We start from the raw sequence: 115,099 nt of genomic DNA, 5'->3' as shown, positions 1-115,099 counted from the left end.
CCGAACCCGAGATCGTGCCGGGCGTGAAGGGCGTGCAGGAAGCGCTCGACCTGCGCTCGCCCGAGCGGAAGGAACGTGCGGCGGCGCGCGAGGCCAGGGCGGCCGGCGCGGCGCCGGCTGCAACCGCGGCTGCGGCGACGGGTACCGAGCCGGCCGTTGCACCGATGGCGGCGATTCGCGCGGCGCATGTCGAGCCGGCGGCGGACAAGGGCGAACGGGCGGCGAAGCCCGCGACCGACAAGGTTGCCGACAAACCGGCCGAGCGGCCCGACAAGGCCGCGGAAAAGTCCGCGGAGGCCGCGCCGCGCGCAGCCGACAAGCCGGCCGGCCACGCAGCCGATCCGGCAGCCTCGTCGGCCGACAAGCCTGCCACGGGCACCGATTCCGCCACGCGCACGCCTGCGCGCGCGCGCGACGCCGCGGCGACCGACGCCGATACGCCGCCCGGCGGCGCGAGTCTTGCTGCCGCGCAGGCGCGCGTGGCCGATGCCGACCACTGAATTGCCCATCGATCGTGCCGCGCGCCGCGCGGCCGTTTCCGAACCTGTCTCCCAAACGATATGAACACTCCCGCTCCTACCGGTTTCCGTTGCGGCATGATCGCGATCGTGGGCCGCCCGAACGTCGGCAAGTCGACGTTGATGAACGCACTCGTCGGCCAGAAGATCAGCATCACGTCGCGCAAGGCGCAGACGACCCGCCACCGCATCACCGGCATCAACACGGTCGACGACGCGCAATTCGTGTTCGTCGACACGCCGGGCTTCCAGACCCGTCACAGCACCGCGCTGAACCGTTCGCTCAACCGCGCGGTCACGTCGACGCTGACGTCGGTCGACGTGATCCTGTTCGTGATCGAGGCCGGCCGCTTCGGGCCCGACGACCAGAAGGTGCTCGACCTGATTCCGCCCGGCATGCCGACGCTGCTGATCGCGAACAAGATCGATCGCGTGACCGACAAGGCCACGCTGTTCCCGTTCATGCAGAAGGTGAGCGAGCTGCGCGAATTCACCGAGCTCGTGCCGCTGTCGGCACAGCGGCCGGAAGACATCAAGCGCCTGCTGGACACGATCAAGCCGTACCTGCCGGAAGGCGAGCCGATCTACGGCGAGGACGAACTGACCGACCGCAGCTCGCGCTTTCTCGCAGCCGAAATCCTGCGCGAGAAGGTGTTCCGCTGGACCGGCGACGAGCTGCCGTACACGAGCACCGTGCTGATCGACAAGTTCGAGGAGGAGGGGCGCCTGAAGCGCATCTTCGCGACGATCCTGGTCGAGCGCGATTCGCACAAGGCGATGGTGATCGGCAAGAAGGGCGAGAAACTCAAGCAGATCAGCACCGAGGCGCGGATGGACATGGAGAAGCTGTTCGACGGCCCCGTGTATCTCGAGACCTTCGTGAAGGTGAAGAGCGGCTGGGCCGACAACGAGGCGGGGCTGCGTGCCTATGGGTACGAATGACGCGCTGACGTCGACCGAAGACGCGGTGACGGCCGGCGCGAACGACGCGCCATTGCCGGCACCGCCCGAACCGCCGCGCAAGGCGCGGCGCGCGACGTCTCGCACGTCCGATTTCCGCGTCGCCGAGCAGCCGGCGTTCGTGCTGCACAGCTATCCGTATCGGGAAACGAGCCTGATCGTCGACGTGCTGACGCGCGATCATGGCCGGCTCGCGCTCGTCGCGAAGGGCGCGAAGCGCCCGCACTCCGCGCTGCGCGGCGTATTGCAGACCTTCCAGCCGCTGCTGCTGTCGTGGTCCGGCAAATCCGAGGTGCGCACGCTGACGGGCGCCGAGTGGGTCGGCGGGATGCTGCCGCTTGTCGGCGACGGGCTGTTGTGCGGTTTCTATGCGAACGAGCTGCTCGTGAAATTCTGCGCGCGCGAGGATCCGCAGCCGCCGCTGTTCAATCATTACGTGCTGACCCTCACGCGTCTCGCGCACGGCGAGCCCGCGGTGCAGGTGCTGCGCTCGTTCGAGCGCGTGCTGTTGCGCGAGACCGGCTATGCGATGGCGCTGAACCGCACGGTCGCCCGCCGCGCGGTTGAACCCGAGCGCCGCTACGTGTTCGATCCGGAACGCGGCGTGCGCAATGCGGACGACGACGTGCCGTCGCACTGGCCGGTCATCACCGGCCAGACGTTGCTCGACATGGAGCAGGACGATTACCATCGAGCCCAGACGGTCGCGCAGAGCAAGACGCTGATGCGCTTCCTGCTGAACACCTATCTCGGCGGTACGCCGCTCGCCACGCGTCAGATCCTGATCGACCTGCAAAACCTATGAGCTTCTTCCTGACAACGCCCACCGCCATCGACCTCGGCGTGAACATCGACCACGTCGCGACGCTGCGCAATGCGCGCGGCACGCGCTATCCCGATCCGATCCGCGCGGCGCTCGCCGCCGAAGAGGCGGGCGCGGACGCGATCACGCTGCATCTGCGCGAGGATCGCCGTCACATCGTCGACGCCGACGTGCGCACGCTGCGCCCGCTGCTGAAGACGCGCATGAACCTCGAATGCGCGGTGACGGCCGAGATGCTGGACATCGCCTGCGAAGTGCGTCCGCACGACGCATGTCTCGTGCCGGAGAAGCGCGAGGAACTGACGACCGAAGGCGGTCTCGATGTCGCCGGCCACTTCGAGGCGGTGCGCGCGGCATGCAAGCAGCTCGCCGACGTGGGAGTGCGCGTGTCGCTGTTCATCGACCCGGACGATACGCAGATCCGCGCCGCGCACGAAGCGGGCGCGCCCGTGATCGAGCTGCATACGGGCCGCTACGCCGAAGCGCACGACGAAGCGGAGCAGCAGCGCGAATACGAGCGCATCGTCGCGGGCGTGAAGGCCGGCGCGCAGCTTGGCCTGAAGGTCAATGCGGGCCACGGGCTGCACTACACGAACGTGCAGCAGATCGCCGCGATCGACGGGATCGTCGAGCTGAACATCGGCCACGCGATCGTCGCGCACGCGATCTTCGCGGGCTGGGACAATGCGGTGCGCGAGATGAAGGCGATCATGGTCGCCGCACGCGTCGCCGCGCTGCACGGCGGCGCGCGCTGACGATGCGGTGCCGTCGCGCCCCGCACGCCGTTTGCGACACGCTTGACCCGGCCTCGCCGGGCCACCCCGGCGGAGATTGACATGGCGATCTACGGCATCGGTACCGACATCGCGCAGGTGAGCCGCGTCGCGGCCGTGCTCGAACGCACGGGCGGCCGGTTTGCCGAGAAGGTGCTCGGCCCCGACGAACTGCGCGTGTTCCACGCGCGGCGCGCCCGCTCCGAGGCGCGCGGCATCGCGTTTCTCGCGACGCGCTTCTCCGCGAAGGAAGCGTTCTCGAAGGCGATCGGGCTCGGCATGCACTGGCCGATGACGTGGCGCGCGCTGCAGACGCTCAATCACCCGAGCGGCGAGCCGTACGTGGTCGCATCGGGCGAGCTGGCCGACTGGCTGGCCGCGCGCGGCATCACGGCACGCGTGACGGTCAGCGACGAACGCGACTACGCGGTGTCGTTCGTGGTCGCCGAGACGGACGCCGCGCCTGGCACTGCACCTGTTTCCCGAACTTCTTCCTGACGGAATTCACGATTCGATGAAAACGACTCCCGGCCCGGTCATGCTCGACGTCGTCGGCACGACCCTGTCGCGCGACGATGCGCGGCGCCTCGCGCATCCGAATACCGGCGGCGTGATCCTGTTCGCGCGGCACTTCCAGAATCGTGCGCAGCTGACCGCGCTGACCGACGCGATCCGCGCGGTGCGCGAAGACATCCTGATCGCCGTCGATCACGAAGGCGGGCGCGTGCAGCGGTTCCGCACCGACGGCTTCACCGTGCTGCCCGCGATGCGCCACCTCGGCGAACTGTGGGATCGCGACGTGCTGCTCGCGACGAAGGTCGCGACCGCCGTCGGGTACATCCTGGCCGCCGAGCTGCGCGCGTGCGGGATCGACATGAGCTTCACCCCCGTGCTCGATCTCGACTACGGGCACTCGAAGGTGATCGGCGATCGGGCGTTTCATCGCGACCCGCGCGTCGTCACGCTGCTCGCGAAGAGCCTGAACCACGGGCTGTCGCTCGCCGGCATGGCGAACTGCGGCAAGCATTTCCCCGGGCACGGCTTCGCGGAGGCCGATTCGCACGTCGCGCTGCCGACCGACGACCGCACGCTCGAGGCGATCCTCGCGCAGGACGTCGCGCCGTACGACTGGCTCGGGCTGTCGCTGTCCGCGGTGATTCCGGCGCACGTGATCTACACGCAGGTCGACCGGCGGCCGGCCGGGTTCTCGCGCGTATGGCTGCAGGATATCCTGCGCGGCAAGCTCGGCTTCACGGGCGCGATCTTCAGCGACGACCTGTCGATGGAGGCGGCCCGCGAAGGCGGCACGCTCACGCAGGCGGCCGATGCCGCGCTTGCCGCCGGTTGCGACATGGTGCTCGTCTGCAACCAGCCGGACGCGGCCGAAGTCGTGCTGAACGGGCTGAAGGCGCGGGCCTCGGCGGATTCGGTGCGCCGCATCAAGCGGATGCGTGCGCGCGGCAAGGCGCTCAAGTGGGACAAGCTGATCGCGCAGCCCGAGTATCTGCAGGCGCGGGCGCTGTTGAACAGCGCGCTGGCGTAAGCGGGCAGGGAGGGCGCGAATCGCGCCGTTCCGGCCGCTTCAAATGAAAAAGCCGCGCAGGTAGCGCGGCTTTTTTACGGGTTGCGGCAGCCCGACCCGGTTGTCGCCGAGGCGGGGTTGGACGCAACTAACGGTCACATCCAATCAACACCCGCATCAAGGGCCGCCGCTCAGTTCACCTTCATCCGCTGAAGCTTGTTGTACAGCGTCTTCGGGCTGATGCCGAGCAGCGTCGCCGCGCGGTGGCGCGTCCCGCCGACCGCGTCGAGCGTCGCGCGGATCAGCAGATCCTCGACGTCCGACAGCGGCGTGCCGACCTTGATCTGCACGCTGCTGCCGTTCAGCGCGGCGCCCGCGGAGAAGCTGGCCTCGCCTGCACGCAGCGTCTCGATGAAGTCGCCCGACGCGTCGTACGCGAAGCGCACGCGTTCCTGCAGCTCGCGCACGTTGCCCGGCCATTCGTACGACAGGCATTCGCGCACGAAACCCGGCGCGGCGCGCTTGTCGGTCGTGCTGCGGCCGGTTGCGCGCGCCTCGCGGTTCAGTTCGTCGATCTGCGCGTCCGCGATCGCGAGCGCGTCGCCGTCGCGCTCGCGCAGCGGCGGCATCGTGATCGACGCGGCGTCGAGGCGCAGCCACAGGTCCTCGCGCAGCGTGCCGTTTGCCACCGCTTCGCGCGCCGGGCGGCGCGTGGCCGCGATCAGCCGGAAATCGCTGGTGATCGAACTCGTGCCGCCGATTCGCACGAAGTTCTGCGAATCGAGCGCGTGCAGCAGCGCCTCCTGCAGCACGAGCGGCAGCGCGGTGATTTCGTCGAGGAACAGCGTGCCGCCGCCGGCTTGTTCGAACAGGCCGGATTCACGGCGCTCGGCGCCGTCGAACGCGCCGCGTTCATGGCCGAACAGCACGCTGTCGAGCGACGCGCCGTGCCGGCCGCCCTGTGCGAGCATGCGGCAGTCGAACGAGACGAACGGCCCCTTGCGGCGCCGGCTCAGTTCATGCAGCGTGCGCGCCGCCAGCTTCTTGCCGGTGCCGGCTTCGCCCGAGAACAGCACGGCCGTCTCGGTGCGGGCGTTGTGCTCGATCATGTCGTACACGTGCTGCATCGCGTCGCTGCGGCCGACCAGTGCGCCGAAGCGGCCGAGATGGCGCAGCGACGCACGCAGCGACTGCACTTCGTCGATCAGTTCGTACGGGCGGGGAATCCGTGCGAGCAGGCTGCGCAGGCGCGGAATGTTGATCGGCTTCAGCAGGTAGTCCCAGATGCCGTGACGCAGGCCTTCGATGGCGCTCTCGACCGTCGCGTTGCCCGTCAGCACGATCACGGGCAGCGAGCCGTTCGGCTGTTGCTGCGGCAGGTGCTGGAGCAGGTCGAACCCGCTGCCGTCCGGCAGGTTCAGGTCGACGAGCACGACGTCGGGAATCGAGCGGCCGAGCGCCGTGCGCGCTTCGGCGAGCGACGTGGCCGTGTCGACCGAGAAGCCGTCTGCGGCGAGCAGCGCGGTGAGGCCTGACAGGCTGTTGGGATCGTCTTCGACAATCAGGGCGTGTGGCATGGTGGACGCGAGTCGAGTCAAGAGAGGCGGGCTGTCGGCCAGCGGACCGCAGCCGCATGTCGGATTAAAGATTGATTTTATGCCCCGCCGAACGCGTCACGCGCATTATTTCTCGGACGCTATAAAACAGTTACCGATGATACAAATTGAATATCTTTACCGGTGGCTTTTGTGCTGCGTATTGCGTCGGTTTGTGGCAGCTGTTGGCGCCAGACAAACAAAAAGCGCCCCGAAGGGCGCTTTGTTCGATGCGGACGACGCTGACGCTTACGCGCGGCTGCGGTATTCGTTGGTGCGCGTATCGATTTCGATCTTGTCGCCGGTATTGCAGAACAGCGGCACTTGCAGCTCGAAGCCGGTCGCGAGCTTCGCGTTCTTCAGCACCTTGCCCGACGACGTGTCGCCCTTGACGGCCGGTTCCGTGTAGGTGATTTCGCGAACGAGGATCGTCGGCAGTTCGACCGAGATCGCCTTCTCGTTGTAGAACACGACTTCGCAAGCCATGCCGTCTTCGAGGTAGTTCAGCGCTTCGCCCATCATTTCGGCTTCGACTTCGTACTGGTTGTAGTCGGCGTCCATGAACACGTACATCGGGTCGGCGAAGTACGAGTACGTCACTTCCTTGCGGTCGAGCACGACGACGTCGAACTTGTCGTCGGCCTTGTAGACCGATTCCTGGCCTGCGTTGGTGAGCAGGTTCTTCATCTTCATCTTGACGACGGCGGCGTTACGGCCCGACTTGTTGTATTCCGTCTTTGCGATGACCCACGCATCGTTGCCGATCTGCACGACGTTGCCTACGCGGAGTTCCTGTGCGGTTTTCATAAAAAACTGTCCTGATCAAATCAAATAAATAGGTGCCTGAGCGTTGCACAACGGGTGAGGCGCCAAGCGGTGCGTTCCGGTGGGCGCCCAAAGCTCAAACGCGAGCGCTTGCGTGGTCAGCCGTCGGATAACCGCTTATTTTAACTGAGATTTTGCGTATTCCGCCAGTTTTCCAGCGAGATCGCCGACGGCCGCGAGCGCGTCGGCCCAGCGTATCGCATTGGCGTCCAGCGCGGCGCGGTGTTGCCAGAAATCGGCCCAGTCGGGCGTGCCGGCGCCGTTCCACGCATGCCAGAAGCGCGCGAGCGCCGCGCGCGACGCGTCGGCGAGGCCGGCCGACAGGTGCGCGAGCGCGGCGTCGAGCTTCGGCAGGTGCACGTCGTCGGCCTGCGGGTAGATGTGCCACACGAACGGCTTGCGCGCCCACTGCGCGCGGACGAACGAATCCTCGCCGCGCACGAAATTGAGATCGGCGACCCACAGCAGCGGATCGTAGTCGGCCTGCGGAACGAACGCGAGCCCATGCGCGCTCAGGTTGCCGCTGCACGCCTGCGCGCCCGCCGCGAACGATTCGACCCCGAAAAAGCGCGCGACGGCGGGCGACAGGCGCCCGGCCGGCACGAGCGCGACGACCGGCGACGGGCCGTCGCGCCATTGCGCGAGCAGCGCGTCGACGGCCGGGTTCTCGTACGCGAACAGGCTGACGACCGTCGTGCCGGGCGTGGGCGGCCCGCCGCCGGTGGCGCGTTGCCACCACGCGGCGCGTGCTGCCGGATCGGCGTCGAAGGCCGTGCGGCGCGCGTCGAGGTCGCGCTCCTTCGGCACGCCGCCGGTGCCGGCCGACAGGCCCGGGAAGAAGAACGTCTTGAGCAACGGATAGCGCGGATGCGGCGACGGGCGCAAATGGAAATCGGCGACCCAGTCCTCGGCGCTCAGGTATTCGAGATTGATCCACACGGGGCGCCGCGCGCGCCGCGCCATCGCCGCGAGATAGGGGCCGGGCAGCTCGCAGGCGAATGCCTCGATCACGACATCGGCGATCTCCAGCGCGTCGCCGACCTCCGCATGCCAGTGCTCGATCACGATCGCGTCGACCGTCTGCCGCCCCGCGTCGGGGTCGATTTGCGGCAGCAGGCGCGCGAACGTGTGCAGGTCGTCGACGAAGAGCCGCACCTGCCAGCCGTGCTCGTGCGCGAGCTGGCGCGCGACGCGCCAGCACACGCCGATGTCGCCGAAATTGTCGATCACCGTGCAGAAGAGGTCGCAAGCGATCGGTTCGCCCGGCGCGAGCGGCACGGCGGAGTGTGGGGCAGCGGTGGTGCGTGGCATCGAAGCGGGCCGGTGAATGCTCTAAACTGGCGATTCTAATTGACCCGTTCCGCGTTACAAGGCGCCCGGCTCACGCATGACATCACCAGAAGCCTCCGATACTCCGTTCGAACCGAAGAAGATCCTTGCGCAGTTGCCGCACATGCCGGGTGTCTATCGCTATTACGACGCGGCGGGCGCCGTCCTCTACGTCGGCAAGGCGCGCGACCTGAAAAAGCGCGTGTCGAGCTATTTCACGAAGACGCAACTGTCGCCGCGCATCGCGATGATGGTCACGCGCATCGCGCGCATCGAAACGACCGTCACGCGCTCGGAAGCCGAGGCGCTGCTGCTCGAGAACAACCTGATCAAGGCGCTCGCGCCGCGTTACAACATCCTGTTTCGCGACGACAAGTCGTATCCGTACCTGAAGCTCACCGCGCACCGCTTTCCGCGGATGGCCTACTACCGCGGCTCGGTCGACAAGCAGAACCAGTACTTCGGGCCGTTCCCGAGCGCGTGGGCCGTGCGCGAGAGCATCCAGATCCTGCAGCGCGTGTTCCAGTTGCGCACCTGCGAGGATTCGGTCTTCAACAACCGCACGCGGCCGTGCCTGCTGCACCAGATCGGGCGTTGCACGGCGCCGTGCGTCGGCGCGATCTCCGACGAGGACTACGCGGTCGACGTGTCGAACGCCGCGCGGTTCCTGCTCGGCCGGCAGTCCGAAGTGATGAAGGAACTCGAGCAGAAGATGCACGCGTTCGCGGCCGAACTGAAATTCGAGCAGGCGGCGGCCGTGCGCAACCAGATGAGCTCGCTCGCGACGGTGCTGCACCAGCAGGCGATCGAGGTCGGCAGCGACAGCGACGTCGACGTCCTGGCCGTCGTCGCGCAGGGCGGACGCGTGTGCGTGAACCTCGCGATGGTGCGCGGCGGCCGGCACCTCGGCGACAAGGCGTATTTCCCGACGCACGTCGAAAGTGCGCTGACGCTCGCCGAGGGCGGTCTCGGTGAGGAGGTCGAGCCGGCGGAGGCGGTCGATGCGCCGGCCGACACGGTGCCCGATCAGCCTGCAGAAGAGGCGGGCAGCACGCGCGGCACGGTGGCAGCAGCGTCGGTCGAGGCCGAGGTGCTCGACGCGTTCATCGCGCAGCACTATCTCGGCAATCGCGTGCCGCCCGTGCTCGTCGTCAGCCATGCGCCCGCGAGCCGCGACCTGCTCGAGCTGCTGTCCGAGCAGGCCGGCCACAAGGTGTCGCTGGTGCGGCAGCCGCAAGGGCAGCGGCGTGCATGGCTGGCGATGGCCGAGCAGAATGCGCGGCTCGCGCTCGCGCGGCTGCTGTCGGAGCAGGGCTCGCAGCAGGCGCGCACGCGCGCGCTGGCGGACACGCTCAGCTACGACAGCGACGATCTCGCGACGCTGCGGATCGAATGCTTCGACATCAGCCATACGATGGGCGAGGCGACGCAGGCGTCGTGCGTCGTCTATCACCATCACAAGATGCAATCGAGCGAGTACCGCCGCTACAACATCACGGGCATCACGCCGGGCGACGACTACGCGGCGATGCGGCAGGTGCTCACGCGCCGCTACGAGAAGGTGGTCGAGCAGGCCGCGCAGGCGGCGGCCGCCGACGAAGCGGCCGGCATCGACGGCGAGTCGACGCGCCAGGCCGAGGCGTCGAGCCTGCTGCCGAACATCGTGCTGATCGACGGCGGCAAGGGTCAGGTCGAGATCGCGCGGCAGGTGTTCACCGAGCTCGGTCTCGACACGTCGATGCTGGTCGGCGTCGCGAAAGGCGAGGGGCGCAAGGTAGGCCTCGAAACGCTGGTGTTCGCGGACGGCCGCGCGCCGCTCGAACTCGGCAAGGAGAGCGCGGCACTGATGCTCGTCGCGCAGATTCGCGACGAGGCGCACCGTTTCGCGATCACCGGCATGCGGGCGAAGCGGGCGAAGGCACGCCAGACGTCGCGGCTCGAGGAGCTCGAAGGCGTCGGCGCGAAACGCCGGCAGCGGTTGCTCGCGCGCTTCGGCGGGTTGCGCGGCGTGGTGGCCGCGAGTGTCGAGGAACTGGCGAGCGTCGAGGGCATTTCGCACGCGCTCGCCGAGCAGATCTACAAGCAGCTTCACTGACGCGGCCGTGCGGCCGGCTGTCTTGCCAGCGTTCTTGTGGCAGGCCGGTCGACACGGCACAATTGCGAATCCCTTACTGTCCCGCATGCCATGCCGTTCAATTTCCCGATTTTCCTGACGTGGGTACGGATCGTGCTGATTCCGCTCGTCGTCGGCGTGTTCTATCTGCCGGACACGCTGATGGGCGGCGCGCACCGCAATCTCGCGGCGGCGGCGATCTTCATCCTTGCCGCGCTGACCGACTGGTTCGACGGATTCCTCGCGCGCAAGTGGAACCAGACGTCGTCGTTCGGCGCATTTCTCGACCCGGTGGCGGACAAGCTGATGGTGACGGCCGCGTTGCTGATCCTCGTGCAGATTGCGCGGGTCGACGCGGCGATCGCGCTGGTGATCGTCGGTCGCGAGATCGCGATTTCGGCGCTGCGCGAATGGATGGCGCAGATCGGCGCGTCGAAGAGCGTGGCGGTGAACCAGCTCGGCAAGTTCAAGACCGCGTGCCAGATGGTCGCGATTCCGATGCTGCTGTTCTACGGACCGCTGCCGCTCGGCGTCGTGACGATCGACACGCGCGTGTGGGGCGAGTGGCTGATGTATCTTGCCGCGGTGCTGACGATCTGGTCGATGCTGTACTACATGAAGCTCGCGTGGCCGCAGATTCGCGAGCGCGGCGGCGCGTGACCTGCGTCGCATGGGCGGCGGTTTTTGTAAAAAGGGCTGGAAAAGCTCTTGACACACGAATGTGCCTTCGACATAATCTCGCTTCTCCGCTGCACGACGAAGTAAGTGTGTGACGGGGAAGCAGTAGCGTAGCAATACGCGGGAGTAGCTCAGTTGGTAGAGCGCAACCTTGCCAAGGTTGAGGTCGCGAGTTCGAGACTCGTCTCCCGCTCCAGATTTTTTCTGGCAGCGTGTTGGTCGGCAAAGCGCTGCAGATGCAGGACACATGCGGGAGTAGCTCAGTTGGTAGAGCGCAACCTTGCCAAGGTTGAGGTCGCGAGTTCGAGACTCGTCTCCCGCTCCAGATTTTTCTGGCAGCGTGTTGGTCGGCAAAGCGCTGCAGATGCAGGACAATGCGGGAGTAGCTCAGTTGGTAGAGCGCAACCTTGCCAAGGTTGAGGTCGCGAGTTCGAGACTCGTCTCCCGCTCCAAGTAATGGGGAAGCCACGCTTCCCTTTTTATTTGATGGACTTCCGGTCCTCGAATGAAAATCTGTCGCTTGCCTCACGGCATCCCGACAGTCCGCTTTTGGCGCGATAGCAAAGCGGTTATGCAGCGGCCTGCAAAGCCGTTTAGGCCGGTTCGACTCCGGCTCGCGCCTCCAGGTAGAACGAGAAAAAGCCCCGCTTCGGCGGGGCTTTTCTTTTTCTGCGTCCCCTGGAGGCCGTCGCGCACGGTGCATGCGACGACCTTCAGCCGATCACCCATCCACCGGCTGCGCCGGCGTTTCCAGCTTCAACTGATAGAACGCCGCATCGAGCCAGCGGCCGAACTTGAATCCCGCCTCCGCGATCGTGCCCGCGTGCACGAACCCCAGCTTCGTATGCAGCGCGATGCTGCCGGCATTGGTCGCGTCGATGCAGCCGACCAGCACGTGCACCTGTGCTTCGCGCGCACGCCGGACGACTTCGCGCAGCAGCCGTTCGCCGAGCCCGCGTCCGCGCTGATCGTTGCGCACGTAGACGCTGTGTTCGACCGTGTACTTGAACGCCGGAAACGCGCGGAACGTCCCCCAGCTCGCGAAGCCGAGCAGCGTGCCCGCTGCATCGACGGCGCCGATGACCGGAAAACCGCCCGCGCGCTTCGTCGCGAACCACGCGACCATCGCTTCCGGCGGGCGCGGCCGGTAGTCGTACAGCGCGGTCGAGTTCACGATTGCGTTGTTCAGGATCTCGAGGATGGCCCCCGCATGCTCGGCCTCGTTGCAATCGATCAGGCGCACGTCGTCACGCTGGGTCGGGGCATTCATACGGGTTCGTTCCTGTTTGGTTTTAAGCCGGTTGCGCGCACGACGCGCATCACATGTTCCGCACGCTGGCGGCGGATGCATCGCAGATCGCGACGACATAGCGCGCGGCATGCGACGACGGATTGCTGAAGATCAGCGGCTGGTCGAGCCGCATGGCGAGGCAGTCGCCTTCGTGAAGTTCGTGAAGCACGTCGCCGAACGCGACGTCGATGCGGCCGCTGATGATCCATACCTGCTTGTGCAGCGCGCTTTCGCGCCCGCCGCTGTCGTACGCGACGCGCGCGCCGGCCGGGAAATCGACCTCGACGAGCTGGATCGGCGACGGCCAGCCGGGCGGCGACAGGTTGCGGCGCACATAGCCGGACGCGGGGTCGCGCCATACGGCCTGCTGCGCGCGCCGTGCGAGCGGCTGCGCGGGCGCGTCGTCCCGGTCGCCGCCGAACAGGCCGGCCAGCGATACGCCGAGACCGGCCGCGAGCTTGTCGAGCACGACGGCCGTCGGGCTCGCCGACGCGCGTTCGATGAGCGAGATCATTGAACGGCTGACGCCGGACCGCGCAGCCAACGCATCGAGCGTGTAGCCTCGAACGGTGCGCAGGTCGCGCACGCGGCGGGCAATGCGCTCGTTGATGCCGGTGTCGTCGGTCGCAGTGGTCGCTGATTCTTTCATGATGGATTTATTTTCCAGCAAGATGGAATTCGATGTCAACGCTATTTCCCGTGGCGAGCCGAACGAAAGGCGGAGCGGCTTGCCCCGTCGTCGTACGCAGCGTAATATACGAAACAGCTACGTTTCGTTTAATTGGGGATATATGGGCATCATCAAGATTTCCGAGCACATGCATGAACGGCTGCGCTCGACGAGCACGGCGCTGAGCCGTTCGATCAACGCGCAGGCCGAACACTGGCTGCGTGTCGGGATGCTGGCGGAGCTCAATCCGGCGCTGTCCTACGGCGATATCTGCAAGATGTTGATCGAGGCCGAGGCACGAGGCGGCGACGTCGGGCCGGCGGAGACGGCCGCGCATAGCATCGAGCAGGTGGCGTAATGGCGAGACGCGAAATCCCGATCCGCGGGGCCGCGGAAATCGCCAAGTCGCGCGAGGCCGCGAAGCTCGCGTCGCAGGTGCTGACGATGATCACCGAGTACGTGAAGCCGGGCGTCACCACCGACGAGCTGGACGCGCGCTGCCGCGAATACATCGTCGACGAGTTGGGCGCGATTCCCGCGAACATCGGTTACCACGGCTATCCGAAAACGCTGTGCACGTCGGTCAACCACGTGGTCTGTCACGGCATTCCGACGTCGCGGCCGATGCGCGACGGCGACATCGTGAACCTCGACATCGCGGTGATCAAGGACGGCTGGTTCGGCGATACGAGCCGCATGTATTTCGTCGGCGAGCCGAACGAACTCGCGCGGCGGCTCGTCGCGGCGACCTACGAGGCGATGCATGCCGGCATCCGCGCGGTGCGTCCCGGCGCGACGCTCGGCGACGTCGGCTATGCGATCCAGCAGGTCGCGCATCGCGAAGGGTTCAGCGTGGTGCGCGAGTATTGCGGGCACGGGATCGGCGACGTCTATCACGACGAGCCGCAGGTGCTGCATTACGGTCGGCCAGGCACCGGCTTGCCGTTGCGGCCGGGGATGATCTTCACGATCGAGCCGATGCTGAACGCGGGCAAGCGCGACACGCGCGTGCTGGCCGACGGCTGGACGGTCGTCACGAAGGACCATTCGCTGTCCGCGCAATGGGAGCACATGGTCGTGGTGACGGAGACGGGCTTCGAGGTGCTGACCGAGGACGCGAAGCCGCAGGCCTTCGCGGCGCTGTCGGGCACGCACGCGGCCTGACGCCGGCAGTGCGCCGCATACGGCGGCGCGGGATCGCAATGACACGGGCCCCTTCGCGGGGCCCGTGTCGTTCGCGGCGGCCTGCGCCGCGACGCAGCGACGCTCAACCGCGCGCCTTCTGCCACGCGTGTTCGACGAACACGCGGCATAGCGCCTCCATCCCTTGGCGGTCTTCTTCGTCGAAACGCGCGGCGACGGGGCTGTCGACGTCCCACACGCCGATCAGCGTGCTGTCGGCGGCCACCAGCGGCACGACGATTTCCGATTCCGACGCCGCATCGCACGCGATATGGCCGGGGAAGTCGTGCACGTCGCGCACGACCTGCGTTTCGCGCGTCTGCGCGGCCGTGCCGCACACGCCCTTGCCGAGCGCGATCCGCACGCAGGCGGGCTTGCCCTGGAACGGGCCGACCACGAGCTCGGTCCCGTCGAAGAAGTAGAAGCCGGCCCAGTTCAGGCGATCGAGCGAGTGATAGACGAGCGCGGAGAAATTCGCCGCATTCGCGGTCAGGTCGCGTTCGGATTCGACGAGCGCGCGTGCCTGCTCGACGAGCGTCGCGTATTGATCGGCCTTGGAGGCGGTAGGGTCGTTGGACAGCGTGAACATGGCGGAAAAGCGATAGAGGTGGTGAAAAGGCGCACTGCGCGTACCGCAGTCTACGGCACGCGCGTGCGGTCTGCAGCACATGAGGATGCGCGATGCCGTGCACTCAGTCGGGTTCGAGTTCGGCGAACCGCTCCGCCAGAAAGTCGAGCAGCGCGCGCACCGCCGGCAGCAGCCCGCGCCGCGACGCGAACACCGCATGCACGATTTCGCGGCGCGGCGCCCAGTCCGGCAGCACCGTGACCAGTTCACCGCGCGCAACCTCGTCGCGCACCATCATCGTCGGCAACTGCACGACGCCGACACCGGCGACGGCCGCCGCGCGCAGCGCAAGCATACCGCCCGTCACGAGGCGCGGCTGGTGATGGATTTCCGCATGCGCGCCGTCGGGCCCCCGCAGCCGCCATACGTGCGTGGACTGCGGCACGCCGTGATCGAGGCTCGGCAGGCGCGCGAGATCGGCGGGAACGGCCGGTGCACCGTGCTCGCGCAGCAGCGCGGGGCTCGCGACGAGGCACTGGCCGCGCTCGGCGAGCACGCGCAGCGCGAGATCGCTGTCCTCGAGCGGCGGCGGGCGCACGCGGATCGCGACGTCGATCCCTTCGCCGACCACGTCGACACGCCGGTTGGTCGCCTCCAGATGGATCTCGACGCGCGGGCACGCGGCCATGAACGCGGCGATCATCGTGCCGACCAGCGAATCGAGCAGCACGATCGGGCAACTGACGCGCACGATGCCGCGCGGCTCTTCATGGAGCAGCGCGATCGCCTCGTCGGCAGCGTCGGCCTCGACGAGCATCGCGCGGCAATGCGCGTAGTAGGTCTGGCCGACGTCGGTGACCGTGAAGCGGCGCGTCGAACGCTGGATCAGCCGCATGCCGAGCCGCGCCTCGAGCAGCGCGATGCGGCGGCTCAGCTTCGATTTCGGCATGTCGAGCGCGCGCCCGGCCGGTGCGAAGCCGCCATGTTCGACGACCTGCACGAAGTAGTAGAGATCGTTCAGATCCCGCGCTTTATCGTTCATGAAATGGAACGCTGAGTGCGATTTCGGCAGTCTACCGGATCGATCGTTCCATCTCTATATTGTCACTCATGGATGCGAAACACGGGTTTCGCCGCAATATGGAGAAGGGCAATGAAGAAGATCCAGGGTGTGTACAGTGCGCCGCGCGGCCATTGGGTCGGCGACGGTTTCCCGGTGCGTTCGATGTTCAGCTACCAGTCTCATGGCACGCACCTGAGCCCGTTCCTGCTGCTCGATTACGCCGGCCCCGCGACGTTCGAACCGGCGACCGTGCCGCGCGGTGTCGGCCAGCATCCGCACCGCGGGTTCGAAACGGTGACGATCGTCTACGACGGCGAAGTCGCGCACCGTGACTCGACCGGCGCGGGCGGCACCATCGGCCCGGGCGACGTGCAGTGGATGACGGCCGCGAGCGGGATCCTGCACGAGGAATTCCACTCGGAGGCGTTCACGAAGCGGGGCGGCCCGCTCGAGATGGTGCAGCTGTGGGTGAACCTGCCCGCCGCGGACAAGATGGGCGCGCCCGGCTACCAGACGCTGCTGAACGCCGATATCCCGGTGGTCGAGCTGCCGGACGGCGCGGGGCGGGCGCGGATCATCGCCGGTGAACTCGACGGGCGGCGCGGCCCGGCCCGCACGCACACGCCGATCGACGTGTGGGACGTGCGGCTCGTGGCCGGCGGCCATGCGCGGTTCCCGGTCGCGGAAGGGCGGACGCTCGCGGTGGTCGTGCTGAGCGGCACCGTGCAGGTGAACGGCGAGACGGTGGCGCGCGAAGCGCAGTTCGTGCAACTCGGCCGCGACGGCAGCGACGTCGAGATCGAAGCGAACGGCGACGCGAAGCTGCTGATCCTGAGCGGCGAGCCGATCGACGAGCCGGTCGTCGGTTACGGCCCGTTCGTGATGAACTCGCAAGCGGAAATCCGCGCCGCGATCGAGGATTTCAACAGCGGCCGCTTCGGCCAGATGCCGGCATGACGGCATGACGAGCAGGCCCCGCGCGATGCGGGGCCTTTTTTTGCGTGCGGGCAGGCGGTCGCGCGCGATGGACGCTTCGAGGCATAATCGACGGTTGCCGCGCGCCGGCCGGCGCGCCCGAATCAGGACCGCACATGAACGCATCCGCACCCGCCGCATCCCCGCGCACCGCCGATCTCGACTGGCGCTGGAAACCCTTCGACGCGCTGACGGCGCGCGAAATCTATTCGATCCTCGAAGCACGCAGCGCCGTATTCGTCGTCGAGCAGAACTGCGTGTATCGCGACATCGACGATGCGGACCAGGCCGCGTGGCACCTGGCGGCCTTCGATCCGGCCGGCCGCCTGGCCGGCTATCTGCGCGTGCTGCTGCCCGACGCGCAGTACACCGATGTGCGCATCGGCCGCGTGCTGACGACCGCCGCGTTTCGCGGCGCGGGCCTCGGCAACGCGCTGCTGTCGCGTGCGCTCGAGCATATCCGTGCGCAATGGCCGGATACGCCGGTGAGCCTGCATGCGCAGGCCCACTTGCAGCGTTTCTACGGCGCATTCGGCTTCGCGCCGAGTTCGGACGTGCACGACGAGGACGGCATCCCGCACGTGTGGATGAGCAGCGCGCGCGCGTGACGCGCGCCGCGCCGCGCTGCGCGGCAGTCAGTGCGCGGCGCGTGCGACCGGCGGTTTGTCCGCGCGCTGCGCGGCCCGCTCGCCGATCAGGCGCCCGCGCGCGGACAATCGCAGCCAGTGCCGCAGCGCGATCAGCGCACCGATCACGCTCATCATCGAACCGGGAATCCACAGCAGCAGGCCGCCGATCTGCTGATCGCGCAGCGGGCTGAGCCACGTGAACGCGCGGCCGCAGATCGAGTAGATCGGATACAGCTCGTGCGGCGTGAAGAAGATCAGCGCGCCGAGCGCGATCTGCGGCGGGATCGCCGCGACGACGATCAGGATCCGGCGGCCCGGCGACAGCCGCGCGGGCGGCGCGGGACGCGGATCGACGACGAGCCACCAGAACAGCAGCCCGTCGATCACCATGCTCCAGTTCATCACGCGGTACAGACGCCAGTCGAGCATCGCGATGAAGTGGATCGGCGACAGCAGCCAGAAATAGATCAACCCGACGAACAGCACGACCGCGACGACCGGATGAAACACCACGTCGAGCGTCTTGCGCACCGGCGCCCACGCGAGCGTGGGGCGCACGAGGCGCTGCCGCCAGCGAAACGGAATGCCCGCGCGGATGGCCGCGCCCGGATAGGCGAGCGCGATGAAGAACGGCCCGAGGTGATGCAGCACGAGGTGCTGCGCGCGGTGCATGAAGAATTCGTGCTCGAAGAAATAGTCGAGCCGCGTGTGCAGCGCGATGTAGAGCGCCGTCAACCCGAACCAGAACGAGCACTGCCGCAGCGGCGACACCTTCGCCTTTTTCACGCCGCGTGCGAACAGCACGGCGGCCGTCAGCACCGCGAGGACCACGGTCGGCGACGGTTCCCACGGATCGAGCCAGTACAGGAGGTTCATCGCGCGCGCATCACTTCGCCTGGGCCGGCGATTTCACGGCGAACGGCGCATCGACCGTTTCGCCGTCGGAGAATTTCAGGCGCAGGTGCACGGTGTCGCCCGGCTTGATCGCGTGCTTCGGCTCCTCGAGCATGAAGTGATAGCCGCCCGGCGCGATGTCGACCTTGCCCCGCGCGGGGATCGTCAGTTTGTCGACCATCTCCATCTTCTGCGTCGAGCCGTTCGATACCGTCTGGTGCAGCATCGCCATTCCGTAGTCGGGGCTGTCGACGTCGACGAGATCGACCGGCTTGTCGCTCGTATTCACGAGCGTCACGTAGCCGCCCGCGGGCAGCTTGTTCGGCAGCCAGCGCACCCACGCGTTCTGCGCGCTGATCGCGCCGGCCGCATACGCGTGGGCACCGGCGCACAGCGCGGCGAGGAGGGCGAACGTCTTGAGCGTCGTTTTCGTGTTCATGTTCATGGCGGAATTCAGGTCGTGGAGGCAGTGTCGATGATCCGGCGCACATCGGCGGCGATGGCGTCGGGCGAATCGCGATCGGTCGCGAGCAGGCGCGCGCGGCCGGCCGCGTCGAAGATGTAGACGGCCGAGCTGTGCGTGACTTCGTAGCCGCCGGACGGATCGCGTTTTTCCATCTGGTACGCGACGCGATAGCGCTTCGCGAGCGATTCGATCTGGCCGTCGGTGCCGGTCAGGCCGCGTGCATGCGCGGCATCGAACGCGGCGACATAGGACTGCATCGCCTGCGGCGTATCGCGCGCGGGGTCGACCGAGACGAACAGGATGCGCACGTTGTCCGCCTGCGGGCCGAGCTTCGCCAGCACTTCCATCAGCCGCGCCAGGGTTTCGGGGCAGACATCGGGGCAGTGCGTGTAGCCGAAGTAGACGAGCGCGACGCGGCCGCGGAATGCGCCGGCGTCGACGGGACGGCCGTCGCCGCCCGTCAGCTTGAACGACAGGTCGGGCAGGTGGCCGGTGACATTGGTCAGGTTCCAGCGCGGCTCGTCGTGCGTGCACGCGGCGAGCGCCACGGCGGCGGCGAGCGCCGCGGTCGTGCGGATGAGGCGGGAGAGGCGCCGGTGCGGCGCGGGGCGGGCAGACGACATCCTGGGGCTCGATCGGACTGGATGGATAGCCGGGGCGCGATGCCATGCGTCGCGCGGCAGGCGGTTGCGACTGTAGCGCAATTCGCGCGCCCGCGTCCTTTCGAAACCGATACGGCGCGGGCGAGCGGGGCAATATGTCGCAGTTGACGCGGCGGCCGGCGCGATGTCCGCGCTGCCGCGGTTTCGCCCATCTGGGGCCGCAGGCGCGGTAAGATGCGCACAACTCCATTCGCGCAGCGGCGGCCCGCATTTGCCGGCCGGCCCTCAGACTATCGAATCGATGCAATCCGTTCCGGCTTCCCTCTCGCTGACCGATACCGCGTTCTTCTTCGACTTCGACGGCACGCTCGTCGAGCTCGCGCCGACCCCCGACAGCATTCGTGTGCCGCCGTCGCTGCTGGCGCTGCTCGACGCGTTGTCGCGCCGCTCGCACGGCGCGGTCGCGATCGTGTCCGGGCGCGGCATCGACAACCTCGACACGTTCCTGAAGATGCCCGGCCTGCCGATCGCCGGCCTGCACGGCGCGGAGCGCCGCGATGCGAACGGCGACACGCAGCGCATCGGTTTCAACGACGAGCGCCTGCTGCGCATCGAGCGCGAGCTCGCCGACGTGGTCGACCGCCATCCGGGCATGCTGCTCGAGATCAAGGGCGCGGCCGTCGCGCTGCACTTTCGCAATGCGCCCGAGCGCGAGGCGGTGGCGCGCGAAGCGGCTGAGCGCCTCGTCGCCGACTATGCGGATGCGTACGTGCTGCAACCCGGCAAGATGGTGTTCGAGATCAAGCCGAAGGGCGTCGACAAGGGCCGCGCGCTGGCCGCGTTCCTCGACGAGCCGCCCTTTGCGGGCCGCGTGCCGCTGTTCGCGGGCGACGACCTGACCGACGAAAAGGGCTTCGCGGTGGTCAACGCGCGCGGCGGCCTGTCGATCAAGATCGGCGCGGGCGAGACGTCCGCGCGCATGCGGCTCGATTCGGTCGACGCGCTGCATGAGCAGATCGCACGTTGGCTCGGCGCGGGGCAGCCGCACGCATGAGCCGGCTCATCATCGTTTCAAACCGCGTCGCGCCGATTTCGGAAGGCGAACCGGCGGCGGGCGGCCTCGCGATCGGCGTCTACGACGCGCTGAAGGAAACCGGCGGCATGTGGTTCGGCTGGAGCGGCGAAGTGGTCGCGTCCGGCGCGCCGCAGCCGCAGATCCGCATCGAGGAACGCGGGCCCGTGACGTTCGCGACCGTCGGGCTGTCGCGTCGCGATTACGACCAGTATTACCGCGGGTTCTCGAACGCGACGCTGTGGCCCGCGTTCCACTACCGCGCGGACCTGATCCAGTACGATCGCCACGAATTCGACGGCTACCGCCGCGTCAACGTCTGGCTCGCGCAGCAGCTCGTGCCGCTGCTGCAGGACGACGACGTGATCTGGGTGCACGACTATCACCTGATTCCGTTCGCGCGCGCGCTGCGCGACGCCGGCGTGAAGAACCGCATCGGCTTTTTCCTGCACATCCCGTTTCCGGCCGCGCAGGTGCTCGTCAACGTGCCGCCGCACCGCGAGCTCGTCGAGTCGCTGTGCGCGTTCGATCTGCTGGGTTTCCAGACCGAGCCCGACCTGCGCGCGTTCTGCGACTACGTCGAGTTCGAGGCGGGCGGCGAGGCCGAGCGCGATGGGCACACGGTGCGCGTGCGCGCGTTCGGCCAGACGCTGCGCGCGGCCGCCTATCCGATCGGCGTGTATCCGGACGAGATCGCGTCGCTCGCGCAGGCGGGCGAAACCGGCAAGGCGGTGCGCACGCTCGCGACGTCGCTGCGCGGGCGGCAACTGATCATGAGCGTCGACCGGCTCGATTATTCGAAGGGACTCGTCGAGCGCTTCCGGGCCTTCGAGAAGCTGCTGGAACACCAGGCGTCGATCCGCAACCGCGTGTCGTTCCTGCAGATCGCGCCGTCGACGCGTGCGGACCTGCGTGCGTACCAGGACATCCGCCTGCAGCTCGAGGCGGAGTCGGGGCGCATCAACGGGCGCTACGCGGAACTCGACTGGGCGCCGATCCTCTACATTCACCGCCAGTACGACCGCCAGGTGCTGGCCGCGCTGTACCGGCTCGCGCGGGTGGGCTTCGTGACGCCGCTGCGCGACGGGATGAACCTCGTCGCGAAGGAGTACGTGTCCGCGCAGGATCCGGACGATCCGGGCGTGCTCGTGCTGTCGCGCTTCGCGGGCGCCGCGCGTGAGCTCACGGGTGCGTTGATCGTCAATCCGATCGATATCGACGGGATGGCCGATGCGCTGTCGCTGGCGCTGACGATGCCGCTCGCCGAGCGGCGTGCGCGCTACGCGGACATGATCGCGCAGCTTCGCGAGAACAACGTGTCGGTGTGGCGCGACCATTTCCTGCGCGATCTGCAGCAGGTCTGAGCGATTGTTTCCGCTGCAATTGAGAAAGCCGCCGATGCGCAAGCACGGCGGCTTTTTTGTCGGCGGGATGCCGGCGCGTCAGGCCACGCGTTCGCCGGTCGGCGTACTGCCGTCCGGGGCCGCATGATGGCGGCCGTGCTGCTTCGCGAGCAGGTCGCGGTACAGGCCGGGGCGGTTGCGCAGCACGTCGGGCGGACCGTCGTCGATCACCTTGCCGTTGCTCATCACGATGATGCGGTCGAAGTTGCGCAGCGTCGACAGCCGGTGCGCGATCGCGATCACCGTGCGGCCGACCATCAGCCGGTCGAGCGCGCTCTGGATCGCTTCCTCGGACGCGCTGTCGAGCGCCGACGTCGCTTCGTCGAGCAGCAGGATCGGCGCATCCTTCAGGATCGCGCGCGCGATCGCGATGCGCTGGCGCTGGCCGCCCGACAGCTTGACGCCGCGGTCGCCGACGATCGTGTCATAGCCTTCCGGCATCGCCTCGATGAACTCCGCGCAACGCGCGTCGCGCGCGGCGGCGAGCACTTCGTCGCGGGTCGCGTCGGGGCGGCCGTACGCGATGTTGTCGTAGATCGTCCGGTGCAGCAGCGAGATGTCCTGCGGCACCAGTGCGATCGCGTGGCGCAGGCTGTCCTGCGTGATGCCTTTCACGTCCTGGCCGTCGACCTTCACGACGCCGTCCTGCGTGTCGTAGAAGCGCTGCAGCAGCGCGAGCACGGTCGACTTGCCGGCGCCCGACTTGCCGATCAGGCCGACGCGCTGGCCCGGCTCGATATGCAGGTCGAAGTGGTCGAGGATCGCACGGCGGTGCGGGTACGCGAACGTCACGCGCTCGAAGTCGACGCGGCCGCCCTTGGCCGACAGCGGCTGCGCGTCCGAGCGGTCCGGCATGCCATGCGGCTCGAGCAGCGTCTTCACCGCTTCGGACAGGCGCGCGATGTGCTGCGTGACGTCGACGAGCGCGACTGCCAGATCGCGCGTGCCGTGCAGGATCGTGAAGCCGAGCGAGCTGACGAGCACGATGTCGCCCGACGTCGCGCGGCCCTGGTCCCACAGCCACAGCGCCCAGCCGAGCAGGCCGGCGGACAGCATCGCGGTGATCACCGCATGCAGCAGCCGCAGCTTTTCGAGATAGAGCAGGCTCTGCTGGCGCGCGTCCATCTCCGCCTTCACCGTCGCGCTGAAGCGCTTCTGTTCGCGCAGCGTCATCCCGAACGCGCGCACGAGGCCCATGTTGCCGATCACGTCGACGAGCTCGCCGTCGACTGCCGCGGCCTTCGCCGCGAACGCGTGGTGGCGCGCCGAGCCGCGCCCCGCGAGCTTGAACAGGATGACGGACAGCACGGCCGAGCAGCCGAGCAGGCCGGCCGCCATCAGCGGATTGACGACGATGATCATCAGGATCGCGCCCATCACCGCGATGCACGGCGGCAGCACGTTCCACGCCATCGTGTTCTCCGACGTGTAGACCGCGTTCGACGTGGCCGTGATGCGGCTCGCGAGCGTGCCCGGCTGCTTCTCCGAGTAATACGTCGGCGAATGGCCGATCAGGTACTGGAACAGATCGCGCCGCAGGTCGCCCGTGACCGCGACGAACGTATGCGCGGCGACCCAGCCGCCGACGCGCCACAGCAGGTTGTCGGCCGCGATCAGCCCGACGAGCAGCGCGAACGCGCTCCACAGCGGGCCCGGGTGATGGCGTCCGGTCGCCAGCACGTCGATCAGGTGCTTGATCGCGTATTGCGAGCCGAGCGCGCAGCCGACGGCGGCCAGCACGCTGCAGAGCACCACCAGGTGTGCGACCGGGTGGAGACGGATGTAGCGGAACAGGAACGCGATCGGCCGATGCGCGTAGCTCGACAGCTTCGCGTTGTGGGCGTTGCGCTGGGCGGGGGTGAGAGATTCCAAAATATGCGTGCGGTGATTCGGTGAGTGAGCGTGGCGGCTGGATCGCAGGCCGGCGTTCGCCCGGACTGAATAATCCGGCATTGTAAACAAGGCCGCGCGTCGCGCTGCGCGAATCTTGCCTTGGCCAGGGGCTCGCGTTCGATTTTGAGATAAAATCCGGCATCCCGTCCTGCCTCCTGTGCCGGAATCACGTTGCCGGCAGCTGCGGGTAAACAAGGATCGCCGAAATGGCCTTCCACTCTAGAACGGACACCCGAGTCCGCGGGTTGCAAAGTGTTGCACCTTTGTAACAAAGTAAAGTGTTTGAAATGTCGTGCGCCGTATCGGGATTAACCCTAGATAATCGGCTCCGGGTTCGATTCCAGGTCTTTTTACGAACCCCTGTCAACGGGTCTTCGTTTCAAACGTTCTATGCCTGTCGCGTCGCCGACGCTCCTTGTGCAGCGCGGGTTTCGACGCTCCCGGCAGGCGGATTCGTCCGATGGTCGGACGATATGCATCCAGCCCGGACCGCCGGCAGGTTGCCGACCCATACCTGGTTTTTAGCCGATTTTTTAGGAGTCAAGCATGCGAATCGCCCAAATCGCTCCGTTGCACGAAGCGGTTCCCCCGAAGCTTTACGGTGGTACCGAGCGAGTGGTGTCCTATCTGACCGAAGCACTCGTCGAGATGGGGCATGACGTCACGCTCTTCGCGAGCGGCGATTCGCAAACCTCCGCGAAGCTCGAGGCGTGCTGGCCGCAGGCGCTGCGCCTCGACCCGACGATCCGCGACGTGATGGCGCCGCACATGCTGCTCCTCGAGCAGGTGCGCCGCCGTGCGGAAGAGTTCGATGTCCTGCACTGCCACATCGACTACTACCCGTTCTCGCTGTTCTCGCGCCAGCCGGTCCCGCATCTGACGACGATGCACGGCCGTCTCGACCTGCCGGAACTGCAGCCCATCTTCAACGCATTCAGCGACGTGCCGGTCGTGTCGATCTCCGACAACCAGCGCATCCCGCTGCCGCAGGCGAACTGGCTGTCGACCGTCTACCACGGCCTGCCGGAAAACCTGCTGACGCCGATCCCGAACGTGAAGCCGAGCTATCTCGCGTTCCTCGGCCGTATCTCGCCGGAGAAGCGCGTCGACACGGCGATCCGCATCGCCGAGCAGGCCGGCCTGCCGATCAAGATCGCCGCGAAGCTCGACAAGGCCGACCGCGCGTACTACGAAGAGAAGATCAAGCCGCTGTTCGCGCTGCCGCACGTCGAGTACATCGGCGAAATCAGCGAAGCCGAAAAGACCGAATTCCTCGGCAACGCACACGCGCTGCTGTTCCCGATCGACTGGCCGGAGCCGTTCGGCCTGGTGATGATCGAGGCGATGGCCTGCGGCACGCCGGTGATCGCGTTCAAGCGCGGCTCGGTGCCGGAAGTGATCGACAACGGCGTGTCGGGCTTCGTCGTCGAGGACGAACTGTCGGCCGTCGCCGCGCTCAAGCGCCTCGATACGCTGCCGCGCGAGAAGGTTCGCGCCGCGTTCGAAGCCCGTTTCTCGTCGAAGGTGATGGCGCAGAACTACGTGAAGGGCTACGAGGAACTGCTGCGCCAGAAGCGCCGCACGGTGCTCCGCGAAGTCAACGCAAGCTGATCGAGGGCCGCTGCCGCTTGGCGGCGCGGCCGTCACGACGCCCCGTCCGGGTTCTCCGGCGGGGCGTTGTCACATCCGCGGCGCGGATCTGTTGTATTCTCGCCGCGCCCGGCGCGCCGAACGGCCCTCGAAGCGGCCCGGCACGGCATCCGGCCGTCTGTCCAGACGGTAATGTCCCTATAATGGCCGTGCCGTGAAATCCGGCCCGGTACGAATATCCAGAGGAGAGCAGTCTTGGCGAGAACGAAAACCACGCGCGCAGCGCCGGCCCCCGGCGCCGGTGTGATCTTCGCGTTGCGCGCGATCGGTCTCGTGCTGCTCGCGCGCTGGCTGTTCTCGATGTCTCAGATGGGCTATCGCGCGTCGCTGTCGGCGATGGTGTCGTCGCCGTGGGCATTCATCTACCTCATCCTGATCTTCCTGCTCCTCGCGCTGCCGGGCGCCGCCGCACGGGCCGAGCGGCCGTTCCATCCGCTGCCGCAGTGGCTGCGCCAGGCGCTGCGCGCGTTCGCGCTGATCGGTTTCCTGTTCGCCGTGTGGTCGATCGGGGCGTTCGCGTGGGCGGCCGGCTGGCGCCGCGCGCTGCACGCGGTGACGGCCACCAACGGCTGGCTCGTTGCCGCGCCGGCGCTCTACGCGGCGATCGTCTGGATCTGCCGGCCGCGGCCGCTGTGGCGGACCAACGTGGCCGCGCGTCGCTTCGCGGTCGGCCGGTATGCAATCTCCCTCGACGTGCTGACGCGCACCGCGATCGTCTGGATGGAAAGCCGCAAGGTCGGCCAGTACGACGCGCGCGAACTGTCGGTGCGCTGGCCCGGCCGCGCGGCGCCCGCCGCGGGCGACGACGGCGCGCAGCCGGCGGTCGTGCCGCCGCGCCGCGGCAGCCTGTTCAATCGGCCGAAGGTGGAGCTGCTGTGGGATTCGCCGGCGGCCGTCGGTCACAACCGGCAGATCGTGATGCGCACGCCGCTCGCGACCGAAGGCGACCGCGTCGCGGTGCTCGCGCTCGACGCGGCGCTCAAGCAGATCGTCTGACACGGCTCGCGCACCGGGCGCGAGCGACAAGGAGGCGCGATGATCGTCCGTTGGTTGCTGGCTGCGGTTCACCTGAGTGCGTTCGGCGTCGCGTTTGCCGCGATCGCGGCGCGTAACCGCGCGTTGCGCCGGCTCGTCGCATCGGCGCAGGCGGCCGATTTGCCCGGCGTGTTCAAGGCGGATGCGGTCTGGGGGCTGTCGGCGCTCGTGCTGATCTCGACGGGCCTCGCGCGCGCGTTCGGCGGTTTCGAAAAAGGAGCCGCGTACTATCTGCACGAACCGCTCTTTCACTTGAAGATGACCGCGCTCGTGCTGATCCTGCTGCTCGAGGTCGTGCCGATGCTGGGGCTGATTCGCTGGCGCATCGCCGCGCGGCGGCAGCAGATGCCCGATATCGGCCGCGCGCGCACCTATGTGCGGATCGGTCACTGGCAGGCGGTGCTGGTGATCGTCATCGTGTTTGCCGCGTCGGGGATGGCGCGGGGGATTGGGACGCCCGGTTAGGGACGCCCGGTTAGGGACGCCCGGTTAGGGGCGCCCGGTTAGGGGCGCCCGGCTAGGGGCGCCCGGTTAGGGGCGCCCGGCTAGGGGCGCCCGGCTAGGGGCGCCCGGCTAGGGGCCCACCGCGCAGGTGGGGCCGGCCGGGGCGTGACCAAGCGATGTTGCCCCCCCGGTCCGCCGCACTCAGCGCACGAGGCAGGGGCGCTTGTTGTCGAACGTCCAGCCCGGGATCAGGTACTGCATCGCCGCCGCGTCGTCGCGGGCGCCGAGGCCGTGCTGCTTGTACAGTTCGTGCGCGAGCGCGACCGCCTCCATGTCGATGTCGATGCCGAGCCCCGGCCGCTTCGGCACGTCCACCCGCCCGTTCTCGATCTTCAGCGGCTCGCGCGTCAGCCGTTCGCCGTCCTGCCAGATCCAGTGCGTATCGATCGCGGTGACCTGGCCCGGCGCCGCGGCCGCGACGTGCGTGAACATCGCGAGCGACACGTCGAAGTGGTTGTTCGAATGCGAACCCCACGTGAGGCCCCAGTCGCGGCACATCTGTGCGACCCGCACCGACCCCTGCATCGTCCAGAAGTGCGGATCGGCGAGCGGGATGTCGACGGCGTGCAACTGCACCGCGTGGCCCATCTGGCGCCAGTCGGTCGCGATCATGTTGGTCGCCGTCGGCAGACCGGTCGCGCGGCGGAATTCGGCCATCACCTCGCGGCCCGAGTAACCGTTCTCCGCGCCGCATGGATCTTCCGCGTACGCGAGCACGTGATGCTGGTCGCGGCACAGCCGCACGGCCTCGTCGAGCGACCATGCGCCGTTCGGGTCGAGCGTCACGCGCGCGTCGGGGAAGCGTTCGGCGAGCGCCGTCACGGCTTCGATCTCGCTCGCCCCTTCGAATACGCCGCCCTTCAGCTTGAAGTCGTTGAAGCCGTAGCGCGCATGCGCGGCTTCGGCGAGCCGCACGACGGCGTCGGGCGTCAGCGCGGCTTCGTCGCGCACGCGCGTCCAGTCGTCGGTTGCGCCGCGGCCGTCCCGATAGGGCAGCGCGGTCTTCGTGCGGTCGCCGATGTAGAACAGGTAGCCGAGCATTTCGACCTGCTCGCGCTGCTGGCCTTCGCCGAGCAGCGCGGCGACCGGCACGCCGAGATGCTGGCCGAGCAGGTCGAGCAGCGCGGCTTCGAGCGCGGTGACCGCGTGGATCGTCGTGCGCAGGTCGAAGGTCTGCAGCCCGCGGCCGCCCGCGTCGCGGTCGGCGAAGGTGCGCCGCACGTCGTTGAGCACTGCATGATAGTTGCCGACCGGCTGGCCGACGACGAGCGCGCGCGCATCGTCGAGCGTGCGGCGGATGCTTTCGCCGCCCGGTACTTCGCCGACGCCCGTGCGGCCCGCGCTGTCCTTCAGGATCACGAGGTTGCGGGTGAAGAACGGCCCGTGCGCGCCGCTCAGGTTGAGCAGCATGCTGTCGTGGCCGGCGACCGGAATCGCTTGCAGGTCGACGATGCGCGGCGTGTCGTGGGAGGGCGAGGCAGTGACGGCGTTCATGGGCGGCGATGACGAAAGAGTGGGCGATGCCGTGCGGCAAAAGCTTTGCCGCGCGCGGCGGGAGGTGCGATCATTCGACAACCGACGTGCGCGGCGCGCAAGGCCCGCACGTCGACGCAACCCGAAACGGGGTGGAGCGACAAGCGAGCCGGCGGAGCGCAGAACGCGAACGCGGGCCGATCGTCACGCACGGGACCGGGCGGTGCTGACCCGCCGAGCCCGGTCGACAGGAGAACCGTGCGCCGATCATCAGTCGTCGGATGACTTGTGACGCAGTATAATGAATCATCGGCTTTCGCTCAAACCCCGCGTAAACCCTCGGCTCACATTACGATCATTCAGAAAGGAACCGGCCACATGTCCGTGCCTACGCTTCCCGCAGCGCCGCGCCGTCGCGCACGCAGCCTCGCACAAGATGTCGTCGACGCGCTGACCGCGCAGATCGAAAACGGCACGCTGCGTCCCGGCGACAAGCTGCCGACCGAAACCGAAGTCATGGCGGCACAGGGCGTGAGCCGTACGGTCGTGCGCGAGGCGATCTCGCGGATGCAGGCGAGCGGCCTCATCGAGACGCGCCACGGCATCGGCAGCTTCGTGCTGGAGCCGTCGCGCCGCCAGACGCTCGGCATCGATCCGGCGACGATCACGACGCTGCGCGACGTGCTCGCGGTGCTGGAGCTGCGCATCAGCCTCGAAAGCGAGTGCGCGAGCCTGGCCGCGCAGCGCGCGAACGACGCCGACCTCGCCGCGCTGCGCCGCGCGCTCGACGCGATCGCGACGGGGGCGGGCTGCGGCCGCGACACCGCGCAGCTCGACTTCCAGTTCCACCTGCAGATCGCGCAGTCCACCGGCAACCGCTATTTCGTCGACATCATGACGCAGCTCGGCACGTCGATCATCCCGCGCACGCGCGTGAATTCGGCGCGCTTTGCCGGCGACGACCTCGAGCGCTACGTCGGCCGGCTGAACCACGAACACGAGGACATCTACGAGGCGATCGCGCGCCACGACCCGGAAGCCGCGCGCGCCGCGATGCGTACGCACCTGACCAACAGCCGCGAACGGTTGCGCCGCGCGCACGAGGCGGCCGAGGCCGAGGCGGGCTGACCGTTGCATCGCGGGCCCCGCGCGGTCACGGGGCTGCGCGAGTCGCTTTAACGTCAGTCGTCATATGAGATCGGCGTCATCGTCGCGATCTCCGCGACCAGGCGGCGTCCCCGCCGCCGGCCGCCTGCCTCGCCGTCGCTCAGCCTCCCTTCGTCACGATCGTTTTCCACGCGCCGTTCTTCACCTGGTAAAGCGTGGACATCCCGCTCTTCAGCGAGCCGTCGTTCGCGAACGAGATGCGGCCGGTCACGCCTTCGAAGTCGATCTTCTTGAGCGCCGGGCGATAGGCCTTCGGGTCGGTCGAGCCGGCCGCCTGCATCGCCTTGATCGCCGCCCACGCCGCGTCATAGCCGAACTGCGCATACGACAGCACGTCGACGCCGAAGCGCTTCTTGAAGCGCGCCTCGAAATCCTTCCCCTGCGGCAGCTCGTCGAGCGGCCGGCCGTATTCCCACGCCATCGCGCCTTCGGCGGCCGGGCCCGCGATCTTGATGAACTCGTTGTCCTTCACGCCGCCGCCGCCGACGAACTGCGCGTTCAGCCCCAACTGGCGCATCTGCTTGATGAAGTTCGCGGCGAGCGAATCGAGGCCGCCGAAGAAGATCAGGTCGGGATTCTTCGCCTTCAGGCTCGTGATCTGCGCGCGGAAATCGACCGCCTGGTTGCTGGTGAACTCGCGCCCGATGAGGTTGCCGCCGGCGGCTTTCACGGCTTTCTCGAATTCGTCGGCCTCGCCCTGGCCGAACGCGGTGCGGTCGTCGATGATCGCGATGCGCTTCGCCTTCGTCACGTCGACCGCGTACTTGCCCGCGTTGCCGGCATTCTGGCCGTCGGTCGCGATCACCATGAACATGTTCGCGAGCCCGCGCGACGTGAGCGTCGGGTTGGTCGCGGCCGGGTCGATCACCGGAATGCCGGCCTTGTCGTAGACGACCGACGCGGGGATCGTCGTTCCCGAGTTGAAGTGACCGACCACGACCGACACGTTCTGGTCGACCAGCGCCTGCGCGGCCTGCACGCCGATGCGCGGGTCGGCCTGATCGTCCTGCACGACGAGATTGAAGCGGGCAGGCTTGCCGGCGATCTGGACCTTCTGCGCGACCGCGTCGTCGAGCGCGAGCTGGACGCCGTTTTGCAGATCCTTGCCGTAGCCGGCGTTCACGCCCGTGAGCGGCGCGGCGAACCCGACCTTCACGTCGGTTGCGTCGGCAGCCCGGGCGGCCTGTTGCGAGAGGAGGGCAAGCGCGGATGCGATGGACACCGACAGCAGGGAATGACGGAATTTCATGTTGTTCCTCTTGTTCGACACCTGCGAGTGGGTACCGCACACGCCCGGGCGGGCCGGGTGCGTGCGACGGGCGGGCGGTTCGACCGCTTCTCGGAATCGGGCGGGGAGGTCGGCATCGTGATCCTCGGAAACATCTCCCGTCAGGCTCCGCGAAGAGCCCCGATTGCCTCGATATATAGGTCGCCGATATGCGCGGGTCTTGGAAATTTGCCGCGCATTCGATGCGGATTTGCGCATAGCTTCCGCGCGAGCGAGGGCGGCCGGTATCGGGAGTTTCCCGTCGCGAACGCAACGGGCGGGGAGGAGGGAGAGCGGTGCGGGGCAAGGACGCGGCGCGGCCCGTCGAAGGCCGCGCCGCGCGTGGATCGACGTCAGTCGGACAGGGCGTCCGACGCGGCTTCGGCGTCGTCGTGCGATGCGGTCGTGCGGATCAGCGGGTCGCTGGTGCTCGGGCGGCCCGTTTCGACGTGGCCCGCGAAGCGGCGCAGGAAGCCGAGCAGCCGGCCGTCGCTGACGGTGAGGTCGTACCAGCCGTGGCTGCCGCGCAGGTCCCAGTAATCGTCGACGTGCGCGCCCGGCGCGAGGTCGAACGTGCGCGCGTGACCGTGGCCGTACGCGTTCGTGACCTTGAGCCGCACGGCCTTGTGGCCGCGGTTCATCAGGCGCAGCGTGATGTTGCCGTTCGCGACGTCGTAGCCGTAGATCACCTCGGGGTTCACGTTCGCGCTGCCGACGCCGGTCGCGAACGGACCGCGGAAATGGCAGTAGAAGCCGTTCGGGCCGTACACGTCGAGGTCGTACAGGCCGAGCGACGCGGCGGCGCTCCACGTATCGGCGATACGTTTGCCGGCTTCGACCGTGTACGCCCACGGGCCGTCGACGCGGTTGCGCGAGTGGACCTGGAATGCGGCGCCTGCCCGGCCCGTGTTCGCGAAGGTCAGCCGGAACTGGCCGTTCGCGGCTTCGACGCGGCCGTGCACGAACAGCTCGTACGGCAGCGCGCGCGCCGGACGCAGCCCGGCTTCCTGTTTCGGCAGCTTCTGCAGTACCGGCGGCACCGGGATGTAGTCGGGGTGGCGGTTACGGTCCGGCGGCGCGTAGCCGCTCGTGTCCGGCAGCGTCGGCCAGCCGGCATCGGCCGTCGCGAAGTCGAACGCGGCGGTCAGGTCGCCGCATACCGCGCGGCGCCACGGCGACACGTTGGCGGCCGTGACCGCGTACTGCGCGCCGAACCGCGCCTCGATGAATTGCAGCAGCGACGTGTGATCGAAAGTCTGCGAGCAGACCCAGCCGCCCTTGGTCCACGGCGACACGACGAGCATCGGCACGCGCGGCCCGAGCCCGTACGGGCCCGCCATGTGCGACGCGTCGCCGGCGAACACCTCGTTGGTCGTCGCGACCGTCGACAGCCCGTTCTCGCGCGACTGCGGCGCGAACGGCGGCGGCACGTGATCGAAGAAGCCGTCGTTTTCGTCGTACGTGATGAAGAGCGCGGTCTTGCTCCACACGTCGGGATTCGACACGAGCACCTTCAGCACCTGCTCGATGTACCACGCGCCGTAGTTCGCGGGCCAGTTCGGGTGCTCGGAATACGCTTCGGGCGCGCAGATCCACGATACCTGCGGCAGCGTGCCGTTCTTCACGTCCTGCTGCAGCACGTCGAACAGCGTGCCGCCGGCGCTGATGTTGGTGCCGGTGCGCGCCTTGTCGTACAGCGGCGTGCCGGGCAGCGCGGTGCGGTACTGGTTGAAGTAGAGCAGCGCGTTGTCGCCGTAGTTGCCGATGTACGGGTTCTGCGTCCAGCCCCACGAGCCGTTCGCGTCGAGCCCCGTGCCGACGTCCTGGTAGATCTTCCACGACACGCCGGCCTGCTCCAGCACTTCCGGATAGGTCGTCCAGCCGTAGCCCTTTTCCTCGTTGCCGAGCACCGGGCCGCCGCCCGTGCCGTCGTTGCCGACGTAGCCCGTCCACATGTAGTACCGGTTCGGGTCGGTCGAGCTCGGGATCGCGCAGTGGTACGCGTCGCAGATCGTGAACGCGTCGGCGAGCTGGTAGTGGAACGGGATGTCGTCGCGCTGCAGGTACGCCATCGTCGTGGTGCCCTTGTTCGGCACCCACTGGTCGTAGCGGCCCTTGTTCCAGGCGGCGTGCATGTCCTGCCAGCCGTGCGGCAGGTCCTGCAGGAACTGCAGGCCGAGCTTGTCCGCGCCCGGGTGGAACGGCAGCAGTTCGGCCGGGCCGACCGGCTGGTGAAACACCGACTTGCCGTTCGCGAGGCGCAACGGACGCGGGTCGCCGAAGCCGCGGACACCGCGCATCGTGCCGAAGTAGTGGTCGAACGAGCGGTTCTCCTGCATCAGGATCACGATGTGTTCGATGTCGCGGATCGTGCCGGTGCGGCGGTTCGCGGGAATCGCGAGCGCATCGCGGATCACGGGCGGAAACAGGTTCAGCGCGGCGGCGCCGGCAGTGCCGGCGGCGACGCGCAGGAAGTCACGACGGTTCGATCGGGTCATGGTCGTTATCGTGGGGTAAAGAGGGAGCCGATTGGCGGGACCTGCGGGAACGGCGCGCACCGGGTCGCAGGATGCGGCTGCGCCGGTACGTGCCGCCGCGAGCATAGCGAGGAATCGGTGTCATTCATGTGAAGTCCGGAAACGTTTGCACGGGCGGCGAGCCGGCATCGGGATATGCATCGCCGGCGGTCGGGGCGCAAAGGCGGCAGCGGAAAGCGGAAAGCGGCGCGCTGGAGCAGCGCAGGGTCGTGCCGGCCGGTCAGGCGTCGGTTACCCACGCGCCGAACCATTCGCTCGGGCGGGCGATCTCGTCCTGCGCGGCGACGAGCTCGAGTTCGTAACGGCGTGCATCGTAGGTGGCTTTCACGACCGCATGCACGGCCGCGAGCGTGTGTTCGAACGCGGCGCGCACCGAGTCGCCGCGCAGCCGGCACGCGACGAAGATCGCGCTGGTCAGGTCGCCGACGCCGACCGGGTGGCGCGGAAACGCATACAGCGGCCGCTGGCCGATCCACGCTTCAGTTTCGGTGACGGCGAGCATGTTGAAACGGTCGGCCGGGCTGTTGCGGTCGTGCAGGTGCTTGACGAGGATGATCTGCGGGCCGCGGCGGATCAGCGCGCGGCACGCGTCGACGGCTTCGGCGACGGTCTCGATGCGCCGGCCGGCGAGCTTCTGCAGTTCGGTGTGGTTCGGCGACATGCCGTCCGCGAGCGCGGGCATCTCCTCGACGATGAATTCCTCGACGCCGGGCTCGGGCCGGATGCCGCCCGTCTGACCCAGCGCCGGATCGCAGAAGTACCACGCGTTCGGATTCATCGCCTTCACCGTGCGCACGATCTCGACCGCCGCGCGCGCCTGCGGCGGCGAGCCGAGGAAGCCGGACAGCACCGCGTCGCAACGCTTGAGCGCGCCGATGGCGGCGACGCCGTCGACGAGTTGCTCCATCTTCGCGGCGTCGATCGCGCTGCCGGCCCAGTGGCCGTACTGCATGTGATTCGACAGCTGGACGGTGTTGAGCGGCCAGACGTTGACGCCGAGGCGCTGCATCGGGAACACGGCCGCACTGTTGCCGGCATGGCCGTAGATGACGTGCGACTGAATGCTGAGGACGTTTTTCATGGGAATTCGCCTGCACGCGTTTCAGGGTCACGTCACACGATACCCGAGTTCGTCGTGCGCGCGGAAGTCGCGTGGCGCCGGAGTGTTGCGCGGCGTCGTCACGCGACCGCGTAGAATCGCGGGGCGCGGGACAGCCCCGCTGCAGCCCGGCTGCCCGTGCGCGTCCCCAATCACCGTGATCGCCATGCTTTCGATTTGCAAGATGTTCTCTGTCGCGCGCGCCGCCGTGCTCGGCGCGAGTGCGGCCGCCGCGTGCGCGCTGTCCGTGGCGGCCGTTGCCGCGACGCCCGCCGCCAACGACGGGCCCGCGTACGGCCCGCGCCTGGAAGGGTTCGCGTATCCGGCGCCCGTGCACACGTACGCGTTCGTGTCGCAGCGCGAAACCCTCGAGATGGCGTACCTCGACGTGCAGCCCGCGCACCCGAACGGCCGCACCGTCGTGCTGCTGCACGGCAAGAACTTCTGCGCGGCGACCTGGGAGGACACGATCGGCGTGTTGAGTCGCGCCGGCTATCGCGTGATCGCGCCGGACCAGATCGGCTTCTGCAAGTCGTCGAAGCCCGAGCGCTACCAGTACAGCTTCCAGCAACTCGCGCGCAACACGCATGCGCTGCTCGAATCGGTCGGCGTGAAGTCGGCGACGATCATCGGCCATTCGACGGGCGGGATGCTCGCGATCCGCTACGCGCTGATGTATCCGAAGGCGACCGACCAGCTCGTGCTCGTGAACCCGATCGGCCTCGAGGACTGGAAGGCGCTCGGCGTGCCGCCGCTGTCGGTCGACTACTGGTACGCGCGCGAACAGAAGACCACGGCCGACGGCATCCGCCGCTACGAGCAGGCGACCTACTACGCGGGCAAGTGGGCGCCGTCGTACGAGCGCTGGGTGCAGATGCTCGCCGGGATGTATCGTGGCGCCGGCCGCGATGCGGTCGCGTGGAACTCCGCGCTGATCTACGACATGATCCTCACGCAGCCGGTGGTCTACGAGTTCGGCGCGATCCGCGTGCCGACGCTGCTGATGATCGGCGACAAGGACACGACCGCGATCGGCAAGGACGTCGCGCCGCCCGACGTGCACGCGAAGCTCGGCCGCTATCCGGAACTCGCGAAGCGCACGCAGGCCGCGATTCCCGGCGCGCAGCTCGTGGAATTCCCGGCGCTCGGGCACGCGCCGCAGATCCAGGACCCGGACGCGTTCCACAAGGCGCTGCTCGACGGGCTGGAAGCCGTGCACCCGCAGTGACGCGGGGCAGGCGGCCGGCCGCGCGCGACCGTGCCGTCAGCCGGCCTCGTTCGCGAGCTCGTCGCGGATCTGCGCGGCCAGTTCGAACGAGCGCAGCCGCGCGGCGTGATCGTAGATCTGCGCGGTGATGATCAGCTCGTCGGCGCCCGTCTGCGCGATGCGCTCGCGCAGCTTGTCGCGCACCGTATCGCGTGAGCCGACCGCCGCGAACGACAGCGAATGCGCGACGGTCGCGAGTTCGAGCTCGTTCGCCTCGAGCACGTCGACGGGCGGCGGCAGCTTGCCCGGCGTGCCGCGCCGCAGGTTGAGGAACTGCTGCTGCAGCGACGTGAACAGGCGCCGCGCCTCGCCGTCGGTCTCCGCCGCGAACACGTTGACGCCCACCATCGCATGCGGCTTCGGCCACGCGGCCGACGGCCGGTACTGCGCACGATAGATCTCGAGCGCCCGCATCAGATAATCCGGCGCGAAGTGCGACGCGAACGCGAACGGCAGCCCGAGCATCGCCGCGAGCTGCGCGCTGAACAGGCTCGAACCGAGCAGCCACACCGGGACGTCGAGCCCCGCGCCGGGCACCGCCCGCACGCGCTGGCCGGGTACCGGCTCCGCGAAGTAGCGCTGCAGCTCCGCGACGTCGTCCGGAAACGAATCCGCACTGCCGATCAGGTCGCGGCGCAGCGCGCGCGACGTGGTCTGGTCGGTGCCGGGCGCACGGCCGAGGCCGAGGTCGATGCGCCCCGGATACAGCGACGCGAGCGTGCCGAACTGCTCGGCGATCACGAGCGGCGCATGATTCGGCAGCATGATGCCGCCCGAGCCGACCCGGATCGTCCGCGTGGCGCCCGCGACGTGGCCGATCACGACGGCGGTGGCCGCGCTCGCGATGCCCGGCATGTTGTGATGCTCGGCGAGCCAGTAGCGCCGGTAGCCCCAGCGTTCCGCATGCTGCGCGAGATCGACGGTGTTGCGGAACGCCTGCGAGGCGTCGGCGCCGGCCGGAATGGGGGCGAGATCGAGTACGGAAAACGGTGTCATCGGATGGCCTTCGGAACGGGAGTGGCGTGGTGATGCGCTGACGCAACACATGCGAAGGATTTTGCCAAAGGGTTCCGGAACGTGCTGGCGGCGTACGGATACCCATGCGCCTTACAGGGGTGCAGGGTTGCGTCCGGAGATCGTTGCAAAAATCAACCTAATCACCGACTAATTACCAAGTTTTACGGCGATTGGAAATGAAACCGCGGCGACATACAAATTTGCACGAAATGTTTGATTTTAAAGACTGCAATACGCCTGCAAAGTGCTTACGCTAATGTGAACGTGGCCGGGCCCATCGGGTTCGTCGACCGCTCAGCTTTGCCGGAATCGCACCAGTCCGTTTCGCGTAGCGTCGCGCGCGGGGCGCCGCGGGCTGCTAAAATCCGGCGCCTGCCCATGTTGTGCCGATGGAGCCATTCGAGTCTTCCCGCATGCCGTCCGAATGCTGCGCGGGGATACGCCACGCGAAGCCGGGCATGGCCGCACCCGAACGACGGGGCGTGCCTTCCCCATTACAGACGCTGCTGGAACAAGGAGTCGGGTCGTGCCCGCGTTCGTCGCTGTCGGAATACCGCATCACGCTCAATCACGCTCAAGCGTTCGCCATGGCGCACCGGTCGCCGGGGGGCGTCGCGCATGACGGCCACCGCCACGCTGCTCGACTGGCTCCTGATCGTCTTCACGCTGGCCGCGGCCGGCTATGCGCTCGTCGCGGCCTTCGCGCCGCGGCCGCGCACGCCGCGCACGGCCGTGCGCGACGGCTTCGAGCCGGTCAGCGTGCTCAAGCCGCTGTGCGGCGCGGAGCCGCACCTGTATGAAAACCTCGCGACCTTCTGCACGCAGCGCCATCCTCGCTACGAGGTGCTGTTCGGCGTCGCGTCGTCGGCCGATCCGGCCATCGCCGTCGTCGAGCGGCTGCGCGCCGATCATCCGGCGTGCGACATCACGCTCGTGATCGACGCGCGCGTGCATGGCAAGAACCTGAAGGTCAGCAACCTGATCAATCTCGCCGAGCGCGCGAGATACGGCCGCATCGTGATCGCGGACAGCGACATCGCGGTGAAGCCCGACTATCTGGAGCGCGTGACGGCGCCGCTCGCGGACGCGTCGGTCGGGGTCGTCACGTGCCTGTATCATGCGCGCAGCGTCGGCGGCTTCTGGACGCGGATCGGCGCGCAGTTCGTCGACGCGTGGTTCGCGCCGTCGGTGCGGATCGCGCACCTCGGCCGCTCGAGCCGCTTCGGCTTCGGCGCGACGCTCGCGCTCACGCGCGACACGCTCGACCGGATCGGCGGCCTGTTCGTGCTGAAGGACGAGCTGGCCGACGATTTCTGGCTGGCCGAGCTGCCGCGTCGCCTCGGGCGGCGCACCGTGCTGTCGGAGGTCGAGGTCGCGACCGACGTGATCGAACCGTCGTTCGGGCCGCTGTGGCACCGCGAAACGCGCTGGCTGCGCACGATCCGTTCGCTGAACCCGGGCGGCTTCGCGTTCCTGTTCATTACGTTTACCGCGCCGTGGCTCGCGATCGGCGCGGCGCTCGCGTTGCGCCTCGACGGCACCTTCGCCGGCACGCTGGCGGGCGGGGCGGCCGCGGTCGGCGCATTCGGCCGGCTCGTGCTGCATGCGCGCGGCGAGGACGGCCGGCGTGCGTTCTGGCGCGACCTGCCGCTCGTCGCGGTGCGCGACACGCTGCTCGCGCTCGAGTGGCTCGCGGCCGCGTTCGGCACGCACGTCGTGTGGCGCGGCGCGCGGATGACGGTCGCGGGCGGCGAACGCGCGACGGCGGCCGTGGAAGCAGTGGACGGCCGCTAGGGCCGTCGATCGAACCCGGCCCGCGGGCCGAGACGCGTCGCACGGCGAAGCCGCGCGGCGCGACATGACAGAGAGGCGGGCGCCGGCATGGCGGCCCGCGGTTTTTTTGACTGAATCGTTGTAACGAAACGAACTATGCAGGCTACCGGAGCATTCATGAAAACGCTGTTCTTGCAGGCCCCTTCGTATGACGGCTTCGACGGCGGAGCCGGCTCGCGCTATCAGGCGAAGCGCGAAATCCGTTCCTTCTGGTATCCGACCTGGCTCGCGCAGCCGGCCGCGCTCGTACCGGGCAGCCGTGTCGTCGACGCGCCGGCCGATAGCCTGTCGGTCGAGGACACGCTGAAGATCGCCAACGACTACGATCTCGTGATCATCCATACGAGCACGCCGTCGTTCCCGACCGACGCGATGTTCGCGCAGGATCTGAAGAAGATGAAGCCGTCGATGCTGGTCGGCATGGTCGGCGCGAAAGTGATGGTCGATCCGCACAACTCGCTCACGGCGAGCGAGGCCATCGACTTCGTGTGCCGCGAGGAATTCGACTACACCTGCAAGGAAATCGCCGAAGGCAAGCCGTTCCCCGAGATCAAGGGCTTGAGCTGGCGCGCGAAGGACGGCTCGATCGAGCACAACGAAGCGCGTCCGATCCTCGAGAACATGGACGAACTGCCGTTCGTCGCGCCCGTCTACAAGCGCGACCTGAAGATCGACAACTACTTCATCGGCTACCTGAACTATCCGTACGTCTCGATCTACACGGGCCGCGGCTGCAAGTCGCGCTGCACGTTCTGCCTGTGGCCGCAGACGGTCAGCGGCCACCGCTACCGCACGCGCTCGGTCGAGAACGTGCTTGCGGAGGCGAAGTGGATCCGCGACAACATGCCGGAAGTGAAGGAACTGATGTTCGACGACGACACGTTCACCGACGACCTGCCGCGCGCCGAAGCGATCGCGATCGGGCTGGGCAAGCTCGGCATCACGTGGTCGTGCAACGCGAAGGCCAACGTGCCGTACAAGACGCTGAAGGTGATGAAGGAAAACGGCCTGCGCCTGCTGCTGGTCGGTTTCGAGTCGGGCGACGACCAGATCCTCGTGAACATCAAGAAGGGCGTGCGCACCGATTTCGCGCGCCGCTTCAGCGCGGATTGCAAGAAGCTCGGCATCAAGATCCACGGCACCTTCATCCTCGGCCTGCCGGGCGAGACGAAGGAAACGATCAAGAAGACGATCGAGTACGCGAAGGAAATCAATCCGCACACGATCCAGGTGTCGCTCGCCGCGCCGTATCCGGGCACGACGCTCTACAAGCAGGCCGTCGAAAACGGCTGGATGGAAGAGAACAAGACCATCAATCTCGTGAGCAAGGAAGGCGTGCAGCTCGCGGCGATCGGCTATGCGCACCTGTCGCGCGACGAGATCTATCACCACCTCGAACAGTTCTATCGCGAGTTCTACTTCCGTCCGTCGAAGATCTGGGAAATCGTGCGCGAGATGCTGACGAGCTGGGACATGATGAAGCGTCGCCTGCGCGAAGGCGTCGAGTTCTTCCGCTTCCTGCGCGCACACGAGGCCTGATCCGTGGCGACACAGCGGGCGGCGCGGGCGCTGATCTTCACCGCGGACGACTTCGGGCTGCATCCGCGCGTCAACGCGGCGGTGGAGCGCGCGCATCGCGACGGCGTGCTGAACGCCGCGAGCCTGATGGTCGGTGCGCCCGCGGCGCGGGATGCGATCGAACGCGCGCGGCGGCTGCCGTCGCTCGCGGTCGGCCTGCATCTGGTGCTCGCGGACGGGCCGGCCACGCTGCCCGCGCATGAGATTCCCGCGCTCGTCGGCCCCGACGGGCGATTCGGCGATGCGATGGCGAAGGACGGCTGTCGCTTCTTCTTCCTGCCGCACGTGCGCGCGCAACTGCGCCGCGAAATCCGTGCGCAGTTCGACGCGTTCGCGGCGAGCGGCCTGCCGCTCGACCACTTGAACGCGCACAAGCATTTCCACCTGCATCCGACCGTGCTGTCGATGATCATCGAGATCGGCCGCGACTACGGGCTGCGCGCGGTGCGGCTGCCGTACGAAACGGGCGCGCCCGCGCTGCTCAAGCCGTGGATCGCGCTGGTGCGCGCGCGGCTCGACCGCGCGGGGCTCGCGCACAACGACTACGTGGTCGGCATCGAGCAGACGGGCGCGATGGACGAGGCCGTGCTGCTCGACGCGCTCGCGAAGCTGCCGCCGGGCGTCGGCGAGATCTACTGCCATCCGGCCGAGGCCGGCGACGGCCCGATCACGCCGACGATGGCCGGCTACCGTCCGGTCGACGAACTGGATGCGCTGCTGTCGCCGCGCGTCGCGGCCGCGCTGAAGGCGGCCGGCGTCGCGACCGGCGGCTTTGCCGACGTGTTCGGCGAGCCGGCGGCCCGACGCGGCGCGCATGCGCCGCGCGCACCGGGAGCGCAGCCGTCATGAGCCAGTGGATCAAGTGGCTCGGCTGGCCGATCGGGATCGGCATCCTGCTCGCGCTGGGGTTGCATGAAGGCGTCGGCGACGTGTCGCAGATGCTCGCGCGCGCCGGCTATGCGCTGCTGTGGCTCGTGCCGTTCCACGCGCTGCCGCTGCTGCTCGATGCGTACGCATGGCACCTGCTGCTCGACCGGCGCGGTTCGCTGCCGTTCCTGTGGTGGATCGCGACCGTGCGCGAGGCCGTGAACCGGCTGCTGCCCGTGGTCGGGATCGGCGGCGAGCTCGTCGGCATCCGGCTCGCGCGCTGGCAGGTGCCCGACGCGAGCCGCGTGACCGCGTCGGTGATCGTCGAGGTACTCGTGACGATCGTCGTCCAGTACGCGTTCGCGGCGCTCGGCCTCGTGTTGCTGCTCGCGACGACGGACAACATGGGCGGCGGCACGATCGGCCTCGCGCTGCTGCTGACGCTGCCGTTGCCGGTGCTCGGCGTGGTGCTGATGCGGCGCGGCGGCATCTTCCACGCGATCGAGCGTTTCGCGGGCCGCCTGCTCGGCGATTCGCACCGGCTGTTGCAGGGCGTCGACGGCCGCCGGCTCGACGCCGACATCGATTCGCTGATGTCGCGCACGGGCTTGCTGTTCAGTGCTTTCTTCTGGCAACTGGCCGGCTACGTGCTCGGCGCGCTCGAAATCTACTGGGCGCTCGCGCTGCTCGGCCACCCGGTGTCGATCGGCGGCGCGATCGCGATCGAGGCGATGACGCAGGCCGTGCGGCACGCGGCGTTCATGGTGCCGGGCGGGCTCGGCGTGCAGGAGGCGACCGTCGTGCTGCTCGCGCAGATGTTCGGTGTCGACCGCGAGACGGCGCTGTCGCTCGCGGTGGTCAAGCGTGGGCGCGAGGTGCTGTTCGGCTGCCTGGCGCTCGGTTCGTGGCAGCTCGCCGAGCTGATGCGCACGCGCCGTCGTCTGGCCGCGCCCTCGGCCGCGCCGCGCACGGCGCCGCCGCGGAATCGGGCATCCGAAACCCGGACCGAAACCGAAACGACGCATTGAACGAGAGACGGGCCGCGCGGCCCGTCTCGCGCTTTTGGCGTCGCGCGGGTATCCTTGCCGCGTGTTTTCTCGACGCGCCATTCTTCCGATGATTTTCCGTTTCCGGCTGCTTTCCGTGACGATGCTGGCCGCCGCGCTGGCGCTGACCGGTTGTGACGACCAAGGCCATCTCGACGTGCAACGTATCAGGGATTTCTTCAACGCGATCAAGCCCGCGCCGCTGCTGCTGAAGGGGCTGAAGGTCGGCGAATCGACCGAGGCCGACGTGCGCGGCACGATGGGCAAGCCCGAGACCGAGCGCACGTTCACCGACGGCTCGAAGCGCCTCGAATATCCGCGCGGCCCGATGGGCAACCAGACATGGTTCGTCGATCTCGATGCGAACGGGCGCTACACGGGCGCGACGCAGGTGCTGACCGCCGAGAATTTCGCGAAAGTGCGCCCGGGGATGGACGAGGACGAGGTGCGGCGCCTGCTCGGCAAGCCCGGCGACATCGCGCAGTATCCGCTGAAGCCCGAGACGGTCTGGAGCTGGCGCTGGCTCGAGGACGGCGTCAATACCGACGCGTTCTTCAACGTCCATTTCGGCCCGGACGGGCTCGTCTACACGACTTCGCGCTCCGACATCCTGAAAGGGCGGTGACGCTCAGGCCCGGCGCTTCTCCAGCCATTCGCGCAGCGCGTCGTTCATGCGTGTCTGCCAGCCGGGGCCGTCTGCGCGAAACGCGGCGAGGATGTCGGCGTCGTAGCGGATGCTGACCTGTTCCTTCGGGTGCTCGAGCTTCGGGCGCCCGAATTTCTTCGCGACGACCTCGACGAAGGGCTCCATCGCATCGATTTCTTCGTCGCGGAGTTCATGGGCGTCCGGATCGGCGGCGATGCCGCGTGCGATCGCCGCTTCTTCCTCGGGCGTGTTGCGGATGAATTTAACCGCCTTCTTCATATCGACTCATCTCTCGGTTGTTGGCTTTTCGCAGGCTGACGACACGCAGCGCGCGGCCGCGCGGGACGACGATCACCGTGTGAAGGCGCGCGCCGATCGGCACCAGGCAGATCCAGCGCGTCTCGCCATAATCGCGACGGACATCCGGCCACGCGCGCGCGGCTTCCCATTCGGCGAATTCGGCCATTCGCAGCGAAATGCCGTGTTTCAGTCGGTTCGACAGATCCTTGGCATCGTCGAAAACGAACGGAATTTCGACTAATTGTGGATGCGAAAACATCAGGTGGCAAGAGGTTTTTGTGGATGCAAAAAGTGGAGTGCCGCCGCAGCTGGCATCGAATCGGCGCGCATCGCGTCGCGGGCATGAGCGAACGATTGTCTGGCGTGGGTCCGGACTTGCCCATTCGGCCCGACGGCCAGTCCGGCGCTATATCGAAAAAGCGACCGGAAAATTGCAAAAAACCCGCTTCCCGACGTGTCACCGGACTGTCAGGAAGCGGGCTTTTTCCTTTTGAAACAGCGGTATAGGCCCTGCGCAGAAATGATGAGATGAATTGTTGCGATGCAGCAATCATGCGCATGGTGATTTGAGACAAACAATTTCGCTTGCGACTATCCGCGTCACCCGGCGCGGGGCAGGCATACGCGCCGGCATTCATTCGAACTCTGGAGACGCGCGTGTTCCTTTACGGCTTTGGTCCCGTCCTCTGGGCCAGCACCGTGCAGACCATCGAACTGTCGGTGCTGTCGCTCGCCACTGCGGTGGCGCTGGGGCTGATCGGCGCGGTGGCGAAGCTGTCGCACAACCGGGTGCTGCGAGCGATCGCGACCGGTTATACGACGCTGATCCGCTCGGTGCCCGATCTTGTGCTGATGCTGCTGCTGTTCTACAGCATCCAGATCTGGTTGAACCAGTTCACCGACCTCGTCGGCTGGACCCAGATCGACATCGATCCGTTCGTGGCGGGCGTACTGACGCTCGGCTTCATCTACGGCGCCTACTTCACCGAGACGTTTCGCGGTGCGTTCCTGTCGGTGCCGCGCGGCCAGCTCGAAGCCGGCGCGGCTTACGGGATGAGCGGCGCGCGCGTGTTCGCGCGGATCATGTTTCCGCAGATGATGCGCTTTGCGCTGCCGGGCATCGGCAACAACTGGCAGGTGCTCGTGAAGGCGACCGCGCTGGTGTCGATCATCGGCCTCGCGGACGTCGTGAAGGCCGCGCAGGACGCCGGCAAGAGCACGTTCAACATGTTCTTCTTCATTCTCGTCGCGGCGCTGATCTATCTTGCGATCACGACCGTCTCCAACCTCGTGCTGATCCAGCTCGAGAAGCGTTATTCCATGGGCGTGCGGCACGCAGAACTATGATCGAGATCCTCCAGGAATTCGGCAAGGCGTTCCTTTTCTGGGACGGCCAGCGCCTCTCCGGCCTCGCGGTGACGCTGTGGCTGCTCGTCGCATCGATTTCGCTCGGCTTCGTGTGCGCGGTGCCGCTCGCCGTCGCGCGCGTGTCCAAGAACAAGTGGGTGTCGATGCCCGTGCGGTTCTACACGTACGTGTTCCGCGGCACGCCGCTCTACGTGCAGTTGCTGCTGATGTACACGGGCATGTACAGCCTCGAGTTCGTGCGCTCGCACTCGCTGCTCGACGCGTTTTTCCGCAGCGGCTTCAACTGCGCGATTCTCGCGTTCGCGCTGAACACCTGCGCGTACACCACCGAGATCTTCGCCGGTGCGATCCGCGCGATTCCGCACGGCGAGGTCGAGGCGGCGCGTGCGTACGGGATGTCGCCGTTCACGATGTACCGTCGCGTGATCCTGCCGTCGGCGCTGCGCCGCGCGCTGCCGCTGTACAGCAACGAGGTGATCCTGATGCTGCACGCGACGACCGTCGCGTTCACGGCGACCGTGCCGGACATCCTGAAGGTCGCGCGCGATGCCAATTCGGCGACCTACATGGCGTTCCAGTCGTTCGGAATCGCCGCGCTGATCTATCTTGCGGTATCGTTCGCACTCGTCGCGGCGTTTCGCCGCGCGGAGCGCCACTGGCTCGCGTATCTCGCGGCCGCCCGTCATTGAATTCATTCGAGGAGAGCCAGTTGGCCGAGATCACCCAAACGAGCGCGCCCGCTCCCGTCAAGCTTGCCGCGGTCGACATCCACAAGCGTTATGGCGACAACGAAGTGCTCAAGGGCGTGTCGCTGAACGCGAAGGCCGGCGACGTCATCAGCATCATCGGCGCGAGCGGCTCGGGCAAGAGCACGTTCCTGCGCTGCATCAATTTCCTCGAGCGGCCGAATGCGGGGCAGATCGTCGTCGACGGCGAGGCCGTGCGCACCAAGACCGACCGCGCCGGCGCGCTCGAGGTCGCCGATCACAAGCAGCTGCAGCGCATCCGCACGAAGCTCGCGATGGTGTTCCAGCACTTCAACCTGTGGGCGCACATGAACGTGATCGAGAACGTGATGGAAGCGCCCGTGCACGTGCTGGGCATTTCGAAGAAGGAAGCCGAGGAGCGTGCGCGCGAGTACCTGGAGAAGGTCGGCTTGCCGCCGCGCGTCGAGAAGCAGTATCCGTCGCATCTGTCCGGCGGCCAGCAGCAGCGCGTGGCGATCGCGCGGGCGCTGGCGATGCATCCGGACGTGATGCTGTTCGACGAGCCGACCTCCGCGCTCGACCCCGAGCTCGTCGGCGAAGTGCTGAAGGTGATGCAGAAGCTCGCCGAGGAAGGCCGCACGATGATCGTCGTCACGCACGAGATGGGTTTCGCGCGCAACGTGTCGAACCATGTGATGTTCCTGCATCAGGGACGGACCGAGGAAGAGGGTGATCCGAAGGAAGTGCTGGTGCGCCCGCAGAGCGAGCGGCTCAAGCAGTTCCTGTCGGGCAGTCTCAAGTAACGGACAGGGCAGGTTTCAACCGTGGTACCGGTGTCTCGTCCCGCAGGCGCCACCCGCACGACGCAGGTGGCGATCGTTGCATTGCCGCCCGTGTCGATGTCGGGTGTGGGGCCGATCGTCGATGCGCTGAATCTCGCGAACGAGATCGACGGGCGGCTCCTGTACCGCTGGCAGGTGTGTTCGTGGGACGGGCGGCCGGTGCCGCTCGCGGGCGGTGCGCAGTGGCATGCCGATGCGGCGTTCAACGATGCGATCGCGTGCGACTGGTTGATCGTCGTGTCCGAGCGGTTTCAGCAGTTTGCCGATTACCGGTTGTTTCTCGCGAGTCTCGCGCGGATCGGGCAGCGCACGCCGGTCGTCACCGGGATTCACCACGGCGTGTGGTGGCTCGCGATGGCCGGGCAGCTTTCCGGGTATCGCGTGAGCGTGAACTGGGAGACGTATCAGCAGTTCGCCGAGCAGTTCGAGCGGTCGATCGTCACGCAGCAGATCTTCGAGATCGATCGCGATCGGGCGACCTGTGCCGGTGGGCAGGCGACCGTCGATTTCATGCTGGCCATGATCGGCCGGGAGCATGGGGCGGATCTCGCGGAGCGGATTGCCGATGCGCTGGGGGCCGGCACGCTGCGCAGCGGCGAGGAGCGGCAGAGGATTCCGTTTGTCACCGCGCCGGGCGAGCGGCATCCTCGGTTGAATGACGCGTTGCTTTTGATGGAAGCCAATGTCGAGGATCCTTTGACCACCGATGAGATCGCCGGGCTCGTTGGCGTGTCGCGGCGGCAGCTCGAGCGGCTCTTTCGACAGTATCTCGGGGCAATGCCCTCCAAGTATTACCTCAATCTTCGGCTGCTCAAGGCAAGGACGCAGTTGCAGCGGACCAGCAAGTCGGTCGTTCAGGTCTCTCTCGCCTGTGGGTTCTCTTCCGCTGCGCACTTCTCTAACGCGTATCGCGAAAGGTTTGGGGTCACGCCTCGCGAGGATCGGCGGGCGTGGCTCGAAAAGCAGACGGGCGGCGGCAGTGAGCCTCGAGGGGGGGCGCTCGTCGAGCGCGGGAAGGATTGAGGGTTGGGGGTGGGGTTTGGTTGGTGGTTTGCTCGCGCTTGGCGTGAAATACCTGTGATCGTGTCGGTCTATTAGCGTCGCCCCTGCGCGGGGCAGCGGTCACTTTTCTTTGTCTTGCCAAAGAAAAGTAACCAAAAGAAAGGCGCTCGGATAACGCATGACTTCCCGGTGCCATCGCCAACAGAGTGGCCACCATCTAAGTGTCCGCGCCAGTCAGGAACCCGGAGTGGTTCGAGCAATGGTTCTGACACCACTGCCTGCCCCACGGAGCGGTATACCGTCCGCTAGCTCCATCCTCGCTACGCTCGGCTGCAAGGTACTTCAGGTGAGGCCATGCGGGTCGCGGTCGTGCACCTCGACATGCCCGGTCGAGACCGGGCGCTTTTCTGCTTTCAGCGTTTGTGTCGTCCAATCGTTTGACGGTGTTCTCGGCTCATGATGTTTGCGGCCCCATTTCTCTTGCGGAAAAGGCGAATCCAGCTTTTCGAAAGTTGGTCCCGGTGAGGGAGCGCTCGAGGCGGCATTGGGTGAGATGGACCTGTCGGCCGAGCGAAGCGAGGACGGAGCTAGCGAGCGGTATACCGCTCTGTTGTGCAGGCAGTGGTGTCAGAACCATTGCTCGAACCACTCCGGGTTCCTGACTGGCGCGGACACTTAGATGGCGGCCACTCTGTTGGCGATGGCACCGGGAAGTCATGCGTTATCCGAGCGCCTTTCTTTTGGTTACTTTTCTTTGGCAAGACAAAGAAAAGTGACCGCTGCCCCGCGCAGGGGCGACGCTAATAGACCGACACGATCACGGGTACTTCACGCCACCGGAAGCAGACCACAGACAGCAAGAAAAGGCCCCAAAATACCGACACGTAACCGCAAGCGCCCCGGCCCGAGAGGGCAAAACCAAAACCTTCCGATAGAACCCGTCGCAATTCCGCAAGACGCTTGCGTCACCCTTACCTAAACTTGATCCTGTTGAACCCTCTTACGAAACCGAAAGGAACGACCATGACGACCTCGACCGTGACCCGCCAGACATTCGACGAAGTGATGGTGCCGGTATTCTCTCCCGCCCCGTTCGTGCCGGACCGTGCAGAGGGCTCCCGCGTGTGGGACACCGCCGGCCGCGAATACATCGATTTCGCGTGCGGCATCGCGGTCACGTCGCTCGGCCACGGCCACCCGGAACTGCTGAAGGTGCTGGACGAACAAGGCCGCAAGCTCTGGCACATCGGCAACGGCTACACGAACGAGCCGGTGCTGCGCCTCGCGAAGCGCCTCGAATCGCTGACCTTCGCCGACCGCGCATTCTTCGCGAACTCCGGCGCGGAAGCGAACGAAGCCGCACTGAAGCTCGCACGCCGCGTCGCCTTCGACCGCCACGGCGCCGACAAATACGAAATCGTGTCGTTCGTCCAGTCGTTCCACGGCCGCACGTTCTTCACGGTCAGCGTCGGCGGTCAGCCGAAGTACTCGGAAGGCTTCGGCCCGGTGCCGGAAGGCATCAAGCACCTGCCGTTCAACGACATCGAAGCCGCGAAGGCCGCGATCGGCCCGAAAACCTGCGCGGTGATCGTCGAGCCGGTGCAAGGCGAAGGCGGCGTGATCCCGGCCGATCCGGCCTTCCTGAAGGCGCTGCGCGAAGCCTGCGACGCGAACGACGCCCTGCTGATCTTCGACGAAGTGCAAACGGGCGTGGGCCGCACCGGCCAGTTCTACGCGTACATGGACACGGGCGTCACGCCGGACATCCTCACGACCGCGAAGGCGCTCGGCAACGGCTTCCCGATCGGCGCGATGCTGACGACGAACGAACTGGCCGCGCACTTCAAGGTCGGCGTGCACGGCACGACGTACGGCGGCAACCCGCTCGCCTCGGCGATCGCGGACAAGGTCGTCGAACTGATCAGCGCGCCGGCAGTGCTCGAAGGCGTGCGCGAACGCAGCGTGCGCCTGAAAGGCGCGCTCGAACGCATCAACGCACGCTTCGGCATCTTCAAGGACGTGCGCGGCAAGGGCCTGCTGGTCGGCGCCGAGCTCACCGCCGCCTTCGACGGCCGCGCGAAGGATTTCGTCACCGCCGCCGCCGAGAACGGGCTGATCATGCTGATCGCCGGCCCGAACGTGCTGCGCTTCGTGCCGTCGCTGGTGATCCCGTTCGACCTGCTCGACGAAGGCGTGAAGCGCTTCGAGAAGGCGGTCGAACAAGTGCTCGCGGCCCAGGAAGCCACCGCGCGCTGATCGGCGCGCCCATCGCAGACAGGAACGACGATGCTATTTGTTCGCCCCGGCAAACTCACGGATCTCGATGCGCTCGCGCACATGGCGCGCACCGCGCAGCCGGTCCTGCACTCGCTGCCGCACGACCGCGCGGCACTCGAAGCGCGCGTGGCGCTCTCCGAGGATTCGTTTCGCGCGGACGTCGGCTTCGCCGGCGAGGAGTTCTACCTCTTCGTGCTCGAGGATTCGTCGACCGGCAAGCTGCTCGGCACGGCGAGCATCGTGGCCGCGGCCGGCTACTCGGAACCGTTCTACGCGTTCCGCAACGACGCGCTGATCCACGCGTCGCGCGAGCTGCACGTGAACCGCAAGATCCACGCGCTCACGATGTCGCACGAGCTGACCGGCAAGAGCCGGCTCGCGGGCTTCTACGTCGATCCGTCGCTGCGCGGCGACGCGGCCGCGCACCTGATCTCGCGCGCGCGGATGATGTACATCGCCGCGAACCGCCGCCGCTTCACGCCGGAAGTGTTCACGCTGCTGCTCGGCGTGAGCGACGGCAACGGCGCATCGCCGTTCTGGGAAGCGGTGGGCCGCAAGTTCTTCGGTCGCAACTTCACCGACGTCGACATCGCATCGGGCGGCCGCAGCCGCACGTTCATCGCGGAAGTGATGCCGGCCTATCCGCTGTACGTGCCGCTGTTGCCGGAAGCCGCGCAGCGCGTGCTGGGCGAGCCGAACGAAACGGCCTTGCTCGCGTACGACATCCATCTCGAGGAAGGCTTCGAGCCCGACCGCTTCGTCGACATCTTCGACGCGGGCCCGGTGCTGACCGCGCAGGTCGACCGCACCGCATGCGTGAAGCAGGCGTCGGAGCGCGTCGTGCGCGAGGCCGCGCACCAGCAGGGCGACGTCGCGTACATGGTGTCGGCGGGCAGCGGCGAGTCGTTCCGCTGCGTGCTGGCCGACCTGCCGGGCGACAGCACCGAGGCGCCGCTCGCCGGCGACGTGCGCGCGGCGCTCGATGTGAAGGAGGGCGATGTCGTGCGCTGCGTGCCGCTGCACCGCCGCGACGATGAAGATTTGAAGGGAGACGCAGCATGATCGTCGTTCGGGTCGTACAAACGGGCGACGTCGACGCGCTCGTGTCGCTCGCCAAGGAAACCGGGCCGGGCCTGACCACGTTCAAGCCCGATCGCGACGCGCTCGCCGCGCGCATCGAGCGCTCGCGCCGCACGCTCGAAGGCCGCGCCGCGCCGGGCGAAGCCGGCTACTTCTTCGTGATGGAAGACTCGAAGACGGGCGACATCGCGGGCGTGTGCGGGATCGAAACGCAGGTCGGTCTCGAGCAGCCGTTCTACAACTATCGCGTGAGCACGGTCGTGCATGCGAGCCAGGAGCTCGGCGTGTGGACGCGGATGTCCGCGCTGAACATCTCGCACGACCTGACGGGCTACGCGGAAGTATGCTCGCTGTTCCTGAGCCCGCGCTATCGCACGGGCGGCGTCGGCGGCCTGCTGTCGCGCTCGCGCTTCATGTTCATCGCGCAATTCCGCGACCGCTTTCCGGAGCGCATCTGCGCGGAGCTGCGCGGGCACTTCGACGAGGACGGCACGTCGCCGTTCTGGCGCGCGGTCGGTTCGCACTTCTACCAGATCGATTTCAACGCGGCCGATTACCTCAGCTCGCACGGCCGCAAGTCGTTCCTCGCGGAACTGATGCCGCGCTACCCGGTGTACGTCGACCTGCTGCCGCAGGACGCGCAGGACGCGGTCGGCCTCACGCATCGCGACACGCTGCCGGCCCGCAAGATGCTCGAGGCCGAAGGGCTGCGTTACCAGAACCACGTCGACATCTTCGACGCGGGCCCCGTGCTCGAATGCCACATCAACGACCTGCGCACGGTGCGCGAGAGCGTCGTCGTACCGGTCGCGATCGGCGTGCCCGACGCACGCGAGGATGCCCCCAGGTCGCTCGTGTCGAACACGTCGCTCGGCGATTTCCGCGTGGGCGTCGCACCGGGCGCGGTCGCGAACGGCGCGTTCGTGCTGTCGGCCGACGATGCCGCCGCGCTCGACGTGAAGGCCGGCGAGCCGGTGCGCGTGCTGCCGCTCAAAGTCAAACAGGGATAAACGAATCATGACGGAACTCTTCATCGACGGCGCCTGGGTCGCAGGCTCGGGCCCCGTCTTCGCTTCGCGCAACCCCGGCACCGACGCTGTCGCCTGGCAGGGCGAAAGCGCGTCGGCGGCCGACGTCGACCGTGCGGTCGCGAGCGCGCGCCGCGCGTTCGCCGGCTGGTCGGCGCTCGACTTCGAAGCGCGCTGCGAAATCGTCAAGCGCTTTGCCGCGTTGCTCACCGAGCGCAAGGAAGCGATCGCGACCGCGATCGGCCGCGAAACGGGCAAGCCGCTGTGGGAAGCGCGCACCGAGGTCGCGGCGATGGCCGCGAAGGTCGGCATCTCGATCCAGGCGTACCAGGAGCGCACCGGCGAGAAGCGTCAGGACATGGCCGACGGCGTCGCGGTGCTGCGCCATCGCCCGCACGGCGTCGTCGCGGTGTTCGGCCCGTACAACTTCCCCGGCCATTTGCCGAACGGTCATATCGTGCCGGCGCTGATCGCCGGCAACACGGTCGTGTTCAAGCCATCGGAGCTCGCGCCGGGCGTCGCGCGGGCGACGGTCGAGGTGTGGCGCGAAGCCGGGCTGCCGGCCGGCGTGCTGAACCTCGTGCAGGGCGAGAAGGACACCGGCATCGCGCTCGCGAACCATCGGCAGATCGACGGGCTGTTCTTCACCGGCAGCTCCGATACGGGCACGCTGCTGCACAAGCAGTTCGGCGGCCGTCCGGAAATCGTGCTCGCGCTCGAGATGGGCGGCAACAATCCGCTCGTGATCGGCGAAGTCGAGGACATCGACGCGGCCGTGCATCACACGATCCAGTCGGCGTTCCTGTCGGCCGGCCAGCGCTGCACGTGCGCACGCCGCATCTTCGTGCCGCAGGGCGCGTTCGGCGACCGCTTCCTCGCGCGCTTCGCCGAGGTCACGTCGAAGATCACGGCCGACGTGTTCGACGCCGATCCGCAGCCGTTCATGGGCGCGGTGATTTCGGCGCGCGCGGCCGCGAAGCTGGTCGACGCACAGTCGCGCCTGGTCGAGCAGGGCGCGAAGCCGATCATCGCGATGACGCAGCGCGATCCGCGCCTCGGCTTCGTGAACGCGGCGATCGTCGACGTGACGGGCGTCGCGAACCTGCCCGACGAAGAGCATTTCGGCCCGCTCGCGCAGATCGTCCGCTACGCGACGCTCGACGACGCGATCGAGCGCGCGAACGACACGGCGTTCGGCCTGTCCGCCGGCCTGCTGGCCGACGACGCGAACGCGTGGGAGCACTTCCGCCGCACGATCCGCGCCGGGATCGTCAACTGGAACCGGCCGACCAACGGCGCGTCGTCCGCCGCGCCGTTCGGCGGCACGGGCCGCTCGGGCAACCATCGGCCGAGCGCGTACTACGCGGCGGACTACTGCGCGTATCCGATGGCGTCGGTGGAAAGCACGCAACTGACCTTGCCCGCGAGCCTGTCGCCGGGCCTGCATTTCTGATCGAGGGAACGACGATGAACGCACAAGAAGCCAATTTCGACGGACTCGTCGGCCCGACCCACAACTACGCCGGGCTGTCGTTCGGCAACGTGGCGTCGCTGAACAACGAGAAGTCGGCCGCGAACCCGAAGGCGGCCGCGAAGCAGGGGCTGCGCAAGATGAAGCAGCTCGCGGATCTCGGCTTCGCGCAAGGCGTGCTGCCGCCGCAGGAGCGGCCGTCGCTGCGCCTGCTGCGCGAACTCGGCTTCTCGGGCAAGGACGCGGACGTGATCGCGAAGGCCGCGAAGCAGGCGCCCGAACTGCTCGCCGCGGCGAGCTCGGCGTCGGCGATGTGGACCGCGAATGCAGCCACCGTCAGCCCGTCGGCCGACACGAGCGACGGCCGTGTGCACTTCACGCCGGCGAATCTGTGCAGCAAGCTGCATCGCGCGATCGAGCACGAAGCGACGCGCCGCACGCTGTCGACGCTGTTCGCGGACCCCGCGCACTTCGCGGTGCACGAAGCGTTGACGGGCACGCCGGCGCTCGGCGACGAAGGCGCGGCGAACCACACGCGCTTTTGCGCCGAGTACGGCAAGCCGGGCGTCGAATTCTTCGTGTACGGCCGTGCCGAATATCGTCGCGGGCCCGAGCCGAAGCGCTTCCCCGCGCGTCAGACCTTCGAGGCGAGCCGCGCGGTCGCGCATCGCCACGGGCTCGCCGAGGAAGCGACGGTCTACGCGCAGCAAGATCCGGACGTGATCGACGCGGGCGTGTTCCACAACGACGTGATCTCGGTCGGCAACCGCGACACGCTGTTCACGCACGAGCGCGCATTCGTCAACAAGCAGGCGATCTACGATACGCTGACCGCCGCGCTCGACGTACGCGGTGCGCGCCTGAACGTGATCGAGGTGCCGGACGCGGCCGTGAGCGTGAACGATGCGGTGACGTCGTACCTGTTCAACAGCCAGCTGCTGTCGCGCGCGGACGGCTCGCAGGTGCTCGTCGTGCCGCAGGAATGCCGCGAGAACGAGCGGGTCGCCGCCTATCTCGACCGACTGGCGGCCGGCAACGGCCCGATTCTCGACGTGCTCGTGTTCGACCTGCGCGAAAGCATGAAGAACGGCGGCGGCCCCGCGTGCCTGCGCCTGCGCGTCGTGCTGACCGATGCCGAGCGCGCGGCCGTCACGTCGAACGTGTGGATTAACGACACGCTGTTCGCGTCGCTCGACGCGTGGATCGACAAGCACTATCGCGATCGCCTCGCACCGGAAGACCTCGCCGATCCGGCGCTGCTCGACGAGTCGCGCACGGCGCTCGACGAGCTCACGCAGATCCTGCGCGTCGGCTCGCTGTATGACTTCCAGCGCTGAGGCACGGATGCCGGCGAACGCGTTGCTCGACGACTTCCTCGCGTTCACGCTGGCCGGTGGCGCGCCGGCCGAACAGGACGGCGCGTGTGTGGGCGGCGCGGTGCGCTGGCAATGGCTCGGCGACGGGCTGCTCGCGTTCGAACCGGCGGCCGCTGACGCCGCGGCGCGCGCGAGCGTGCTCGTGTCGGCCGGCGTGCACGGTGACGAGACGGCGCCGATCGAGCTGCTGTCGATGCTCGTGCGCGATCTCGCGTCGGGTGCGTTGCCGCTCGCGTGCCGGCTGCTCGTCGTGCTCGGTAACGTGCCGGCGATGCGCGCGGGCGAGCGCTATCTGGATGACGACCTGAACCGCCTGTTCAGCGGCCGTCACGCGCAGGTGCCCGCGAGCCGCGAAGCGCCGCGCGCCGCGCAGCTCGAAGCGGCGGCATCCGCATTCTTCGCGGCGGCGCCGGCGGGCAGCGCACGCTGGCACATCGACATGCACACGGCGATTCGCGCGTCGGTGTTCGAGCAGTTCGCGCTGCTGCCGCACACGGGCACGCCGCCCACGCGCGCGATGATCGAGTGGCTCGGCGACGCACGCATCGCGGCCGTGCTCCTGCATACCGCGAAGGGCAATACGTATTCGCATTTCACGGCCGAGCAGTGCGGCGCGCTCGCGTGCACGCTGGAACTCGGCAAGGTGCGGCCGTTCGGCCAGAACGACCTGGCGCGCTTCGCGCCGGCCGATCGTGCGGTGCGCAAGCTCGCGTCGGGTGGGCGGGGCGGCCATCCGCCGGCGGACGTCGATGCCAGCGGCGGCCATCCGTCGCTGCCGCGCGTATTCACGGTGATCGACCAGATCACGAAGCAGAGCGACGCGCTAGAACTGTTCGTCGCGGCCGACGTCGCGAACTTCACCGCATTCGCGCGCGGCACGGTGCTCGCGCAGGACGGCGACTACCGCTACACGGTGAAGCACGACGAGGAGCGCATCGTGTTTCCGAATCCGACCGTGAAACCGGGTTTGCGCGCGGGCTTGCTCGTTGTCGACACGACGCGCGAGACGCTCGCCGCACTCGTCTGATCGCTATGGGGCGGGCCGCGGCGACTCGCGGCCCGCGCGCCGTCCCGCAGCCCGTTCATTTTTGAGATTACGCCCGCCCGCCGCGCCGACGGCGTGTGGTTCGCGCTTGCATATTTGCGACATCGTCTTGCAAGTTCGACGAGCAGCGCGGCGGTGCCCGGTGCCCGCGGCGCACCATCGCGTGTCGGCCGCCGCTTTGCCATACCGGGCCGCGCGGATTGGTACAATCGCGGCCTTGCGGCTGTTGCGCTGCATCACGGCGCGGCATCGGGATTGTCGGTGTCATCCGACCCTGCAATGATGCATGCGCCCGTAGTTCCGGAACATTCGAGTATCGAGGAGAACACCTGATGAAGTTGGATTGGCGTAAAGTGGCCGCGCAGGCGGTGGTGGCGGCATCGGCGGTGGCGGCAGGCAGCGCGTTTGCCGCAGATCTGAAGGAGATCCGGTTCGGCGTCGAGGCCTCGTACGCACCGTTCGAATACAAGACGCCCGACGGCAAGCTGACCGGCTTCGACATCGACATCGGCAACGCGGTGTGCGCGAAGCTGAAGACGAAGTGCGTGTGGGTCGAGAACGACTTCGACGGCCTGATCCCGGCGCTGCAGGCGCGCAAGTTCGACGCGATCAACTCGGACATGACGATCACGGACCAGCGCAAGCACGCGATCGCGTTCACCGATCCGATCTACACGATTCCGAACCAGCTGATCGCGAAGCAGGGCAGCGGCCTGCTGCCGACCCCGCAATCGCTGAAGGGCAAGCGCGTGGGCGTACTGCAGGGCACGATCCAGGAAGCGTATGCGAAGAAGAAGTGGGCGCCGGCCGGCGTCGACGTCGTGCCGTACCAGACGCAGGACCTGGCATACGCCGACCTGAAGTCGGGCCGTCTCGACGCGACGTTCCAGGATTCGGAGGCCGGCTCGAAGGGCTTCCTGTCGAAGCCGCAAGGCCAGGGCTTCGCGTTCGCGGGCGGCACGGTCAGCGACGCCGAGATCCTCGGTTCGGGCGTCGGCTTCGGCCTGCGCAAGAACGACGCGGCGCTGAAGACCGCGCTCGATCAGGCGCTGAAGGAACTGAAGGCCGACGGCACGATCGACACCCTCGCGAAGAAGTATTTCAGCGTGCCCGTGACGCTCAAGTAAGCGTTTCGTACGCGAGCATGCTGTAAAAGAACCGGCCGCCGATGCGGCCGGTTTGCTTTTGGGCGAGCGAAAACGACCGGGCGGGCCGGCCGTCAGCCGGGCGGCGCGGGAAAGAACCGCCCCAGCTCGCGCGCGAGTTCGTTGAGCACCGCCATCTCCTGCTGCGAGATCTTGCGCGCGGGTTGCGCGCCGGCCCAGTCGCCGTACAGCAGCGCAACGGTCGTCGCGCCGACGCGCACGGGCAGCAGCACGAACGCGCGCGTGTCGTCGAACGCGTCGAGATACCACGCGGGCAGGCGCTTCATCATCTTCGGCTCCTGCGCCTGTTCGATGAAGATGCCGACCGAGTTCGAGATCGCGAGATGAAACACGTCCGGCTCGAAGCGTTCGTCGAAGCGCAGCCGGTCGAGCACCGTATCGACGTCGGGGCCGAAACCGAGGCGCGCGGCGAACGTGCCGTCGTCGTGGCGCACGAACATCACGGTGCGCGTGAACGCGAGCCCGGCCAGCAGGCTTTCCGACGCGAGCGCGAGCACCGGCGTCAGCACGTGCTCGGACGGCAGCGCGCGCAGGTCCGCAAGCCCGGCTTCGAGGCAGGCCTCCGGTTCGGCCTGCGCGCGCGCGATCGCATCGGCATTCGCGCGCAGCTCGACGATCTCGCGCATCACGGTGTCGCTCGCTTCCTCGCGCGCGAGGCACTCGGCGATCTCGACGAGCGCCTCGGATTCCATGTCGAGCTCGGCGCCGCAATGCTGCGCGAGCGCCGCGATGCGTGCGTCGCGCTGCGGGCTGGCAGGCATGACGAGCGCGCCGGCGACGTCGGTGGAGCAACGGCTCACCGCGCGCAACCAGCGGATGCGGTCGGTCGGGCCGTCGTCGGCGGCCGGGCCCATGCGGCAGGCGTCGCCGTCTTCGTCGTCGAACGGGTCGTCACGGCTCAAGCGGTCGCCGTCGGCCATCCCCGCCCGGATCACGTCGGGCAGCCGCCAGCGCGCGGCCGCCTCGAGGCCGATCTCGTCGAAGCCGACGCCGAGCACGTCGATGCAGGCGGCCGCATCGTCGCCGTTCAGCTCGGCCGCGCGGCGGCGGATACGGTCCCATTCGCTGTCGAGATAGCAGACCACCAGCAGCTTGCCGACCTGGCGCATCAGCGTGCAGACGACGGCTTCCTCGCCCCCGCGCAGTTCGGCGTGCTCGGTGAGCTTGCGCGCGACGCAGCCGGACAGCAGCGCGCGGTTCAGCTCGAGCTTCGCGTCGATGCGCCGCGGCGTGCTCTGATGGAAATGGTCGACGAGTTTCAACCCGACCACGAGATGGCCGACGGCGTCCATGCCGAGCACCATCAGCGCGCGGGTCACGGTGGTGATGTTGCCGCCGAACGCCATGTACATCGCGGAGTTCGCGAGCCGCAGCACTTTCTGCGTGAGCGCGAAGTCCGACAGCACGACGCGCACGAGCGCGGTGAAGTCGAGATCGTCGTTCTTCATCGCGGCCATCGTCGCGCGCAGCGATTCCGACAGCAGCGGGAAATCGCCCCGTTCGTTCATCCGGGCCCACAGCTTGTCGAGCAGCGCGGTGCGGGGCAGGTATTCGGTGGTTGACATACGGATCGGTTCGGTTCGCCGCGCGCGTCAGGCGGCGGCGTGCAGGTGCAGCTGCTGCGCCTCGAAGCGCCGCGCGAGCTCCTCGGACGGCAGCGCCTGGCAGACGAGCCAGCCCTGGATGTGATTGCAGCCCATCTCCGTCAGCAGCTTGCGCTGCGCCTCGGTCTCGACGCCTTCGGCGACGAGCTCGAGATCCAGTGTTTGCGCGAGGCCGACCACCGCCGACACGATCGCGCGATCGTTGCGCGACGTGAGCAGGTTCTCGACGAAACTGCGGTCGATCTTCAGCTTCGCGAGCGGGAAGCGCTGCAGATAGGCAAGGCTCGAATAGCCGGTGCCGAAATCGTCGATCGCGAAGCGGATGCCGAGATCGGTCAGCTCCTCGAGCAGTACTTTCGCGTGCGCGGGATCGTGCATCAGCAGGCTTTCGGTGATTTCGAGCACGATGCGGCGCGGGTCGATGCCGGTCAGCGCGATCGCCTCGCGCACGCTCTGCGTGAAGCGCGGGTCGCGGAACTGCTGCGGCGACACGTTGACCGCCACGTATTGCAGCGCGAGCCCCTGGCCGTCCCACGCGACGAGCTGCATGCACGCGGCCTTGAGCACCCAGTTGCCGAGGTAGTTGATCAGGCCGATCGATTCGGCGAGCGGGATGAAGGTGGCCGGCGGCACGAGGCCGTGCACCGGATGGCGCCAGCGGATCAGCGCCTCGACGCCGACCACCGCGCCCGACTGGCTGTGCGTGATCGGCTGGAAGTGCAGCGAAAACTCCCCGTTGCGCACGCCGTCGTACAGGTCGGCTTCGAGCTTGAGCCGTTCGGCGTCGGCCGGATCGTCGACGGGCGCGTGGAACGCGAGCGCGTTGCCGCCCGATGCCTTCGCCTGCGCGAGCGCGTGGTCGGCGCGGCGCAGCAGCGGGCTGTGATGCTGCGCCCGATGCGGCGCGGCACGTTCGTCGGGGTAGAGCGCGATGCCGATGCTCGCGGACAGGTGCACGGTCTGCCCCTGGTAGACGTAGGGTTCGCGCACCGCGGCCTGCAGCCGGCGCGCGAGCGCATCGGCGGCATGGCTCGCCTGCGTGCGGTCCGGCGCGCCCAGCACGACCGCGAACTTGTCGCTCGCGACGCGCGCGAGCCGCTCGTTCGGCGTGACGAGCGCCTTCAGCCGCTGCGCGGTCTCGCGCAGCAGCATGTCGCCCGCGTCGTAGCCGAGCGCGCGGTTGATCCGCTGATAGTCGTCGAGATCGAGCAGCAGCAGCGCCGCGCAGGTGCCGTCCTCGTCGGCGGCCTGCTGCGCGCGCATCAGCGCCGGCACGAGCGCGGACAGGTTGTCGAGCCCCGTCATCGGGTCGTGGTGCATTTCGTACGTGAGGCGTGCCTCGAGCGCGCGCCACGACGACACGTCGAACGCCGCGATCGCGAAGCCGTCGACGCCGTGGTGGCGGCTCTTGAACGCGCGCACCTCGACGTCCAGCGGGTAGGTGAGCGACTTGACGATGCACATCGTCGCCTTCTCGACCTGGCCGGAACGGGCGGCGCGGGCGAGCAGGCCTTCGAGCGCCGGGGTATCCTGTTCGGCGATCAGGTCGCGCAGCGTCAGCGTATGCAGGTAGTCGCGGTGGTAGCCGATGAAGCGCAGGCTGGCGTCGGACACATACAGAAAGCGCAGCTCGCGGTCGACATGGGCGAGGAAATCCACCGTGCCGACCGTCTGTTCCAGCCAGTTGCGCACGGAGTCGTCGCGGCGCGGCGCGACGGCGCGCGCCGGCATCAGCGCGCCGCCCGACCGAGCGAAGCGGCGCAGCGTATGCAAGGCGCTGCGCCAGGAGCCCTTGCGTGACGTCTGTTTCCTGTTGGCTTCCATGTTTCTCGCTGACGTGAAGGGCTGGAACCGGTTGTCCGGAAGGAATAACGGCAGACTGTGCGGAATCTTTAACGGGCCGGCCGCGGGCGGCGCTGCCGCGGTCCGGATCATCGACGCGGGTGTTCGATAGGCGAACGCCCGCACGGCCTACATCGAGGCTGACTTTATAAGAAATGAGGACGCAGATGAAGCGAAAACTGTTGCTGGGCGCCATGGCGGCGCTGGTGGCCGGCCATGCGCTGCTGGCGCAGGCGGAACTGAAGCCGGGCGCCGCGGCGCCCGACTTCACGACGCAGGCGTCGCTGGGCGGCAAGACTTACACGTACTCGCTCGCGGACGCGCTGAAGCAGGGGCCGGTCGTGCTGTATTTCTATCCGGCGGCGTTCACGAAGGGCTGCACGATCGAGGCGCATGCGTTCGCGGACGCGGTCGACCGTTACAAGGCTTACGGCGCGACGGTGATCGGCGTGTCGGCCGACAACATCGACACGCTGACGAAGTTCTCGGTGAGCGAGTGCCGCAGCAAGTTCCCGGTGGCCGCCGACCCGGACGCGAAGATCATCCGCGAATACGACGCGAAGCTGCCGGCGCTCGACCGGGCGAACCGCGTGTCGTACGTGATTTCGCCGGAAGGGAAGATTCTCTACGAATACACGAGCCTGTCGCCCGACAAGCACGTCGAGAACACGCTGGCCGCCGTGAAGGCGTGGGCCGACACGCATCCGAAGCAGTAAGCGGCTGCCCCGCACGTGAAAACGGCCCGTCGTGCGGGCCGCGGGCACGGGCATGCGCCGCCTGCCGGCGGCGCGCGACGGGCCGCTACGCGCGCAACGCCTGTTCGATCGGTACGCTGCCGCCGACGAAGCCGACGATCTTGCGCGAGATGCCGAGCTTGATCGCCTCGATCGCGGCCCATGCAACGTCCTGGCGCGAGACGGGCGGCGCGGGATCGAGCCACGTGTCGGTCAGCGCGATCTTGCCGACGCCCGGATCGTCCGTGAGCGGGCCGGGGCGCAGGATCACGTAGTCGACGCCGGACGCGATCACGCGGTCGTCGCCTTCGCGCTTCATCTGCGAATAGTGGCGCAGCGCGTCGGGCCCCTGCTCGGGCCGGTACGCGGACAGCGAGCTGACCACCACGAGTTTCTGCGCGTTGTAGGCGAGCGCATGGTCGGCCGCGCGGGCGACCGCGTCGCGGTCGATCTGCTCCTCTTCGGTCGCGCCCTCCGATTCCGCCGAGCCGGCCGCGTAGATCACGTGCGTGATGCCCTGGAACGCGTGCGAGAAATCGTTTCTCAGATCGGCCTCGACGACCCGTGCGCCCGGCAGCGCATAGCCGTGCCGGCGCACGAGCGCCGTGACCTCGAACTCCGGCTGCTTGAGCAGCAGATCCGCGCAGGCCTGGCCCGTCCGTCCGGTCGCGCCAATCAGCAGTACCTTCGTCGTCATGAAACCGCTCCTTGCTCGATGCGTCATCCGTCCAGATGGGGACGGACGACCGATAACTCAAGTGTAATGTCGAATTGCCCCGGCGGCGGGCGCGTAATAAGGGGCGTACCGGTGCGGGCGTACCGGCGTCGGGCATACCAGCGCTCATTCGTTCACACGGATGCGGGAATGACGCGCCGACCGGCTATCATGTGCGCGATGCATTTTTCGCCGCTACGTGTGAGTCACGCGTCGGCCCACCGGTTGGAGTACACATGGCATTACCCCTGGACAACGTCAGCATGGCCGTGTTTTGCGACTTCGAGAACGTCGCGCTCGGCGTGCGCGACGCGAAGTACGAGAAATTCGACATCAAGCCCGTGCTGGAGCGCCTGCTGCTCAAAGGCAGTATCGTCGTGAAGAAGGCCTATTGCGACTGGGATCGCTACAAGGGCTTCAAGGCGTCGATGCACGAAGCGAGCTTCGAGCTGATCGAGATTCCGCACGTGCGCCAGTCGGGCAAGAATTCGGCCGACATCCGGCTCGTCGTCGATGCGCTCGACCTCTGCTACACGAAGTCGCACGTCGATACGTTCGTGATCATCAGCGGCGATTCGGATTTTTCGCCGCTCGTGTCGAAGCTGCGCGAGAACGCGAAGAAGGTGATCGGCGTCGGCGTGAAGAAATCGACGTCGGATCTGCTGGTCGCGAACTGCGACGAATTCATCTTCTACGACGACCTCGTGCGCGAGCAGCAGCGGGCGCTCGCGAAGCGCGAACAGCAGCAGCGCGCGGGCAACGGCGGCGCGAAGCGGCCCGACGAGCCGTCGCGCAAGCACGACATGGACGCGCGCAAGGCCGAGGCGATCGCGCTGGCGGTCGAGACGTTCGACGCGCTCGCGTCGGAGCGCGACGACGTCGGCAAGATCTGGGCGTCGGTACTCAAGAGCGCGATCAAGCGCCGCAAGCCGGATTTCAACGAGTCGTACTACGGGTTCCGTGCGTTCGGCAACCTGCTCGACGAGGCGCAGGCGCGCGGCCTGCTCGAAGTGGGGCGCGACGACAAATCGGGCGCGTTCGTGTCGCGGGCCCGCCAGCCGGCTGCGGCCGAGCCCGTCGCGGCGGGTGGCGAGAACGGCGCGGCGCACCACGGCGCCCACCCTGGCACGCGCGCGGCGGAGCCGGCACCGGCCGGCCGCGAAGCGCGCCGTCGCGGGCAGCGCGCGGAAGCGGCGGTCCACGAAAGCGAGCAGGTCGACGCGGACGACGCGGCGCTTGCCGAGCTCGCCGACGCGGCGCCGGCCGACACGGCCGACGTGGCTGACGTGGCCGACACGCACGGCGACGCGAAGGAGGGCCGCAAGCGCGCGCGCAAGAGCGCGGCGAAGAAGGCCGGCGCGAAGAAGGGCGCGGCCGCGAAGGGCGCCGGTCGCCACGCGGCCGGCCAGCCGGATGCGCATGGCGACGTGCACGCGCCTGGCCAACACGCGGACGAACCGCAGCGCGACGCCGGGCCCGACGAGCGGCATGCGGCGGCGACGCCCGCCGAGCCGGCGTCTCGCGCTTCCGGCGCGCGGGGCGAGGCCGCGCAACCGTCGCACGACGCGGCGCCGGTGGAAGCGGTTGCTGAAGCGCCTGTCGAAGCGGCTGCCGACGCACCGGCCGCCGCCAAGCCGAAGAAACCGGCCCGCAAGGCGGCGCCGCGTGCGCGTCGTCCGCGCAAGACGACGGCTGCCGCCGAGTAAGCGTAGCCGGCCGCAGCCAGACGATCGGCCGCGTGCCGTCCGCCACCGGACGACACCCGCGCCGCCCGATCCGGGCCGGCGCGACGCCGGCCCGCCGTGCTAGCGGTTCAGCACATACGGCTGCGTCATCACTTCGAGGAAATGACCGTCCGGATCGTCGAAGTACACGCCGCGCCCGCCGTTGTGGCGGTAGATGTCGCCGGCTTGCCGCTTCGCCGGATCGGCCCAGTGCGGCAATCCGCGTTCGCGAATGCGCGCGAGCACGCGATCGAAGCCGGCTTCGTCGATCAGGAACGCGTAATGCTGCGACCGGATCTCCCCCGCCTGTTCGTAAAAATCGAGCGACACGCCGTTGTCGAGCGCGACGACCAGCATCGCGCCGAACGGCGTCGGCGGCGGCAATTCCAGCAGTTCGGTGAGGAAGCGGCTCGACGCATGCTTGTCGCGGCACCAGACGATCGTGTGATTGAGCTGGACGTTCATGGCGGTTCCCGGGAAGGGGATGGCGGTGGGCATGGACACCACGATAGCCGATCGCGGCCGGCAATCAAGCCCGGCAAACGAGCCCGGCAACGAGCGCTAGAGATGGCCGCCCGAAGGGCGGCCGCTTGCGTCACTCCCCGGCGACCGCCGGCCCGCCGGTATTGCCGCGGCGGTTGCGGCGCTTCTCGGCCCACACGCGGAACCGGTCCATGTACAGGTAGACGACCGGCGTCGTATAGAGCGTCAGCACCTGCGACATGATCAGGCCGCCGGCGATCGCGATCCCGAGCGGTGCGCGCAGCTCGGCGCCGTCGCCGCTGCCGAACGCGAGCGGCAGCGCGCCGAGCAGCGCCGCCATCGTCGTCATCATGATCGGCCGGAAGCGCAGCAGGCAGGCCTCGTGGATCGCGTCGAACGACGACTTCCCGTTGTGGCGCGTCTGGTCGATCGCGAAGTCGACCATCATGATCGCGTTCTTCTTCACGATGCCGATCAGCAGGATCACGCCGATCAGCGCGATGATGCTGAACTCGGTCTTGAACAGCAGCAGCGCGAGCAGCGCGCCGACGCCGGCCGACGGCAGCGTCGACAGGATCGTGATCGGGTGGATGTAGCTCTCGTACAGGATCCCGAGCACGATGTAGACGGCCAGCAGCGCGGCGAGGATCAGGATCGGCTGGTCGTTCATCGACTGCTGGAACGCCTGCGCGGTGCCCTGGAAGCTGCCGACGATCGTCGGCGGCACCCCGACCTGCGCCATCGTCTGGTAGATCACCTGCGTCGCTTGCGACAGCGATACGCCGGGCGGCAGGTTGAACGAGATCGTCGTCGCGACGAACAGCCCCTGGTGGTTGACCGACAGCGGCGTCGTGCTCGGCCCGAACGTCGCGATCGCCGACAGCGGGATCATCGTCGACTTCGACGTCGACACCGACGCGCCCGACGACGCGCTCGACTTGCCGCTGGCCGCGATCGCGTTGAGCGCCTGGTTGCGCGCGGAATCGGACGCGATCGCCGCGGCGCTTTGCGCGGCCGTGCCGGCGCTCGACGTGCCGGCGGAGGTCGCGACGAAGGTGCCGGCGGCCGCGTTGGTGGTCTGCGAGCCGTTCGCGCTGCCGCCCGACGTGCTGATCCACACCTGGTTCAGCATCTCCGGGCTTTGCCAGTACTTTGGCGCGACTTCCATCACGACGTGGTACTGGTTCAGCGGGTTGTAGATCGTCGAGACCTGGCGCTGGCCGAACGCGTCGTACAGCGTGTTGTCGATCTGCGCAGGCTTGATGCCGAACCGCGCGGCCGTCGCGCGGTCGATCGTCACCATTGCCTCGAGGCCGCCTTGCTGCTGGTCGGAGTTCACGTCGGTCAGCTCGGGGCGCTTCTGCAGCGCCTCGGTCAGGATCGGCCCCCACTTGTACAGGTCGGCGCTCGAATCGCCGAGCAGCGTGAACTGGTATTGCGCGTTGCTCTGCCGGCCGCCGACGCGGATGTCCTGCGCCGCCTGCAGGAACGTGCGCGCGCCCGCCACGTCCGCCAGCCGCGGGCGCAGCTGCTGGATCACCTGGTCGGCCGACAGCTTGCGCTCGGTGCGGTCCTTCAGCGTGACGAACATGAAGCCCGAGTTGGTCTGCGTGCCGCCGGTGAAGCCCGCGACGCTCTTCACGTTCGGGTTGCCCTGCACGATCCGCATCATCTCGGAGAACTTCAGCTTCATCGCCTGGAACGACGTCGACTGGTCGGCCTGGATGCCGCCGATCATCAGCCCGGTGTCCTGCTGCGGAAAGAAGCCCTTCGGCACGACGACGTACAGGTAGACGTTCAGCCCGACCGTCGCGAACAGCGTCAGCAGGATCAACAGCGGCCGGCGCAGCGCCCACGACAGCGAGCGCTCGTAGCCGCGCTGCATCCGCGCGAAACCGCGTTCGAGGAAGCGCCCGAAGCGGCCCTCGCTTTGCGGGTCGTGCCGTTCGGGCAGCAGGCGCGCGCACATCATCGGCGTGAGCGTGAGCGACACCGCGAGCGACACGGCGATCGCGAGCGACAGCGTCAGCGCGAACTCGCGGAACAGGCGCCCGACGATCCCGCCCATCAGCAGGATCGGCAGGAACACCGCGACGAGCGAGATACTCATCGACAGCACCGTGAAGCCGACTTCGCGCGCGCCGTCGAATGCGGCCTGCATTCGCGACTTGCCGTTCTCGATGTGCCGCGAGATGTTCTCGAGCACGACGATCGCATCGTCGACGACGAAGCCGGTCGCGACGATCAGCGCCATCAGCGACAGGTTGTCGATCGAGAAGCCGAGCAGGTACATCGCGCCGAACGTGCCGACGATCGAGATCGGCACCGCGACGCTCGGGATCAGCGTCGCGCGCCAGTTGCGCAGGAACAGGAACACGACCATCACGACGAGGCTGACCGCGATCAGCAGCGTGTGCTCGGTGTCCCGCAACGACGCGCGGATGGTGGTCGAGCGGTCGAGCACCGGCGTGACCGTGATGTCGGCCGGCAGCGACGCGGTGAGCTGCGGCAGCGCGGCGCGCACGCGGTCGATCGTCTCGATGATGTTCGCGCCGGGCGAGCGGTAGAGGATCACCAGCACCGCGCGCTTGCCGTTCGACAAACCGAGGTTGCGCAGGTCCTCGACCGAATCGACGACCTCGGACAGGTCGGACAGCCGCACGGCCGAGCCGTTGCGGTACGCGACGACGAGGTCGCGGTATTGCGACGCCTGGGACGCCTGGTCGTTCGTATACAGCTGGAAGCGCTGCGGGCCGAACTCGATCGCGCCCTTCGGCGCGTTGGCGTTCGCGGAGGCGAGCGCCGCGCGCACGTCCTCGAGGCCGATCCCGTAGTGAAACAGCGACTGCGGTTCGAGCTCGACGCGCACGGCCGGGTTCGCGGAGCCGCTCACGGTGACCTGGCCGATTCCGTCGATCTGCGACAGCGACTGCTGCAGCACCGTCGACGCGGCGTCGTACACCTTCGCCGGCGACGCCGTTTCCGACGTCAGCGACACGACCATGATCGGCGAGTCGGCCGGGTTGACCTTGCGGTACGTCGGGTTGCTCTTGAGCGCGGCCGGCAGGTCGGCGCGCGCCGCGTTGATCGCGGCCTGCACGTCGCGCGCGGCGCCGTCGATGTCGCGGTTCAGGCCGAACTGCAGGATGATCCGCGCATTGCCGACGGTGCTCGTCGACGTCATTTCGGAGACGTCCGCGATCGAGCCGAGGTGCCGCTCGAGCGGGCTCGTCACGCTGGTCGCGACCGTTTCCGGGCTCGCGCCCGGCAGCGACGCCTGCACCGAGATCGTCGGGAAGTCGACCTGCGGCAGCGGCGACACCGGCAGCTTGATGAACGCGAACAGGCCCGCGAGCGCGACGCCGAGCGCGAGCAGCGTCGTCGCGACGGGGCGGGTGATGAAGGGGCGCGACAGGTTCATGGCTTACGCATCCGTGCGCGTGCCGGCGTCGGGGCCATGGCGTTCGAACCAGCCGCGCACGCGGCGCGCGAGCGAGTCGAAGCCGAGGTAGATCACGGGCGTCGTGAACAGCGTGAGCACCTGCGACACGATCAGGCCGCCGGCGATCGCGATCCCGAGCGGCTGGCGCAGCTCGGAGCCCGCGCCGGAGCCGACGATCAGCGGCACCGCGCCGAGCAGCGCGGCGAGCGTCGTCATCAGGATCGGCCGGAAGCGCAGCAGGCACGCCTGGTAGATCGCCTCGCGCGGCGGCTTGCCCTCGACGCGTTCGGCCTCGAGCGCGAAGTCGATCATCATGATCGCGTTCTTCTTCACGATGCCGATCAGCAGCACGATGCCGATGATCCCGATGATGTCGAGGTCGTGCCCGGTGATCATCAGCGCGAGCAGCGCGCCGACGCCGGCCGACGGCAGCGTCGACAGGATCGTGATCGGGTGGATGTAGCTCTCGTACAGCACGCCGAGCACGATGTACATCGTGACGACCGCCGCGAGGATCAGGAACAGCTGGTTCGACAGCGACGCCTGGAATGCGAGCGCCGCGCCCTGGAAGCGCGTCTGGAACGAGCCGGGCAGGGCGATGTCCTTCTCGGCGGCCTCGATCGCCTTGACGGCTTCGCCGAGCGACGCGCCCGCTGCGAGGTTGAACGAGATCGTCGTCGACGGAAACTGCGACAGGTGCGCGACCAGCAGCGGCGACGGCCGCTCGTGGAACGACGCGATCGACGACAGCGGCACCTGGCCGCCGCCGGCCGACGGCAGGTAGATGTCGTTCAGCGACTGCGCGTAGTGCTGCTCCTTCGGCTCCGATTCGAGAATCACGCGGTACTGGTTCGACTGCGTGAAGATCGTCGACACGATGCGCTGGCCGAACGCGTCGTACAGCGCGTTGTCGACGGTCGCCGGCGTGATGCCGAAGCGCGCGGCGCTCGCGCGGTCGATCTCGATGTACACCGACTGGCCGTTGCTCTGCAGGTCGGTCGCGACGTCGGCGAGCGACGGCTCCTGCTGCAGCCGCGCGACGAGTTTCGGCACCCAGGTCGCGAATTCTTCCGAGTTCGGGCTCGTCAGCATGAACTGGTACTGCGTCGGGCTGACCGTCGAGTCGATCGTCAGGTCCTGCACCGGCTGCATGAAGAGCGAAATGCCGGTGATGTTCGCGACGCGCCGCTGCAGGTCGCGGATGATCTGCGCGGCGGTTTCGCTGCGTTCGTCGCGTGCCTTCAGGTTGATCAGCATCCGGCCGCTGTTCAGCGTGATGTTGCTGCCGTCGACGCCGATGAACGACGTGAGGCTGTCGACGTTCGGGTCCTTCAGGATCTCGGTCGCGAGCGCCTGCTGGCGTTCGGCCATCGCGCCGTACGAGATCGACTGCGGCGCCTGCGTGATCGCCTGGATCACGCCGGTGTCCTGCGCGGGGAAGAAGCCCTTCGGCACGAACACGTAGAGCAGGGCGGTCAGCCCGAGCGTCAGCAGCGCGACGACGAGCGTCGAGCGCTGGCGGTTCAGCACCCATTCGAGCGCGACCGCGTAGCGCGCGATCACCCAGTCGATCGCCCGGTGCACACGTGCCTCGAAGCGGTGGCTCTCCGGCGGCGGCGAGTGGCGCAACAGCTTCGCGCACATCATCGGCACGAGCGTGAGCGACGCGACGGCCGAGATCACGATCGTCACCGCGAGCGTGATCGCGAATTCGTGGAAGAGGCGCCCGACCACGTCGCCCATGAACAGCAGCGGGATCAGCACCGCGATCAGCGAGACCGTCAGCGAGATGATCGTGAAGCCGATCTGCCGCGAGCCCTTCAGCGCGGCCTCGAGCCCCGATTCGCCTTCCTCGACGTAGCGCGCGATGTTCTCGATCATCACGATCGCGTCGTCGACGACGAAGCCGGTCGCGATGGTGAGCGCCATCAGCGACAGGTTGTTCAGCGAGAAGCCGGCCATGTACATCACCGCGAGCGTGCCGATCAGCGACAGCGGCACCGACAGGCTCGGGATGATCGTCGCGTAGACGTTCGCGAGGAACAGGTACATCACCAGCACGACCAGCGCGACCGCGAGCAGCAGCTCGAACTGCACGTCGCGCACGGCCGCGCGGATCATCGTCGTGCGGTCGGTGACGATCTCGACGTCGAGCGCGGCCGGCAGCGTTTCCTGCAGCTTCGGCAGTTGCGCCTTGATCGCGTCGACGGTTGCGATCACGTTCGCGCCCGGCTGGCGCTGCACGTTCAGGATGATCGCGGGGTCCGCATTCACCCACGCGCCGAGCTTGGTGTTCTCCGAGCCGGCGACGACCCTCGCGACGTCGGTCAGCATCACCGGGCGGCCGTTCTTGTACGCGACGACCGCGCTGTTGTACTGGTCGGCGCTCGTCAACTGATCGTTCGCGTTGATCGTGTACGCGCGCGTCGGGCCGTCGAAGTTGCCCTTCGGCGTGTTGACGTTCAGGTTCGAGATCGTCGTGCGCAGGTCGTCGAGGTTCATCCCGTACTGCGCGAGCGCGGTCGGGTTCGCCTGGATCCGCACGGCCGGGCGGTTGCCGCCGGACAGGCTGACGAGGCCGACGCCGGCGATCTGCGAGATCTTCATCGCGAGGCGCGTGTCGGCCAGGTCCTGCACCTGCGTGAGCGGCAGCGTCTTCGACTTGACGGCGAGCGTCAGCACCGGCGCATCGGCCGGATTCACCTTCGCGTAGATCGGCGGGGCAGGGAGGTCGGACGGCAGCAGGTTGCCGGCCGCGTTGATCGCGGCCTGCACTTCCTGTTCGGCGATGTCGAGCGGCAGGTCGAGCGAGAACTGCAGCGTGATCACCGACGCGCCGGCCGAGCTTTGCGACGACATCTGGTTCAGCGACGGCATCTGCCCGAACTGGCGTTCGAGCGGCGCGGTGACCGACGACGTCATCACTTCCGGGCTCGCGCCCGGATAGAAGGTCTGAACCTGGATCGTCGGGTAATCGACTTCGGGCAGCGCGGCGAGCGGCAGGAAGCGCAGCGCGACGAGACCGGCCAGCATGATCGCCGCCATCAGGAGGGCGGTGCCGACCGGCCGGAGAATGAAGAGGCGGGATGGATTCATCGAGCGGCCCGCGCGTTACTGGGCCGCGGGGGCCGCTGCCTGCGACGCGCCGTGTCGGTGTCCGCCGCGATGACCGCCGGCACCCGACGCAGCCGAGGCACCCGACGCCGCGCCGGCGCCGCGCGCGCCCGACGCGCCTTTCGGCTTGTCGGCCGGAATCGAGATCTTCGAGCCTTCGCGCAGACGGTCCGAGCCGTCGGTCACCACGCGCTCGCCGGGCGTCACGCCGCTGACGATGCTCGTGCGTTCGCCGTCGACCGGGCCGACGGCGACCTTGCGCACCGTCACGGTGTTGTCCGGTTTCACGACGTAGACGAACTGGCCGATCGAGCCCGTCAGCACGGCGGAGGTCGGCACGATCGTCGCGTCGCGCAGCACGTCGACGAGCAGCCGCGTGTTCACGAACTGATTCGGGAACAGCATGCCTTCCTTGTTATCGAAGTTCGCGCGCAGCTTGACCGTGCCGGTGCTCGTGTCGATCTGGTTGTCGAGCGTCGCGAGCGAGCCGGTCTCGAGCGGCACCGTGTTGTTGCGGTTGTAGGCGGTGACCGACAGCTTCTGGCCCGCGTTCACCTGCTTGAGGATCTGCGGCAGGTTGTCTTCCGACGTCGTGAAGATCACGCTCATCGGCTGCAACTGCGTGATCACGACGATGCCGTTGGTGTCGCCGGGCGTCACGTAGTTGCCGGGGTCGACCTGGCGCAGGCCGACGCGGCCCGAGACCGGCGCCGTGATGCGCGCATACGTGAGATTGAGTTTCGCGGAATCGATCGCGGCCTGGTCGGTCTTCACCGCGCCTTCGTACTGCTTGACGAGCGACGCCTGCGTGTCGACGGTTTGCGACGCGATCGAGTCCTGCGACAGCAGCGTCTGGTAGCGCTTCAGGTCGAGGCGGGCGGTCGCGAGCAGCGCCGAGTCGCGCGCGTACGTGCCTTCGGCGTTCTCGAGCGCGACCTGGTACGGGCGCGGGTCGATCTGCGCGAGCACGTCGCCCTTCCTGACGATCTGGCCTTCCTGGAACGACACCGACTGCAGGTAGCCCGACAACTGCGTCTTGACCGTCACGTTCGCGAGCGGCGTGACGGTGCCGAGCGCGGACAGCACGATCGGCATTTCGCCCTGCGTCACGGTGGCGACCTGCACCGGCTGCGGCACGTTCGCCATTGCAGCGGGGCCGCCGCGGCCGCGATGGCTGCCCGCGGCGGCGCTGGCGCCCGCGCTTTTCGCGGTGCTGCCTGCCGCCGGCGTGCGGTTCCACGGGTGCCACCACAACAGGCCGCCGATCACGACGACTGCGACGGTGCCGATCAGCAGCGTGCGGCGCGGGCGCCGTGCAGCGGCGGGCGCAGGGTCTTTCGAAGGGGGCGTGGGCTTTTGTTCGTTATCCATCGTGTTCTGTCAGGAAGACGGCGCGGCGGGCACGACAATCGGACTGCCGGGCTGCGCGTGGGCGTGCGGGTGACGGGACGGGGCGGCCCGGCTCGGTCCGGGGCCCCGCCGATCCGCGGGAAAAGAGCGGTGCGCACCGCGAATGCGGCGCGACGATGGGCATGATCCTACGTGCCGTCCCCGTTACAGTCCAGCGGCCTATCTTTCAACGGGTTACGGTCGTTACAGAACGCGACACGGCGATGACGAAACGATTACACGCCGATGCGCCGGGCCGGCGCGCCGCCGATTTCGTGGGTGATTTTCGCGATGCACTCCTGCAGCGCGGGCACCACGTGTTCCTTCAGCCATTCGGGCGGGCACTGGTGCGACGCGCCGCCGCAATTCACCGAATAGCGCTGGCCGGACGGGCCGACGAACCCGGCCGCGACCGCATTCAGCCCCTCGCGCCATTCGCCGATCGCGATCGCGTGGCCGTCGCGCATCGCCTCGTCGAGCGCGGGCGTCAGCCGGGCCGACACGTGCGGCCAGTCGTCGCCGGCGGTGGTGCGCAGCGACTCGAGCAGCAGGCGGCGCTCGTCGTCCTCGAGGGCGGCAAGATAGGCGCGACCCACGGCCGTGCGTGCGATGTCCATCCGCGAGCCGATCTCGAGGCGCGTGACGAGCACGGCCGAGCGCGGACGGACCACGTCGATCGCCACCATGTCGAGCCGGTCGCGCACCGCGAGATGCACGGACAGCGACGTGCGTTCGGCCAGCTCGATCATGAACGGCCGCGAACGCGCGCGGATGTCGAAGTTGCGCAGGAAGCCGTGGCTCAGTTCGAGCACCGACGCGGTGAGCACGAAGCGCTCGCTGTCGGGCAACTGGAACAGGAAACCGGCGCTGACGAGCGTCGCGGTGATGCGCGAGACGGTCGGCTTCGGGATGCCGGTCAATTCGGTGAGTTCGCGGTTGCTGACGGGCGCGTCGGCAGCCGCGATACGGCGCAGCACGGCGAGGCCGCGGGCCAGGGCGGTGATTTCGTCGGGCGACGATTCACGGTCCCGCAACGCGGGAGAGGTTACAGTGGTCGACACGAGGGATTCTCTCTAATTCCGAAACTCGATTTCAATTTTGTTGGTATTGTAGGACTATTGCCAAAGGATGCATGTTCCGCGGGTGAACCGGTCATGCGATGAGATTTTACGGGTTCACCCTTGGTTTATTAGGAAAACGCTCAAATGAGCGTTGCCGGAAAGTGCATGAACCGGTGCAAATACCGCTTGACTTGTCGGGCGGAAACGGAAAGAATGTCTCACGTTTTCGAAACATCGTTTCAAGAGTTTAACCGGCAACGATGTTTCGCGCAGTCTCTCAGGTTCTAGCACGGCCCTCGGAATGGCTAGAACTTTTTTAGCGCCACGGTCTCCGTGGCGCTTTTTTTTGCCTGTCTTTCCGACCGTCCGCCCGGACGCGTCAGGCCCGTATTATCCTCCGATCGCCGCCAACGCCTGTCCGGGGCCGCTTCGCGCCCGTTTGCACGCGCGATGGGCGCCGCCCGAACGATCGCCGCGCGCAAAAAAAAGCGCGACGCCCGCAGGGGGCATCGCGCGTGAAACGGCGTGGAGCGCCGACGAATGAACGGTGATGAAGAAAGACGCGTGGTCGCGGAGCCCGGTCAGGAACGCCCGGTCCGGGGCGCCCTGACCGGAAGCAACGCCCCTCCCGCGGTGATCAGCCCTTCGCGAGCTTGATGCTGGTCTGCTCGGCCGTCAGGTAGCCGACGCTCGCGCCGAAGCGGTCCTTGTAGTTCGCGCGCACCAGCGGGTCGAGCGTCGGCTTGACCTTGTCGTGCAGCGGCGATTCCCAATCGCCCACGTGCTGGAAGTTGCTCATGATGTAGGTCCAGCCGTTGATCTCGTCGACCGCGTGCAGGCCCGTCGATTCGGCGCCGGCCGGGCACGACAGCACGCGCGCGAGCGATTTCGTGTCGACGTTGTAGGCCCACAGGAAGTTGTTCACGTGCATGCCCGAGTCTTCGCCGATGAAGAGGGTACGCAGCTTCTCCGAAAACTTCAGGTTGTCGGGGTTCGCGATCTTGTCCGGGTTCGCGAGGTTGCCGAGCGCGTCGGCCGCGGCGAGATCCTCGCCGACGAGCGCGGCCGGCGCGCTCATGTCGACCGGCACCCATTCGCTGTCGATCGCGGCGCCCGACGTGTCGCGCTGGCCGCCCTTCAGGTTCAGCGCATAGACGGCGCCTGCGGCGATCTTCTTGTCCACCGCGACGTCGCGCGACACCGCATTGCCCTTGACCATCGACGTCTCGATCCGCGACATCGCCGTGTACACGATCTTGTCCTTCGCGTTGACGGTCGTGCCTTCGAGCTTCGTGAACGCCATGCTGCCGCCGATCAGCGCCGCGTAGCGGTGCGTCTCGAGGAACGCGGCCGCCTTTTCCATGCCCGGCTTCACGCGCATCCAGTTGAACTTGCCGCCGAAGTGGATCTTCGTGTAGCTCGTGTCGTTCGGGTCGACGGTGACGAGATCCATGATGTCCGACGCCTTCAGCGTGTTCGCGAGCGTCTCGATCTCGCTGCTGGTCGCGTGGCCGATCTTCAGCCACGTGAGCGTCGCGCTGCCGGCGCCGGCGGACGACGTCTGCGTCCACTTCGCGACGTACAGCGTGCCGGCCGACAGGTCGGCCGCCTTGTCGGCGACGAACATGAACAGGCCGCCGTTGGTGGCGTCGTCGCCCATCATCACGGTGCGCTGGTCCGGCATCACCTGGATCAGCTCGTGCGAGATGCGGCCGAGGCAGTAGTGCTTCTTCACGGTGCCGGTGCCGTCCGGATTCACGGTGATCTCCGGCAGGTGGCCGTAGTGGTAGGGGTTCGCCTTCGTCTCGTCGCCGAAGGTGTTCTTGCTGAACGCCTTGAACTGCGCGTCGGTCGCGGCCTTCGTCGCGTCCGGCTCGTATTCCTCGCTCGACAGGTGCGTACCCCACGGCGACAGGCTCGCGCCGCAGGTGATCCACAGGCCGTGCGCCTTCGACGTGTCGACGTTGTGGTACTTCACGACCTTCAGCGCGCCGGTGGCCGGGTCCTGGTCGAGCGTGAGCACGGCGATCGGCGACGGCAACTGGCCGTACTGCGACGCGCTCGCCTGGTCGCGCGTCGTGTATTCGAACTGCACGACCGCGAACACCGTGTTGCCCTTCACGCCGGGCACGTTCGCGTTCTTCAGCGTCAGCAGCGAGCTGCCGTCCGGGCAGTCGGAATAGAACTGGCGTTCCTTGCCGGCCACCGAGCGATCGATGATCGGCTGGTTGTTGATGTCGTAGTAGCCGCCCGCGAGCGTCGTGCCGCCCTTGCCGTCCGGCACCATGTCGCCCGTCACGAAGAACGGCTTGTACGCGAGCTTGAAGTTGCGCGACGAACCGTCCGAGAACGACACCGACAGCGTCGAGCCGACCGTCGTCGTGGCCATCGCGGCCGCGTTGTCGAGCGTCGGCGCGGCCATCGCCGAGAATGCCGCCGACGTATAGGCAGCGGCGACCGGCGCCGGCGTCGACGCGGGATCGTCGTCGCCGCCGCAGCCCGTCAGCAGGGCCGGCAGCGCGAGGCCGGAAAGGGGAAGCATCGGCGCGCCGGCGAGGATCTTCAGGGCCTGACGACGGGAAGCATTGGGCAACGCGGGCATGTGGAGTCCAGTTTCGGTGGTTGGAGGAATGGCCTTCGCGAGGCGCGCGAGCGGCAAGCGCCGCGAAGGCTTATTGAAAACTGGACGGAAGTGTAAGGACGCTCGATGAAAGTTTTTTGAATTGAAAACGTAATGATGCGTCGGGCAGGCGCCAGCGGGTCAATCGCGCTCGGGCGTGGCCGAGATGCGGTGGATCGACAGGTCGGCGCCGTCGAATTCGGCTTCGCGATCGAGTCGCAGCCCGACGGTCGCCTTCAGCGCGCCGTAGACGAGCGTGCCGCCCGCGGTCGCGATCGCGATGCCGCCGAGCGTGCCGACGAGCTGCGACAGGAACGACACGCCGCCGAGGCCGCCGAGCGCGGGCAGTCCGAACACGCCCGCCGCGATGCCGCCGAGCGCACCGCACATCCCGTGCAGCGGCCAGACGCCGAGTACGTCGTCGATGCGCCACCGGTTCTGCACGCAGGTGAACATCGCGACGAACAGCGCACCGGCCGCGGCCCCCGTGACGAGCGCGCCGATCGGGTGCATCACGTCGGAGCCCGCGCATACCGCGACGAGGCCCGCGAGCGGTCCGTTGTACGTGAAGCCCGGGTCGTTGCGGCCGGCCATCCATGCCGCGAGCGTGCCGCCGACCATCGCCATCAGCGAGTTCACCGCGACGAGGCCGCTGATCTTGTCGAGCGTCTGCGCGCTCATCACGTTGAAGCCGAACCAGCCGACGGCGAGCACCCATGCGCCGAGCGCGAGGAACGGGATGTTCGACGGCGGGTGCGCGGCGATCCGGCCGTCCTTCGCATAGCGGCCGTGGCGCGCGCCGAGCAGCAGCACGGCCGGCAGCGCGACCCAGCCGCCGAACGCATGCACGACGACCGAGCCCGCGAAGTCGTGGAACGGCGCACCGAACGCGTGCGCGAGCCAGGCCTGCACGCCGAAGCGCTCGTTCCACGCGATCCCTTCGAAGAACGGATAGATGAAGCCGACGATGATCAGCGTCGCGACGAGCTGCGGGTTGAACTTCGCGCGCTCGGCGATGCCGCCCGACACGATCGCCGGGATCGCCGCCGCGAACGTCAGCAGGAAGAAGAAGCGCACGAGCGCGTAGCCGTTGTGCTGCGACAGCGTGCCGATGTCGTCGAAGAATTCGACGCCGTATGCGATCGTGTAGCCGATGAGGAAATACGCGAGCGTCGACACCGAGAAGTCGACCAGGATCTTCACGAGCGCGTTGACCTGGTTCTTCTTGCGGACCGTGCCGAGTTCGAGAAATGCGAAGCCCGCGTGCATCGCGAGCACCATGACGGCGCCGATCAACAGGAACAGTGTGTCGACGCCGGATTTCAGACCATCCATGCCGTGGCTTCCTTGCGCAAAAAACGGGCAAGGAATGCAAATATCGAGCCAACCTGGTGAACGGCTGCTTGGTATTGGTGCTTGAATACCGCGCGATGCGGCATTCAGGTGAATCGTGCACGGGATGGAGGCGCGATCGACCGCGCTCGAGAGACGAGCCGAGTGCACGCGCGTGGTGCGATGCGTGCTGAACTGGTGCGTTCGACGAACGAAGCGGTGCGCGGCGGTGCGTTGCCACGCACCGATCTGGCGCGTCAGTGGCGCGCGAACAGCACGGGCGGCCGGCGCAGCCGCAGCGCGCACGCCGACCAGTAGGCGGCGACGGCCGACAGCCCGAGCGCGGCGAACGCGAGCGCCGCGAAGCCCGCGAGCGACTGGCCGTCGCCGTCGGCGCCTGCGCAGGCGCCGAGGATGCCTTGCGCGACGATCAGCGCGGCCGTCCAGAAACCGATCACGGCCTGCGCGAGCAGCCGCGCGCACGCGATGCGGCGCGGACGCCCGGATTCGGCGAGGCGGCGCGCCGACGGCGCGCGCAGGCACAGGAACAGGGTGGCGGCGAGCAGCGCGGCCAGGACGATGAGCCAATCGATGATGAAAGCCATGACGAGGAAAAGGGGCACGTACGAAGCGAATTGAAGCTGCCCACTTTAGAGGCCAGGCGCCTGCGATTGAATCAGACGAATCCGAAATTGAAAGGCATTTTTAATGGCGGGTCGTCATTGAGCCCGTTCCACAGGCGGTATCATCGACACCGGTCCAACTACGAGGCCGTGCCACGCGCGGCCAGAGATTGCTGATGAACATGAAGACATCGCGGGCGCGTCGCATGCCCGGGTTCGTGCTGACGGCCGTGGCCGCCGGTGCGCTGCTGTTGCTCGCGGGCTGCGAGAAATCCGGCACGCCGGCCGCGCAACCCGATACGGCCGCGAGCGCGGCCGCCGATGCCGCGAACAACGCAGCCAAGGCGCTCGACCAAGTGGCGAGCACCGTCAATCAACAGATCAACGCGGCGAAGGCCGGCATCGCGTCCGCGGCGTCGGCCGTGCCGCCGTTGTCCGCGAGCGGCCTCGCGTCGGCCGCACAGGCGCAGATCGACGCGGCGGCGTCCGCGGTCGTCGCGCATGCCGCTTCCGAAGCCGGCGCGAAGATCGCCGAAGCCGGCAAGAAGCTCCAGCAGTGGAGCCAGCAGAACGCCGCCGGCGCGAAACCCGCGAGCGGCGAGTGACGCGGGCTTGCACGATCCGCAAAATGTAATTATGATGGTTACACATGTCGCCGGTTGCGGGTCGAGCCGACGTCGCCGAGTGAGTCAGGAATGAATACCAGCAGCCGGTTCGCGTTTGCCGTTCACGTGCTCGCCTTGCTGTCGATGCAGGAAGGCGTGCCGCTGTCGTCCGACGTCATCGCGGGCAGCGTGAATACGAATCCGGCGCTGATTCGCCGGCTGCTGTCGATGCTGGCGGCCGCAGGCTTGACCACGTCCCAGCTCGGCGCGGGCGGCGGGGCGCTGCTGGCGCGCGAGCCCGGCGAGATCACGCTGCTCGACGTGTATCGTGCGGTGGACGATGCGCAGCTGTTCGCGCTGCACCGCGAGGCGCCGAATCCGGCCTGCCTCGTCGGGCGGCACATCCAGGGCGTGCTGACCGGCTATATCGGCGACGCGCAGCGCGCGATGGAGGCGTCGCTCGCGACGCGCACGCTCGTCGACGTGACGGCCGACATGCTGGATCTGGAGCAGCGCACGCAGCGGGCGGCGCGCGCGGGCGGGTGATCGTCGGCGGGTGCCGATGACGGGGGCCAGGCCCAGGCAGGGCAGGAAGCCGGACGGCGCGTACGCGCGCCGATCGGCGCAACGGGGGTATCGCCCCGTTTTTTTCGGTCTTATCTGTAATTAACTGTGTTACATATTTTCATTCGTGGAGAATCGATATGACGCAACGTTCGTTGAATATCGCGCTGTTCGGCGCCACCGGCATGATCGGCTCGCGCATCGCGGCGGAAGCCGTGCGGCGCGGCCACCGCGTCACGGCGCTGTCGCGCCATCCGGGGGCATCCGGCGACGGCATCACCGCGAAGGCGGCCGACCTGTTCGACCCGGCCAGCATCGCGGCCGCGCTGCCGGGCCATGACGTCGTCGCGAGCGCGTACGGTCCGAAGCAGGAACAGGCGGCACAGGTCGTCGCGGCCGCGAAGGCGCTGGTCGCCGGTACGCGCGAGGCCGGCCTGAAGCGGCTCGTCGTGGTCGGCGGTGCCGGTTCGCTCGAGGTCGCGCCGGGCAAGCAGCTCGTCGACACCGAAGGTTTCCCGGACGCGTACAAGGCGGTCGCGCTTGCGCACCGCGACGCGCTCGACTACCTGAAGACGGCCGCCGATCTCGACTGGACCTTCTTCGCGCCGGCCGCGCTGATCGCGCCGGGCGAGCGCACGGGCACGTTCCGCACCGGCGCCGGCAAGCTGATCGTGGACGCGCAAGGCAACAGCAAGATCTCGGCCGAAGACTACGCGGTCGCGTTCGTCGACACGCTCGAACAGGGCAGCTTCGTGCGCGAGATCGCAACGGTCGCGTATTGAGCGGCGGGGCGGCCGGCGGCGTGCAAGCGCCGGCCCGCCCCGGCGCGACATGCGGGCCGCGACGCGCGGCCCATTTCAGGCGATTCCACCCTGGCGGTGGCGTCGCCTGTTTCGTCTGGCGCGGCGAGCGTGGGGCGGAAGCATCGTATGGGTGCCGGATCGGTATTTACACCGGTCGACGTCCCGAGACAGTTTTCATATTGTTCCCCGTCGGGCAGGATGAATAGAATAAATTTCTATCGACGAGGGAATGGAGAAATGGACGCCATCGATCGCAAGCTGCTGGAGCTGCTGCAGGCGGATGCCACGCTGCCGATCGCGGAGCTGGCCCAGCGCGTGAACCTGTCGCAGACGCCGTGCTGGAAGCGCGTGCAGCGGCTGAAGGAAACCGGCGCGATTCGCGCGCAGGTCGCGCTGTGCGATCCGCGCAAGCTCGGGGTCGGCACGACCGTGTTCGTCGCGATCCGCACGAACCAGCACACCGAGGAATGGGCGCAGCACTTCACGCAGGCGGTGCGGGACATGCCGGAAGTGGTCGAGGTCTACCGGATGAGCGGCGAGACCGATTACCTGCTGCGCGTCGTGGTGGCCGGCATCGACGACTACGACCGCGTCTACAAGCAACTGATTCGCACGGTGCCGCTGTTCGACGTCAGTTCGTCGTTCGCGATGGAGCAGATCAAGTATTCGACCGCGCTGCCCGTGCGCGATCTGGCCGAGCCCGCCTGACGGGCATGCCGTCGCGCCCGGCGGCGCGGCGTCAGAGGCCGCGCGCCAGCGCGCGTGCGCGTTCGTCGGCGAGCACGTCGCGGCGCACGAAATCCGCGACGAACGGGCTGGCCGGATGATGGTGCAGCGCGTACGGCGTATCCCATTGCGCGAGCCGGCCGTCCTTCATCACGCCGATCCGGTCGGCGATCGCGAACGCTTCCGCCTGATTGTGCGTGACGAGGATCGCGGTGTGGCCCGTGTGCTTCAGGATGTCGCGTAGCTCGAATGCGAGCCGCTCGCGCGTATCGACGTCGAGATTCGAGAACGGCTCGTCGAGGAGCAGCAATTCCGGCGACGGCGCGAGTGCGCGCGCGAGCGCGACGCGCTGCTGCTGGCCGCCCGACAGTTCGTGCGGATACGCGTCGCCGGAATCGGCGAGGCCGACCAGATCGAGCATCTCCGCGACGCGCAGGCGCCGCTCGGCCTTCGGCATGCGGCGCAGGCCGAACGCGACGTTCTCCGCCGCGCTCAGGTGCGGGAACAGCGCGTAATCCTGGAACATCATGCCGATGCGCCGTCGCTCGGGCGGCACGTCGAGCGACGGCGCCGCGACGGGCACGCCGTCCAGCACGATGCGCCCCGTGCGCACGGGTTCGAAGCCGGCGATCGCGCGCAGCACGGTGGTCTTGCCGCAGCCGGACGCGCCGAGCAGGCAGCCGATGTCGCCGCGCGGCAGCGCGAGGCTCAGGCCGTCGACCACGGTGCGGCGGCCGTGCGGCGTGTCGTAGGCGATGCAGAGGTCGTCGAGTTCGAGCAGGTTCACGGTGTCAGGCTCCGATCTTGTGGCGCGTGCGTGCGAGCAGGATCACGGGCACGAGCCCGGCCAGCACGATCGCGAGCGCGGCGACCGCGCCTTCTTCATAGGTGCCGCGCGCGGCTTCCGCATACAGCCACGTCGCGAGCGTGTCGAAGTTCAGCGGGCGCAGCAGCAGCGTCGCCGGCAATTCCTTCATCGCGTCGACGAACACCAGCAGCGCGCTCGTCGTGAGCGCGGGCCGCAACAGCGGCAGGTGGACGCGGCGCAGCGTGCCGCCGGCCGTCTCGCCGAGCGAGCGCGCGGCCTGTTCGAGCGACGGCGGAATACGCGCGAGGCCGGCCTCGATGCCGCCGGCCGGGATCGCGAGGAAGCGCACGGTATAGGCGATCACGAGCGCGGTGACCGAGCCCATCAGCAGCAGCCCGTCGCGGCCGAGCGCCGCGCCGAACAGCCGGTCGGCCGTGGCGAACGGAATCAGCAGCCCGATCGCGAGCACGGTGCCCGGCACCGCGTAGCCGAGGCTCGCGATCCGCGCGCACAGGCGGGCAGGGCCCGCGCGGGCGCTATCGCGCTGCGCGCGGGCGGCCCACGCGACGACGAGCCCGCACGCAAGCGTCGCGGCGGTGGCGGTTGCCGCGATCGTCAGCGTGTTCGCGAGCCCCGTCATCAGTTGCGCGGATATGCCGCCGACGAGATGCAACCGCTTGCCGGTCTCGACCGCGAGGTACGCGGCCGGCGCGCCGAAGCCGAGCAGGACGGGCAGCCAGCCGAGCACCGCGGCGCCCAGCGCGGCCGCGCCGGTCAGGCGGCGCGGCGCGATCGGCCGCATGCGCCGGCCGTGCGCGTAGCGCTGGCGGCGGCGCCCGTAGCGTTCGAGCGCGATCATGCCGACGACGATCGCGAGCATCGCAAGTGCGATCTGCGCGGCGCCGGCGAGATCGGAGCGCGTGATCCACGTCGTGTAGACGGACACGGTCAGCGTCTGCACGCCGAGAAATTCCGACGCGCCGATGTCGTTGAGCGTTTCCAGCAGCGCGAGGCTCACGCCGACCGCGATCGCCGGCCGGGCCAGCGGCACGACGACGCGCCAGAACGTCGCGAGGCGGCCGGCGCCGAGCGTGCGCGCGGCTTCGAGCAGGCTCGCGGATTGCGTGACGAACATCGCGCGCGTGCTCAGGTAGACGTACGGATACAGCACGAAGCCGAGCACGAAGATCGCGCCGGGCAGCGAGCGCAGGTCGGGCAGGCGAAACTGGCGCGGGCTGTCGAAGCCGAGCACCCAGCGGATCGCGCCCTGCACGGGGCCGATCGGATGCAGCAGGTCGAGATACGCGAACGCGACGATGTAGGTGGGGACGGCGAGCGGCAGCAGCAGCGCCCAGGTCAGGATCCGTCGGCCGGGAAAATCGTACGCGGTGACGAGCCATGCGCAGCCGGTGCCGACGATCGACACGATCGTGCCGACCCCGGCGAGCAGCAATAACGTATTGACGAGCGCCTGCGGCAGCACGAATTCGGCGAGATGCCGCCAGTGCGCGAGATCGGCGTCGAACGCGGCGGCGACGAGCACCGCGAGCGGCGCCGCGACCGCCGCGGCGATGGTCAGCGCCGCGAGCAGCCACAGGCTGCCCGCGCGCGGCCGCAGACGACGATGCGGCCCGCGCGGCTCGCGGCGGGCGCCGGCCGGCGATGCGTCAGTTGTCAAAGCCGACCTTGTCGACGAGCTGACTCGCCTGCTTGCGATGCTTCGCGATGTCCGCCAGCGGCAGCGGATCGACCTTCAGCGTGCCGAAGCTCGCGATCACCGGGTCGAGCTTCACGTTCGCGCGCACCGGGTATTCGTAGTTCGCCTGCGCGTACAGCGCCTGCGCTTCCGGCGATACCAGGTATTCGAGCAGCTTCACGGCATTGGCCTTGTGCGGCGCGTGCTTGGCCACCGTCGCGCCGCTGATGTTCACGTGCGTGCCGCCGCTCTTCGTATTCGCGAACGTCGGGCGTACGACCTTGATTGCGTCGCCCCATTTGCGCGCGTCGCTTCCCGGTTCCGCATTTTTCATGTGGCCGACGTAGTAGGCGTTCGCGAGGCCGACGTCGCAGATGCCGCCGAGGATGTCGCGCGCGACGTCGCGGTCGCCGCCCGTCGCCTTGCGCGCCAGGTTCGCCTTCACGCCGCGCAGCCATTTCTCGGTCGCGGCCTCGCCGTCGTGCGCGATCATCGCCGCGACGAGCGCGGTGTTGTACGGATGCTGGCCCGACCGGATGCAGACCTTGCCCTTCCATTTCGGATCGGCGAGATCCTCGTAGCGGAACGCATCGACCTTCAGGTCCTTTTCGACGTACAGCACGCGGTCGCGCAGCGACAGCGCGTACCAGTCGCCGTTCGCGCCGCGCAGGTTCGCGGGAATCGCGTCGTCGAGCGCCTTCGAGCGCACCGGTTGCGTGACGCCGCCGTCGACGAGATCGAGCAGGTTGCCGACGTCGACCGTCATCAGCACGTCGGCCGGCGACTGCGCGCCTTCCGCCTTCACGCGTTCGAGCAGGCCGTCCTTCACGAACACCGTGTTGACCTTGACGCCGCTCTGCTTCGTGAATGCGTCGATGAGCGGCTGGATCAGCTTCGGCTCGCGGGTGGTGTACAGGCTCACTTCCTCGGCCGCGTGCGCAAGCGGCGCGAAAGCGGTCGTGGCCAGGGCCAGGGTGAGGGCGCCGGCGAGCGGCAGCAGGCGGGTGCGCGGATTCGACATGAAGACTCCGGTGCGGCAGGTGGACGAGGGAGCGTTCCGGGGCGCGCCTGCCGCCCGAGCGCCCCGAAACATTACAAAATGAAAGATTTGGGATTCTAAATCGAAATGGGAACGATTAACAAATGAAAGCGCGCGGAAAGCGTGTGCGAGGCGGCGGAGCCGGCGGGGACGGCGATCGGCACACGCGGCGGCGCAGCACGGGCGCAAGCGCGTAGAATGCCCGCTTCGACGAATCAGACGGAGCCGTACCGACCATGAACGATCAGCGCAAGAAGAACCCTGTCCGCAACGTGAGCATCCTGATCGTCGTGGCCGTGCTGCTCGTGATCGGGACGATCCTGTACAACGCGATTTCGCAGAAGCGCGCGTACGACGAGGCCCATCCGGCCGAGGCCGCGAGCGCGGCGTCGCACTGACGTGCCGGTGCGCGACCCGATCGGGTCGTGCACACGAGGCATGCAGCGCGGAGTCCGTGGTGTCCGGCGCGACGGGCCTCGCGCGGACCGGAACGACGGAAGGCGCGCCGGAACCGGCGCGCCGCACGGGCAGGTCAGCCGTGCGTCAACGTGACGCAGGCGCGAATTTCGGGCGGATCCGCGCGTAGAACACGGCCGCGAGCAGCGCGAGCCACGCCGCGCCGACATACAGCGCAACGCGCGTATCCTCGAACCAGCCGAGCATCACGATCACGAAGCCCATGAAGGCGATCGTCAGCGCCGGCGCGACGGGCCACAGCGGCACCTTGAACTTCAGCGCGGCGACTTCGGCGCTCGACAGGCGGCGACGCATCGCCACCTGCGACAGCAGGATCATCAGCCACACCCACACGGTCGCGAACGTCGCGATCGCGGCGACCATCAGGAACACGTCCTTCGGCATCAGGTAATTGAGCAGCACGCCCACCAGCAGCGCGCCGGCCATCACGAGCACCGTGACCCACGGCACGCCGTGGCGCGACGTCGTCGTCAGCACGCGCGGCGCCTGGCCCTGCCGCGCCATTCCGAACATCATCCGGCCCGCGCCGAAGATGTCGCTGTTGATCGCCGAGATCGCCGCACTGATCACGACGAGGTTCAGGATCGTCGCGGCCGATTTCACGCCGAGCGCCGAGAAGATCTGCACGAACGGGCTGCCGTCGCTGCCCACGCCGGTCCATGGGCTGATCGACATCAGCACGACCATCGTCAGCACGTAGAACAGCAGGATCCGGGCAGGTACCGCGTTGATCGCGCGCGGAATCACGCGCTCCGGGTCCTTCGCCTCGCCGGCGCTCATCCCGATCACCTCGATCCCGCCGTACGCGAAGATCACGACCGACAGCGACGCGATCAGCCCGCCGACACCGTTCGGCAGGAAGCCACCGTGGTTCCACAGGTTCGCGAACGTCGGCACGTCGGCCGAATGACCGAAGTGCATGCCGGTCAGCAGGATCGCGACGCCGCCGCCGATCATCGCGACGATCGCGCCGACCTTGATGATCGACAGCCAGAATTCGAGCTCGCCGAACACCTTCACGTGGCACAGATTGAGCCCGCAGATGATCGCGACGACGCCGAGCACCCAGATCCATTGCGGAACATCCGGAAACCAGAAGCCCATGTAGATGCCGAACGCGGTGATGTCGGCGATCGCGACGATCACCATTTCGAGCGTGTAGGTCCAGCCCGTGACGAAACCCGCGAACGGGCCGAGGTTCTCGGTCGCGTAGTGGCCGAACGAGCCCGCGACGGGCTCGCGCACGGCCATCTCGCCGAGCGCGCGCATCACCATGTAGACGGCCGCGCCGCCCAGGATGTACGCAAGGATCACGGCCGGGCCCGCGAGCTGGATTGCGGACGCGGAACCGTAGAACAGGCCCGTGCCGATCGCCGAGCCGAGCGCGAGAAAGCGGATGTGCCGCGCGCTCAGGTGGCGCTGCAAGTTTTTCATCGAGTCTCCGATATCGTTATGCGACGAACCGGGTGAGCGGGGCCGGTTCGATTGCCCCAAGTTGTCTATACAACTTGAATGTGAACGCATGATAGCAAGCCGGACGCGGTGACCGGAATCGGGTATTCCCTGACTGGCGCGGCAAGCGGAATGGGGCGTGGGGCGGCTGGGCGCGGGAGGCGCGGGCCGTGCGGAACGGGTGACGCATGCTTCGGGGATCGTTGAATCGGCGCGCGCCGGTGGCCGATCCGCGGCGTGCGCGGGCCGGCCTGCCGGCGCGGACATTCGGGCTCAGGCGGGCAGGCGGATCACGCTCGCATCCTTGCGGATCAGCAGCGACGACGCGAGCATCTGCTTGCACTGGTGCGCGAGCACCTTCAGGTCGTGCGTGAGCTCGGCGCCGACCGCATCGGATTGTTCCGCGGACACGACCATCGCATCGAGATCGCGCGTGATCTGCTTCGACGCTTCGAGGTGGTCCGCAGGCGGCGGCTCGCCGGCTTCGGCCTTCTCGAGATTGTCGAGCACGGCGGCGAGACCGCGCTGCAGCGCGTCGTCGTGCGCGAGGCCGCCGTCGGCCGCGCAGGCGCTGCGGATCAGCGGCGCGGCAGCCGTGATCTGCGCGCCGAGCACGTGCGTCTGCACGAGCAGGTCGTTCAGTTCCGGCACGAAGCGCTGGTGCGCCTTCGGCTCGATCATCATCCGCTGAATTGCCTGCCCGAGGTTCGCGAACGCGATGTGCACGTCCTTGCGCGCGAGGCGGTAGCGGTAGTCGTCGTCGAGGCTGGCCGCCGGGGACTCGATTGCCGCGGCGACGCCCGCGACGACGGCGGCGCCATCGGCGGCCGGCACCGGCGGCGGCGACATGCCGCGCCCGGCGCGCCACACGGCCTCGAAATACTTGCGCGTGGACGTCAGCATGTCGGTGACGAGCTTGCCCATCAGCCGGTATTCCCAGTACGGGAACAGCCGGCTCGCGGCGATCGCGATCATGCAGCCGACCACCGTGTCGATCGCGCGCTCGCCGATGATCCGCATGCTGCCCGGCGCGAGCAGGTGGAACATCAGCAGCACGTACGACGACGTGAACACGACGCTCGCCGCATAGTTGAACAGCAGCAGGCTGTAGCTCATCACCATCGACCCGAACATGATCGCGATCAGCAGGTGCGTATCCTTGACCGTGTAGATCAGCGCGACGCTCGCCGCGCAGCCGATCAGCGTACCGACGATACGCGCCGCGTTGCGCTGCTTGGTCAGCGAGTAGCCGGGCTTCAGGATGATGATGATGGTCATCACGATCCAGTAGGCGTTCGTGAGCGGCAGCAGCCGGCCGATCCAGAAGCCGACCGCCACGGCGATCGTCACGCGCAGCGCATGGCGAAAGCTCGGCGAGCGTATGTTCAGGTTCGAGAAGATCAGCAGCGGCGACATGCGGCGGCGCTGCAGGAAGCGCGTGAGCGCCTTGTCGATCTTCAGTTCGGTCTGCTGCGGATCGGCGCGGCCCGACAGGTTGCGACGCATCCGGTCGATCAGGCGCGTTGCGCTCCAGATGCGCCGGAACGTCGCGAGCACGGCCGCGTACGCTTCCGCGTGGGTGGCCGCGAAGTTCTTCTTGCGCATCAGCTCGATCTCGTACTCGATCGCGCGCAGTTCGGCCTTCACGCTGATGCGCGAATGCGGCGCGCGGTTCTCGAGCACCGCGAGGCCGATCTCCTCGAGATCGGCGGCGGCCTTGCGGATCAGGTCGCGGTAGAAAATGATCAGGTCCGAGCCGCCGAACGTGTTGCGCACGAGCGGGTAATCGGTATGTGCGCCGACGAACAGCTCGTGCAGGTCGACGCTGTTGATGAACAGGTTGTACATCGTCGTGCGGCCGGGATCGAGCTTGCCGCGCCGCAGCTTCGGCAGGTTGCGCAGCACGATGTCGCGCGCGGTTTCCTGCGTTTCGACCGCGGTGATCTGCCGGGCGACGAGATTGCGGTAGCACTCGTCGAGATCGGCGTCGAGATCGTAGAACTGCGCGCGCGCGAGCAGGTAGTCGGCGCACGCGAACAGGCTTTCGGCCAGTGCCTGCTGCTCGATCCGGCGCGCCTGCCATTGCGACACGAGCGTGGCCCAGTACGTGTACCAGAGGCCGCCCGCGAGAATCCAGCCGGCGTTGACGAACGCCTGCAGCGGCGTGAACTTCTCCTCGAGCGTCATCACCATCATGAACAGCGTCGCGAAGCTGATCTGCGGCCAGCGGTTGCCGTAGACGACGATCAGCGACAGCACGAACGTGAGCGGCACGATCGTGAGCCACAGCGCGAAGATATTTGGTGTCGCGAGGCCGGTGGCGAGCGCGGCCAGGAAGCCGATCACGCTGCACGCGAGCATTTCGTTGTGTTTGTACTTGAGCGGGCCCGGCATGTCGACGACGCACGCGCCGAGCGCACCCGTCGAGATCGTGAAGCCGAGCTCCCGGTTGTGAAACACGATCAGGCACAACACGGCCGGCAGCGACACGCCGACCGCGATCCGCAGGCCGCCGAAAAAGTACTGGCTGTAGAAAAACTTTCTGATTTCGACCGAATAGCGCATCGATGGGCTGAATGGCAGACGAAGACGCCCGGAGGCGGCGTGTTGACTGGCGACGAGTCTATCGTATTTCGCGGCGCGCAAAAGCTGGCTTTCCGGACGATGGCCGCGGCTGCGGCCCTTTGCTATCCTTGGTCATCCTGTTCGCCCGGCCCCGTCGGTGCGAGGTTCCGACGCCCGCCTCATGCTCCATCTCTTCTATTCGAACCGTCACGAAACGCTGGCCGACGCACTGCTCGAGGATCTGGCCGCGTTCCCGGCCCGCAACGGTCCGTGGGCGCCGCAACAGGTCATCGTGCCGAGCGCGGCGCTGCGCCGCCGCCTCGAGCTCGACATCGCCGCGCGCAATGGCGTGTGCGCGAACGTCGAGTTCACGTATCTCGCGCAGTGGCTGTGGGCGCAGATCGGCCGTGTGCTGCCGGTGCCCGCGCGCTCGCCGTTCGCGCCCGACCGGCTCGTGTGGCGCTGCTACCGGCTGTTCGCGCAGGCGGCCGACGGCGCGCCGTGGCGCGCGTCGCCGCGGCTCGCCGCGTATCTGTCGGCCGCCGACGATGCGATGCGTTACGAACTGGCCCATCGCGTCGCGGCCGTGCTCGATCACTATCTGACTTATCGCCCCGAGTGGCTGGCCGCGTGGCAGGCCGGCGAATCGGTGCTCGCGGGCGATGGCGCGCCGCGTGGCGTCAGCGACGCCGCGCGCGACGACGAGCGCTGGCAGGCCGCGCTGTGGCGCGCGCTGCTTGCCGAGCTGAGCGACAGCGGCACGCCGCCGGCGCACCGCTTCCTCGTCGAGGCGCGCCATCTCGATGCCGATGCGATCGCGCGCGCCGACTGGCCCGAATCGGTCAGCGTGTTCGCACTGCCGACGATGCCGCCGCTGCACGTCGCGCTGTTGCGCGAACTGTCGCGCTGGATCGACGTGCGGGTCTACGCGCTGAACCCGTGCCGCGAATTCTGGTTCGACATCGTGACCGCCGCGCATGCCGAGGCGCTCGATGCGGCCGGGCGGCTCGACTACCAGGAAGTCGGCCATCCGCTGCTCGCCGAATGGGGCAGGCAGACGCAGGCGCAACTGCACATGCTGCACGAACTGACTGAAAGCGCGGCGTCGGGCGATGCGTCGCGTTTCGTCGAGAATCCGGCGCCTACCTGGCTTGCGCGCGTGCAGAACGCGATCCTCGCATTGCAACCGGAAGCCGAAATCGGCGATGCGCCGGTCGAGCGCGGGATCGAGGTACACGTGTGCCACAGCCTCGCGCGCCAGCTCGAGGTGCTGCATGACCGGCTGCTCGCGTGGTTCGACGCCGACCCGAGCCTGCAGCCGTCCGACGTGCTCGTTGCAGTGGCCGATCTCGCCGCGGCCGGGCCGCTGATCGACGCGGTATTCGGCACGGCAGGCGCCGGCGGCGCGCGGGTGCCTTACCGGATCACCGGCTTGCCGCCGTCGCAGGCGAACCCGGTCGCGCGCGTGCTGCTCGACTGGCTCGCGTTGCCGCAACGGCAGGTCGGCGCGCCGGAGCTGGTCGAATGGCTGCGCGTGGATGCGGTGGCCGCGCGCTACGACATCGATGCGGCCGCACTTGAAACGGTGCAGACCTGGCTCGCGGCCGCCGGCGCGCGGCGCGGGCTGTCGCCACTCGCGAGCGACGACGCGGCCGTGCCCGCACCGCGCCATACGTTCTCCGATGCGCTCGCGCGGCTCTTTCTCGGCTATGCGATGCCCGAAGGCGCGGCCCCGATCGGCGCGTGGCTGCCGATCGAGGCGGCCACGGGCAGCGAGGCCGAACTGCTCGGCCGGCTCGCACGGTTTACCGACGATCTCGACGGCTTCGCGCGACGGCTCGCGGAGTCGCATACGCCGCGCGGCTGGAGCGAACTGTTTGCCGACACGCTCGCGCGCTTCTTCGATTCGGGCGCGGCGTATGCCGACGCGCTGGCCGGCGTGCGCGACGCGCTCGACGCGATGCTGGCCGCGATGACGGAAGGCGCGCCCGACGAGGCGTTGCCGGCCGCAGTGATCCGCGCGGGGCTTACCGCGGCGCTCGACGATCCGGCTCGCGGCGGGGTGCCGTGGGGCGGCGTCACGTTCTCGTCGCTGACGAGCTTGCGCGGGCTGCCGTATCGCGTCGTCTGCCTGCTCGGGATGGACGACGGCGTGCTGCCGAGCCTTGCGCGCGCGGACGAATTCGACCTGATGGCCGTGATGCCGAAGCTGGGCGACCGGCAGCGCCGCGACGACGAGCGCAATCTGTTCCTCGACCTGCTGCTGGCCGCCCGCGACCGGTTGCTGATCGCCTATACGGGCCGCAGCATTCGCGACAACGCGCCGTTGCCGCCCGCGGCACTCGTCGACGAACTGCTCGATCATCTGGCGATCGTCACGGCCGGGCCCGACGCCGCGCCGGATGCGGTCGATGCCGCGCGGCGCGCGTTCATCGTCGAGCATCCGTTGCAGCCGTTCGCGGCCGCCTATTTCCAGCCGGGCAGCGACCTCGTTTCGTACGACGCCGAGCGGGCGACGCTCGCGTCGCTGCTGGCCGCCGAAGCGTCGCGCGACGGGCCGCGCGAGCAGCCGTTCTTCGCGCAGCCGCTGCCGGCCGAGCCGGTCGAGCCCGTCGCGTTCAGCGAATTCGAACGTTTCTGGCGGCATCCCGCGCGTGCATTGCTGCGCGGCCGGCTCGGCATCGTGCTGGCCGACGCGCAGGCCGAACTGCTCGATACCGAGCCGTTCGCGCTCGACTTCGCCGGCAGCGACGCGCTGGCCGAGCGCGTGCTGCCGCTGCTGATCGAAGCGGGCGAGGGCGCCGTGCACGATCACGCGCTGCGCATCGCGGACGCGAGCCCCGAACTGCCCGGCGGCGCGACGGGCGCGGTGTGGCGCGACCAGGCGCTCGGCTCGATGACGCAGCTTGCGTCGAACGTGCGCCGTGCGCTGGCCGACGGCATCGAGCGGCGGCCGTTCTCGCTCACCGTCGTGCCGGCATGGCCCGACACCGAACAGGCGCTGTTCGGCGCCGACGACGCGATGCTCGCGGCCGACGCGGTGAGCGCGCCGCTCGAATTGCACGGCACGCTGAACCGGCTGACGCCGGCGGGGCAGGTCATCTACCGCTATGCGCGGCCGAGCGCGCGCGACTACCTGTCCGCGTGGCTCGCGCATCTCGTCTATTGCGCGATCGAGCCCGGCGGCCCGCGCCGCACGTTGTGGTTCGGCAGCGGCGGTGCGTTCGAGCTGACGCCCGTCGCGGCGCCGCTCGAGCGGCTCGCGCCGCTCGCCGCGCTGTTCCGCGCGGGGCGGCGCATGCCGCTGCGGTTTTTCCCGCGCAGCGCGTGGGCTTGCGTGTCGGACGGCGAGACCAAGGCCGCGAGCGTGTGGATCAACGAGCGGGTCGTGAGCGAGGCCGACGATCCGGCCATCGCGATCGCGTGGCGCGGCGCGCATCCGTCGCTCGACGAGCCGTTCGGCACGCTCGCGCGGCTCGTGTTCGAGCCGCTCGTCGCGCATCTGAAGGAGGTCGCATGAGCGCCGCATCGCCGCAGCAGGCGCTCGAGCTCGACGTGTTCGCATGCCCGCTCGACGGCGTCAACCAGATCGAGGCGTCGGCCGGTACCGGCAAGACCTGGAACATCTGCGCGCTGTACGTGCGCTTGCTGCTGGAAAAGGATCTCGGCGCGGACGAGATCCTCGTCGTGACCTTCACGAAGGCGGCGACGGCCGAGCTGCACGAGCGGATTCGCGGCCGGCTCGCGCAGCTCGCGCATGCGCTCGACACGGGCGACGACGGCGGCGATCCGTTCATCGAGCGCCTGCTGGAGACCACGCTCGGCGAAGACGGCGCGCTCGATCCCGACACGGCCGCGAAGCGGATCCGCCGCGCGCTGCGCGCGTTCGACCAGGCTGCGATCCACACGATCCACGCGTTCTGCCAGCGCGCACTGCAGGAAGCGCCGTTCGCGGCGGCGATGCCGTTCGCGTTCGACATGGAGGCCGACGATGCGTCGCTGCGTTTCGAACTCGCGGCGGATTTCTGGCGCACGCGTGTCGAACCGGCGGCCGCGCGCTGGCCGGGCTTCGCGACCTGGCTTGTCGAATCGGGGGCCGGGCCGGCCGCGCTCGATGCGCAGCTCGCACGCCGGCTGAAGAAGCCCCTCGCCGCGCTGCGCTGGGACGGCGTGACCGAGCCGGACGAAGCGGCCGAAGCGGCCGCGGCCGAATGCTTCGCGGAGGCCGCTCGGATGTGGGCGGCCGAGCGCGACGCGATCGCCGCGCTGTTGCACGCCGCGCAGCCCGCGCTCAATCAGCGCTCGCACAAGCCCGACGCGGTGGCTGACGCGCTCGCCGCGTGGGCCGCGCATTTCGGGCAGGGCGACGCGACGGCCGCGCTGCCGAAGGCCGCGCTGAAGCTCACGCAAACGGCGCTGACGAAGGCGACGAAAAAAGGCGGCGCGACGCCCGCTCACGCGTTCTTCGAGGTGGCCGACGCGCTCGAGGCGGCCGTTGCAGCCGCCGAGGCCACGCAGCGCGCGCGCTGGCTCGCGCTGATCGCCGAATGGCTCGACCGGGCGCCGGGCGAGCTGGCGGAGCGCAAGCGCACGCGTCGCGTCGTGTCGTTCGACGATCTGCTCGCGAACCTGTATCACGCACTGCATGCGCATCCGTGGCTTGCGGAGACACTGCGCGCACGCTATCCGGCCGCGCTGATCGACGAATTCCAGGACACCGATCCGCTGCAGTTCGCGATCTTCGACCGGATCTTCGCGCCGGGCGGCCCGCTGTTCCTCGTCGGCGATCCGAAGCAGGCGATCTACAGTTTCCGCGCGGCCGACCTGCATACCTATCTCGCCGCGCGTGCGCGGGCGAGCGCGTGCTATACGCTCGCGGTCAACCAGCGCTCGACGCCCGCGATCGTCGACGCGTGCAACCGCTTCTTCCTGTCGAATCCGCGCGCGTTCGTGCTCGACGGGCTCGACTATTACGCGGTGCGCGCCGGCACGCGCGTGCGGGCGCCGTTCGTCGACGAAACCGATCCGGGCCCGGCCGGCGATTTCCGCGTGTGGACGCTGCCGGGCGGCGAAGACACGCTGCTCAAGCGCGATGCGCAGGCGCAGGCTGCGCAGGCCTGCGCGGCCGAGATCGCGCGGCTGATGCGCGGCGCGCGTGAAGGGCGCGTGCGGTTGGGCGGCACGCCGTTGTCGCCGGGCGACATCGCGGTGCTCGTGCAGACGCACCGGCAAGGCAGCCTCGTGAAGCGCGTGCTCGCGACGTGGGGTATCGGCAGCGTCGAACTGGCGCAGGCGTCGGTGTTCTCGACCGGCGACGCCGAACAGCTCGAACGCGTGCTGGCGGCGATCGACGCGCCGGGCGATCTGCGGCGTTTGCGCGCGGCGCTCGCGTCCGACTGGTTCGGGCTCGATGCCGGCGCGCTGTGGCGCATGGAGCAGGGCGACGGCGGAGCGCCACCCGCCGCGTCGGCGGCCGACAGCGTCGATGCGATGAGCTGGGTCGAGCGCTTCTCGCGGTATCGGCTGCTGTGGCGCGAACGCGGCTTCGCGGTGATGTGGCGTACGTTCACGCGCGAGCTGCGGATCGCCGAACGGCTGATGGCCGGGGAGAACGGCGAGCGCCGCGTGACCGACATCAATCATCTGGCCGAGTTGACGCAGGCGCGTGCATCCGCGCAGCCGGGTATCGCGCCGACGCTGCGCTGGCTCGCCGCGCAACGGCTCGACGGCGGCGGCGAGGAAGCGCAACTGCGGCTCGAATCCGACCGCAACCTCGTACAGATCGTCACGGTGCACAAGTCGAAGGGGCTCGAGTACGCGATCGTGTTCTGTCCGTTCCTGAACGACGGCGGGCTGCGCGAGCCGCCGTCGTCCGCGCTGCCCGATGCGCGCGAGTATCACGACGAGGCGGGCGATGCGGTGCTGCATTACGGATGCGACGACGAAGCGACCGCGCACGCGGCGCGGCAGGCGCTGCGCGAGCAGGCCGCGGAACGTGCGCGGCTCGTCTACGTGGCGCTCACGCGCGCGGTGTATCGCTGCTATGTCGTCGCCGGGCCGTATCTGTCGTCGCGTTCGACGCGCGAGGCGCGGCGCAGCGTGCTCAACTGGCTCGTCGCGGGCGCCGGCCATGCGTTCGATGCGTGGCTCGACGAGCCGCCCGACGAAGCCGTGCTCGATGCGGCATGGCGCGCGCTCGCGGGCGGCCCCGTGAGCGTCGCGCCGCTGCCCGTGCCTGCGCGTCGCGAGCGTCTCGCGGCCGGCCACGACGCGTCGCAGACGCTCGCGGCGCGCCATGCGACGCGCGTGCTGCGCGATGCGTGGCGGATGGCGAGCTTCAGCTCGCTGACCGCGTCGATGGCGCGCGAGGAGGCGGGCGTCGCAGCCGTGCCCGACGACGAGCTGCGGCCCGATCACGATGCGCTCGCCGCGGTGACGCCGGACGGCGAACCGATATTCGCCGATACGATCGCGGCCGAGCCGCCGGACGACGACATCCTCGTGTTCCCGCGCGGCGCGGCGGCCGGCGAATGCCTGCACCGCCTGTTCGAGCTCAGCCGGTTCACGGAGCCCGAATCGTGGCACAAGGCCGCGCTCGGCGCGCTGCACGACCGGCCGGTGGAGGCCGAGCCGGCGCTCGCGGCGCGCCTGCCGGCGATGATGGTGCGGCTCGTCGACGATGTCGTGCACACCGAACTGGTGCCGGGCATGCGGCTCGTCGATCTCGATCCGGCGAAGCGGCTCGACGAAATGGGTTTCCTGTTTCCGGCGCCGTCGCTCGACCTGACGGCACTGCGCCGGCTGCTGGTCGCGCACGGCTATCCGGACGTTGCACTGGAGGCCGGCACGCTCGCCGGTTTCATCAAGGGTTTCATCGACATGATCGTCGAACACGACGGCTGTTTCTGGATCGTCGACTGGAAGTCGAACCACCTCGGCACGACGCCGGATGCCTACGGCCCGCGCGCGCTCGACGTCGCGATGGCCGATCACGCGTATCACCTGCAGGCGCTGCTGTATACGGTCGCGCTGCATCGCTACCTGCGCGGCCGGCTGCCCGATTACGACTACGACACGCACATCGCGGGTTACCTGTATCTGTTCGTGCGCGGCGTGCGGCCCGGCTGGCGCAGCGGCGGCGAGCCGGCCGGCGTGCATGCGCGGCGGCCCGCGCGCGCGCTCGTCGACGCACTCGACCGGATGATGGAAGGGGGCCGCGCATGACCGCGTCCGACGACATGCTCGAATTCACCGGTGGCCTCGTCGCGCGGCTGCCCGAGCCGGCCGATTTCGGCATCGCGCTCGCGGAAGGTTTCGCGCGCCGCATCGGCGATCTCGCGCGGCGTGCCGGTGCGCCGTCTGCGTCGGCACGCTGGGCGGCGCGCGCCGCGTTCGCGACGAGCCGCGCGACCGCGGGCGGTCACGTGTGCGTCGCGTTGGGTGCACTTGCACAGCGTTACGAAGCGCCGCTCGACGAGGTCCGCGCGGCGCTGGCCGCGAGCGGCGTGGTCGCGTTCGGCACGCTCGCGCGCGGCGACGAACGGCCGCTGATCGTCGACCGGCACGATCACCTGTACCTGTCGCGCTATTTCGATTACGAGCGGCGGCTCGCCGATGCGCTCGTCGCGCAGGCCGGCGTCGCCGCGCCGGACGACGGCCTGTCGCCCGAGCGGTTGCGCGACAGTCTCGCCCGCTACTTCGGGCCGGCTACCGGCGAAGTCGACTGGCAGCGCGTCGCGGCGATCGTCGCGCTGACGGGCCGCGTGACGATCGTCAGCGGCGGGCCGGGCACGGGCAAGACGACGACCGTCGTCGGCGTGCTGGCCTGTCTGCTCGACGCGCACCCGGGGCTGCGCATCGCGCTGGCCGCGCCGACCGGCAAGGCCGCGCAGCGGATGCAGGAAGCGCTGCACGCGCGCGCCGGCGATCTGCCGCCCGAACTCGCGGCACGCCTGCCCGACACGTCGTACACGTTGCACCGGCTGCTGGGCGGCGGCGGGGCGGCCGGCTTCCGGCATCATCGCGACAATCCGTTGCCGTACGATCTGATCGTCGTCGACGAGGCGTCGATGATCGACGTCGCGCTCGCCGCGCATCTGCTCGACGCGCTCGCGCCGGGTGCGCGGCTCGTGTTGCTGGGCGACAAGGACCAATTGGCCGCGGTCGAGGCCGGTGCCGTATTCGCGGAGCTGAGCGCGCGGCCGGCATTCACCGCCGCGGCGCGCGCGCGCATCGCGCAGGCGCTGGGTATCGACGAGGCGACGTTCGTCGCGGCGTTGCCGGTGCCCGACGAGCCCGCGCCGGCAGCGGTTACGGTCGCGAATCCGGTGTCCGCCGCCGCACGGGTTCCGGCGCCGCCATCGGCATCGGCGCCTGTTTCGCGCAAATCGGCGCGTCGGCCGACAGCCGATGCGCGACAGGCGTCGCTTTTCGACGACGAACCGCAGGATGACGAGGTGCCGTCGACCGGTATCGCATCGTCACCGCTCACCGAGTCGGCACCGGCCGACGCCGGCGCACCGGACAATGCGCCCGCCTGGATCGAGGCGGACGAACTCGCATGGCTCGATGCCGTCGAGCTGCCGCCGTTCGACGCCGGCGACGCGGCGCTTGCCTCGATGACGGCGGACGCATCGCCGTTGGCCGGCGAAGCCGCGGCCGCGGCCGCGGCCGCGGCCGCGTCCGCCGGCACGCCGGCTCCGGCGCCGCTCGCGGACTGCGTCGTGTGGCTCGAACGCAATTACCGCTTCGGTCTCGATTCGCCGATCGGGCGGCTGTCGCTCGCGATCCGCCGCGGCGACGTGCAGGCGGCGCTCGACGCGCTGCCGGCCGACGACACGGCCGCCGCCTCGTTTCACGACGATGCGGGCGACACGCTGGCGTCGTCGACGGTCGCGCGGCTCGCACACCGTTTCGGCGCCTACCTCGACGCATTGCGCGACGCGCTGGCCGCGCCGGTACCCGATCCGCTGCCGCTGTTCGACGCGCTCAACCGGTTCCGGATCCTGTGCGCGACCCGCAGCGGCGCGCGCGGCGCGGAACACGTCAATGCGCTGGTGGCCGCGCATGTGCGGCAGGCGGCGCGCGTGCCGCTCGCGGTCGGTGCGCACTGGTTCACCGGGCGGCCGATCATGGTCACGCGCAACGACTATGCGCTGGGGCTGTTCAACGGCGACATCGGCATTGCGCTGCCCGACGCGCACGGTGTGCTGCGCGTGTGGTTCCGGCGCGCGGACGGTACCGCGCGTGCGGTGTCGCCGGCGGCGCTGCCGCCGCACGAAACGGCATTCGCGCTGACGGTGCACAAGTCACAGGGCTCGGAGTTCGACGAGGCGGCGCTCGTGCTGCCCGCGTCGTTCGGCCGGGTGCTCACGCGCGAGCTGGTCTACACGGCCGTCACGCGCGCCCGCACGCGCGTGCAGGTGATCGGGCCGCGGCGCGTGCTGGCGCAGGCGGTCGCGACGCGCACGCAGCGCGATTCGGGGCTCGCGGCCCGCGTCGACGAGGCGCTGGCCCGGCGCCGCACGGAGGCTTCGCGATGATGATCCGCTACACGCTCGATCCGGCCGAGGTCGAATGGACGGCCGTGCGCGCACAGGGCGCGGGCGGGCAGAACGTGAACAAGGTGTCGAGCGCGATTCATCTGCGCTTCGACATTCGTGCGTCGTCGCTGCCGCCGGTCCTCAAGGAGCGGCTTCTCGCGCTGTCCGACCAGCGCATCACGCGCGACGGCATCGTCGTGATCAAGTCGCAGGAATATCGGACGCAGGAGAAGAACCGCGAGGCCGCGCTGGCACGGCTCGACGCGCTGATCGGCAGCGTCGCGTACACGCCGCGTGCCCGGGTCGCGACGCGGCCGACGCGCGCGTCGAAGGAGCGGCGGCTCGAGCACAAGTCGCGCCGCAGCGCGGTGAAGTCGGGGCGCGGGAAAGTGGTCGACTGACGAGCGACGCGCCGGTGCGCGCCGAAGGCGAACGTCCGCCGCGCGCACCGGCTAGCGCATCACGGTGCCCGCGCTGTCGAGCACGAAGTCGACGCAGAACACGACGAGCCGGCTCTGCGCGCGCATTGCGACGGCGGCCGTATAGCAGTCGCGGCCTTCCGTCAGCGAGAAGTGCGGGCCCATCAGCGCGACGCGCCCGGGGGCGGCGATCGCGCGCTGGAAGTACGGGCGTCGCGACCAGTTGCTGTGGGTCTCGGGGAACAGCGGCGCGAGGCGGGTCGCGCTCGCCTGGCTGTCGTCGGGCGGCGCGCCGATCGACGGCAGGAACTGTTCGCCGGTCTCGTCCGTGACGAACACGCGACGCGCGGCCGGCACCGCGAACACGCGCTGCGCGGCGTCCTGCAGGTTGCCGCTCGCCGAAAACGCCGCCGCGCCGCCGAGCACGAGCCGTTCGATCGCGTCGAAGCCGGGCTGTTCGGCGGCCACCGGCGTGTGCCGGCGGGCGAGGAAGCGCCGCCACGCGGCGTCGAGCATCGCGGGCGCCGCCGCGCTCGCGTGCGCGATCGATGCGTCGGGCTGGCCGAACTGGAAACCCTGCACGAAATCGATGTCGGCTTCCATCAGCGCCTGCAGCGCGTCGTCGCTCTCGACGCCTTCGGCCAGCACCATCGCGCCGGCCTGGTGCAGCATCGACACGAGGTGATGCATGATGCGGCGATCGTCGGCCGAGCCGGTCGAACGCTCGACGAGCGAGCGGTCGAGCTTCACGATGTCGGGCCGCGCCCGCCACACGCGGTCGAAGTTCGAGAAGCCGGTGCCGAAATCGTCGATCGCGATCAGGAAATCGCGATGCTGGATCATGTCGATCGTGCGGGCGAGCGCGGCTTCGTCGCGCGCCGGCTGTTCGACCACTTCCAGCACGATGCGATTCGGCGGCAGCGCGAAATGCCGGCACAGCGCCTCGACGAACTCGCGCTGCACGAGGCCCGTATCGAGTACGCGCGGCGTCACGTTCAGGAACAGCCAGCCGTCGCCGATGCCTTGCGCGACGAAATTGGCCGTGTGCAGGCAGCGCGCGAGCCGGTCGAGCAGCAGCGCGTCGGCGTCGCCGCGCGTCTTGTCGAACAGGGCGGTGGGCGACACCAGCGCGCCGTTCCCGTCGACGACGCGCAGCAGCGCTTCGTAGCCGACGACGCGCTTGTGCGTGATCGACAGCACGGGCTGGAACACGCTGCGCAATGTCGTGGTGCGATAGGTGGCGAGCCAGCCGTGGGGTGTCGGCGTGAGGCGTTCGAGCAGCGCGTCGAGCGACAGGTCGCGGGCGGGCTTCATGTCAGCGGAGCCCGGCAACGGGCGGTGGGGCGGCGGCGCGCCACCACGCCGATGCAGCCGCATGCGCAGGCGGACGCGAAAGAACGTGGGGCATCGAGACCGCCTTCTGCGGATAGGTATTTCGAGTGTAACGGGATTGCCGCGCCGCGCGTATCAGGGTAACTCCAGACGCAAACGGTACACCGCGACTCCGGCCCGCGGGCAGCGGCGCCGCAGGCGGACGATGCAGGGCCGCCGCGAAACGAAGGGCGTCGCAGCGGCGCACGGCTGCCGCTGTCAGACGAATGACACGCATGCCCGCGCACCGCGCCGCGATCGGCCGTACCTCGGCAAGTCCGCCGTCTGCACTACCGCGCGACGGACGCCGACCCGTGCGCCGCGGCGTGCCGGATCATCAGGCCGCTTCGCCGCCGCGCGGCCTGACGCCGGGGATCCGCTTGATCACGCCGGTGGCGAGCGCGGTGCCGACGAGCACGATCGCGCAGCCTTCGATCATCACGGCCGACACGTGTTCGCCGAGGAACAGCGCGCCCCACAGCAGCCCGAACACGGGGATCACGAACGTCACGGTGATCGCGCGGGCGGGCCCGATATGCGCGATCAGGTGAAAGAAGATGAAATACGCGATGCCCGTGCACGCGACGCCGAGCGCGAGCACCGCCCCCCATGCATGCACGCCGACCGGCGTGGCCGGCCACGTCGCGATCGCGAACGGCAGCAGCAGGACGGTCGAGCCGATCATGCTGCCCGCTGCGTTGACGAGCGGATCGACGCCGCCGAGCTTGCGTTTCGTATAGTTGGCCGCGATGCCGTACAGCAGCGTCGCGCCGAGTGCGGCCGCCGCGGCGAGTGCGGTCGCGCTGGCGCCCGTGTCGCCGTGCGCCGTCGCGATCTGGTTCCACACGAGCGTGAGCACGCCGGCGAACCCGATGACGAGGCCGAGCGCGCGCGGCAGCGACAGCTTGTCCTTCAGCCACAGGTAAGCGACGAGCGCGCCCCACAGCGGCGTGGTCGCGTTGATCACCGACGTCACGCCGGCCGACAGCGTGAGCTCGGCGAACGCGAACAGGCAGAACGGGATGCCGGAATTGAGCGCGCCGACGACGAACAGCGGCCACGCATGACGGCGCAACCGGGTGCCGAGATCGGCCGGCTTGAAGCGCGTCAGCGCGAAGCCCGCGAGAAACAGCGCGCCGATGCCCACGCGCAGCGCCATCAGCGGCGCGACGCCGAAATCGACGACGCCGACCCGGATGAACAGGAAGGAGGCGCCCCACAGGGCGGCGAGCACGGTCAGCAGGAAAGCGTTCTTGGGCGACATCGATCGGCGAGGGTGGGGACGGGATGCGAGGAATCTTACACCGCGTTACCGCGCCATCGTTTCACGATCGGATGAAACGACAAGAAACGGGCATGTCGCCGGTTGCGCCGGCGCGGCCAGTCAGTGATGGCGCCAGCCGCCGCGTCCGCCGAAGCCGAAATTGAGCGACAGCGCCGGGCCCCAATAACCGCCCCACGCGGGCGCATACGCCGGCGCCGGGTAGTAGTAGGCGGGCGCCGGGTCGACATACACGGGCGCGGGCTGTACCGCCACCGGCGCCGCCGTGTAATAGCCGCCCGGATAGTAGCCGTACGGGTAATAGCAGCCGGCGAGCGTCGTGCAGGCGAGCGCCGCGGCGGCGAAGGTCCTGTTCATGATGTGTCTCCGGCGGAGCCGGCCATCGGCAGATGCTTTCAGCTTAGGCCGTGTACCGATGACACGGGATGAAAAACGGTAACCGATCATTTCCGGACGGTGGCGCACCGATTGCACCGCCGCATGCGAAAACGGCGTTTCCGCACTGCGGAAACGCCGTCGGGCCGACTGGCCGATGGCGGCCGGGCGACGCCCAGCCGGCCGATGCCGGGTTGCTTACTTGCCGACCTGGTTACCGATGATGCCGCCGGCCGCCGCGCCGCCGAGCGTCGACAACGCGTTGCCGCCGATCGCCGCGCCGGCGACGCCGCCGACACCCGCACCGATTGCCGTATCGCGCTGGCGCCGTGACATCGAATCGCAGGCCGACAGGCTGGCGACTGTCGCGACGATAAGCGCGCATACCCCAAAACGCCGAATCGAATTCATGATCGTTGTCCTTGTGGTAGTGAACGGAAGGCGCACGACCGGCTGGCGGCCGCGCATGTCCCCAATCTACGCGCCGTCCCCCGACGCTGCTGTAAGGACTTGTTAAGGCTCGCGCGGTTTCGTAATCAATTGTTTCGCTTGGGGCCGCAGGCACGCGACGTGCGCAAAAAAGCCCGCTCGAAAGCGGGCTTCGTGCAGCGCGATGCGAGCCGGCGCAGCTCGTCGCGCACGCTTACTGACGGTGGTAGATCTCGGCGCCGGTCTTCACGAACTCGACCGCCTTGACTTCCATCCCCTTCTTCAGCGCTTCGGTCTCCGACACGCCTTGCTGCGCCGCGAACTCGCGCACGTCCTGCGTGATCTTCATCGAGCAGAAATGCGGGCCGCACATCGAGCAGAAGTGCGCGACCTTGGCCGAATCCTTCGGCAGCGTCTCGTCGTGGAATTCGCGCGCCTTGTCCGGGTCGAGGCCGAGGTTGAACTGGTCTTCCCAGCGGAATTCGAAGCGCGCCTTCGACAGCGCGTTGTCGCGCACCTGCGCGCCCGGGTGGCCCTTGGCGAGGTCGGCGGCGTGCGCGGCGAGCTTGTACGTGATGATGCCTTCCTTCACGTCGTCCTTGTTCGGCAGGCCGAGGTGTTCCTTCGGCGTCACGTAGCACAGCATCGCGGTGCCGAACCAGCCGATCATCGCGGCGCCGATGCCCGACGTGATGTGGTCGTAGCCCGGCGCGATGTCGGTGGTGAGCGGCCCGAGCGTGTAGAACGGCGCTTCCTTGCACCAGTCGAGCTGGAGATCCATGTTCTCCTTGATCAGCTGCATCGGCACGTGGCCGGGGCCTTCGATCATCACCTGCACGTCGTGCTTCCACGCGATCTGCGTGAGCTCGCCGAGCGTCTTCAGCTCGCCGAGCTGCGCTTCGTCGTTCGCGTCGTAGATCGAGCCGGGACGCAGGCCGTCGCCGAGCGAGAAGCTCACGTCGTACGCCTTCATGATCTCGCAGATCTCTTCGAAGTGTTCGTACAGGAAGCTTTCCTTGTGATGCGCGAGGCACCACTTCGCCATGATCGAGCCGCCGCGCGACACGATGCCCGTCATCCGGTTCGCGGTGAGCGGCACGTACTGCAGGCGCACGCCCGCGTGGATCGTGAAGTAGTCGACGCCTTGCTCGGCCTGCTCGATCAGCGTGTCGCGGAAGATTTCCCAGGTCAGGTCCTCGGCCTTGCCGTTGACCTTTTCGAGCGCCTGGTAGATCGGCACCGTGCCGATCGGCACCGGGCTGTTGCGGATGATCCACTCGCGCGTTTCATGGATGTGCTTGCCGGTCGACAGGTCCATCACCGTGTCGCCGCCCCAGCGGATCGCCCACGTCATCTTGTCGACTTCCTCGCCGATCGACGACGTGACGGCCGAGTTGCCGATGTTCGCGTTGATCTTCACGAGGAAGTTGCGGCCGATGATCATCGGCTCGGATTCCGGGTGGTTGATGTTCGCCGGGATGATCGCGCGGCCGCGCGCGACTTCGTCGCGCACGAATTCAGGCGTGATCTCGGCGAGCGCGTTCGCGCCGAAGGCCGCGGCGCCGAATGCCTGGCCCGGGTGCTGGCGGCCCATCATCGCGGCGAGCTTCGCGCCGTTCGGGCCGCTCGACTTCAGGCTCTCGATGTACTCGGCGCGGCGCTGGTTCTCGCGGATCGCGATGTATTCCATTTCCGGCGTGATGATGCCCTGGCGCGCGTAGTGCATCTGCGTGACGTTCTTGCCGGCCCGCGCGCGGCGCGGGTTGCGGTGCAGGCCCGGGAAACGCAGGTCGGCCGTGGCCGGATCGGCCGCGCGCTCGCGGCCGTATCGACTCGACAGGCCGTCGAGCACCTCGGTGTCGCCGCGCGCTTCGATCCAGCGCTGGCGCAGTGCGGGCAGCCCCGCGCGGATGTCGATCTTCGCGTCCGGATCGGTGTACGGGCCCGACGTGTCGTACACGTAGATCGGCGGGTTCTTCTCGCCGCCGAAGCCGGTCGGCGTGTCGGCCTGCGTGATCTCGCGCATCGGCACGCGGATGTCGGGTTGCGAACCGGTGACATACACCTTGCGCGAATTGGGCAGCGGCGCGACGGCAGCGGCATCGACGTGGGCGTCGGCAGACAGAAACTTCGGATTGGCGTTCATGCAATCTCCTGTGCGGGCGCCGGACAGGCGCTTCGGCGCTTGCCCGGAGCCCTTGACGAATGTGGGGCTCGAGCTAAGCAGGAGACGAGGCTTGGTGAGGCGGCGGATTCGTCAGAAGGATGGCGGCGAAATCCGTACGCTTCCCTGCGCTGGCATTATCCAGATCAGGTTCAAAGGGTATTTCTCACCCGCAATGCCGGCTGTTTGACCGAGCGCATTGCAGGACCCCCGCGTTAGCAAGGGCACACGATACACCGGCTCGGCGGCGGTTTCAACCGGGTGCGAAGCCGATGGCGCCGGACGGCAGGCGCGCCGCGGCCGCCGACGCGCGCACGGTGCGCCGCAGCAAGCGCCGCCGTCGAGCCGCCTCGTGGTCCGGGATGGCACGGACGAGCAGTGCAGCATGTCCTTTCCTTGTCTGCGCCCTCAAAAATTTTTCGCCATCGCTGTCATTTCCGGCGGTGTGCTCCGTCTATTCGGCTCCCCAACCCATGTATCGGAGAGATGTCATGAAAAACGTATTCCTCGCCGCCTGTGTCGCGGCACTCGCCACGATCGCAACGGGCGCCCATGCGCAGAACGACGCGATGTCGAAGGACGGCATGTCGATGTCGAAGGACGCGATGGGCCACGACGCGATGGCCAAGGATGGCGCGATGAAGAAGGACGGCATGAAGAAGCACGCGATGAAGAAGGATGCAATGGGCCACGATGCGATGAAGAAGGGCGACGCGATGAAGAAGGACGACGCCATGAGCCCGTCGAACTGACGAATGCGGGCGGGGCGCGGCCGCCGGCTACCGCTGCGCATCGCGCCCCGTCGCTTCATCCCGGGAGGCTTCATCATGCAAACGGTTCCTGTCACGGATCGTGCGAGCGCGCCGCCACCCGCGCCGACGATCCATCCGCGGTGGGTGCGCGCGAGCCACTGGCTCAACGCGCTCGCGGCGATCCTGATGGCGCTGTCCGGCTGGCGCATCTACGACGCGTCGCCGATCTATCCGTCGTTCACGTTCGCGCACGGCATCACGCTCGGCGGCTGGCTCGGCGGCGCGCTGCAATGGCATTTCGCGGCGATGTGGCTGCTGGTCGGCAACGGGCTGTTCTACCTCGCGATGTCGATCGCGACGGGGCGCTTCGCGCGCAAGCTGCTGCCTGTGGCACCTGCGTCGGTGTGGCGCGACGTGCGCGCCGCGCTCGGCGGGCGGCTGTCGCACGACGACCTGAGCGTCTACAACGCGGTGCAGCGTGCCGCGTACCTGACCGCGATCGTCGATCTCGTCGTCCTGGTGCTGTCGGGGCTCACGATCTGGAAATCGGTGCAGTTCCCGCTGCTGCGCGAGCTGTTCGGCGGTTACGACAACGCGCGCATCGTGCACTTCTGGGCGATGGCGCTGCTGGTCGCATTCGTCGTCGTCCATGTCGCGATGGCGTTGCTGGTGCCGCGCTCGCTGCTCGCGATGCTGCGCGGCCGCTGACCCGCTTCGCGGGCGAAGGAAATCATCATGTCGGAATCCGAAGAAAACCGCGGCGTGCAGCACTGGACACTCGACCGGAAGTCGCTCGAACTCGACGTGCGCCGCGAACTCGAGATGCCGTCGCGGCGGCTGTTCAACCGGCGCGTGCTGACGCTCGGCGGCCTCGCGATGCTGACCGGCTGCACGCTGCAGGACGACGCGTCGGTCAACACGTTCCTCGAGCAAGTGTCGCGCATGAACGATCGCGTGCAGGCGTGGCTGTTCGACCCGAACCGGCTTGCGCCGACCTACACCGAGGCCGACATCACGCGGCCGTTCCCGTTCAACGCGTACTACGGGATCGACGACGTGCCGCACGTCGACGAATCGACGTATCGGCTCGTGCTGTCGGGCCGCGTGACGGGGCAGCGCGTGTGGACGCTCGACGCGCTTCGCGCGCTGCCGTACGCGGAACAGATCACGCGGCATATTTGCGTCGAAGGGTGGAGTGCGATCGGCCGCTGGGGCGGCACGCCGTTCGGCGCATTCCTCGCGCGTGCCGGCGCCGACACGCGGGCGAAATACGTCGGCTTCAAGTGCGCGGACGACTACTACGAAAGCATCGACATGCCGACCGCGCTGCATCCGCAGACGCTGCTCGCGTTCGAGTACGACGGGCGCCCGCTGCCACCGGAGTACGGCTTCCCGATGAAGCTGCGGATGCCGACCAAGCTCGGCTACAAGAACCCGAAGCACATCATGGAAATCTTCGTGACCGATACGTTCCCGGGCGGCTACTGGGTCGATCAGGGCTACAACTGGTTCGGCGGATCGTGAAACGGGCCGCGCGATGCATCGGCGTCGCGCGGCGGTTTCAGCGCGGCAACAGGTGGAAACACCATTGATTTCCAAATCGGACAGCCACTTCATTTCGGACTTGTCCGATTGTTTGGTTTAGTCGCGATTTTTTATAATTTCCTTTCTCGTGAAGGTCGCCCATCCCCGAGTATTCAGTGCTCGCGACGTTGTCATTTCCGCGTCGATTGATGGGGTCCGCATCCGGCTTCAGCCGGATTTCATCCATTCGTTATCCGAATCGTAAGCGACTTGTCGAGTCACGCTGGCCGCACGGCCTGTCGATGCGTGCACGGCTACGTCCTCCTTTCTCTCATTCGCGGTTGAGGTCAATTGAACATGAGCTTTGTATTTTTCCGGCATGGTATGCCGTTGGGGGTATTTTGCCTGGTCGCGGGGCTGACGTTGTCGGCCTGCGGCGGGGGTGACGACGATACGTCCGTGGTCGTGACGAATGAAGAAACGGTCCCGCGGCCGGCGCCGGAGGATATCGAGCCGGCCGATCCGCATCCGCCGACGACGCCCGAGCCTCCCGCGCCTCCCGCGCCGGTTGAGCCGTCCGTGCCGCCACCACCGGAGCCGCCTGCGCCACCGCCGGAACCTCCGGCACCGCCCCCGGAACCTCCGGCACCGCCGCCCGAGCCGCCTGCGCCGCTCGACCTGAGCTTCACCCTCCGCAACCTCGCGCAAGGTGATGAGCGTTGCCTCGCGATGTCGACTGCCAATGGCGTGGATGTCGATTTCCAGGCCTGTTCGGGAGCGGATGCGCAGCGCTGGCGGATGGACAGGGCCAGCAACTATTACTTCAGGGTGAAGAACGTGCTCGCCGAAGCGCAAGGTCGAAACGTCTGCTTGCGCGTGGCGCCTGCTGCACCGGGCGCGGCGACCCTGGCACCGTGCGACGGCAGCGATTACCCGACGACGCGGCTCTGGCGTGTGCCGACGCTCGACCAGAACGGCGCGTTCACGATGCTCAACAAGCACTGGAGAGATCTGGGTCGTGGCGCGTCGCTGCAAGCGACGGGGAACACGCTCGCGATGCTGCCCGCAGGCGACCAGCCCGAGGCGCGCTGGATTTACGAGGGCGAGGTGCCTAGCCTGATGCGCAGGGTGACCGGCGTCGACAGTGCGCTGCTGATAACGGGTTACTTCACGGGCCAGGCCGCGGCGAATCCCGCCGAACCGATCCGCAACGCGGTATTCGGTGACGGCACGGGTTCCTCGTCGTTCGCGGACTACCTCAAACAGGCATCGCACGGCAATTACGCGCTCGATGGCACGGTACTGACCGACGTCTATCTCGGCGACGTCCCGGCCGGTTGCCGTACGGCGGACATTCGGGCGCAGGCGAAGGCTGCTGCGCTGGCGCGTGGCGTCGACGCCAGCAAGTTCAATTTACTGCTCATCGATTTCCCGTCGGTCAGCGCGTGCAAGTTTGCCGGTGTGGCGGGGAGTCCCGGCAACTGGATCTTGTCGAACGGTTCCGGTAAAGGGTACTGGATGTGGACGCACGAATTCGGTCACTCGATCGGCGCGGACCATCCCGATTCGTTGCGGAATTGCCCGGTCAAGGATGGGGCCGTCACGGTCGGCCCGGATTGCGTGACGGGTGGCATCGACGATCCGACCGATACGGTGGGCGGTGGCGGCCGGCGAATGTATCCGGTCAATTATCAACTGTTCACCGGCTGGCTCTCCGAGGACGACGTGCCGGCGATCGTCAAGCCCGGCACGTATCGCCTCGCGCCGCTGTGGAGCACGCTGCCGGGCAAGCAGGGCTATCGGCTGCCGCGAGGCGACGGCACGGCATTGATACTCGAATTCCGCCGTCCGCAAGGCAAACCCGGCTCGTACGAGGATTGGCCGGACACATCGCCGTTCGTCAATGGCGTGACCGTGCGAATCACGCGTTATCTGAGCAACGCGAGCATCAGGAACACGCTCATCGACGCAACGCCGGGCAGCGCCGCCGGCATGAAGGACGCACCGCTGATGCCGGGCAAGTCGCTCGTCGATACGGTATCCGGACGGCGAATCACCGTGCTGTCGGCCGACGCGAGCGGCGCGGTCGTGCGGGTCGAGTTGGCGCCGTAGCGGCGCGCGCGCCGGGTTCCGCGACGCGCGGCGGTTCGCGCTCGGCAGCCCGGTGTCGCGCCGAAACGTCAGTCGGGATCCTTTCAGCAAGGTCTCCGGTTGCCTTTCTAATCCTTGATGCATAATGCCTGACGTGCGTGGCCGAATGGCCGCGCACGCTTTTTTTTGCCCGTCCGTGGCCGGATTGCCCGGGCCCGCTTATCGTTGCCGTTCGCACCGTCATGTCGTTCCGCATGTCTTTGTTCGCCGTTCCGGTCCCGGCCGGCGCACGTGCCGGCCTCGCCGGTATTTCCCGTCTTTCCCGCTCGCGCCCGCGGCGGGGTGTCCGGGGGCTCGAACGATGACTCCGCTCGACCGCCTCCTCGATTTCCTCACCCGCTTCTCGTTCCGCATCCGCCTGCCGCAAAGCCGCGGCGGCCGCGTGGCGCTCGCGCTCGTGTTCATCTATTTCGTCTGGGGTTCGACCTACAGCGGGCTGCATTTCGCGCTGCAGTCGTTCCCGCCGCTGCTGCTGTCGGGACTGCGCAACCTGCTCGGCGGGATCGGCCTGTTCATCTTCGCGCTGCGGCGCAAGCCCGAGTGGCCGACGCTGCTGGAAATCCGCAACTCGGCGATCGTCGGCACGATGCTCGTCGCACTGTCGTCCGGCACGATCGCGCTCGGCATGCGCACGGTCAGCAGCGGGTCGGCCGCGGTGATGGTGGCCACGGTGCCGCTGTTCGCGACCGTGATCGCGGCGGTCGCCGGGCGGCCGGTGGCGAAGGGCGAATGGGCGGCCGTCGCGCTCGGGATGGTCGGCATCGTCGTGCTGAATTCGGGCGGCGCGGCCGCCGCGAACTCGGCGCTCGGCACGATCTGCGTGCTGGCCGGCGCGCTGTTCTGGGCGGGCGGCGCGCATCTCGCGACGCGGCTCAGGCTGCCGTCCGACCTGTTCCTGTCGACGTCGCTGCAGATCGGCCTCGGCGGGCTGATGTCGACGATCGTCGCCTGGCTGCTCGGCGAACGCATCGAACAGCTGGCCGTCGGGTCCGTGTTCGCGTTCGTGTACCTGATGGTGTTCTGCACGATGGCCGCGTACGTCGCGTACGGCTACCTGATCCGCCACACGAGCCCGATCATCGCGAGCAGCTGCATGTACGTGAACCCGATCGTCGCGGTCGCGCTCGGTGCGCTGCTGCTCGGCGAACCGGTGACGATGGCGACCGTGGTCGCGACCGTCGCGATCCTCGGCAGCGTCGGGTTGTCGTTCGTGTTCGACCCGGCGCGCCGACCGGCGGCTGCGGCGACCAGTTCACCGGCCGTGGCGGCCGAGCAGGCGCCGGCGGCGGACGTTGCGCCCGTCGCCGAGCCGCTCGCGACGCCGGATGCGGCGCCCATTCTCGCGCCTTCCGCCGTCCCGCTCGCGGTGCCGACGCCCGCGGCGGTGATGGATCCCGGCGCGGTGATCGACCCGGCCCCGGCGTTCGCGTCGCCGCCCGCCGCCGAGCCGGCCGCCGCCTCGCGCACCGACGCGTGACGCGGCGGTAGCCGGTCGCGCTCAGTCGCGCCGGCCGCCGCGGTGGTGGAACCAGCCGGCCAGCGCGGTAAACAGCAGGCCGGCCGCGCACATGCCGGTCCAGCCGAACGCGTGCCATGTGGCGACGCCGGCCGACGAGCCGAGCGCGCCGCCGATGAAGTAGCACACCATGTACACCGTATTGACGCGGCTGCGTGCTTCTGGCTTCAGCGCATAGATGCGCGACTGGTTCGAGATCTGCGCGGCCTGTACGCCCACGTCGAGCACGATCACGCCGATCACGAGCCCGACGAGGCTCGAACCCGACAGCGCGAAGATCACGAACGACAGTGCCAGCAACGCGATCGCGAGCGAGATGACCGCGCGCGGGCCGCGCGTGTCCGCGGAGCGGCCCGCATACGGCGCGGCGAGCGCGCCCGCGGCCCCGACGATCCCGAACAGGCCGGCTGCCTGCGGGCCGAGATGGAACGGTGCGCCGGCGAGCAGCAGCGTGAGCACCGGCCAGAAGGCGCTGAACGCGGCGAACAGCGCGGCGCCCGTCAGCGATGCCTCGCGCAGCCCGCGCAGTTCGACGGCCAGATGCCACATCGAGCCGAGCAGCTTGCCGTACGACAGCGCCGACGTCGGCGAGCTGCGCGGCAGCCGCAGCACGATCACGACGGCGAGCGCCGCGAGCGCCGCGACCGATGCGGCGAACACCGCGCGCCAGCCGAAATATTCGGCGACGAAGCCGGCGGCCGTGCGCGCGAGCAGGATGCCGAGCAGCAGGCCGCTCATCACGGTGCCGACGGCGTGGCCGCGTTCGGCCGGCGGTGCGATTTCGGCGGCGAACGGCACGGCCTGCTGCGCGATGGTCGCGAGGATGCCGATCGCGAGGCTGGCAACCGCGAGCACGGCCAGCGACGGTGCGGCGGCCGCCACGATCAGCGCGATCGACAGCCCCGCGATCTGCAGCAGGATCAGCCGGCGGCGATCGAACCGGTCGCCGAGCGGCGCGAGCAGGAACATCCCGGCCGCATAGCCGAGCTGCGTGGCGGTCGGGACCGCGCCGATCCACGACGCACTGCCCGGAAAGGACGCGCGGAAGCTGTCGAGCAGCGGCTGGTTGTAGTAGATGTTCGCGACCGAGACGCCCGCGATCGTCGCGAGCAGCAACAGCAGGCTGCGCGAGTAGTGGGGCGAGGCGGCGTCGGTCGGGCGGTCGGTGGAGGCGGTGGACATGGCAGCGGGCACGGAGTGGGGCGGCGCGGCGGGCGGCGCACGCGTCGGGTGCGCAGGCAGGCGGGCGCCGGTCGAGGCTGCCGATCATACCGGAGCGACGCGAATCCTGCCGGCGGCACGCCTGCATCGCCGGCCGGTGGCCGCCCGTCACTGCACGCGCTTCACGCGGTCAGTCGACCAGCTCGCCCGTCGGCTCGTAGAACGGATACGGCCCCGCGCCTTCGTCCATATAGACGTGATGCGACGTCATCCCCGTGTCGGGCGCATGACGATGGACCGCGAACGCCGGCGGTTCGAGCCGGAAGGCGGACGGCGCGTCGGTCCGCAGGTCGAAGGCGACCTGGTGCGCGGGCGACGGTACCGCGCACGCGAGCGTGCCGCCGAAGCGCGTGAACATCGTGCGATGCACGTGACCGCACAGCACGCGCTCGACGTTCGGATGATCGCGTAGCAGCGCGTCGAGTTTCGCGGCGGCGGCGGGCGCGAGACGCAGCTTGTCCATATGGCCGATGCCCGACACGAACGGCGGGTGATGCAGCGCGACGATCACCGGCTGCGCGCGCGCGGCGTCGAGCTGCGCGGCGAGCCACGCGAGCCGTGCGTCGCACAGGTCGCCGTGGCTCGCGCCCGGCACCTGCGAATCGAGCGCGAGCACGCGCACCGCGCCGACGTCGAACGCGTACTGCACGAATTCGCCGTCCTGCCACTCGGCGCGATCGGCGAACGCGCGGCGCAGCCCGGCGCGGTCGTCGTGATTGCCGATCATCAGGTAATACGGAATCTCGAGCGCCGCGAGCAGCCCGCGCAGGTTGCCGTACTCTTCGTCGTGGCCGAAGTCGGTCAGGTCGCCGGTGACGAGCACCGCGTCGGGGCGCGGCACGAGTGCGTTCAGTTTCGCGACGCAGCGCGCGAGCGCGGCCGCCGTGTCGACGCGCCGGTACGCGAGCTGGCCCGGACGCTTGATGTGGAGATCGCTGATTTGAGCAAGCAGCATCGTCGTTCCTCGGAATCGTCTGGTTGTTGTGCGGCGGCGTGCGCCGCCGTGGGGTGCTGCACGGATGATGCCCGATCGACGGCTTACGCGCCGAGCGCGATCAGGCCTTCCGGCGCGATCGTGAGGCCGACCGCCGTGCCGCGCGCGAGGGCGATGCGGCCCGGCACGTCGATCACGAGCGCGTCGGGCGCCGCGTGCTCGATCGTGAGCCGCGTGCGCTCGCCGAGGAACGCGCACGCGCCGACCGCGCCGCGCAGCGGCGCATGCGCGGGATCGGCGAGCTGCGCGTCCTCGGGGCGGAAGAACCATTCGTCCGCCGCGTGCGGCGTGACGATCGCGCCGCCCGTCGTTTCGAGCGCACCGTCGCGCCACCGGCCCGCCAGCCGGTTCAGCGTGCCGATGAACTGCGCGACCGTGCGGTTCGCCGGGTGGTAGTAGATCTCGCGCGGCGTGCCGATCTGCTCGATGCGGCCCGCGCCCATCACGACGATGCGGTCGCCGAGCTCCATCGCTTCGGCCTGGTCGTGCGTCACGTAGACGGTCGTCACGCCGAGCGCGCGCAGCAGCGCGTTCATGTCGCGGCGCAACACGTCGCGCAGCTTCGCGTCGAGCGCGGTCAGCGGTTCGTCGAGCAGCAGCACGCGCGGCCGCACCGCGAGCGCGCGCGCCAGCGCGACGCGCTGACGCTGGCCGCCCGACAGCTGATCGACCGGCTTGTCCGCATGCGCGTCGAGCCGCATCATCGCGAGCAGTTCGTCGACGCGTTCGCGCAACGCGCGCGGCTCCGTCTTGCGGATCTTCAGCCCGTAGCCGACGTTGCCGCGCACCGTCAGGTTCGGAAACAGCGCGTAGTTCTGGAAGACCATGCCGACCTGCCGGCGCTCGATCGGCAGTGCGGTGACGTCGTCGTCGCCGAACGCGATCGTGCCGCCGGCGTCCGGCGTGTCGAGGCCCGCGATCAGGCGCAGCGTGGTCGTCTTGCCGCAGCCCGACGGCCCGAGCAGCACGAGCGTTTCCCCGGCGCCGATCGATAGATCCAGCGGTTCGAGCACGCGGGTGCCGCGGAACGTCTTCGCGCAGCCGGTCAGGGTGATGGGAGTGGAATCGAGCTTCATGTCTGCAGGAAAAGTCAGCGCGGGCGCTTCTTCAGCGCGCGCGTACCGGACGGATCGACGCCGAGCCACTGCATCGCGACGAGCAGCGGCAGCGTCATCAGCAGGAACAGGATGGTGTACGCGCTGCCGACTTCGAGGCGCAGCGACGCGTAGGTATCGGCGAGCCCGACCGGCAGCGTCTTGGTGTCGGGCGTATGCAGCATCCATGTGAGGTTGAATTCGCCGATCGACAGCGTGAGCACCGCGAGCGCACCGGCGACGATGCCGGGCCGCAGGTTCGGCAGCACGATCGTGACGAAGCGCGTGACGAACGACGCGCCGAGGCTCGCCGCGCCTTCCTCGAGCGTGCGCAGGTCGGCGCCCGCCGCGACGGCCGCCACCGCGCGCACCATGAACGGCAGCGTGAACACGACGTGGCCGACGACGATGAACCACAGGCTCATCCGGAACGCGGTGAAGCCGCCGTACACGACCAGCAGCGCGAGCGCCGAAGCCAGCCCCGGCAGCGCGACCGGCAGCACGAGCGCTTCCTCGATCGCGCGCGCGATGCGACTCTTGCTGCGCGCGAGCGCATAGCCGGCCGGCACGCCGACGACGAGCACGATCGCGAGCGTCGCGGACGCGACATAGAGCGACAGCGCGACCGAGCCGTGATACTGCTGCCACACCTGTTCGAGCCAGCGCAGCGTGAGGCCGCTCGACAGGCCGCGGAAATAATTGACGGTCAGCCCCGCGAGCACCGACATCACGACGGGCACGATCAGGAACGCGCACAGCAGTAGCGTGACGCCCCATTGCAGCGCGGCGATCGCCCGCGCCCCGGCGGCGCGCGGCGCACGCCGCGCGGCACGCTTCGCTGGCAACGGAGCCGTAGCGGGCGCCGGCGACGGCGCGGAAGAGCCGGAAAGCGATTGCATACTGGAATCCTCAGGCCGCGGCGGCGGCGGTGTGGCCGGTGAAGCGGCGCGCGAGCGCGAGCACGGCCCAGGTGACGATGCCGAGCACGATCGACAGGCCGGCCGCGGTCGCGATGTTCGCGTTCAGCGTGAACTCGGTATAGATCGTCATCGGCAGCACGTTCAGGTCGGTGGCGAGCGTGAACGCGGTACCGAACGCGCCCATCGCGGTCGCGAAGCAGATCGCGCCGGCCGCGATCAGCCCCGGCGCGAGCGCGGGCAGCACGATGTCGACGAAGATGCGCCACGGCGATGCGCCGAGCGAACGCGCGGCTTCCTCGAGCGACGCGTCGAGCTTCGACGCGGCCGCGATCACGGTGACGATCACGCGCGGAATCGAGAAGTACAGGTAGCCGACGAACAGGCCGGCGACCGAATACGCGAAGACCCACTTGTCGCCCGTGAGCTTCGCCGACAGCATGCCGATCAACCCCTGGCGCCCGGCGAGCATGATCACCATGAACCCGACGACGACGCCCGGGAACGCGAGCGGAAACGTCAGCAGCGCGAGCAGCACGCGCTTGCCGGCGAATTCGCGGCGCGCGAGCAGCAGGCCCGAGATCGTCGACAGCGCGAGCGTCGCGAGCGTGACGCCGGCGGACAGCGCGACCGTCTCGCCGAGGCTCTTCATGTAGCGCGCATTGCCGAGCAGCGCCGCGTAGTGCGAGAAGAACGCGCCGTCGGCGGACACGCGCACGAGCGACGCCATCGGCAGCAGCCAGAACGCGGCGAATACCGCCAGCGCCGGCGCGACGAGCGCGACGCGCCAGCGCAGTGGAAAAGTCAGGTCGAGCATGACGTGGGGCCGGCCGCTTACTGCATCACCTGCAGGTATTGCTGGCCGAACGCTTGCTGGCCGGCCGCCATCTTGCCGAAATCGACCGACCTCGCCCGCGCGTATTCGCTCGCCGGCAGGAACTTCGCGGCAACGTCGGCGCCGAGCGCCTGCGCGCGCACCGGGCGCAGGTACGCATTGGCCCACAGCTTCTGGCCTTCGTCCGACAGCACGAAATCGAGCACCTTCTTGCCGTTCGCATCGTGCGGCGCGCCCTTCACGAGGCTCATCACGTACGGCACCGCGATCGTGCCTTCCTTCGGGATCACGAACTCGACGTTCGCGTTGTCCTTGTATTTCGCGCGATACGCGTCGAAGTCGTAGTCGAGCAGGATCGGAATCTCGCCGGACAGCACGCGTGCGTAGGCCGTCTGCTTCGGCACGATCGGCGCGTTCGCCTTCAGCTTGCGGAACCACTCGAGGCCCGGCTTGAAGTCGTCGAGGCTGCCGCCGAGCGCCTGGTTGACGGCGACCGCACCCGCATAGCCGACGAACGCGCTCGACGGATCGAGATAGCCGACCATGCCCTTGTATTCGGGCTTCAGCAGATCGGCCCACGAACGCGGCACCGGCTTGCCGTCG

The 115,099-nt window shown here is 68.3% G+C and carries 95 protein-coding genes, 4 tRNA genes, 1 pseudogene and 1 riboswitch (2 of these 101 only partly in view); of the genes and pseudogenes, 55 read left to right on the top strand and 45 right to left on the bottom strand.

Annotated features, from left to right (window positions below; translation table 11 throughout):
- The 6 genes from rnc to nagZ form a co-directional block, all read left to right on the top strand.
- A protein-coding gene (rnc, locus tag HWX62_RS09370) for a ribonuclease III (RefSeq protein ID WP_175929622.1) crosses the window boundary here: on the top strand, window positions 1–500 show its end. Its footprint begins 727 nt before the window's first position; only the last 500 of its 1,227 coding nucleotides appear in the window; its start codon lies beyond the left edge, outside the window; the stop codon is at window positions 498–500.
- 60 nt (window positions 501–560) lie between these two features.
- A complete protein-coding gene (gene era, locus HWX62_RS09365; RefSeq protein ID WP_175929621.1) occupies window positions 561–1,460 on the top strand; it encodes a GTPase Era in 900 nt (299 codons plus the stop codon).
- Window positions 1,447–2,283: a DNA repair protein RecO gene (gene recO / locus HWX62_RS09360; protein WP_175929620.1), complete on the top strand. Its 837-nt coding sequence runs from the start codon at window positions 1,447–1,449 to the stop codon at window positions 2,281–2,283. Before era ends, recO begins: the two co-directional genes overlap by 14 nt.
- Window positions 2,280–3,056 (top strand): pyridoxine 5'-phosphate synthase, encoded by a 777-nt coding sequence (gene pdxJ / locus HWX62_RS09355; protein WP_175929619.1) that lies wholly within the window; start codon window positions 2,280–2,282, stop codon window positions 3,054–3,056. The genes recO and pdxJ overlap by 4 nt, the downstream gene beginning before the upstream one ends.
- Before the next feature lie 81 nt (window positions 3,057–3,137).
- Window positions 3,138–3,572 (top strand): holo-ACP synthase, encoded by a 435-nt coding sequence (acpS, locus tag HWX62_RS09350; protein ID WP_175929618.1) that lies wholly within the window; start codon window positions 3,138–3,140, stop codon window positions 3,570–3,572.
- A 16-nt stretch (window positions 3,573–3,588) separates the two neighbouring features.
- Window positions 3,589–4,617 (top strand): beta-N-acetylhexosaminidase, encoded by a 1,029-nt coding sequence (gene nagZ, locus HWX62_RS09345; protein WP_175929617.1) that lies wholly within the window; start codon window positions 3,589–3,591, stop codon window positions 4,615–4,617.
- Between the two features lie 170 nt (window positions 4,618–4,787).
- Here nagZ and HWX62_RS09340 read toward each other — a convergent pair whose 3' ends face one another.
- The 3 genes from HWX62_RS09340 to earP form a co-directional block, all read right to left on the bottom strand.
- Window positions 4,788–6,173: a sigma-54 dependent transcriptional regulator gene (locus HWX62_RS09340; RefSeq protein ID WP_175929616.1), complete on the bottom strand. Its 1,386-nt coding sequence runs from the start codon at window positions 6,171–6,173 to the stop codon at window positions 4,788–4,790.
- A gap of 267 nt (window positions 6,174–6,440) precedes the next feature.
- Window positions 6,441–6,998, bottom strand: coding sequence for an elongation factor P (efp, locus tag HWX62_RS09335; RefSeq protein ID WP_059573996.1), 558 nt, complete (start codon window positions 6,996–6,998; stop codon window positions 6,441–6,443).
- 135 nt (window positions 6,999–7,133) lie between these two features.
- Window positions 7,134–8,327: an elongation factor P maturation arginine rhamnosyltransferase EarP gene (earP, locus tag HWX62_RS09330; protein WP_175929615.1), complete on the bottom strand. Its 1,194-nt coding sequence runs from the start codon at window positions 8,325–8,327 to the stop codon at window positions 7,134–7,136.
- 76 nt (window positions 8,328–8,403) lie between these two features.
- Here earP and uvrC point away from each other — a divergent pair, with 76 nt between their 5' ends.
- From uvrC to HWX62_RS09300, 6 genes are all read left to right on the top strand, one after another.
- On the top strand, window positions 8,404–10,440 hold the full coding sequence (gene uvrC, locus HWX62_RS09325; protein WP_175929614.1) for an excinuclease ABC subunit UvrC: 2,037 nt from the start codon (window positions 8,404–8,406) through the stop codon (window positions 10,438–10,440).
- Window positions 10,441–10,530: 90 nt separating this feature from the next.
- Window positions 10,531–11,118, top strand: coding sequence for a CDP-diacylglycerol--glycerol-3-phosphate 3-phosphatidyltransferase (gene pgsA, locus HWX62_RS09320; protein WP_175929613.1), 588 nt, complete (start codon window positions 10,531–10,533; stop codon window positions 11,116–11,118).
- 138 nt (window positions 11,119–11,256) lie between these two features.
- Window positions 11,257–11,332, top strand: a tRNA-Gly gene (locus HWX62_RS09315).
- A gap of 53 nt (window positions 11,333–11,385) precedes the next feature.
- Window positions 11,386–11,461: transfer RNA gene (locus tag HWX62_RS09310), tRNA-Gly, on the top strand.
- Window positions 11,462–11,512: 51 nt separating this feature from the next.
- Window positions 11,513–11,588 (top strand) — tRNA-Gly (locus tag HWX62_RS09305).
- A gap of 99 nt (window positions 11,589–11,687) precedes the next feature.
- Window positions 11,688–11,761: transfer RNA gene (locus HWX62_RS09300), tRNA-Cys, on the top strand.
- Between the two features lie 96 nt (window positions 11,762–11,857).
- Here the strand turns inward: HWX62_RS09300 and HWX62_RS09295 are convergent.
- On the bottom strand, window positions 11,858–12,406 hold the full coding sequence (locus HWX62_RS09295) for a GNAT family N-acetyltransferase (RefSeq protein WP_175929612.1): 549 nt from the start codon (window positions 12,404–12,406) through the stop codon (window positions 11,858–11,860).
- 49 nt (window positions 12,407–12,455) lie between these two features.
- A complete protein-coding gene (locus HWX62_RS09290; protein WP_175929611.1) occupies window positions 12,456–13,076 on the bottom strand; it encodes a helix-turn-helix domain-containing protein in 621 nt (206 codons plus the stop codon).
- Window positions 13,077–13,218: 142 nt separating this feature from the next.
- On the opposite strand from HWX62_RS09290, the gene HWX62_RS09285 reads away from it, so the two are divergent.
- Window positions 13,219–13,455: a ParD-like family protein gene (locus HWX62_RS09285; protein ID WP_011694229.1), complete on the top strand. Its 237-nt coding sequence runs from the start codon at window positions 13,219–13,221 to the stop codon at window positions 13,453–13,455.
- Window positions 13,455–14,261 (top strand): type I methionyl aminopeptidase, encoded by an 807-nt coding sequence (gene map, locus HWX62_RS09280; protein ID WP_175929610.1) that lies wholly within the window; start codon window positions 13,455–13,457, stop codon window positions 14,259–14,261. The genes HWX62_RS09285 and map overlap by 1 nt, the downstream gene beginning before the upstream one ends.
- Window positions 14,262–14,364: 103 nt before the next feature.
- Here map and HWX62_RS09275 read toward each other — a convergent pair whose 3' ends face one another.
- Together HWX62_RS09275 and HWX62_RS09270 are read right to left on the bottom strand one after the other, a co-directional pair.
- Window positions 14,365–14,868, bottom strand: coding sequence for a GAF domain-containing protein (locus HWX62_RS09275; RefSeq protein WP_175929609.1), 504 nt, complete (start codon window positions 14,866–14,868; stop codon window positions 14,365–14,367).
- A gap of 103 nt (window positions 14,869–14,971) precedes the next feature.
- A complete protein-coding gene (locus HWX62_RS09270) occupies window positions 14,972–15,889 on the bottom strand; it encodes a LysR family transcriptional regulator (RefSeq protein ID WP_175929608.1) in 918 nt (305 codons plus the stop codon).
- A gap of 111 nt (window positions 15,890–16,000) precedes the next feature.
- Between HWX62_RS09270 and HWX62_RS09265 the strand changes: the two genes are divergently transcribed.
- Both HWX62_RS09265 and HWX62_RS09260 read left to right on the top strand, forming a co-directional pair.
- The gene (locus HWX62_RS09265; RefSeq protein WP_175929607.1) at window positions 16,001–16,867 is read left to right on the top strand and encodes a pirin family protein; all 867 of its coding nucleotides are present in this window, start codon (window positions 16,001–16,003) and stop codon (window positions 16,865–16,867) included.
- A gap of 134 nt (window positions 16,868–17,001) precedes the next feature.
- Window positions 17,002–17,493, top strand: a complete 492-nt coding sequence (locus tag HWX62_RS09260) for a GNAT family N-acetyltransferase (RefSeq protein WP_175929606.1) — start codon at window positions 17,002–17,004, stop codon at window positions 17,491–17,493.
- Between the two features lie 27 nt (window positions 17,494–17,520).
- On the opposite strand, the gene HWX62_RS09255 is transcribed toward HWX62_RS09260, so the two are convergent.
- The 3 genes from HWX62_RS09255 to HWX62_RS09245 are packed head-to-tail and all read right to left on the bottom strand — an operon-like array spanning window position 17,521 to window position 19,497.
- On the bottom strand, window positions 17,521–18,390 hold the full coding sequence (locus HWX62_RS09255) for a cytochrome c oxidase assembly protein (protein WP_175929605.1): 870 nt from the start codon (window positions 18,388–18,390) through the stop codon (window positions 17,521–17,523).
- Window positions 18,391–18,400: 10 nt separating this feature from the next.
- Window positions 18,401–18,847: a copper chaperone PCu(A)C gene (locus HWX62_RS09250; protein ID WP_175929604.1), complete on the bottom strand. Its 447-nt coding sequence runs from the start codon at window positions 18,845–18,847 to the stop codon at window positions 18,401–18,403.
- Window positions 18,848–18,861: 14 nt separating this feature from the next.
- A complete protein-coding gene (locus HWX62_RS09245; protein ID WP_175929603.1) occupies window positions 18,862–19,497 on the bottom strand; it encodes an SCO family protein in 636 nt (211 codons plus the stop codon).
- Window positions 19,498–19,777: 280 nt separating this feature from the next.
- On the opposite strand from HWX62_RS09245, the gene otsB reads away from it, so the two are divergent.
- Window positions 19,778–20,530 (top strand): trehalose-phosphatase, encoded by a 753-nt coding sequence (gene otsB, locus HWX62_RS09240; RefSeq protein ID WP_175929602.1) that lies wholly within the window; start codon window positions 19,778–19,780, stop codon window positions 20,528–20,530.
- Window positions 20,527–21,912: an alpha,alpha-trehalose-phosphate synthase (UDP-forming) gene (gene otsA / locus HWX62_RS09235; protein WP_175929601.1), complete on the top strand. Its 1,386-nt coding sequence runs from the start codon at window positions 20,527–20,529 to the stop codon at window positions 21,910–21,912. Before otsB ends, otsA begins: the two co-directional genes overlap by 4 nt.
- Before the next feature lie 78 nt (window positions 21,913–21,990).
- On the opposite strand, the gene HWX62_RS09230 is transcribed toward otsA, so the two are convergent.
- Window positions 21,991–23,823, bottom strand: coding sequence for an ABC transporter ATP-binding protein (locus tag HWX62_RS09230; RefSeq protein ID WP_175929600.1), 1,833 nt, complete (start codon window positions 23,821–23,823; stop codon window positions 21,991–21,993).
- A gap of 567 nt (window positions 23,824–24,390) precedes the next feature.
- Here HWX62_RS09230 and HWX62_RS09225 point away from each other — a divergent pair.
- The 3 genes from HWX62_RS09225 to HWX62_RS09215 all read left to right on the top strand — a co-directional run bounded on the left by HWX62_RS09225 (window position 24,391) and on the right by HWX62_RS09215 (window position 26,994).
- Window positions 24,391–25,455, top strand: a complete 1,065-nt coding sequence (locus tag HWX62_RS09225) for a glycosyltransferase family 4 protein (RefSeq protein ID WP_034186533.1) — start codon at window positions 24,391–24,393, stop codon at window positions 25,453–25,455.
- Window positions 25,456–25,689: 234 nt separating this feature from the next.
- The gene (locus HWX62_RS09220; protein WP_175929599.1) at window positions 25,690–26,490 is read left to right on the top strand and encodes a hypothetical protein; all 801 of its coding nucleotides are present in this window, start codon (window positions 25,690–25,692) and stop codon (window positions 26,488–26,490) included.
- Window positions 26,491–26,529: 39 nt separating this feature from the next.
- Window positions 26,530–26,994 (top strand): DUF2214 family protein, encoded by a 465-nt coding sequence (locus HWX62_RS09215; protein WP_175929598.1) that lies wholly within the window; start codon window positions 26,530–26,532, stop codon window positions 26,992–26,994.
- 180 nt (window positions 26,995–27,174) lie between these two features.
- Here the strand turns inward: HWX62_RS09215 and gudD are convergent, their stop codons facing one another.
- Window positions 27,175–28,527 (bottom strand): glucarate dehydratase, encoded by a 1,353-nt coding sequence (gene gudD, locus HWX62_RS09210; protein WP_175929597.1) that lies wholly within the window; start codon window positions 28,525–28,527, stop codon window positions 27,175–27,177.
- A 357-nt stretch (window positions 28,528–28,884) separates the two neighbouring features.
- Here gudD and HWX62_RS09205 point away from each other — a divergent pair, with 357 nt between their 5' ends.
- Window positions 28,885–29,634, top strand: a complete 750-nt coding sequence (locus HWX62_RS09205; RefSeq protein WP_175929596.1) for a FadR/GntR family transcriptional regulator — start codon at window positions 28,885–28,887, stop codon at window positions 29,632–29,634.
- 139 nt (window positions 29,635–29,773) lie between these two features.
- On the opposite strand, the gene HWX62_RS09200 is transcribed toward HWX62_RS09205, so the two are convergent.
- From HWX62_RS09200 to pdxY, 3 genes are all read right to left on the bottom strand, one after another.
- A complete protein-coding gene (locus HWX62_RS09200) occupies window positions 29,774–30,922 on the bottom strand; it encodes a branched-chain amino acid ABC transporter substrate-binding protein (RefSeq protein ID WP_006484314.1) in 1,149 nt (382 codons plus the stop codon).
- Between the two features lie 371 nt (window positions 30,923–31,293).
- A complete protein-coding gene (locus tag HWX62_RS09195; protein ID WP_175929595.1) occupies window positions 31,294–33,438 on the bottom strand; it encodes a phospholipase C, phosphocholine-specific in 2,145 nt (714 codons plus the stop codon).
- Between the two features lie 259 nt (window positions 33,439–33,697).
- Window positions 33,698–34,558, bottom strand: coding sequence for a pyridoxal kinase PdxY (gene pdxY / locus HWX62_RS09190; protein ID WP_175929594.1), 861 nt, complete (start codon window positions 34,556–34,558; stop codon window positions 33,698–33,700).
- Window positions 34,559–34,742: 184 nt separating this feature from the next.
- Here pdxY and HWX62_RS09185 point away from each other — a divergent pair, with 184 nt between their 5' ends.
- Window positions 34,743–35,804, top strand: a complete 1,062-nt coding sequence (locus tag HWX62_RS09185; RefSeq protein ID WP_175929593.1) for an alpha/beta hydrolase — start codon at window positions 34,743–34,745, stop codon at window positions 35,802–35,804.
- Between the two features lie 36 nt (window positions 35,805–35,840).
- Here HWX62_RS09185 and HWX62_RS09180 read toward each other — a convergent pair whose 3' ends face one another.
- Window positions 35,841–36,839: an LLM class flavin-dependent oxidoreductase gene (locus tag HWX62_RS09180; protein ID WP_175929592.1), complete on the bottom strand. Its 999-nt coding sequence runs from the start codon at window positions 36,837–36,839 to the stop codon at window positions 35,841–35,843.
- Window positions 36,840–37,478: 639 nt separating this feature from the next.
- Here HWX62_RS09180 and hpnI point away from each other — a divergent pair.
- From hpnI to HWX62_RS09155, 5 genes are all read left to right on the top strand, one after another.
- A complete protein-coding gene (gene hpnI / locus HWX62_RS09175) occupies window positions 37,479–38,654 on the top strand; it encodes a bacteriohopanetetrol glucosamine biosynthesis glycosyltransferase HpnI (RefSeq protein ID WP_175929591.1) in 1,176 nt (391 codons plus the stop codon).
- A gap of 135 nt (window positions 38,655–38,789) precedes the next feature.
- On the top strand, window positions 38,790–40,232 hold the full coding sequence (hpnJ, locus tag HWX62_RS09170; protein ID WP_347879935.1) for a hopanoid biosynthesis associated radical SAM protein HpnJ: 1,443 nt from the start codon (window positions 38,790–38,792) through the stop codon (window positions 40,230–40,232).
- Window positions 40,233–40,235: 3 nt separating this feature from the next.
- The gene (gene hpnK / locus HWX62_RS09165; protein ID WP_175929589.1) at window positions 40,236–41,120 is read left to right on the top strand and encodes a hopanoid biosynthesis-associated protein HpnK; all 885 of its coding nucleotides are present in this window, start codon (window positions 40,236–40,238) and stop codon (window positions 41,118–41,120) included.
- A complete protein-coding gene (locus HWX62_RS09160; RefSeq protein ID WP_175929588.1) occupies window positions 41,117–42,166 on the top strand; it encodes a lysylphosphatidylglycerol synthase domain-containing protein in 1,050 nt (349 codons plus the stop codon). The genes hpnK and HWX62_RS09160 overlap by 4 nt, the downstream gene beginning before the upstream one ends.
- A gap of 88 nt (window positions 42,167–42,254) precedes the next feature.
- Entirely contained in the window at window positions 42,255–42,809 is a 555-nt protein-coding gene (locus HWX62_RS09155) for a hypothetical protein (RefSeq protein ID WP_006488732.1), read from the top strand.
- Between the two features lie 3 nt (window positions 42,810–42,812).
- Here the strand turns inward: HWX62_RS09155 and HWX62_RS09150 are convergent, their stop codons facing one another.
- Complete coding sequence (locus HWX62_RS09150) at window positions 42,813–43,109, bottom strand: BrnA antitoxin family protein (protein ID WP_175929587.1); 297 nt, start codon at window positions 43,107–43,109, stop codon at window positions 42,813–42,815.
- Window positions 43,093–43,389 (bottom strand): BrnT family toxin, encoded by a 297-nt coding sequence (locus HWX62_RS09145; RefSeq protein ID WP_175929586.1) that lies wholly within the window; start codon window positions 43,387–43,389, stop codon window positions 43,093–43,095. The genes HWX62_RS09150 and HWX62_RS09145 overlap by 17 nt, the downstream gene beginning before the upstream one ends.
- Window positions 43,390–43,787: 398 nt before the next feature.
- On the opposite strand from HWX62_RS09145, the gene hisQ reads away from it, so the two are divergent.
- The 11 genes from hisQ (at window position 43,788) to HWX62_RS09090 (ending at window position 56,453) form a co-directional block, all read left to right on the top strand.
- The gene (gene hisQ / locus HWX62_RS09140) at window positions 43,788–44,477 is read left to right on the top strand and encodes a histidine ABC transporter permease HisQ (RefSeq protein WP_175985122.1); all 690 of its coding nucleotides are present in this window, start codon (window positions 43,788–43,790) and stop codon (window positions 44,475–44,477) included.
- Entirely contained in the window at window positions 44,474–45,187 is a 714-nt protein-coding gene (locus HWX62_RS09135; RefSeq protein WP_006488739.1) for an ABC transporter permease, read from the top strand. The genes hisQ and HWX62_RS09135 overlap by 4 nt, the downstream gene beginning before the upstream one ends.
- Before the next feature lie 20 nt (window positions 45,188–45,207).
- Window positions 45,208–46,008, top strand: coding sequence for an ATP-binding cassette domain-containing protein (locus HWX62_RS09130; RefSeq protein ID WP_175929584.1), 801 nt, complete (start codon window positions 45,208–45,210; stop codon window positions 46,006–46,008).
- Window positions 46,009–46,029: 21 nt separating this feature from the next.
- A complete protein-coding gene (locus tag HWX62_RS09125; protein WP_175929583.1) occupies window positions 46,030–47,070 on the top strand; it encodes a GlxA family transcriptional regulator in 1,041 nt (346 codons plus the stop codon).
- Window positions 47,071–48,072: 1,002 nt separating this feature from the next.
- On the top strand, window positions 48,073–49,305 hold the full coding sequence (locus tag HWX62_RS09120) for an aspartate aminotransferase family protein (RefSeq protein WP_175929582.1): 1,233 nt from the start codon (window positions 48,073–48,075) through the stop codon (window positions 49,303–49,305).
- 30 nt (window positions 49,306–49,335) lie between these two features.
- On the top strand, window positions 49,336–50,388 hold the full coding sequence (gene aruF, locus HWX62_RS09115; protein ID WP_175929581.1) for an arginine/ornithine succinyltransferase subunit alpha: 1,053 nt from the start codon (window positions 49,336–49,338) through the stop codon (window positions 50,386–50,388).
- A complete protein-coding gene (astA, locus tag HWX62_RS09110; RefSeq protein ID WP_175929580.1) occupies window positions 50,385–51,416 on the top strand; it encodes an arginine N-succinyltransferase in 1,032 nt (343 codons plus the stop codon). Before aruF ends, astA begins: the two co-directional genes overlap by 4 nt.
- A 7-nt stretch (window positions 51,417–51,423) precedes the next feature.
- Complete coding sequence (gene astD / locus HWX62_RS09105; RefSeq protein WP_175929579.1) at window positions 51,424–52,887, top strand: succinylglutamate-semialdehyde dehydrogenase; 1,464 nt, start codon at window positions 51,424–51,426, stop codon at window positions 52,885–52,887.
- A gap of 14 nt (window positions 52,888–52,901) precedes the next feature.
- Window positions 52,902–54,242: an N-succinylarginine dihydrolase gene (gene astB, locus HWX62_RS09100; RefSeq protein WP_175929578.1), complete on the top strand. Its 1,341-nt coding sequence runs from the start codon at window positions 52,902–52,904 to the stop codon at window positions 54,240–54,242.
- A gap of 7 nt (window positions 54,243–54,249) precedes the next feature.
- On the top strand, window positions 54,250–55,308 hold the full coding sequence (gene astE / locus HWX62_RS09095; protein WP_175929740.1) for a succinylglutamate desuccinylase: 1,059 nt from the start codon (window positions 54,250–54,252) through the stop codon (window positions 55,306–55,308).
- A 350-nt stretch (window positions 55,309–55,658) separates the two neighbouring features.
- On the top strand, window positions 55,659–56,453 hold the full coding sequence (locus tag HWX62_RS09090) for an ABC transporter substrate-binding protein (protein WP_175929577.1): 795 nt from the start codon (window positions 55,659–55,661) through the stop codon (window positions 56,451–56,453).
- 92 nt (window positions 56,454–56,545) lie between these two features.
- Here HWX62_RS09090 and HWX62_RS09085 read toward each other — a convergent pair whose 3' ends face one another.
- Together HWX62_RS09085 and cdpA are read right to left on the bottom strand one after the other, a co-directional pair.
- Entirely contained in the window at window positions 56,546–58,057 is a 1,512-nt protein-coding gene (locus HWX62_RS09085) for an HDOD domain-containing protein (RefSeq protein ID WP_175929576.1), read from the bottom strand.
- Between the two features lie 27 nt (window positions 58,058–58,084).
- Window positions 58,085–59,827, bottom strand: coding sequence for a sensor domain-containing phosphodiesterase (gene cdpA / locus HWX62_RS09080; RefSeq protein WP_208456123.1), 1,743 nt, complete (start codon window positions 59,825–59,827; stop codon window positions 58,085–58,087).
- Between the two features lie 278 nt (window positions 59,828–60,105).
- On the opposite strand from cdpA, the gene HWX62_RS09075 reads away from it, so the two are divergent.
- The gene (locus HWX62_RS09075) at window positions 60,106–60,654 is read left to right on the top strand and encodes a peroxiredoxin (protein WP_175929574.1); all 549 of its coding nucleotides are present in this window, start codon (window positions 60,106–60,108) and stop codon (window positions 60,652–60,654) included.
- Window positions 60,655–60,739: 85 nt separating this feature from the next.
- On the opposite strand, the gene HWX62_RS09070 is transcribed toward HWX62_RS09075, so the two are convergent.
- Entirely contained in the window at window positions 60,740–61,369 is a 630-nt protein-coding gene (locus tag HWX62_RS09070; protein WP_175929573.1) for an SDR family oxidoreductase, read from the bottom strand.
- A gap of 254 nt (window positions 61,370–61,623) precedes the next feature.
- On the opposite strand from HWX62_RS09070, the gene HWX62_RS09065 reads away from it, so the two are divergent.
- A complete protein-coding gene (locus HWX62_RS09065; protein WP_175929572.1) occupies window positions 61,624–63,093 on the top strand; it encodes an NYN domain-containing protein in 1,470 nt (489 codons plus the stop codon).
- Between the two features lie 99 nt (window positions 63,094–63,192).
- Here the strand turns inward: HWX62_RS09065 and HWX62_RS09060 are convergent, their stop codons facing one another.
- The 8 genes from HWX62_RS09060 to HWX62_RS09025 form a co-directional block, all read right to left on the bottom strand.
- On the bottom strand, window positions 63,193–63,576 hold the full coding sequence (locus HWX62_RS09060) for a VOC family protein (RefSeq protein WP_175929571.1): 384 nt from the start codon (window positions 63,574–63,576) through the stop codon (window positions 63,193–63,195).
- Window positions 63,577–63,706: 130 nt separating this feature from the next.
- On the bottom strand, window positions 63,707–67,015 hold the full coding sequence (locus HWX62_RS09055; protein WP_175929570.1) for an efflux RND transporter permease subunit: 3,309 nt from the start codon (window positions 67,013–67,015) through the stop codon (window positions 63,707–63,709).
- Between the two features lie 3 nt (window positions 67,016–67,018).
- Complete coding sequence (locus HWX62_RS09050; protein ID WP_175929569.1) at window positions 67,019–70,132, bottom strand: MdtB/MuxB family multidrug efflux RND transporter permease subunit; 3,114 nt, start codon at window positions 70,130–70,132, stop codon at window positions 67,019–67,021.
- Window positions 70,133–70,147: 15 nt separating this feature from the next.
- A complete protein-coding gene (locus tag HWX62_RS09045; RefSeq protein ID WP_175929568.1) occupies window positions 70,148–71,521 on the bottom strand; it encodes an MdtA/MuxA family multidrug efflux RND transporter periplasmic adaptor subunit in 1,374 nt (457 codons plus the stop codon).
- Between the two features lie 254 nt (window positions 71,522–71,775).
- Window positions 71,776–72,600: an IclR family transcriptional regulator gene (locus HWX62_RS09040; protein WP_175929567.1), complete on the bottom strand. Its 825-nt coding sequence runs from the start codon at window positions 72,598–72,600 to the stop codon at window positions 71,776–71,778.
- A gap of 637 nt (window positions 72,601–73,237) precedes the next feature.
- On the bottom strand, window positions 73,238–75,202 hold the full coding sequence (locus HWX62_RS09035) for an alkaline phosphatase PhoX (RefSeq protein ID WP_175929566.1): 1,965 nt from the start codon (window positions 75,200–75,202) through the stop codon (window positions 73,238–73,240).
- A 159-nt stretch (window positions 75,203–75,361) separates the two neighbouring features.
- Window positions 75,362–76,555: an ammonium transporter gene (locus HWX62_RS09030; RefSeq protein ID WP_175929565.1), complete on the bottom strand. Its 1,194-nt coding sequence runs from the start codon at window positions 76,553–76,555 to the stop codon at window positions 75,362–75,364.
- A gap of 254 nt (window positions 76,556–76,809) precedes the next feature.
- Window positions 76,810–77,157, bottom strand: coding sequence for a hypothetical protein (locus HWX62_RS09025; RefSeq protein WP_175929564.1), 348 nt, complete (start codon window positions 77,155–77,157; stop codon window positions 76,810–76,812).
- Between the two features lie 194 nt (window positions 77,158–77,351).
- Between HWX62_RS09025 and HWX62_RS09020 the strand changes: the two genes are divergently transcribed.
- From HWX62_RS09020 to HWX62_RS09005, 4 genes are all read left to right on the top strand, one after another.
- Window positions 77,352–77,780 (top strand): hypothetical protein, encoded by a 429-nt coding sequence (locus tag HWX62_RS09020; protein WP_175929563.1) that lies wholly within the window; start codon window positions 77,352–77,354, stop codon window positions 77,778–77,780.
- A 90-nt stretch (window positions 77,781–77,870) separates the two neighbouring features.
- Window positions 77,871–78,326 carry an Rrf2 family transcriptional regulator gene (locus HWX62_RS09015; protein ID WP_059501849.1) on the top strand — a complete coding sequence of 152 codons (456 nt, stop codon included), beginning with the start codon at window positions 77,871–77,873 and terminating at the stop codon, window positions 78,324–78,326.
- 158 nt (window positions 78,327–78,484) lie between these two features.
- A complete protein-coding gene (locus HWX62_RS09010) occupies window positions 78,485–79,126 on the top strand; it encodes an NAD(P)H-binding protein (RefSeq protein ID WP_175929562.1) in 642 nt (213 codons plus the stop codon).
- A gap of 258 nt (window positions 79,127–79,384) precedes the next feature.
- Complete coding sequence (locus HWX62_RS09005) at window positions 79,385–79,855, top strand: Lrp/AsnC family transcriptional regulator (protein ID WP_175929561.1); 471 nt, start codon at window positions 79,385–79,387, stop codon at window positions 79,853–79,855.
- A 31-nt stretch (window positions 79,856–79,886) separates the two neighbouring features.
- Here HWX62_RS09005 and HWX62_RS09000 read toward each other — a convergent pair whose 3' ends face one another.
- From HWX62_RS09000 to HWX62_RS08990, 3 genes and pseudogenes are all read right to left on the bottom strand, one after another.
- A complete protein-coding gene (locus tag HWX62_RS09000) occupies window positions 79,887–80,660 on the bottom strand; it encodes an ABC transporter ATP-binding protein (RefSeq protein WP_175929560.1) in 774 nt (257 codons plus the stop codon).
- 4 nt (window positions 80,661–80,664) lie between these two features.
- Complete coding sequence (locus HWX62_RS08995) at window positions 80,665–82,299, bottom strand: iron ABC transporter permease (RefSeq protein ID WP_244136006.1); 1,635 nt, start codon at window positions 82,297–82,299, stop codon at window positions 80,665–80,667.
- Between the two features lie 49 nt (window positions 82,300–82,348).
- Window positions 82,349–83,326: pseudogene (locus HWX62_RS08990) on the bottom strand (Fe(3+) ABC transporter substrate-binding protein); the annotation flags it as partial.
- Window positions 83,327–83,652: 326 nt separating this feature from the next.
- Here HWX62_RS08990 and HWX62_RS08985 point away from each other — a divergent pair.
- On the top strand, window positions 83,653–83,814 hold the full coding sequence (locus tag HWX62_RS08985) for a hypothetical protein (protein ID WP_009688068.1): 162 nt from the start codon (window positions 83,653–83,655) through the stop codon (window positions 83,812–83,814).
- A 145-nt stretch (window positions 83,815–83,959) separates the two neighbouring features.
- On the opposite strand, the gene HWX62_RS08980 is transcribed toward HWX62_RS08985, so the two are convergent.
- A complete protein-coding gene (locus HWX62_RS08980; protein WP_175929557.1) occupies window positions 83,960–85,327 on the bottom strand; it encodes an amino acid permease in 1,368 nt (455 codons plus the stop codon).
- Between the two features lie 291 nt (window positions 85,328–85,618).
- On the bottom strand, window positions 85,619–87,910 hold the full coding sequence (locus HWX62_RS08975; protein ID WP_175985120.1) for an FUSC family membrane protein: 2,292 nt from the start codon (window positions 87,908–87,910) through the stop codon (window positions 85,619–85,621).
- Between the two features lie 181 nt (window positions 87,911–88,091).
- On the opposite strand from HWX62_RS08975, the gene recC reads away from it, so the two are divergent.
- The 4 genes from recC to arfB are packed head-to-tail and all read left to right on the top strand — an operon-like array spanning window position 88,092 to window position 97,853.
- The gene (recC, locus tag HWX62_RS08970) at window positions 88,092–91,430 is read left to right on the top strand and encodes an exodeoxyribonuclease V subunit gamma (RefSeq protein WP_175929555.1); all 3,339 of its coding nucleotides are present in this window, start codon (window positions 88,092–88,094) and stop codon (window positions 91,428–91,430) included.
- Window positions 91,427–95,134 carry an exodeoxyribonuclease V subunit beta gene (gene recB, locus HWX62_RS08965; protein ID WP_175929554.1) on the top strand — a complete coding sequence of 1,236 codons (3,708 nt, stop codon included), beginning with the start codon at window positions 91,427–91,429 and terminating at the stop codon, window positions 95,132–95,134. The genes recC and recB overlap by 4 nt, the downstream gene beginning before the upstream one ends.
- The gene (locus HWX62_RS08960; RefSeq protein ID WP_175929553.1) at window positions 95,131–97,452 is read left to right on the top strand and encodes an AAA family ATPase; all 2,322 of its coding nucleotides are present in this window, start codon (window positions 95,131–95,133) and stop codon (window positions 97,450–97,452) included. The genes recB and HWX62_RS08960 overlap by 4 nt, the downstream gene beginning before the upstream one ends.
- A complete protein-coding gene (arfB, locus tag HWX62_RS08955; RefSeq protein WP_175929552.1) occupies window positions 97,449–97,853 on the top strand; it encodes an alternative ribosome rescue aminoacyl-tRNA hydrolase ArfB in 405 nt (134 codons plus the stop codon). The genes HWX62_RS08960 and arfB overlap by 4 nt, the downstream gene beginning before the upstream one ends.
- A gap of 51 nt (window positions 97,854–97,904) precedes the next feature.
- On the opposite strand, the gene HWX62_RS08950 is transcribed toward arfB, so the two are convergent.
- The 5 genes from HWX62_RS08950 to thiC all read right to left on the bottom strand — a co-directional run bounded on the left by HWX62_RS08950 (window position 97,905) and on the right by thiC (window position 103,474).
- Complete coding sequence (locus tag HWX62_RS08950; protein ID WP_175929551.1) at window positions 97,905–99,185, bottom strand: EAL domain-containing protein; 1,281 nt, start codon at window positions 99,183–99,185, stop codon at window positions 97,905–97,907.
- Between the two features lie 394 nt (window positions 99,186–99,579).
- Window positions 99,580–100,506 carry a DMT family transporter gene (locus HWX62_RS08945; protein ID WP_175929550.1) on the bottom strand — a complete coding sequence of 309 codons (927 nt, stop codon included), beginning with the start codon at window positions 100,504–100,506 and terminating at the stop codon, window positions 99,580–99,582.
- 120 nt (window positions 100,507–100,626) lie between these two features.
- Window positions 100,627–100,881: a hypothetical protein gene (locus tag HWX62_RS08940; protein ID WP_175929549.1), complete on the bottom strand. Its 255-nt coding sequence runs from the start codon at window positions 100,879–100,881 to the stop codon at window positions 100,627–100,629.
- A 216-nt stretch (window positions 100,882–101,097) separates the two neighbouring features.
- Entirely contained in the window at window positions 101,098–101,310 is a 213-nt protein-coding gene (locus HWX62_RS08935) for a glycine zipper 2TM domain-containing protein (protein ID WP_175929739.1), read from the bottom strand.
- Between the two features lie 232 nt (window positions 101,311–101,542).
- Complete coding sequence (thiC, locus tag HWX62_RS08930; RefSeq protein WP_175929548.1) at window positions 101,543–103,474, bottom strand: phosphomethylpyrimidine synthase ThiC; 1,932 nt, start codon at window positions 103,472–103,474, stop codon at window positions 101,543–101,545.
- Between the two features lie 123 nt (window positions 103,475–103,597).
- Window positions 103,598–103,714: riboswitch (TPP riboswitch) on the bottom strand.
- Between the two features lie 269 nt (window positions 103,715–103,983).
- On the opposite strand from thiC, the gene HWX62_RS08925 reads away from it, so the two are divergent.
- The 5 genes from HWX62_RS08925 (at window position 103,984) to HWX62_RS08905 (ending at window position 109,396) form a co-directional block, all read left to right on the top strand.
- On the top strand, window positions 103,984–104,244 hold the full coding sequence (locus HWX62_RS08925) for a pentapeptide MXKDX repeat protein (RefSeq protein WP_175929547.1): 261 nt from the start codon (window positions 103,984–103,986) through the stop codon (window positions 104,242–104,244).
- 75 nt (window positions 104,245–104,319) lie between these two features.
- Complete coding sequence (locus HWX62_RS08920) at window positions 104,320–104,952, top strand: cytochrome b/b6 domain-containing protein (protein ID WP_175929546.1); 633 nt, start codon at window positions 104,320–104,322, stop codon at window positions 104,950–104,952.
- A 27-nt stretch (window positions 104,953–104,979) separates the two neighbouring features.
- Window positions 104,980–105,768, top strand: coding sequence for a molybdopterin-dependent oxidoreductase (locus tag HWX62_RS08915; protein ID WP_175929545.1), 789 nt, complete (start codon window positions 104,980–104,982; stop codon window positions 105,766–105,768).
- Between the two features lie 357 nt (window positions 105,769–106,125).
- Window positions 106,126–107,880 (top strand): RICIN domain-containing protein, encoded by a 1,755-nt coding sequence (locus HWX62_RS08910; RefSeq protein ID WP_244136002.1) that lies wholly within the window; start codon window positions 106,126–106,128, stop codon window positions 107,878–107,880.
- A 340-nt stretch (window positions 107,881–108,220) separates the two neighbouring features.
- A complete protein-coding gene (locus tag HWX62_RS08905; RefSeq protein ID WP_175929544.1) occupies window positions 108,221–109,396 on the top strand; it encodes an EamA family transporter in 1,176 nt (391 codons plus the stop codon).
- Window positions 109,397–109,417: 21 nt separating this feature from the next.
- On the opposite strand, the gene HWX62_RS08900 is transcribed toward HWX62_RS08905, so the two are convergent.
- From HWX62_RS08900 to HWX62_RS08875, 6 genes are all read right to left on the bottom strand, one after another.
- On the bottom strand, window positions 109,418–110,617 hold the full coding sequence (locus tag HWX62_RS08900) for an MFS transporter (protein WP_175929543.1): 1,200 nt from the start codon (window positions 110,615–110,617) through the stop codon (window positions 109,418–109,420).
- A gap of 169 nt (window positions 110,618–110,786) precedes the next feature.
- A complete protein-coding gene (locus HWX62_RS08895; protein ID WP_175929542.1) occupies window positions 110,787–111,611 on the bottom strand; it encodes a phosphodiesterase in 825 nt (274 codons plus the stop codon).
- 83 nt (window positions 111,612–111,694) lie between these two features.
- Complete coding sequence (locus HWX62_RS08890; RefSeq protein ID WP_175929541.1) at window positions 111,695–112,726, bottom strand: ABC transporter ATP-binding protein; 1,032 nt, start codon at window positions 112,724–112,726, stop codon at window positions 111,695–111,697.
- Between the two features lie 14 nt (window positions 112,727–112,740).
- A complete protein-coding gene (locus HWX62_RS08885; RefSeq protein ID WP_175929540.1) occupies window positions 112,741–113,643 on the bottom strand; it encodes an ABC transporter permease subunit in 903 nt (300 codons plus the stop codon).
- A 10-nt stretch (window positions 113,644–113,653) separates the two neighbouring features.
- Window positions 113,654–114,478, bottom strand: a complete 825-nt coding sequence (locus HWX62_RS08880) for an ABC transporter permease (RefSeq protein ID WP_175929539.1) — start codon at window positions 114,476–114,478, stop codon at window positions 113,654–113,656.
- 17 nt (window positions 114,479–114,495) lie between these two features.
- A protein-coding gene (locus tag HWX62_RS08875; protein WP_175929538.1) for an ABC transporter substrate-binding protein crosses the window boundary here: on the bottom strand, window positions 114,496–115,099 show its 3' portion. Its footprint extends 425 nt past the window's final position; 604 of the gene's 1,029 nt are visible here — the last part of the coding sequence; the start codon falls outside the window, past its right edge; its stop codon occupies window positions 114,496–114,498.

Source organism: Burkholderia sp. BCC0506, from assembly GCF_902833145.1.
Classification (GTDB): Bacteria; Pseudomonadota; Gammaproteobacteria; order Burkholderiales; family Burkholderiaceae; genus Burkholderia.
Note: the sequence above shows the minus strand (reverse complement) of the source record. Positions and strands in the feature narration are given on the sequence as shown.

Excerpts from the sequence above, each read along its gene's own strand:
- era (WP_175929621.1), top strand. The coding sequence starts at position 561 with ATGAACACTCCCGCTCCTACCGGTTTCCGTTGCGGCATGATCGCGATC.
- recO (WP_175929620.1), top strand. The coding sequence starts at position 1,447 with ATGGGTACGAATGACGCGCTGACGTCGACCGAAGACGCGGTGACGGCC.
- pdxJ (WP_175929619.1), top strand. The coding sequence starts at position 2,280 with ATGAGCTTCTTCCTGACAACGCCCACCGCCATCGACCTCGGCGTGAAC.
- acpS (WP_175929618.1), top strand. The coding sequence starts at position 3,138 with ATGGCGATCTACGGCATCGGTACCGACATCGCGCAGGTGAGCCGCGTC.
- nagZ (WP_175929617.1), top strand. The coding sequence starts at position 3,589 with ATGAAAACGACTCCCGGCCCGGTCATGCTCGACGTCGTCGGCACGACC.
- HWX62_RS09340 (WP_175929616.1), bottom strand. The coding sequence starts at position 6,173 with ATGCCACACGCCCTGATTGTCGAAGACGATCCCAACAGCCTGTCAGGC.
- efp (WP_059573996.1), bottom strand. The coding sequence starts at position 6,998 with ATGAAAACCGCACAGGAACTCCGCGTAGGCAACGTCGTGCAGATCGGC.
- earP (WP_175929615.1), bottom strand. The coding sequence starts at position 8,327 with ATGCCACGCACCACCGCTGCCCCACACTCCGCCGTGCCGCTCGCGCCG.
- uvrC (WP_175929614.1), top strand. The coding sequence starts at position 8,404 with ATGACATCACCAGAAGCCTCCGATACTCCGTTCGAACCGAAGAAGATC.
- pgsA (WP_175929613.1), top strand. The coding sequence starts at position 10,531 with ATGCCGTTCAATTTCCCGATTTTCCTGACGTGGGTACGGATCGTGCTG.
- HWX62_RS09295 (WP_175929612.1), bottom strand. The coding sequence starts at position 12,406 with ATGAATGCCCCGACCCAGCGTGACGACGTGCGCCTGATCGATTGCAAC.
- HWX62_RS09290 (WP_175929611.1), bottom strand. The coding sequence starts at position 13,076 with ATGAAAGAATCAGCGACCACTGCGACCGACGACACCGGCATCAACGAG.
- HWX62_RS09285 (WP_011694229.1), top strand. The coding sequence starts at position 13,219 with ATGGGCATCATCAAGATTTCCGAGCACATGCATGAACGGCTGCGCTCG.
- map (WP_175929610.1), top strand. The coding sequence starts at position 13,455 with ATGGCGAGACGCGAAATCCCGATCCGCGGGGCCGCGGAAATCGCCAAG.
- HWX62_RS09275 (WP_175929609.1), bottom strand. The coding sequence starts at position 14,868 with ATGTTCACGCTGTCCAACGACCCTACCGCCTCCAAGGCCGATCAATAC.
- HWX62_RS09270 (WP_175929608.1), bottom strand. The coding sequence starts at position 15,889 with ATGAACGATAAAGCGCGGGATCTGAACGATCTCTACTACTTCGTGCAG.
- HWX62_RS09265 (WP_175929607.1), top strand. The coding sequence starts at position 16,001 with ATGAAGAAGATCCAGGGTGTGTACAGTGCGCCGCGCGGCCATTGGGTC.
- HWX62_RS09260 (WP_175929606.1), top strand. The coding sequence starts at position 17,002 with ATGAACGCATCCGCACCCGCCGCATCCCCGCGCACCGCCGATCTCGAC.
- HWX62_RS09255 (WP_175929605.1), bottom strand. The coding sequence starts at position 18,390 with ATGAACCTCCTGTACTGGCTCGATCCGTGGGAACCGTCGCCGACCGTG.
- HWX62_RS09250 (WP_175929604.1), bottom strand. The coding sequence starts at position 18,847 with ATGAACACGAAAACGACGCTCAAGACGTTCGCCCTCCTCGCCGCGCTG.
- HWX62_RS09245 (WP_175929603.1), bottom strand. The coding sequence starts at position 19,497 with ATGTCGTCTGCCCGCCCCGCGCCGCACCGGCGCCTCTCCCGCCTCATC.
- otsB (WP_175929602.1), top strand. The coding sequence starts at position 19,778 with ATGCAATCCGTTCCGGCTTCCCTCTCGCTGACCGATACCGCGTTCTTC.
- otsA (WP_175929601.1), top strand. The coding sequence starts at position 20,527 with ATGAGCCGGCTCATCATCGTTTCAAACCGCGTCGCGCCGATTTCGGAA.
- HWX62_RS09225 (WP_034186533.1), top strand. The coding sequence starts at position 24,391 with ATGCGAATCGCCCAAATCGCTCCGTTGCACGAAGCGGTTCCCCCGAAG.
- HWX62_RS09215 (WP_175929598.1), top strand. The coding sequence starts at position 26,530 with ATGATCGTCCGTTGGTTGCTGGCTGCGGTTCACCTGAGTGCGTTCGGC.
- gudD (WP_175929597.1), bottom strand. The coding sequence starts at position 28,527 with ATGAACGCCGTCACTGCCTCGCCCTCCCACGACACGCCGCGCATCGTC.
- HWX62_RS09205 (WP_175929596.1), top strand. The coding sequence starts at position 28,885 with ATGTCCGTGCCTACGCTTCCCGCAGCGCCGCGCCGTCGCGCACGCAGC.
- HWX62_RS09200 (WP_006484314.1), bottom strand. The coding sequence starts at position 30,922 with ATGAAATTCCGTCATTCCCTGCTGTCGGTGTCCATCGCATCCGCGCTT.
- HWX62_RS09195 (WP_175929595.1), bottom strand. The coding sequence starts at position 33,438 with ATGACCCGATCGAACCGTCGTGACTTCCTGCGCGTCGCCGCCGGCACT.
- pdxY (WP_175929594.1), bottom strand. The coding sequence starts at position 34,558 with ATGAAAAACGTCCTCAGCATTCAGTCGCACGTCATCTACGGCCATGCC.
- HWX62_RS09185 (WP_175929593.1), top strand. The coding sequence starts at position 34,743 with ATGCTTTCGATTTGCAAGATGTTCTCTGTCGCGCGCGCCGCCGTGCTC.
- HWX62_RS09180 (WP_175929592.1), bottom strand. The coding sequence starts at position 36,839 with ATGACACCGTTTTCCGTACTCGATCTCGCCCCCATTCCGGCCGGCGCC.
- hpnI (WP_175929591.1), top strand. The coding sequence starts at position 37,479 with ATGACGGCCACCGCCACGCTGCTCGACTGGCTCCTGATCGTCTTCACG.
- hpnJ (WP_347879935.1), top strand. The coding sequence starts at position 38,790 with ATGCAGGCTACCGGAGCATTCATGAAAACGCTGTTCTTGCAGGCCCCT.
- HWX62_RS09160 (WP_175929588.1), top strand. The coding sequence starts at position 41,117 with ATGAGCCAGTGGATCAAGTGGCTCGGCTGGCCGATCGGGATCGGCATC.
- HWX62_RS09155 (WP_006488732.1), top strand. The coding sequence starts at position 42,255 with ATGATTTTCCGTTTCCGGCTGCTTTCCGTGACGATGCTGGCCGCCGCG.
- HWX62_RS09150 (WP_175929587.1), bottom strand. The coding sequence starts at position 43,109 with ATGAAGAAGGCGGTTAAATTCATCCGCAACACGCCCGAGGAAGAAGCG.
- HWX62_RS09145 (WP_175929586.1), bottom strand. The coding sequence starts at position 43,389 with ATGTTTTCGCATCCACAATTAGTCGAAATTCCGTTCGTTTTCGACGAT.
- HWX62_RS09135 (WP_006488739.1), top strand. The coding sequence starts at position 44,474 with ATGATCGAGATCCTCCAGGAATTCGGCAAGGCGTTCCTTTTCTGGGAC.
- HWX62_RS09120 (WP_175929582.1), top strand. The coding sequence starts at position 48,073 with ATGACGACCTCGACCGTGACCCGCCAGACATTCGACGAAGTGATGGTG.
- aruF (WP_175929581.1), top strand. The coding sequence starts at position 49,336 with ATGCTATTTGTTCGCCCCGGCAAACTCACGGATCTCGATGCGCTCGCG.
- astA (WP_175929580.1), top strand. The coding sequence starts at position 50,385 with ATGATCGTCGTTCGGGTCGTACAAACGGGCGACGTCGACGCGCTCGTG.
- astD (WP_175929579.1), top strand. The coding sequence starts at position 51,424 with ATGACGGAACTCTTCATCGACGGCGCCTGGGTCGCAGGCTCGGGCCCC.
- astB (WP_175929578.1), top strand. The coding sequence starts at position 52,902 with ATGAACGCACAAGAAGCCAATTTCGACGGACTCGTCGGCCCGACCCAC.
- astE (WP_175929740.1), top strand. The coding sequence starts at position 54,250 with ATGCCGGCGAACGCGTTGCTCGACGACTTCCTCGCGTTCACGCTGGCC.
- HWX62_RS09090 (WP_175929577.1), top strand. The coding sequence starts at position 55,659 with ATGAAGTTGGATTGGCGTAAAGTGGCCGCGCAGGCGGTGGTGGCGGCA.
- HWX62_RS09085 (WP_175929576.1), bottom strand. The coding sequence starts at position 58,057 with ATGTCAACCACCGAATACCTGCCCCGCACCGCGCTGCTCGACAAGCTG.
- cdpA (WP_208456123.1), bottom strand. The coding sequence starts at position 59,827 with ATGCCGGCGCGCGCCGTCGCGCCGCGCCGCGACGACTCCGTGCGCAAC.
- HWX62_RS09075 (WP_175929574.1), top strand. The coding sequence starts at position 60,106 with ATGAAGCGAAAACTGTTGCTGGGCGCCATGGCGGCGCTGGTGGCCGGC.
- HWX62_RS09070 (WP_175929573.1), bottom strand. The coding sequence starts at position 61,369 with ATGACGACGAAGGTACTGCTGATTGGCGCGACCGGACGGACGGGCCAG.
- HWX62_RS09065 (WP_175929572.1), top strand. The coding sequence starts at position 61,624 with ATGGCATTACCCCTGGACAACGTCAGCATGGCCGTGTTTTGCGACTTC.
- HWX62_RS09060 (WP_175929571.1), bottom strand. The coding sequence starts at position 63,576 with ATGAACGTCCAGCTCAATCACACGATCGTCTGGTGCCGCGACAAGCAT.
- HWX62_RS09055 (WP_175929570.1), bottom strand. The coding sequence starts at position 67,015 with ATGAACCTGTCGCGCCCCTTCATCACCCGCCCCGTCGCGACGACGCTG.
- HWX62_RS09050 (WP_175929569.1), bottom strand. The coding sequence starts at position 70,132 with ATGAATCCATCCCGCCTCTTCATTCTCCGGCCGGTCGGCACCGCCCTC.
- HWX62_RS09045 (WP_175929568.1), bottom strand. The coding sequence starts at position 71,521 with ATGGATAACGAACAAAAGCCCACGCCCCCTTCGAAAGACCCTGCGCCC.
- HWX62_RS09035 (WP_175929566.1), bottom strand. The coding sequence starts at position 75,202 with ATGCCCGCGTTGCCCAATGCTTCCCGTCGTCAGGCCCTGAAGATCCTC.
- HWX62_RS09030 (WP_175929565.1), bottom strand. The coding sequence starts at position 76,555 with ATGGATGGTCTGAAATCCGGCGTCGACACACTGTTCCTGTTGATCGGC.
- HWX62_RS09025 (WP_175929564.1), bottom strand. The coding sequence starts at position 77,157 with ATGGCTTTCATCATCGATTGGCTCATCGTCCTGGCCGCGCTGCTCGCC.
- HWX62_RS09020 (WP_175929563.1), top strand. The coding sequence starts at position 77,352 with ATGAACATGAAGACATCGCGGGCGCGTCGCATGCCCGGGTTCGTGCTG.
- HWX62_RS09015 (WP_059501849.1), top strand. The coding sequence starts at position 77,871 with ATGAATACCAGCAGCCGGTTCGCGTTTGCCGTTCACGTGCTCGCCTTG.
- HWX62_RS09010 (WP_175929562.1), top strand. The coding sequence starts at position 78,485 with ATGACGCAACGTTCGTTGAATATCGCGCTGTTCGGCGCCACCGGCATG.
- HWX62_RS09005 (WP_175929561.1), top strand. The coding sequence starts at position 79,385 with ATGGACGCCATCGATCGCAAGCTGCTGGAGCTGCTGCAGGCGGATGCC.
- HWX62_RS08985 (WP_009688068.1), top strand. The coding sequence starts at position 83,653 with ATGAACGATCAGCGCAAGAAGAACCCTGTCCGCAACGTGAGCATCCTG.
- HWX62_RS08980 (WP_175929557.1), bottom strand. The coding sequence starts at position 85,327 with ATGAAAAACTTGCAGCGCCACCTGAGCGCGCGGCACATCCGCTTTCTC.
- HWX62_RS08975 (WP_175985120.1), bottom strand. The coding sequence starts at position 87,910 with ATGCGCTATTCGGTCGAAATCAGAAAGTTTTTCTACAGCCAGTACTTT.
- recC (WP_175929555.1), top strand. The coding sequence starts at position 88,092 with ATGCTCCATCTCTTCTATTCGAACCGTCACGAAACGCTGGCCGACGCA.
- recB (WP_175929554.1), top strand. The coding sequence starts at position 91,427 with ATGAGCGCCGCATCGCCGCAGCAGGCGCTCGAGCTCGACGTGTTCGCA.
- HWX62_RS08960 (WP_175929553.1), top strand. The coding sequence starts at position 95,131 with ATGACCGCGTCCGACGACATGCTCGAATTCACCGGTGGCCTCGTCGCG.
- arfB (WP_175929552.1), top strand. The coding sequence starts at position 97,449 with ATGATGATCCGCTACACGCTCGATCCGGCCGAGGTCGAATGGACGGCC.
- HWX62_RS08950 (WP_175929551.1), bottom strand. The coding sequence starts at position 99,185 with ATGAAGCCCGCCCGCGACCTGTCGCTCGACGCGCTGCTCGAACGCCTC.
- HWX62_RS08945 (WP_175929550.1), bottom strand. The coding sequence starts at position 100,506 with ATGTCGCCCAAGAACGCTTTCCTGCTGACCGTGCTCGCCGCCCTGTGG.
- HWX62_RS08940 (WP_175929549.1), bottom strand. The coding sequence starts at position 100,881 with ATGAACAGGACCTTCGCCGCCGCGGCGCTCGCCTGCACGACGCTCGCC.
- HWX62_RS08935 (WP_175929739.1), bottom strand. The coding sequence starts at position 101,310 with ATGAATTCGATTCGGCGTTTTGGGGTATGCGCGCTTATCGTCGCGACA.
- thiC (WP_175929548.1), bottom strand. The coding sequence starts at position 103,474 with ATGAACGCCAATCCGAAGTTTCTGTCTGCCGACGCCCACGTCGATGCC.
- HWX62_RS08925 (WP_175929547.1), top strand. The coding sequence starts at position 103,984 with ATGAAAAACGTATTCCTCGCCGCCTGTGTCGCGGCACTCGCCACGATC.
- HWX62_RS08920 (WP_175929546.1), top strand. The coding sequence starts at position 104,320 with ATGCAAACGGTTCCTGTCACGGATCGTGCGAGCGCGCCGCCACCCGCG.
- HWX62_RS08915 (WP_175929545.1), top strand. The coding sequence starts at position 104,980 with ATGTCGGAATCCGAAGAAAACCGCGGCGTGCAGCACTGGACACTCGAC.
- HWX62_RS08910 (WP_244136002.1), top strand. The coding sequence starts at position 106,126 with ATGAGCTTTGTATTTTTCCGGCATGGTATGCCGTTGGGGGTATTTTGC.
- HWX62_RS08905 (WP_175929544.1), top strand. The coding sequence starts at position 108,221 with ATGACTCCGCTCGACCGCCTCCTCGATTTCCTCACCCGCTTCTCGTTC.
- HWX62_RS08900 (WP_175929543.1), bottom strand. The coding sequence starts at position 110,617 with ATGTCCACCGCCTCCACCGACCGCCCGACCGACGCCGCCTCGCCCCAC.
- HWX62_RS08895 (WP_175929542.1), bottom strand. The coding sequence starts at position 111,611 with ATGCTGCTTGCTCAAATCAGCGATCTCCACATCAAGCGTCCGGGCCAG.
- HWX62_RS08890 (WP_175929541.1), bottom strand. The coding sequence starts at position 112,726 with ATGAAGCTCGATTCCACTCCCATCACCCTGACCGGCTGCGCGAAGACG.
- HWX62_RS08885 (WP_175929540.1), bottom strand. The coding sequence starts at position 113,643 with ATGCAATCGCTTTCCGGCTCTTCCGCGCCGTCGCCGGCGCCCGCTACG.
- HWX62_RS08880 (WP_175929539.1), bottom strand. The coding sequence starts at position 114,478 with ATGCTCGACCTGACTTTTCCACTGCGCTGGCGCGTCGCGCTCGTCGCG.